98 protein-coding genes, 1 tRNA gene and 1 other RNA gene (1 of these 100 running past the window's edge) are annotated in these 115,343 nt (G+C 43.3%); 32 read left to right on the top strand and 68 right to left on the bottom strand.

All coding sequences use genetic code 11. The features are described 5' to 3' along the window. The 8 genes from flgG to SHAL_RS07335 all read right to left on the bottom strand — a co-directional run. A protein-coding gene (gene flgG / locus SHAL_RS07370; RefSeq protein ID WP_012276538.1) for a flagellar basal-body rod protein FlgG crosses the window boundary here: on the bottom strand, positions 1-529 show its 5' portion. It extends 260 nt beyond the left edge of the window; the window shows 529 of its 789 coding nt (coding positions 1-529); its start codon is at positions 527-529; its stop codon lies beyond the left edge, outside the window. A gap of 10 nt (positions 530-539) precedes the next feature. Then, positions 540-1,283, bottom strand: coding sequence for a flagellar basal-body rod protein FlgF (gene flgF, locus SHAL_RS07365; RefSeq protein WP_012276537.1), 744 nt, complete (start codon positions 1,281-1,283; stop codon positions 540-542). A 456-nt stretch (positions 1,284-1,739) separates the two neighbouring features. Next, positions 1,740-3,101 carry a flagellar hook protein FlgE gene (gene flgE, locus SHAL_RS07360; protein WP_012276536.1) on the bottom strand — a complete coding sequence of 454 codons (1,362 nt, stop codon included), beginning with the start codon at positions 3,099-3,101 and terminating at the stop codon, positions 1,740-1,742. Between the two features lie 88 nt (positions 3,102-3,189). Beyond that, positions 3,190-3,993: a flagellar hook assembly protein FlgD gene (flgD, locus tag SHAL_RS07355; protein ID WP_012276535.1), complete on the bottom strand. Its 804-nt coding sequence runs from the start codon at positions 3,991-3,993 to the stop codon at positions 3,190-3,192. A gap of 25 nt (positions 3,994-4,018) precedes the next feature. Beyond that, entirely contained in the window at positions 4,019-4,435 is a 417-nt protein-coding gene (flgC, locus tag SHAL_RS07350) for a flagellar basal body rod protein FlgC (protein ID WP_012276534.1), read from the bottom strand. Positions 4,436-4,437: 2 nt separating this feature from the next. After that, entirely contained in the window at positions 4,438-4,836 is a 399-nt protein-coding gene (gene flgB / locus SHAL_RS07345; protein WP_012276533.1) for a flagellar basal body rod protein FlgB, read from the bottom strand. A gap of 175 nt (positions 4,837-5,011) precedes the next feature. Further along, complete coding sequence (locus SHAL_RS07340) at positions 5,012-5,845, bottom strand: CheR family methyltransferase (protein ID WP_012276532.1); 834 nt, start codon at positions 5,843-5,845, stop codon at positions 5,012-5,014. A 140-nt stretch (positions 5,846-5,985) separates the two neighbouring features. Further along, positions 5,986-6,906 carry a chemotaxis protein CheV gene (locus tag SHAL_RS07335; protein ID WP_012276531.1) on the bottom strand — a complete coding sequence of 307 codons (921 nt, stop codon included), beginning with the start codon at positions 6,904-6,906 and terminating at the stop codon, positions 5,986-5,988. A 286-nt stretch (positions 6,907-7,192) separates the two neighbouring features. On the opposite strand from SHAL_RS07335, the gene flgA reads away from it, so the two are divergent. The 3 genes from flgA (at position 7,193) to SHAL_RS07320 (ending at position 8,863) form a co-directional block, all read left to right on the top strand. Then, positions 7,193-7,900, top strand: coding sequence for a flagellar basal body P-ring formation chaperone FlgA (gene flgA / locus SHAL_RS07330; RefSeq protein WP_190273639.1), 708 nt, complete (start codon positions 7,193-7,195; stop codon positions 7,898-7,900). Positions 7,901-8,047: 147 nt separating this feature from the next. Continuing rightward, positions 8,048-8,362: a flagellar biosynthesis anti-sigma factor FlgM gene (flgM, locus tag SHAL_RS07325; RefSeq protein WP_012276529.1), complete on the top strand. Its 315-nt coding sequence runs from the start codon at positions 8,048-8,050 to the stop codon at positions 8,360-8,362. A gap of 75 nt (positions 8,363-8,437) precedes the next feature. After that, on the top strand, positions 8,438-8,863 hold the full coding sequence (locus tag SHAL_RS07320) for a flagella synthesis protein FlgN (protein WP_012276528.1): 426 nt from the start codon (positions 8,438-8,440) through the stop codon (positions 8,861-8,863). A 694-nt stretch (positions 8,864-9,557) separates the two neighbouring features. On the opposite strand, the gene SHAL_RS07315 is transcribed toward SHAL_RS07320, so the two are convergent. From SHAL_RS07315 to SHAL_RS23040, 3 genes are read right to left on the bottom strand one after another with little or no spacing between them, the layout of a single operon-like run. Next, on the bottom strand, positions 9,558-10,004 hold the full coding sequence (locus SHAL_RS07315) for an LPP20 family lipoprotein (protein ID WP_012276527.1): 447 nt from the start codon (positions 10,002-10,004) through the stop codon (positions 9,558-9,560). Beyond that, positions 10,005-10,634, bottom strand: coding sequence for a FlgO family outer membrane protein (locus SHAL_RS07310; RefSeq protein ID WP_012276526.1), 630 nt, complete (start codon positions 10,632-10,634; stop codon positions 10,005-10,007). It lies immediately after the preceding gene. A gap of 28 nt (positions 10,635-10,662) precedes the next feature. Next, on the bottom strand, positions 10,663-10,857 hold the full coding sequence (locus SHAL_RS23040) for a hypothetical protein (protein WP_150102072.1): 195 nt from the start codon (positions 10,855-10,857) through the stop codon (positions 10,663-10,665). Positions 10,858-11,090: 233 nt separating this feature from the next. On the opposite strand from SHAL_RS23040, the gene SHAL_RS07305 reads away from it, so the two are divergent. From SHAL_RS07305 to SHAL_RS22365, 3 genes are all read left to right on the top strand, one after another. Further along, on the top strand, positions 11,091-12,260 hold the full coding sequence (locus SHAL_RS07305) for a flagellar assembly protein FlgT (RefSeq protein WP_012276525.1): 1,170 nt from the start codon (positions 11,091-11,093) through the stop codon (positions 12,258-12,260). 263 nt (positions 12,261-12,523) lie between these two features. Continuing rightward, a tRNA-Arg gene (locus SHAL_RS07300) sits at positions 12,524-12,599 on the top strand. A 367-nt stretch (positions 12,600-12,966) separates the two neighbouring features. Continuing rightward, on the top strand, positions 12,967-14,088 hold the full coding sequence (locus SHAL_RS22365; protein ID WP_012276524.1) for a hypothetical protein: 1,122 nt from the start codon (positions 12,967-12,969) through the stop codon (positions 14,086-14,088). 309 nt (positions 14,089-14,397) lie between these two features. Here SHAL_RS22365 and SHAL_RS07290 read toward each other — a convergent pair whose 3' ends face one another. The 10 genes from SHAL_RS07290 to hydA form a co-directional block, all read right to left on the bottom strand. Continuing rightward, on the bottom strand, positions 14,398-16,911 hold the full coding sequence (locus tag SHAL_RS07290; RefSeq protein WP_012276523.1) for a DEAD/DEAH box helicase: 2,514 nt from the start codon (positions 16,909-16,911) through the stop codon (positions 14,398-14,400). Beyond that, a complete protein-coding gene (locus tag SHAL_RS07285) occupies positions 16,898-18,364 on the bottom strand; it encodes a hypothetical protein (RefSeq protein WP_012276522.1) in 1,467 nt (488 codons plus the stop codon). The genes SHAL_RS07290 and SHAL_RS07285 overlap by 14 nt, the downstream gene beginning before the upstream one ends. After that, entirely contained in the window at positions 18,357-19,352 is a 996-nt protein-coding gene (locus SHAL_RS07280; protein ID WP_012276521.1) for a ComEC/Rec2 family competence protein, read from the bottom strand. The genes SHAL_RS07285 and SHAL_RS07280 overlap by 8 nt, the downstream gene beginning before the upstream one ends. Positions 19,353-20,369: 1,017 nt before the next feature. Further along, positions 20,370-21,659, bottom strand: a complete 1,290-nt coding sequence (gene hydF / locus SHAL_RS07275) for a [FeFe] hydrogenase H-cluster maturation GTPase HydF (RefSeq protein ID WP_223296253.1) — start codon at positions 21,657-21,659, stop codon at positions 20,370-20,372. Further along, entirely contained in the window at positions 21,613-22,635 is a 1,023-nt protein-coding gene (gene hydE / locus SHAL_RS07270) for a [FeFe] hydrogenase H-cluster radical SAM maturase HydE (RefSeq protein ID WP_012276519.1), read from the bottom strand. Before hydE ends, hydF begins: the two co-directional genes overlap by 47 nt. Positions 22,636-22,646: 11 nt before the next feature. Then, positions 22,647-23,261: a hypothetical protein gene (locus tag SHAL_RS07265; protein ID WP_012276518.1), complete on the bottom strand. Its 615-nt coding sequence runs from the start codon at positions 23,259-23,261 to the stop codon at positions 22,647-22,649. Between the two features lie 39 nt (positions 23,262-23,300). Next, on the bottom strand, positions 23,301-24,743 hold the full coding sequence (hydG, locus tag SHAL_RS07260; protein WP_012276517.1) for a [FeFe] hydrogenase H-cluster radical SAM maturase HydG: 1,443 nt from the start codon (positions 24,741-24,743) through the stop codon (positions 23,301-23,303). A 91-nt stretch (positions 24,744-24,834) separates the two neighbouring features. Then, a complete protein-coding gene (locus SHAL_RS07255) occupies positions 24,835-25,515 on the bottom strand; it encodes a cytochrome b/b6 domain-containing protein (RefSeq protein ID WP_012276516.1) in 681 nt (226 codons plus the stop codon). A 13-nt stretch (positions 25,516-25,528) separates the two neighbouring features. Further along, the gene (gene hydB, locus SHAL_RS07250) at positions 25,529-25,849 is read right to left on the bottom strand and encodes an iron hydrogenase small subunit HydB (protein ID WP_012276515.1); all 321 of its coding nucleotides are present in this window, start codon (positions 25,847-25,849) and stop codon (positions 25,529-25,531) included. A 14-nt stretch (positions 25,850-25,863) separates the two neighbouring features. Continuing rightward, positions 25,864-27,096 (bottom strand): iron hydrogenase large subunit HydA, encoded by a 1,233-nt coding sequence (hydA, locus tag SHAL_RS07245; protein WP_012276514.1) that lies wholly within the window; start codon positions 27,094-27,096, stop codon positions 25,864-25,866. Between the two features lie 882 nt (positions 27,097-27,978). Here hydA and SHAL_RS22360 point away from each other — a divergent pair. Both SHAL_RS22360 and SHAL_RS07235 read left to right on the top strand, forming a co-directional pair. Then, on the top strand, positions 27,979-28,812 hold the full coding sequence (locus SHAL_RS22360) for a helix-turn-helix domain-containing protein (RefSeq protein WP_012276513.1): 834 nt from the start codon (positions 27,979-27,981) through the stop codon (positions 28,810-28,812). Between the two features lie 91 nt (positions 28,813-28,903). Further along, positions 28,904-30,250, top strand: coding sequence for an alkyl/aryl-sulfatase (locus SHAL_RS07235; RefSeq protein ID WP_049763870.1), 1,347 nt, complete (start codon positions 28,904-28,906; stop codon positions 30,248-30,250). Between the two features lie 96 nt (positions 30,251-30,346). Here SHAL_RS07235 and SHAL_RS07230 read toward each other — a convergent pair whose 3' ends face one another. Next, entirely contained in the window at positions 30,347-31,612 is a 1,266-nt protein-coding gene (locus SHAL_RS07230; protein ID WP_012276511.1) for a dicarboxylate/amino acid:cation symporter, read from the bottom strand. Positions 31,613-31,990: 378 nt separating this feature from the next. Next, on the bottom strand, positions 31,991-32,743 hold the full coding sequence (locus tag SHAL_RS07225; protein ID WP_012276510.1) for a class I SAM-dependent DNA methyltransferase: 753 nt from the start codon (positions 32,741-32,743) through the stop codon (positions 31,991-31,993). 549 nt (positions 32,744-33,292) lie between these two features. On the opposite strand from SHAL_RS07225, the gene SHAL_RS07220 reads away from it, so the two are divergent. Then, entirely contained in the window at positions 33,293-34,153 is an 861-nt protein-coding gene (locus SHAL_RS07220; RefSeq protein WP_012276509.1) for an N-acetylneuraminate synthase family protein, read from the top strand. Between the two features lie 106 nt (positions 34,154-34,259). Here the strand turns inward: SHAL_RS07220 and SHAL_RS07215 are convergent, their stop codons facing one another. The 6 genes from SHAL_RS07215 to SHAL_RS07190 form a co-directional block, all read right to left on the bottom strand. Continuing rightward, positions 34,260-35,492 (bottom strand): ATP-grasp domain-containing protein, encoded by a 1,233-nt coding sequence (locus SHAL_RS07215; RefSeq protein ID WP_012276508.1) that lies wholly within the window; start codon positions 35,490-35,492, stop codon positions 34,260-34,262. 3 nt (positions 35,493-35,495) lie between these two features. Next, positions 35,496-36,248, bottom strand: a complete 753-nt coding sequence (locus tag SHAL_RS07210; RefSeq protein ID WP_012276507.1) for an SDR family NAD(P)-dependent oxidoreductase — start codon at positions 36,246-36,248, stop codon at positions 35,496-35,498. Next, entirely contained in the window at positions 36,248-38,026 is a 1,779-nt protein-coding gene (locus tag SHAL_RS07205) for a 1-deoxy-D-xylulose-5-phosphate synthase (RefSeq protein WP_012276506.1), read from the bottom strand. The genes SHAL_RS07210 and SHAL_RS07205 overlap by 1 nt, the downstream gene beginning before the upstream one ends. Positions 38,027-38,028: 2 nt before the next feature. After that, complete coding sequence (locus tag SHAL_RS07200) at positions 38,029-39,240, bottom strand: methyltransferase domain-containing protein (RefSeq protein WP_012276505.1); 1,212 nt, start codon at positions 39,238-39,240, stop codon at positions 38,029-38,031. 31 nt (positions 39,241-39,271) lie between these two features. After that, the gene (locus SHAL_RS07195) at positions 39,272-40,195 is read right to left on the bottom strand and encodes a class I SAM-dependent methyltransferase (RefSeq protein ID WP_012276504.1); all 924 of its coding nucleotides are present in this window, start codon (positions 40,193-40,195) and stop codon (positions 39,272-39,274) included. A 117-nt stretch (positions 40,196-40,312) separates the two neighbouring features. Further along, positions 40,313-41,293 carry a PseG/SpsG family protein gene (locus tag SHAL_RS07190; RefSeq protein WP_012276503.1) on the bottom strand — a complete coding sequence of 327 codons (981 nt, stop codon included), beginning with the start codon at positions 41,291-41,293 and terminating at the stop codon, positions 40,313-40,315. 353 nt (positions 41,294-41,646) lie between these two features. On the opposite strand from SHAL_RS07190, the gene SHAL_RS07185 reads away from it, so the two are divergent. Both SHAL_RS07185 and SHAL_RS07180 read left to right on the top strand, forming a co-directional pair. Then, positions 41,647-43,596 carry a polysaccharide deacetylase family protein gene (locus SHAL_RS07185; protein WP_012276502.1) on the top strand — a complete coding sequence of 650 codons (1,950 nt, stop codon included), beginning with the start codon at positions 41,647-41,649 and terminating at the stop codon, positions 43,594-43,596. 3 nt (positions 43,597-43,599) lie between these two features. Further along, on the top strand, positions 43,600-44,808 hold the full coding sequence (locus SHAL_RS07180; RefSeq protein WP_012276501.1) for a cytidylyltransferase domain-containing protein: 1,209 nt from the start codon (positions 43,600-43,602) through the stop codon (positions 44,806-44,808). A 42-nt stretch (positions 44,809-44,850) separates the two neighbouring features. Here SHAL_RS07180 and pseC read toward each other — a convergent pair whose 3' ends face one another. Continuing rightward, complete coding sequence (gene pseC / locus SHAL_RS07175) at positions 44,851-45,999, bottom strand: UDP-4-amino-4,6-dideoxy-N-acetyl-beta-L-altrosamine transaminase (RefSeq protein ID WP_012276500.1); 1,149 nt, start codon at positions 45,997-45,999, stop codon at positions 44,851-44,853. Next, positions 45,996-46,997, bottom strand: a complete 1,002-nt coding sequence (gene pseB / locus SHAL_RS07170) for a UDP-N-acetylglucosamine 4,6-dehydratase (inverting) (RefSeq protein WP_012276499.1) — start codon at positions 46,995-46,997, stop codon at positions 45,996-45,998. Before pseB ends, pseC begins: the two co-directional genes overlap by 4 nt. A gap of 328 nt (positions 46,998-47,325) precedes the next feature. On the opposite strand from pseB, the gene SHAL_RS07165 reads away from it, so the two are divergent. The 3 genes from SHAL_RS07165 to SHAL_RS07155 all read left to right on the top strand — a co-directional run bounded on the left by SHAL_RS07165 (position 47,326) and on the right by SHAL_RS07155 (position 50,952). Next, positions 47,326-49,755: a motility associated factor glycosyltransferase family protein gene (locus SHAL_RS07165; RefSeq protein WP_012276498.1), complete on the top strand. Its 2,430-nt coding sequence runs from the start codon at positions 47,326-47,328 to the stop codon at positions 49,753-49,755. A gap of 110 nt (positions 49,756-49,865) precedes the next feature. Beyond that, the gene (locus tag SHAL_RS07160; protein WP_012276497.1) at positions 49,866-50,345 is read left to right on the top strand and encodes a DUF2947 domain-containing protein; all 480 of its coding nucleotides are present in this window, start codon (positions 49,866-49,868) and stop codon (positions 50,343-50,345) included. Positions 50,346-50,376: 31 nt separating this feature from the next. Next, positions 50,377-50,952 (top strand): chalcone isomerase family protein, encoded by a 576-nt coding sequence (locus tag SHAL_RS07155; RefSeq protein ID WP_012276496.1) that lies wholly within the window; start codon positions 50,377-50,379, stop codon positions 50,950-50,952. A 68-nt stretch (positions 50,953-51,020) separates the two neighbouring features. On the opposite strand, the gene SHAL_RS07150 is transcribed toward SHAL_RS07155, so the two are convergent. Then, positions 51,021-51,635, bottom strand: a complete 615-nt coding sequence (locus SHAL_RS07150) for a TetR/AcrR family transcriptional regulator (protein WP_012276495.1) — start codon at positions 51,633-51,635, stop codon at positions 51,021-51,023. A 194-nt stretch (positions 51,636-51,829) separates the two neighbouring features. Between SHAL_RS07150 and SHAL_RS07145 the strand changes: the two genes are divergently transcribed. Then, positions 51,830-52,942, top strand: a complete 1,113-nt coding sequence (locus SHAL_RS07145) for an efflux RND transporter periplasmic adaptor subunit (protein WP_012276494.1) — start codon at positions 51,830-51,832, stop codon at positions 52,940-52,942. Positions 52,943-52,947: 5 nt separating this feature from the next. Then, complete coding sequence (locus SHAL_RS07140; RefSeq protein ID WP_012276493.1) at positions 52,948-56,040, top strand: efflux RND transporter permease subunit; 3,093 nt, start codon at positions 52,948-52,950, stop codon at positions 56,038-56,040. Here SHAL_RS07140 and SHAL_RS07135 read toward each other — a convergent pair. Continuing rightward, positions 55,988-56,242 carry an HP1242/YdcH family protein gene (locus SHAL_RS07135; protein WP_041415896.1) on the bottom strand — a complete coding sequence of 85 codons (255 nt, stop codon included), beginning with the start codon at positions 56,240-56,242 and terminating at the stop codon, positions 55,988-55,990. The two genes, SHAL_RS07140 and SHAL_RS07135, sit on opposite strands and share 53 nt — an antisense overlap. A 279-nt stretch (positions 56,243-56,521) precedes the next feature. On the opposite strand from SHAL_RS07135, the gene SHAL_RS07130 reads away from it, so the two are divergent. Beyond that, positions 56,522-58,525 carry a methyl-accepting chemotaxis protein gene (locus SHAL_RS07130; protein ID WP_012276492.1) on the top strand — a complete coding sequence of 668 codons (2,004 nt, stop codon included), beginning with the start codon at positions 56,522-56,524 and terminating at the stop codon, positions 58,523-58,525. A gap of 224 nt (positions 58,526-58,749) precedes the next feature. Then, positions 58,750-59,322 (top strand): hypothetical protein, encoded by a 573-nt coding sequence (locus SHAL_RS07125; RefSeq protein WP_012276491.1) that lies wholly within the window; start codon positions 58,750-58,752, stop codon positions 59,320-59,322. Positions 59,323-59,824: 502 nt separating this feature from the next. Here the strand turns inward: SHAL_RS07125 and cydX are convergent. The 4 genes from cydX to purL form a co-directional block, all read right to left on the bottom strand. After that, on the bottom strand, positions 59,825-59,941 hold the full coding sequence (gene cydX, locus SHAL_RS22560; protein WP_012276490.1) for a cytochrome bd-I oxidase subunit CydX: 117 nt from the start codon (positions 59,939-59,941) through the stop codon (positions 59,825-59,827). A gap of 15 nt (positions 59,942-59,956) precedes the next feature. Further along, positions 59,957-61,096, bottom strand: a complete 1,140-nt coding sequence (cydB, locus tag SHAL_RS07115; protein WP_012276489.1) for a cytochrome d ubiquinol oxidase subunit II — start codon at positions 61,094-61,096, stop codon at positions 59,957-59,959. A gap of 15 nt (positions 61,097-61,111) precedes the next feature. After that, positions 61,112-62,668, bottom strand: a complete 1,557-nt coding sequence (locus SHAL_RS07110; protein WP_012276488.1) for a cytochrome ubiquinol oxidase subunit I — start codon at positions 62,666-62,668, stop codon at positions 61,112-61,114. A gap of 1,206 nt (positions 62,669-63,874) precedes the next feature. Further along, positions 63,875-67,756 (bottom strand): phosphoribosylformylglycinamidine synthase, encoded by a 3,882-nt coding sequence (gene purL, locus SHAL_RS07105; protein ID WP_012276487.1) that lies wholly within the window; start codon positions 67,754-67,756, stop codon positions 63,875-63,877. Between the two features lie 304 nt (positions 67,757-68,060). On the opposite strand from purL, the gene mltF reads away from it, so the two are divergent. Together mltF and SHAL_RS23225 are read left to right on the top strand one after the other, a co-directional pair. Then, positions 68,061-69,488, top strand: a complete 1,428-nt coding sequence (gene mltF, locus SHAL_RS07100) for a membrane-bound lytic murein transglycosylase MltF (RefSeq protein WP_012276486.1) — start codon at positions 68,061-68,063, stop codon at positions 69,486-69,488. Between the two features lie 195 nt (positions 69,489-69,683). Then, entirely contained in the window at positions 69,684-69,821 is a 138-nt protein-coding gene (locus SHAL_RS23225) for a hypothetical protein (RefSeq protein ID WP_190273627.1), read from the top strand. Here SHAL_RS23225 and tadA read toward each other — a convergent pair. After that, positions 69,811-70,332: a tRNA adenosine(34) deaminase TadA gene (gene tadA, locus SHAL_RS07095; protein WP_083758310.1), complete on the bottom strand. Its 522-nt coding sequence runs from the start codon at positions 70,330-70,332 to the stop codon at positions 69,811-69,813. The two genes, SHAL_RS23225 and tadA, sit on opposite strands and share 11 nt — an antisense overlap. Before the next feature lie 207 nt (positions 70,333-70,539). On the opposite strand from tadA, the gene SHAL_RS23035 reads away from it, so the two are divergent. Next, positions 70,540-70,734, top strand: coding sequence for a hypothetical protein (locus SHAL_RS23035; RefSeq protein WP_150102071.1), 195 nt, complete (start codon positions 70,540-70,542; stop codon positions 70,732-70,734). Positions 70,735-70,870: 136 nt separating this feature from the next. On the opposite strand, the gene guaA is transcribed toward SHAL_RS23035, so the two are convergent. Both guaA and guaB read right to left on the bottom strand, forming a co-directional pair. Then, positions 70,871-72,448: a glutamine-hydrolyzing GMP synthase gene (guaA, locus tag SHAL_RS07085; protein WP_012276484.1), complete on the bottom strand. Its 1,578-nt coding sequence runs from the start codon at positions 72,446-72,448 to the stop codon at positions 70,871-70,873. A 124-nt stretch (positions 72,449-72,572) separates the two neighbouring features. Then, positions 72,573-74,045, bottom strand: a complete 1,473-nt coding sequence (gene guaB / locus SHAL_RS07080; protein WP_012276483.1) for an IMP dehydrogenase — start codon at positions 74,043-74,045, stop codon at positions 72,573-72,575. Between the two features lie 119 nt (positions 74,046-74,164). On the opposite strand from guaB, the gene xseA reads away from it, so the two are divergent. Next, on the top strand, positions 74,165-75,502 hold the full coding sequence (xseA, locus tag SHAL_RS07075) for an exodeoxyribonuclease VII large subunit (protein ID WP_012276482.1): 1,338 nt from the start codon (positions 74,165-74,167) through the stop codon (positions 75,500-75,502). Positions 75,503-76,037: 535 nt separating this feature from the next. After that, the gene (locus SHAL_RS07070; RefSeq protein WP_190273626.1) at positions 76,038-77,627 is read left to right on the top strand and encodes a methyl-accepting chemotaxis protein; all 1,590 of its coding nucleotides are present in this window, start codon (positions 76,038-76,040) and stop codon (positions 77,625-77,627) included. A 350-nt stretch (positions 77,628-77,977) separates the two neighbouring features. Here the strand turns inward: SHAL_RS07070 and SHAL_RS07065 are convergent, their stop codons facing one another. The 10 genes from SHAL_RS07065 to rlmN form a co-directional block, all read right to left on the bottom strand. Further along, positions 77,978-79,426, bottom strand: a complete 1,449-nt coding sequence (locus SHAL_RS07065) for a nucleobase:cation symporter-2 family protein (RefSeq protein WP_012276480.1) — start codon at positions 79,424-79,426, stop codon at positions 77,978-77,980. Positions 79,427-80,108: 682 nt separating this feature from the next. Continuing rightward, complete coding sequence (locus SHAL_RS07060; protein ID WP_012276479.1) at positions 80,109-80,690, bottom strand: DUF4136 domain-containing protein; 582 nt, start codon at positions 80,688-80,690, stop codon at positions 80,109-80,111. A gap of 502 nt (positions 80,691-81,192) precedes the next feature. Further along, complete coding sequence (der, locus tag SHAL_RS07055; protein ID WP_012276478.1) at positions 81,193-82,665, bottom strand: ribosome biogenesis GTPase Der; 1,473 nt, start codon at positions 82,663-82,665, stop codon at positions 81,193-81,195. Between the two features lie 85 nt (positions 82,666-82,750). Further along, positions 82,751-83,938 carry an outer membrane protein assembly factor BamB gene (bamB, locus tag SHAL_RS07050; protein WP_012276477.1) on the bottom strand — a complete coding sequence of 396 codons (1,188 nt, stop codon included), beginning with the start codon at positions 83,936-83,938 and terminating at the stop codon, positions 82,751-82,753. Positions 83,939-83,949: 11 nt separating this feature from the next. Continuing rightward, positions 83,950-84,570, bottom strand: a complete 621-nt coding sequence (locus tag SHAL_RS07045) for a YfgM family protein (protein WP_012276476.1) — start codon at positions 84,568-84,570, stop codon at positions 83,950-83,952. 14 nt (positions 84,571-84,584) lie between these two features. After that, positions 84,585-85,859 carry a histidine--tRNA ligase gene (hisS, locus tag SHAL_RS07040; protein ID WP_012276475.1) on the bottom strand — a complete coding sequence of 425 codons (1,275 nt, stop codon included), beginning with the start codon at positions 85,857-85,859 and terminating at the stop codon, positions 84,585-84,587. Positions 85,860-85,996: 137 nt separating this feature from the next. Then, entirely contained in the window at positions 85,997-87,112 is a 1,116-nt protein-coding gene (gene ispG / locus SHAL_RS07035) for a flavodoxin-dependent (E)-4-hydroxy-3-methylbut-2-enyl-diphosphate synthase (protein WP_012276474.1), read from the bottom strand. Between the two features lie 22 nt (positions 87,113-87,134). Beyond that, positions 87,135-88,118 carry a RodZ domain-containing protein gene (locus SHAL_RS07030; protein WP_012276473.1) on the bottom strand — a complete coding sequence of 328 codons (984 nt, stop codon included), beginning with the start codon at positions 88,116-88,118 and terminating at the stop codon, positions 87,135-87,137. Further along, positions 88,118-88,906: a type IV pilus biogenesis/stability protein PilW gene (pilW, locus tag SHAL_RS07025; protein ID WP_041415894.1), complete on the bottom strand. Its 789-nt coding sequence runs from the start codon at positions 88,904-88,906 to the stop codon at positions 88,118-88,120. The genes SHAL_RS07030 and pilW overlap by 1 nt, the downstream gene beginning before the upstream one ends. Positions 88,907-88,938: 32 nt before the next feature. Beyond that, positions 88,939-90,060 (bottom strand): dual-specificity RNA methyltransferase RlmN, encoded by a 1,122-nt coding sequence (rlmN, locus tag SHAL_RS07020; RefSeq protein ID WP_012276471.1) that lies wholly within the window; start codon positions 90,058-90,060, stop codon positions 88,939-88,941. Positions 90,061-90,219: 159 nt separating this feature from the next. Between rlmN and SHAL_RS07015 the strand changes: the two genes are divergently transcribed. Further along, positions 90,220-91,290 carry a CNNM domain-containing protein gene (locus tag SHAL_RS07015; protein WP_012276470.1) on the top strand — a complete coding sequence of 357 codons (1,071 nt, stop codon included), beginning with the start codon at positions 90,220-90,222 and terminating at the stop codon, positions 91,288-91,290. A gap of 210 nt (positions 91,291-91,500) precedes the next feature. After that, entirely contained in the window at positions 91,501-93,267 is a 1,767-nt protein-coding gene (locus tag SHAL_RS07010) for a bifunctional metallophosphatase/5'-nucleotidase (protein ID WP_012276469.1), read from the top strand. Positions 93,268-93,369: 102 nt separating this feature from the next. Here the strand turns inward: SHAL_RS07010 and SHAL_RS07005 are convergent, their stop codons facing one another. From SHAL_RS07005 to SHAL_RS06990, 4 genes are all read right to left on the bottom strand, one after another. Beyond that, the gene (locus SHAL_RS07005; RefSeq protein ID WP_012276468.1) at positions 93,370-93,909 is read right to left on the bottom strand and encodes a GNAT family N-acetyltransferase; all 540 of its coding nucleotides are present in this window, start codon (positions 93,907-93,909) and stop codon (positions 93,370-93,372) included. A 91-nt stretch (positions 93,910-94,000) separates the two neighbouring features. Then, a complete protein-coding gene (locus SHAL_RS07000; protein ID WP_012276467.1) occupies positions 94,001-94,510 on the bottom strand; it encodes a GNAT family N-acetyltransferase in 510 nt (169 codons plus the stop codon). 167 nt (positions 94,511-94,677) lie between these two features. Continuing rightward, on the bottom strand, positions 94,678-94,980 hold the full coding sequence (locus tag SHAL_RS06995) for a hypothetical protein (protein ID WP_012276466.1): 303 nt from the start codon (positions 94,978-94,980) through the stop codon (positions 94,678-94,680). Positions 94,981-95,158: 178 nt separating this feature from the next. Next, positions 95,159-95,392, bottom strand: a complete 234-nt coding sequence (locus SHAL_RS06990; protein WP_012276465.1) for a DUF3820 family protein — start codon at positions 95,390-95,392, stop codon at positions 95,159-95,161. Positions 95,393-95,999: 607 nt separating this feature from the next. Here SHAL_RS06990 and SHAL_RS06985 point away from each other — a divergent pair. The 4 genes from SHAL_RS06985 to SHAL_RS06970 all read left to right on the top strand — a co-directional run bounded on the left by SHAL_RS06985 (position 96,000) and on the right by SHAL_RS06970 (position 98,789). Then, positions 96,000-96,743 (top strand): AAA family ATPase, encoded by a 744-nt coding sequence (locus SHAL_RS06985; RefSeq protein ID WP_012276464.1) that lies wholly within the window; start codon positions 96,000-96,002, stop codon positions 96,741-96,743. Beyond that, a complete protein-coding gene (locus SHAL_RS06980; RefSeq protein WP_012276463.1) occupies positions 96,703-97,149 on the top strand; it encodes a hypothetical protein in 447 nt (148 codons plus the stop codon). The genes SHAL_RS06985 and SHAL_RS06980 overlap by 41 nt, the downstream gene beginning before the upstream one ends. 264 nt (positions 97,150-97,413) lie before the next feature. After that, positions 97,414-98,238, top strand: coding sequence for a M90 family metallopeptidase (locus SHAL_RS06975; RefSeq protein WP_012276462.1), 825 nt, complete (start codon positions 97,414-97,416; stop codon positions 98,236-98,238). A gap of 59 nt (positions 98,239-98,297) precedes the next feature. Then, positions 98,298-98,789, top strand: a complete 492-nt coding sequence (locus SHAL_RS06970) for a nuclear transport factor 2 family protein (RefSeq protein WP_012276461.1) — start codon at positions 98,298-98,300, stop codon at positions 98,787-98,789. Between the two features lie 174 nt (positions 98,790-98,963). On the opposite strand, the gene SHAL_RS06965 is transcribed toward SHAL_RS06970, so the two are convergent. From SHAL_RS06965 to SHAL_RS06940, 5 genes are all read right to left on the bottom strand, one after another. Then, positions 98,964-100,442, bottom strand: a complete 1,479-nt coding sequence (locus SHAL_RS06965; protein WP_012276460.1) for an HDOD domain-containing protein — start codon at positions 100,440-100,442, stop codon at positions 98,964-98,966. Positions 100,443-100,820: 378 nt separating this feature from the next. Continuing rightward, positions 100,821-102,458 (bottom strand): malate synthase A, encoded by a 1,638-nt coding sequence (aceB, locus tag SHAL_RS06960; RefSeq protein ID WP_012276459.1) that lies wholly within the window; start codon positions 102,456-102,458, stop codon positions 100,821-100,823. Between the two features lie 844 nt (positions 102,459-103,302). Continuing rightward, on the bottom strand, positions 103,303-104,886 hold the full coding sequence (locus SHAL_RS06950) for a tetratricopeptide repeat-containing diguanylate cyclase (protein WP_223296252.1): 1,584 nt from the start codon (positions 104,884-104,886) through the stop codon (positions 103,303-103,305). 208 nt (positions 104,887-105,094) lie between these two features. Next, entirely contained in the window at positions 105,095-105,307 is a 213-nt protein-coding gene (locus SHAL_RS06945; RefSeq protein WP_012276457.1) for a hypothetical protein, read from the bottom strand. Between the two features lie 77 nt (positions 105,308-105,384). After that, on the bottom strand, positions 105,385-106,191 hold the full coding sequence (locus SHAL_RS06940) for an SAM-dependent methyltransferase (protein WP_012276456.1): 807 nt from the start codon (positions 106,189-106,191) through the stop codon (positions 105,385-105,387). Positions 106,192-106,696: 505 nt separating this feature from the next. Here SHAL_RS06940 and SHAL_RS06935 point away from each other — a divergent pair. Next, a complete protein-coding gene (locus tag SHAL_RS06935; protein ID WP_012276455.1) occupies positions 106,697-107,191 on the top strand; it encodes an outer membrane protein assembly factor BamE in 495 nt (164 codons plus the stop codon). A 98-nt stretch (positions 107,192-107,289) separates the two neighbouring features. On the opposite strand, the gene SHAL_RS06930 is transcribed toward SHAL_RS06935, so the two are convergent. Beyond that, on the bottom strand, positions 107,290-107,622 hold the full coding sequence (locus tag SHAL_RS06930; RefSeq protein ID WP_012276454.1) for an RnfH family protein: 333 nt from the start codon (positions 107,620-107,622) through the stop codon (positions 107,290-107,292). Beyond that, the gene (locus tag SHAL_RS06925; protein WP_012276453.1) at positions 107,619-108,050 is read right to left on the bottom strand and encodes an SRPBCC family protein; all 432 of its coding nucleotides are present in this window, start codon (positions 108,048-108,050) and stop codon (positions 107,619-107,621) included. Before SHAL_RS06925 ends, SHAL_RS06930 begins: the two co-directional genes overlap by 4 nt. A 192-nt stretch (positions 108,051-108,242) precedes the next feature. On the opposite strand from SHAL_RS06925, the gene smpB reads away from it, so the two are divergent. Both smpB and ssrA read left to right on the top strand, forming a co-directional pair. Continuing rightward, entirely contained in the window at positions 108,243-108,737 is a 495-nt protein-coding gene (gene smpB, locus SHAL_RS06920) for an SsrA-binding protein SmpB (RefSeq protein ID WP_012154535.1), read from the top strand. A 110-nt stretch (positions 108,738-108,847) separates the two neighbouring features. Next, positions 108,848-109,202: a transfer-messenger RNA gene (ssrA, locus tag SHAL_RS22555) on the top strand. 724 nt (positions 109,203-109,926) lie between these two features. Here ssrA and SHAL_RS06910 read toward each other — a convergent pair. From SHAL_RS06910 to SHAL_RS23415, 7 genes are all read right to left on the bottom strand, one after another. Next, positions 109,927-110,292, bottom strand: coding sequence for a hypothetical protein (locus SHAL_RS06910; protein WP_012276452.1), 366 nt, complete (start codon positions 110,290-110,292; stop codon positions 109,927-109,929). Positions 110,293-110,439: 147 nt separating this feature from the next. Further along, positions 110,440-110,637, bottom strand: coding sequence for a hypothetical protein (locus SHAL_RS06905; protein ID WP_012276451.1), 198 nt, complete (start codon positions 110,635-110,637; stop codon positions 110,440-110,442). Between the two features lie 23 nt (positions 110,638-110,660). Then, entirely contained in the window at positions 110,661-111,335 is a 675-nt protein-coding gene (locus SHAL_RS06900) for a hypothetical protein (protein ID WP_012276450.1), read from the bottom strand. A gap of 12 nt (positions 111,336-111,347) precedes the next feature. After that, the gene (locus SHAL_RS06895) at positions 111,348-112,037 is read right to left on the bottom strand and encodes a hypothetical protein (protein WP_012276449.1); all 690 of its coding nucleotides are present in this window, start codon (positions 112,035-112,037) and stop codon (positions 111,348-111,350) included. Next, entirely contained in the window at positions 112,037-112,534 is a 498-nt protein-coding gene (locus SHAL_RS06890) for a baseplate complex protein (protein WP_012276448.1), read from the bottom strand. Before SHAL_RS06890 ends, SHAL_RS06895 begins: the two co-directional genes overlap by 1 nt. A gap of 12 nt (positions 112,535-112,546) precedes the next feature. Then, positions 112,547-114,793, bottom strand: a complete 2,247-nt coding sequence (locus tag SHAL_RS22550; RefSeq protein WP_223296251.1) for a hypothetical protein — start codon at positions 114,791-114,793, stop codon at positions 112,547-112,549. Beyond that, complete coding sequence (locus SHAL_RS23415; protein ID WP_223296250.1) at positions 114,732-115,340, bottom strand: phage tail-collar fiber domain-containing protein; 609 nt, start codon at positions 115,338-115,340, stop codon at positions 114,732-114,734. Before SHAL_RS23415 ends, SHAL_RS22550 begins: the two co-directional genes overlap by 62 nt. Between the last annotated feature and the right edge of the window lie 3 nt (positions 115,341-115,343).

Below are 115,343 nucleotides of genomic sequence, written 5' to 3'. Positions count from 1 at the left end.
CAATGGCCAATTGACCCACCACTTGGTTTTCAGCATTTCCTGGCGTCTTAACAGACACTTCACCTTCGGCCGAGACGGTAATACTCGTAGCCCCTTCTGGAATGGTGATAGCAGGCTGAATCACATAACCCGAGCCCGGCGTTACGATCTGCCCTGTTTCATCTAAACTAAACTGGCCATTACGGGTATAAGCGGCGGTACCATCTGGCAATTGCACTTCAAAAAAACCTGGGCCTTCAACCATCAAATCGAGTGAGTTGTCAGTGGTTAACATGTTGCCCTGAGTAAACATCTCTTGAGTTGCGACCACTTTGGTACCCGCACCAATACTCAAACCGTTCGGTAATTTAGTGTTCGATGCACTGATCCCCCCAGCTTGACTGACGTTTTGGTACAGCAAGTCTTCAAATACTGCACGGCTCTTTTTAAAGCCGACGGTACTGGCGTTAGCCACGTTGTTAGAAATAACTGAAATATCGGTTTGCTGAGCGTCTAAACCAGTCTTACTTATCCATAAAGCGGGATGCATAGTGTCTCTCCTAGCTTATGCGCATTAAGGAAGAGGACGCGCGATCGTTCTCTTCTGCTGTTTTCATCATTTTCACTTGCATCTCAAACTGACGCTGTAGGTCAATCATAGATACCATCTCATGGACTGCATTGACGTTACTGCCTTCGACAGCGCCACTAAGCAGACCTACGCTTGGGTCAGACGGTGCATTTTCACCCGACATTAAGCGAAACAAGCCATCTTCCCCACGCATTAAATTTTGGTTACCCGGGTTAACGAGTTTAATACGACCGACTTCCTCAATCACCTCAGCTGTCGCCCCCGATGGACGGACAGAAACGATACCGTCTTGAGAGATCTCGACCTTTTCAATCGGCAGCGGTAATACAATAGGGCCATTGTCGCCCATCACTGGCGTACCTCTATCATTACGCAGCACACCTGAGTTATCGAAACGTAAACTGCCTGAGCGGGTATAGGCTTCGCCGCCATTTTCGGCTTGCACCGCAATCCAACCATCACCTTTAACGGCAATGTCTAAATCACGACCAGTAGTTTTGATTGGACCGCTGGAAAAATTAGCTGACGGGGTTTCAGTCATCGAGAACACACGCGTAGGCAGACCTTCGCCAAAAGCTTGCATTGAGCGAGCTTGAGCAAGAGAGGATTTAAAGCCATCGGTATTCGCGTTGGCCAAATTGTTGGCACTAACCGCCAACGAATTCATATTCTGTTTTGCGCCGCTCATCGCGACATAGAGCAATTTGTCCACGTAACACTCCGTCAAACTTCCGTCTAACGAAATAGATAGCAAACATCGTGCCAAAGATGGGGATAAAGAAGGTCCTAGGTTCTAGGTTAAAGCTGAGACGGACAAACAAAGACGGGAATGCAAAGACGGAACGCTTCGCTTACGGAAAAGCCATAAAAGATTAAAACGACGGCATAAATGCCGACCTACATTGAAAGAAGGTCCTAGGTGCTAGGAAAAGCAGGTTCTAGGAAAGCATAAGACCAGAGCAACGGCATAAATCAAACCTATGCATTTATCTTTGCTTTTTATAGGTCCTAGCTGCCCAAGGGACGCCCTAGATTCTTCATATCTTGTACCGTTAGCGCAGCGTTCTGTGAGTGAGCCCGCGAACGTTCCGTCTTCCATAAGCGAAGCGTTCGTCTCAGCCTTTGACTCTATAGAAGGACGGAGTCCGCCCTTCTTAGCTTTTAAAGATTAACGAATTTGCAATATCGTCTGTTGTAAGGTGTTGTTAACTTCAAGCGTTCTAGAGTTGGCTTGGAAGTTACGCTGAGCCGAGATTAAATCGACTAGCTCGGTGGTTAAATCTACGTTGGACTGCTCCAGTGCCGATGAACGGATACTACCGAAAGTACCGCTGTTTGCCTCACCGGCAAGTGCAGGACCCGAGTCTAAGCTCGCCTTCCAAGAGGTGTTACCCGCCTGTGATAACCCCTGCTCGTTAGCAAAACTAACCAAGGCGACGCGTGCTAGTGGCACGGTAGAGCCGTTACTGTAACTGGCATTAATTAGACCATCTGCACCCACTTCAACATTGGTTAAACGCCCAACCGTTGTACCGTCCTGGGTTAACTCTGTCACTTCAAATGGTGATGCATATTGAGTCGGGTTATTAAAGTCCAGCGTTAAGGTCTGGGTACCATCGGCGCCAGGGCCTAATACGTTAGCGCCGCCAACACCTAAGGCTTCGGTCTTAATAACCGCAGGGTTACTGCCAGTGTAAGCACCTGTATCATTGAAAGAGACTGCCGCGCCCTTCCAGCCAGCCGCGTTTTCAGCATTGGCCTTGCCATCTACTGTACCGTCACCATCGGTATCGACATTATACTCACCAGCTGCGGGGTCTAAATCGACAGGCTTACCGTCTACCGCGTAAAATGCAACCCAGTTGCTCTCACCGGTATGCGCAGCATTAGGTGGGCGTACGAAGTATGAAGTTAGAATATGTGGCTCACCGAGTGAATCATAGATGGTCACCGAGGTTGAGTTGTTAAACGTATCTGGGTCATCGGGATCGAAAGCAGCTGGATCGAGTGTGGACTCCCCCGCATTAAGATTCATCTGAATACCGACACTATCGGTCTTAACTGGGCTACCCGCCGTATCAGGAATTTGTACCGGCTTAGTGGTCGTTAAACTCACCGATGTCGAATTACCGTCTTTATCGACAGGGAACGTCTGTAAGAAGTTGCCAGCTGAATCAACGATATAGTTATTTGAGTCGAACTTAAATGCACCTGCTCGTGTGTATGAATGATCTTGAGAACCCACTTCAGATGAGGTCACAAAGAAGCCACCACCGTTAATCGCCATATCGAGTGAATTGTTGGTGAAAGCCATACTGCCCTGATGGAACTGCTGAGCAACCTGACTCGTCGCGACGCCACCACCGACAGTGGTTTTGCTGTTTGCAAAAATAGAGCTAGCGTACACGTCGGCAAACTCTGCGCGAGACTCTTTAAAGCCTGTGGTGTTTACGTTTGCAATGTTGTTTGCCGTTGTATTTAGATCTTTTTGGGCTGACGATATACCGCTCAATGCAATGTTAAATGACATGATTCACCTCAATCCTTGTTTAATTCGATTTCGAGACGTTTGATCTTTATATTAAGTACAAACATCTCGCAAAATGAGTTTCTAGCTATTAGGCTTCAGATACAGCTAACACATCACTGATCTTAATTCCGCCAACACCCCGTAAGTTTAAAATAGCCCCAGTCGCTGCGGTTCCAAGTGAAACACTGGTCACGTGAGCATAAGTTGATACGGGTAGCTCTTCGCTTGTGCCGTCAACTTTACCGCTGGCTTTGAAGGTATAATTCCCCTCTGCTACGGGCTCGCCGTTCTTGTCTAAACCATCCCAGCTCACATCTATGTTGCCACCGGCACTGCCATCGACACTATAAGTTGTCACTAACTGACCGGTTTCATCTTCGATGCGGACAGTGATAGATTCGACAGGCTCAGGCGTGCTGATAATGCCTTTCATGCTGGGATCTTCAGCAGAGATATGCGCAGTATCTGACGGGATCAACACCTTTTGGCCAACAAGCCCCGATGCTTGGAGGGCTTGGCTTGAACTGGTTAACGCATTTAGATTGCCAATTTCTTCGTTGAGTTTACTGATCCCATCTACGGTTGAGAAAGACGCCATCTGCTGGATCATTTGATCATTATCTACAGGCTTAAATGGGTCTTGCATAGACAGCTGTTGACTCAATAACGAGAAGAAATCCTCCTGACTTAACTCCTGACTATTAGGTTCAGGAATGGAGCTTTCTTGAGGCAAACGTAGTCCATCAAGAAACGGGTTTCCCGTTGATGTCTGCTCAGTGTTCGTAGTCGAACTCTGAGTCGCTGCCTGCGCAGTTTGCGGCGAAATGGCATTAGCCTGTTGCGGCTGGCCAGGAGCCGGCTGCGTTGCGGTGAGCGGATTAATAAGGCTCAAAATTTACCTCCAGCTTTCACTGAGTTTATTTGCCTATTCTAAGTGTCTGCTGAAGCATGGATTTAGCCGCTTCAGTGACTTGTACGTTCATTTGATAAGAGCGAGAAGCTGAAATCATATTGGCCATCTCCTCCATCACATTGACATTCGGCTTATAAATAAAACCGTCTGTGTCCGCCATTGGGTGGTCTGGCGAGAATTCTTTATTTAGTGGCAAGTCGCTTTCAACAATCCCTTTTACGGCCACTGATGCTGATGCACTTTGATGTTGCTGCGCCTTACTCATCTCAGCTTCAAAAATAGGATGACGTGCGCGGTAAGTCTCGCCGACACTGCTCGAAACAGAATCCGCGTTAGCAATATTACTTGCCGTGGTATTAAGTCTGACCGACTGGGCCGACATGCCCGAACCTGCAACATTAAAAATATTAAATAAGCTCATGATTAACTGCCTCTAAGTGCTTTTTTCATACCGGCGAACTTACTGTCTAGAAAGCCCAGTGACATCTGATATTCGAGTGCATTTTGCATAAATGCCGATTGCTCTTGTTGAATATCAACCGTGTTACCATCTCCGGTATCAGGTTGATTGGGCACTCGGTAGCCCACATGTTGCTGAGTTAATGCCGCCATATCGAAGTGTTTAGTGTCACTTTTAGTCATAGCTAAGCCCGATTGCTGAGATTGCGCCGCCCCCATCGCTTTTGAGAAATCGACATCGCGGGCTTTATAGTTTGGCGTGTCGGCATTAGCAATATTTGAAGACAGGACTTCTGCACGCTGGGAACGAACGCCCAAAGTGTACTGGTGAACCCCTAATGCTTTGTCAAAACTAATCGCCATAAAATTGCCTCCTCAGCTCGATAGCTAAAACAAAGCAATAGTTGTGCCAAATCAGTGTCGTTTTATGAAGATTAGTGGGGAGGCGTATTTAAGATAGATTCATGGATAGAATATTAGATTTAAAAAACGCGTCATAACGACGCGTTTTCAGAGGAGCACTCAAGTGAACAAAGCGTTAGCCTCGCTTTTGATAATAGATCCCCGGATTGCAGCGCACCATATCAAATTCGTCAGACAGACCCGCAATAGACTCCGATGCGCCTAAAAACAAAATGCCGTTAGGATTTAACGCGGCAGCAAATTGCCGTAGGATTTTCCGCTTTGCCTCAGGTGAAAAATAGATCAACACATTACGGCAAAAAATAATATCGAACTTGCCTAATAAGGTATAACTTTCAAGCAAGTTATGCGCTCGAAAGTTGACTAATCGCTTAACATTGTCTTTAACGACCATGTTGCCCGAGGGTAAAACATCAAAAAACTGACGTTTGCGTTCATCGGACAAGCCTCGACCTAATGCAAGATTATCATATTCAGCACCTTTACAACGCTCAAGCATAGATGGCGATAAATCGGTTGCCAAGATCGCTGCACTCGCGGGAAGACTACCAGGCTTACGCTGCTGATGCTCTAGAATCGTCATGGCTAAAGAATAGGGCTCTTGCCCTGAGGAACAGGCAGCAGACCATATCTTAACTGGACGGCCTAAACGACTAAATGTGGGTAAAATGGCGTTCGATAACAACTCGAAAGGATAACGATCGCGAAACCATAGTGTTTCGTTTGTGGTCATAGCATCGATAACCTCAGTGCGCAGTTGACGCTCTGTCGGTTTCATCGAATGTTTAACCACATCTGATAAGGACGGCAAGTTGTACTTGCCCATTAGAGGCGCTAACCGGCTACGCACCAAATACTGCTTATTTTCTCCCAACACAATACCACTGTGTTGTTCTAAGAATAATCTAAATTGATTGTACTCATTCTCAGCAAGAGATCTATTTGCCACTCTAATATCCTAATTTAATAAAACAAACCACATTAGCCAAAAAGACATTGACCACAGGCAAAAACGAACGCAGCGTTATACCTTAGCATCAACACAAACACAAGCAAGGGATCGTTTCCCTCGATGCTAAATAATGACGACTAAAGACTTAAATGCTTGTTTACCGCTGCAGCTAACTCATCTGGATTAAATTTAGCAATAAAATCGTTAGCCCCTACTTTTTGCACCATAGCCTGATTAAATACACCACTTAACGAAGTATGCAATACCACTTTGATATTTTTCAGCTTAGGATCATCACGAATTTCTGCCGTTAATGTATAGCCATCCATTTCTGGCATCTCGATATCAGAAATGATCAACGGGATCTCAGTTGAAACATCTTCAAGCTCAGCAGACATGGCTCTAAGTTTTTCTAGCGCCTCTTTACCATCTTTGGCGGTATCGATCTGCAGATCGAGTGAGGTGAGCGCCCTAATAATCTGCTTACGTGCGACCGAAGAGTCATCAATCACCATGATGTGGTAATGCTGATCTCTGTCAATCGTTAAGGCATCATCTAACTCTTTACTGATATTGGTATTAACGGGTGAGATTTCATCAAGAATTTTTTCAACATCTAAGATCTCTACTAACTCATTTTCGATCTCAGTTACCGCAGTTAAGTAAGAGAATTTACCCGCCCCTTTTGGAGGTGGCATAATCGCTTCCCAATTCATATTAATAATTCGCTCAACAGAACTGACTAAGAAGCCCTGAACGCTGCGGTTATACTCAGAGATAATAATGAAGCTATTTTCAACACTCTCGATTGGACGCCCACCCGTTGCAGCGCTCAAGTCTATCACCGAAATAGTCATACCACGCACATGGGCAACACCACGTACCTTAGAGTTTAACTTAGGTAGATTCGTTAACGGTGGACACTGCAGCACCTCTTTAACTTTAAAAACATTAATACCGAATCGTTGACGTCCATTTAGCTTAAATAACAATAATTCTAGGCGGTTTTGTCCAACCAACTGAGTCCGTTTATTTACTGATTCGAGAATATTCGACATACATTTTTTGCCTTGTACCTACCTGGGTAGGCGATATCTATTTCAATTTAATTAATGTGTGTAAATCAGTGATGCAAATACTCGTTATAATCTGGCCACATCCGCATTATTTCACACAACCAACACTTTTAGGCACATTACTTGCTTATTTGAAGCTATCCAAGCGAGCATGGCTTTTTTCAGTCAAACTAATGACGCCAACTAATCCAAAAGGATAAAGATGACTGCAGTTCAGCACATAACACAATATAGTCGCATTTTAGCGAATCAAGCCACTGCATTCATTATGAAAATCTATTTTGGCTCATTTTTATTAATACTTTTGCTACCAACTTTAGCATACGCCACTACAGCTGCCAGTATTCCTTCTGTATCGACCATCTCTCGATTAGCTATAGCGGCAGTTGAAGAAAAAATTGAGGCCCCTGCAAAAGCAAGGATTAATATCACACCCCAGAGTCTAGATACCCGTGTCAACCTGCCCAATTGTTACTTACCCATAACCGCTGAGATTGCCAGTGACCGCGCGATCCGCCGAAACAATACCGTAAAAATCAGTTGTAATAGTCCTGACTTAAGTTATCCATGGCAGATGTTTGTATCCGTAAGAGTCGATATTCTGTACCCCGTTGTGGTCGCAAAATCGACCATGGGCCCAGGTGACCTTCTCTCTAGAGGTGATATTGAACTCGAATACATTGAACAAACCACATTACGGGGGCATCAATTTGAAGAGATCTCTGAAGTGGTGGGAGCGCGGCTAAAGCGACGCGTCGCACCTGGGCAACCGATTTTTGCCAACCAACTCTGTATTGTTTGTAAAGGTGATAGCGTGTCGATATATGCTCGTTCTGAAAACTTTGAAATTAAAACCGTTGGTGAAGCACTGCATGATGCTAATGTTGGCGATAAAGTTCGCATAAAGAACAGCCACTCGCATAAAAACCTCGATGCACGCGTCACTGGCGTTGGCCAAGTCGAAGTAAGAATGTAAGAATGTAAGAATGTAAGAATGTAAGAATGTAAGAATGTAAGAATGTAAGAATGTAAGAATGTAAAAATATAAAAAATCCTAAAGTAGCGAGTGATACTGCCGATAGTATGGGTAAGAAACTCTCTTTATTAACTGTTGGATCTCAAAATGGCTATTGATATTAAACAAATAAACCCTCATACCAATACACGTATCGGTACGGGTTCTAATGCAAAAAATGCAGCGGTTCAAACACCCGCAACTCCTGCGCCAACGATTCAGAAAAGTGATTCTGTTTCGATTACCGCACAGGCTCAACAGATTCAAAACGTACAAACTAAGATGGCCGACATGCCTGAAATAGACCAAAAGAAAGTCGACGAAATTAAAGCAGCAATTGCTGAAGGGCGTTATAAAATCGATCCTGAGAAGCTTGCCACTAACATCGCAAACTTTGAAAATGAGCTTAAAGACTTAAGTTAAGCTGTATCTACTCGCTATAAGCCATAACGGGTCAAAAGCTGCGAACTCAATAGAGCGAAAATTAACAAGGCCATTATGACAAATTTATCTCAACTCCTTAGCTCACAACACCAAGTGTTGACTGAGCTAAATTCGGTTATTAGCCAGGAAAAACAAGCCTTGCATGCACAGCAAGCCGATGTTTTGTTGTCGTTAGCCAGCACTAAGGCAAACCTATTGGCAAGCCTGAAGCAAAATGATGAGATAATTGCGCAGCAGCCCGATCTTGCCTTGTTAAATACAGACCCAGAGTTGTCTCAGCAAGTGAGTCACGCAAAGGCATTATTGGCCGAGTGCCAACAGCGAAATGCAGAAAATGAATCGTTAATTGAATTGAGTTTAGCCAGCTTAAATCGATTTTCACAAGCGTTACAGGTCAGCCGTAACGCGTCTAGCCTGACTTATGATGGTAAAGGCAAAACCTCCAGTATTTCAACGCTTGGAAATAATTTAAAAGCGTAAAAGAAGGCCCTAGGTTCTAGGTTCTAGGTTCTAGGTTCTAGGTTAAAGCCAAGACGAACGGCCTGCGGCCTTACGACACGTGACTTCGCCACTACGGAACGCTTCGCTTACGGAAAAGAAAGTCTCAAAAACAACGGCATAAATGCCATCCTAGAAGGATTGCGCCCTAGGTTCTTCTTCGCTTTCTCGGCTTTCCCTGCTTCTAACCCGTCTCAGCTTGTCCGGCCCTTAATTGTCTCAGCTCTTCCAGCCTTTAACCGTCAGCGCAGCGCTCGTTGAGTGTGTCTGCGAGCGTTCCGTCTTCCGTGAGCAAAGCGTTCGTCTCAGCTTGTGCTTTTTCTGGCACCTCGAAGCGAAGTACCCTAGATTCTTGTTAGCTTGTACCGTCAGCCCAGCGCTCGTTGAGTGAGTCTGCGAGCGCTCCGTCTTCCGTGAGCGAAGCGTTCGTCTCAGCTTCTGCTTTTCCTAGAACCTAGAAGGACGAAGTCCGTCCTAGAATCTAAAAGTAAGCCTGCGAACGTCCTAGTAACTTCTTAGCTTTAACCGTCAGCGAAGCGCTCTGTGAGTGAGCCTGCGAGCGTTCCGTCTTCCGTAAGCGAAGCGTCCGTCTCAGCCTTTGCTTGTGCTTTTCCTAGGATCTCGAAGCGAAGCGTCCTCGAAGTAAGCCTGCGAACGTCCTAGAACCTTCTTAACCTTAAAAATACGTAATCTCTTTGACTCGCTGTGAGCGGTGTTGTTGCTGATACAGCGCCCACACTTGCTCAAAATCCAGCTCGAGTTCTGTCACATAGTGCTCACCCGCAGGGTAACTCTTTAACACTTTAGCCCCGCGGATCACTCCTGATACCGATGCTTGAATTTCATCGCCCGATAACATCCACTCCCTGACCTGGCTGCTAGCACTCAACTGCTGACCATAAACTTGCTCGGCAAGCTCTCGATAAGCCGCTATTTTCGAGGCCTGCATAGCCATCAAAACCCGCTGAGAATGTTCGGCTGCAGGCTGAGTGTCCAGCGGTGCATAACCGATAGCGGTCAATTTAGGAAAAGATGTTGGCGCCTCAGTTTCATACTGCACATACCTGTCTTGCACGGAGCAAGCACAAAGGCTTAACGCTGCAAATAAAATAATGGCTTTCATCTATTTATCCCCCACGATTGTTACTGAGCGCTGTCCGCCTTGGGCGTTCCGGTACAGTAGCCCATGCTCTGAGACGACCTTTTCTGACAGCCCAATGTAATTAGGCATGGCACTGGCATTAACAAAACTTTGCGCCGCAGAAACCACTCGATTATTGGTAACATTAACGATGCGGCTGTTTAACGCCACACCTTGAGTCGATAAACTCATGGTAGAAACCACCACATGCTCAACAGCTAGATCAGCGGCTAGCTGCTGCCAATCACGAGTCAAAATAAACTCTCCAGTAGGCGTGACCTTAAGCGCGTCACTGACGTTGATATCGATTAGATTAAATTGATGATCATGTAGCGCCGCTATCAAGCCTTGTTGATATTGCAGGCCAAGAGCATTAGTCGATGTCATATCTGATAACAACACAGGCGTAGAAACCAGCAACGGCTGATCTGGGCGCAAACTGTCGTTCTGTCGTACTAACTCGTTTACCATCTGTTGTGACAAATGATTTATCGCAGCAGTATGCGGCAAACCATTGCCGTTAGTCATCTGCTGATCTGTATGACTATCCCCTTCCGTGCTTGCACAACCGAGGGTGAATAATAAAGATAGAAAAATGATTGGCTTGTACATTGTTTGATTTCCTATCAGGCGTTAATCACTACTGTGAGTTACAGCAATGATCCTGTACCTTATTGGTACAAATTAATGCTATTTCATTCTTATCGGCAATGCCGTCGATAACTTTATCGCTTTTCGACTCGCAATTCGCCGAGATATCCCAAGGCTGCAGCTTGTTATAGATGGGCCTAACTCCAAGGAAGTGTACATAATCTCCCCCACCGCGCTGTATCAAGCTGTATTTCCTCAAAGGAGAGTATCTAAGCTCTTTATACAGGCACGGTAATTGCTTAATAGAAAGCTAGAGATGTCAGTGCGTCAGTTATCCGACGTAAAAGCTATTCAAAGTACTTTGCAAAACGATGCAAAATGCCTATACAAAAATCAATGCAAAAACGATGCAAAAAGCCTTTTAAAAATACTATGTAAAAAATATGTCATCAATTTCTCGACTACTGGAAAGGTAAGATGAAACCAGCGCAATATTCAATAACCGCACTCGTATGCCTAATGTCATCAATATTGGCATTGCCTGTACAAGCCAAGTGGATCACCGCAAGTGGCCAAGCAATGATTACCGATAACAATGTCACCCAAGCCAGAGAAGATGCCATACATCAAGCCGTTAGCTATGCAACATTGCAATCTGGCGCACGCTTTAGTAGCCAGCAAACCGTCAGTAATGGCCAGCTTATCAATGACTCTTTCATGTTAGAGCACCAAGCACAGAGCCAGAATATTGAGCTTATCAGCGAACGTATTGAGAATAATGAGATCACCGTTAATGTTCGCATCGACATTGTTGAACCACTCGATGACACTTGCCAGGGAAACCCGCTTAAAGCAGCAATTTTAATCCCTCAGGCATTAATCAAAGACAGAACCCAGCTTAGGGTCGGCAATATCGGACTATTCGAGCAGAACCTTTCAGAACGGTTAGCGCTCATGTTAGAGCAGCACGCTAGTAATAGCTTTCCACAGACTCATGCCAATGAGCGTTTAGACATAGATCAATCCTTAGTGGATATTCGCGGCTATCGCTTACCCAGCTGGCTAAGCGAGATCACCGACAGTCAATATATTCTACTGCCAGAGATCATCGACATATCCACTGAAGATTTCACCAGTACTTTAGGGTTATGGGACAATGATCCGATGCGTAACTTTCAAATTCGCGTATCGCTATTTCACGGCATTAGCGGCGAAAAAATCTGGAGCCAGCAGTACAGCCAAGCCGCCGAGTGGGAGTTTTTGCGCCAGCAAACCGTCAACTCAAATAGCGAGAACTTTTGGGGATCTGAATACGGTCAGGCAATTGACCAAGTGTTGGCCGAAGTGAGTCGAGATATCGACAGCAGCCTAAATTGCCGGCCACTACTCGGTCAGGTGGTCTCTAGACAAACCGATAGGATTATCCTCAATCTCGGTAGACGCCACGGCATTCGAGTCGGCGACAAATTACAGCTGGTATTACAACAAAATATGCCCGATAGACTCGATAATATGCGCGCGGTTGCAGGCAAAAGCAAAGCGACTATCACCATAGACCAAGTGACCGAGGAGAGTGCGACTGCTGTACTCGATGGTATGGCAGCATCACTGAATATCCAAATCAACGACTTAGCCATAAAGCTATAAGTTGGGCTTGCTTGCCTCTATAACGAACAGCAATCTCAAACTGAAGGCTAAAATTGAAGGCTTATAGTTGCGGGCTATAGTTGCGGGCTATAGTTGAGAGTTATAGTTGCGAGCTAAAAAAAGAGCTAAAAGTGCAGGTTAATCGAAATTAATGGGATTAGCCTGCAAAACACCCACCAACAGAACATTTATTAAGCAACTAAATTTAAAGACTTTTCATCTCCCCTTTTCATCTAGAGTAAAACCAGTATAATCACTAGCGTCTCCCTATAGCTCAACAGGATAGAGCAGTCGCCTCCTAAGCGATCGATCGGGGTTCGAGTCCCTGTGGGGAGACCATATACACTCCTTTGTATATGCAATTCAATAAGCTATAGTTCTAATACATTCCTGTGCCGCCTCAGTGCGATTACAGAAACATCCTTTTTAGCTTTTACTAATGCCTTCTGTTTGCACCTTCTGTCAGCATTAGCCGAATATTGCTCGTTTTAGTCCATTATCCTCCGCCATAGACTTTCCACGCCATTTCTAATAGTTTCTCTATATGAGATAACAAGGAGGTCATATCACATGAGCAGTCAAAAATCGGTCAACACTTCGTACGTCAATTCATTGATGAAAATCAAAACTAGCAAACACTTAAAACTGATATAACAAAGCATAGAGCCCATATTAAAGCCTCTTAAAATGCTGGTGAAATTGACCTATGAATGAAAAATACATCACCCAAGCCAAACTGCTGTTTCCAGCTTCGCTGTATCCACTGCACAGCACTTTTGTCGACTTGCTGCTGCAGTGGATCACCAAACAAGACATAGATGTGTCAGCGATTGATATAGAAATCTTGTCTTTAGCTATTGGCGCTGATGCACATGAACTCTATAAAGTTATTGATGCTAAGGAAAATACGCTCGATAAACTCAAGAGTATTATTTTTGATGGACTCCAATTTAAAATTTCAGCCAAAAAAAGGCTCAATCAAACAGGGCTAGAGTTAGCAGCAAGCTCCAATAAACCCGTGGTTGAATTAGTATTCTCACAGTACCAAGCCAAACTTGATGCTATCGAAGCCCTCAAGCAACAAGCTTATATTGAGCAGCAAGCAGAATTACAACGAGAGATCCAAGCTAAAAATCAGGCATTACAGGAGCAGCTTAAAGCCCAAAGGCTGGCGTATGAGTCATGCCATGTAAATTATGAAGATTTCGAAATCCAAGGGATCAAGAAAAACTCACGAGTAGATAAATTGCTTTCTCAATTGCGTAAAAAACCAATCAGCGCAGACGAATTAAAATGGCTCGATGACGTCGGTTTCGCCAATGAGATGATTCAGAGAAAATACCATATCCAATTAGCCCACCAACATTACCAAAACTGGAAGCAAAAACACTTACCGTGGGAACTGGTTAATGCCAGTGCGGCTTATAGGAAAGCTGAGGAGGTCAGAAAAATCAAAAAAGCACTCGATGCCCTCTACCCGTTAAAATTTGCTAACAATGATACAAAGCTTAAGTCTGCATTGCTAACAACCTACGGCGGTGTTTGTCGAGATTTACAAAGTTTTGAACGAGGAATAGATCTTGGCCATGAAGCGCATAAGGTCACCCCATTGAATTTCAGACCATGTACCCTACTCGGCGCTATTTACTTATCAACCGGTGAGTTCACTCTCGGTCATGATTGGTATGACAAAGCAAAAGAACGAGGCTTTAGTCAGGCAGCTTACGAAAACGATATCAAATCCGTTTATTTCAGAGCAAGCAAAGCGATTAAAGGTAGGCTCAAACAGAACCTTATCGCTACAGGGCATAAGTATAAGTGGCTTTAATTACTACCGTCACACGGTAAGACGATAGTGTAGGCATTGCCGAAACTCATCCAACGATAAAGACAAGTAACCAGCCTGAAAAAACATGGAAGACCGAGCGAGACAGCGACTGTAATATGAAGCGAGCAAGTGCATGCATAGAGTTAAAAAGCGCATATAAAGAACGACACAGCTTAAAGGGCTTGTCTGCTTAGGCATAGAAATCATCACTCGCGTACATGAATGGTCTATCTCATTAGCAAAAAGCCAAAAGCCGTTAACTTGGAGTTCTGTCAATAACTGTACTAGAAATTATATAAAGTTGAATCTCTATACAATCCACATGACCTCTTTCGCGACAACGCTATTAGCTCCAGCCATAGTAAGCAACATTTGCTTATTTAACTGAGAAATCTGACCATTTTCATCATATCGAACACATTTTGAATATTGTTTTTCAATCTCAAGAGCCGCTGCTCTGGAAAATCCATAATCTTGAAGTGCGATAGTTTTAACGTCCATTGTCCCATACTCTAAAAAAGGCGATAAGTTGATTCCAGATTCATGTTCACCATATACCCCTAATAACACCTGAAAATAATGAGCACAATACATTTCAAGTTTAAAAGTAACTTCATTTTCAATTGTGGATATAACCTCCATTATTTTAAAGTTAACATGTTCTTTATTACACGGTTCAAATGTAACGTATTGATAACTAGCATCCTTGACAGATTTTGAATATTTTATTGAATCACTGATTATTTTCCTCAAAGAATCACCGTACAACCAAGAGTATGTTACATTTATTAGCTGAGATAAAGATGCTTTAGTTTTTCTTATTCCGTAGACCTCATCCAAAACATTGATAAAATCTTTCACTGAGTCTCTGGATAAAGATTTCAACTTATACCCTTTATCTTTAGCATAAACCCAAGCCTTGTAATGTTGCTCAGTACTAATTCGATGATTAGAAGAGTATGCCAAATGATTAATATCTCGAATTCCGTGTCGACAGATATACTGCCACCCCTCTTCAATTACGTTATCTCTAAACTTTTCAGGAATACTTAAAAGAACACTAGACATTGCCCCATGCCTCTTAAAACCCATAACATCAGCAAGAACTATTGATGTGACATCTTTTATAACTGCGTGCGGGTCCAATGTTTTATCATTAAGAATATTGCGAATCTTTCGATGTTTAGAAAATGTCTCATCCAATGGATTATTTATACTTACCTCTCTATCATTACTAACCAGCTCCCCCATAATTTCCCAGTCATTTCGATTGCCAAGACAGATAATATTTCCATTCAGTTCATTTTTGTAACGTCCTGCTCTCCCTGCCAAGTTCCAAAAACTAAGCTTTGATTCAACTGACAAAGTACTTTTTTTGTTTTTCATAGGGAAAATAAAAATATTTTCCGTTGGCAAATTAACACCTTCAAGAAGTGTTGAAGTACAGAATATGTATTTCAATCTTTTATTGGAATACAATTCCTCTACTCTTTTTCTTATAAAGTTAGGTAGCGTTCCATGATGATACGCTATTCCATGCCTCATTAATTCAGACAAGTTATAATCATCATGAATCAACCCCTTAACAATATCTGCTTCAATAGAAAGTTCTTTATCTACATCCCACAACAGCCCTTCTCTTTTTACAAAGTTCAAAAACTCCGAGGCTTTAAGAATGGCATCTGTTTTGCTGGATGAAAAAATCAAATTAGATTTAGATCTATTTCCAAGATAAGAAATAAGACTGTAACTACTTGTAATATTTTCTACTACTTTTAGTTTATCAAAAACCTTACTCCTAGGGTTATAAGAGGATACTATATTTTCTTGTAAGTCATAAACATAAAGACTCTGTGTAACAGGACTTTCCTTGACAGTAATGAATTTATTGTCACTGTCAATATTGAATGTTTTAAGGAATATTTCAGGGTTATGAATTACAGGGCTAGAGAAGTACAACTTCAAATTTGAAAACTTATCTATAGAACGACGTATTACTTTATATAAAGTAATACTCCTAGGGTTGAATTCAGACAATTTATGAGCTTCATCTACAATTAAAACATCTATATTTACTGAGTTAAAATCATCATCAAACAAGAAACTATTCAATCTTTCTTGAGTAAATATTAGAATATTCTTAACCCCTTTTTTTACGGATGAAACTGACTTTGCAACATTAACATCCATAACACCCTCAATAGAAAGCATCTTCCTCAAGTCATTGTGGTACTCTTCCAGAAGAGCTTTAGTAGGAAGGATAAAAACAATTATATTGTTATTATTCAGCATTTTAATAGCTGAATGTTTTAACAAAAAAGATTTACCAAGAGATGTAGGTCCTGAAAAACTGAAAACATTATTTTTACTCATTCCTCCATGAATTTTATACTGGGAGTCAGTAAAAATATCTTGACCTGCATTGATACTTTGAACCAATCTTTTTAGATTTCGTTCGTATTCTAATGAATCTGGTAAACTAAGTTCTTCTTTAACGAAAGACTCTTCAGCTCCAAACAATCCAAACTTAGAAAATATTGATTTTAGATGGACTTGGTAACCTTCATCATTGAAATAAAGTTTGTACAGTAAGGTTATAATTTGTAGAGCCAGAGTTCTATGTGATTCGACTGTGGAGTTAGAAAGAAAATCACTATACTTAAGAAGTTTCTTATATTCAGATATAAGAATATTATTAGTATCATTAACAGAAAAAAAATTTAGAGTTACAAGATTAAAAAGTTTATCAAAAACATTTTCAAACTCAACGCTACTTATGATTTTGTTACACAAATAAATTATTGCATCATCAGATTTTTGCAACTTCCGCCTCCAATAAATTTGCAATTTCTTGTCTGGAATTAACTGGTAAAACAAACAAATATAGATTAACACCATACTTAGTTCTATTTATTAAGTCCTCTTTTAACTCTTTAATTATCTCAATTATTTTTTCTGTAACTAAATCCCTTGAAGAAGTTAAAGATTGATCTAACTCGGTTAATGGGAATGTACAAAGTATTGCTATGGACTTTACTTTACAAGTATCTTCTGAAAATATCATTTCAAAAAACAATTCATAATCTTTATTAGAAGACAACCTTATTAATGAATTACTTTCCAATAAACTATATGAAAAGTCATTTATAGACCCAAACATATTTTCCACAGCGTATAAAATATTACTCTTAAGATCACCACTTCCATGAAAGTCAGAGTATATATACTCTGCAGTACCAGCATTTGCTCTTAAATGTAAATTATAATATCTATCACAATCAATGGTAGAAGAGAAAACATGTGGAGCAGATAAATATGACTCCATTATTCTGCTAGTCAATAATTTTTTTGCAGGTTCGTATTCTCTTTTTTGAAGTAGGACATTTACAGCTGAAATAGCCCTTTTAGCTTCATTAGTAGAGTTAGTTCCTAAGACTTCAACAAAACTTTCAGATAACTCTTCAACTATTGATTTGAAATTAAAAAATGGATACCCCAAATCTTTTGGAATTAAAGCTTCAACATTACAGCTATCACTTAACTTTTCAACATGTATGCTGTTGAATAATTTTTTTATATCACTAAAGCTATTAGGTGATAACTGACATTTTGATTTAACTGAAAATACTTCACATTTAAAATGAGAGTTTACATCATCCAAAAAATTGCCAGCTAAAAGTTCACAACCAACATCATTATTTTCTTCGTTATCAGTAACTACAGCATAAACTTCAATTATTGACTTGCCTTCGCCTCTAAAAATTACCGAACCTGAAAGACCATAAAAACTTTCACTTTTCTCAACTAATTCTGTAACTGCATTTGATGTAATGTTGAAATGTGCATATAGGTCATACTCTACGGGCTGCCCAACTAAAATTCGACCAGCTCGAGTTGAATCTTTTTTAAATCCATAAAATGAATATTCAACATCTTGCTCTATATTTCGTATATCTAATTCTACTTGAGAAATTTCAAACACTGACACTACAGCAATATCTTGATTTTTTGATATAAACAAGTCGTTAGGTGTTAATACTCTATCATCTTGCTTCAATTCTAAACCAGCTAAATCCTGCTCCTTAATACACGTTCTACATTCATTTAAATTTGATTCAGTAAAACTTTCACAATCATCCGTGTATTGACAAATTGAATGTTTCGAGGTCAATACGAAAGATTGAGAGTTACAGCAAGCCTTAAAAAACAAACCACTTCCAAACATATCGCCATCAGGATCATGTTTAATGACTTTAACAGCATTAACTTTAGACATAAACAATCCTATTCACACCTTCAGATGGAAAAGTAAAAGTAGCCTCATCAGTGATCTCAGATAACATCATTCTCAGTTTATCTGAATCGGTACTAAAATGAATTACTGGTGACTTTTTGATTCCTATTAATCGTGCCATCATCAAGGAGTCGGGGTGTGCATGTCGACTGGACTTATCAGCACAAATAATAAACTCCTTACTGATAACCGTCTTAAGTAGTTCATTGCTAGTATTTTTACGACTTCCATGGTGTGATATTTTTACGACATCAAATAAACATTCATCAGGTTCACGTGTTGAAAAGTACTCCTCAATATCCTTTGAGTGAGAATCTCCTAGGAATAACCCTTTGAAACCATCCCCTTCAATAATTACAGCCAAACTGGAACGATTAGTAGGTGACATGTCACTTTCAAATCTATAAGTATTAAAAGTTTTTAAATATTCCATTATCGATAACTCATTTTTTTCTTTCCCTGAAATTTTATGTCTACTTAACTTAGCTTCTTCTTTTTCTTTCCACTTCCCTAAATCTAACAGTGCGTTGTAATTAGGAGAAATAATTCTAACGGTTAGTTCACCAACAGTTATATTTGAATCCACTTTTGGATCATAATGTTTTGAAATAAGCTCAATATCTGTGGTTTTTACAAAACCACTTAATTCTTTATCTTGCCTATATGAAATTTTAGTTGTTTTTTTTCCGAGAATTTTATTTAAACTAACAACACTATTGAATAATATTTTTTTAACAATTATCGTATTCTCAGATATTAGTGTTTTAAACCCACCTATATGATCATCATCATTATGAGTAACTATGGCTAAATCGACGGTTTTGTCTGGAAGTAATTTCCCTAATGTACCTTTTACTTGTCGTCGTATCTTTAATTCTTTAGGCCCAGAATCAATCAGAATTCTAACACCATTAGAAACAACCAAAATACAATCACCATGAGCGGCATCAACACAGTACACTTCCACCATAATAAGAACCGAGATAAGTCTAAAACGATAATAATTTATCTCTTTATATCATAAACTTATAGCTATGTAATCTAAAAGAACCAGTCAATAACTTATAGTTTTAGTTTACAGCTAACTTAAATATTTATGAAATTTGGGGTTACTCGCAACAATATCAAACAGATCTCTTCTTTCCTCCTCTGAGAGCTGTTGCATCTCTATTCTTTACACTAACATTCATTAAATATCAGTAGCTTATCCACTTTCGACTCCATCACATTCAAGCCCATTAGTTCTGCCGTAGTAATCCCAAGCTCTGCCCAACTCCCTTTGTACAAGAAGGTTCAACATCTAAGTGAGCATAGATACTGGCGATGATACAGGCTATTGCTGACTCTTATTTAGACCTAGGCTCAGCCCTACTCCACTACCCGAGATGGCTTTGCCCATATGTTACAAAACAGACTCCCTAGGAGGGAGCTTTCCTATCCTGTTTTAGTAAAAATGTCCCTATAGGCCTTTCTTAAAGCATGGGCTAAATCACTGACCGTCATGGATTGGCGGAAATGCCTATAAATGTAGGGAACATTTGAGGCACTGATTTAGAAGCTTACACAGCACTTCAAGCAAAGCTTAACTTTAGCACTGAATCTAATGTGGATATGTTTAAATGAGCTTATAAGCCGTGTATCGCAGGGATGCGATAAGCGAGCCTCCATGGAAGGAACCCTCGGCGTGCTAATAAGCCATTAAACATAGCCTAATCCATAACTTTCATTCGTTTAATTTCAGGCAAAGCCTAATTGATGGTAACCACCTACAGAAGTAGGTAGTTACCATCACGATATACAAAGCTGCCGCCGCGCATGACGATCCAACTGGCAATGGTTCGCCATAAATCATGGATTGTGACGTTTTGCTGCTTACTCTCTAGTGTGAGCCTATCTGGAATTAGTCTGTGTTTGTTGGATCTGTTCACATCCATGTGAAAGTAAATGACTGTGTTGACTGTGACTTCTATTCGATGCCGTTGTTGATTTATTTGGCTTCACTTATTAACGGTTGAATGATCCGTGGTAACACTCCCTGAAGTTTTGAAATTGCGACGCCATAGTTGGTGATTGGCACGTTTCTACGTTCGCATTCACGGATCCGTCTTAGCATTTCGGTACGATTGAACATGCATGCACCACAATGAACCACTAGCGCATACTCTTCTAGGTTGTCAGGGAAATCATGACCACTTATCACGTCAAAAGTAATGTTTTTCCCGCTATAGCTACGGATCCAATTTGGCAACTTTACTCGACCAATATCATCATCTTGGGCATGATGACTACATGCTTCACAGATTAAAATCTTACAACCATCTTGCAACTTATCTAAGCTATTGGCACCGGCAACCATTGGTGGTAACTCGCCTTTAAAACGCGCAAATAAAGTTGAAAATGTGGTTAATGGAATAGTGGCTGGCACGATACTATCGACCTGTTTGATCACTTGAGCATCGGAGATCACCAGTGCTGGCGGGGAACTAAATTGAGTTAGAACCTGTGCAAGCTGAGATTCTTTAACTACGGTCGCAATGCAATTATTATCTAATGCCTCTCTCAGTACTTGAACCTGAGGCAGGATTAGTCGCCCTTTCGGAGCCGCTGTATCAATGGGGACTACACATAAGATATGTGCACCTTCATTGTAGAGATCGCCTGCAAGAGGAGGCTGCTCTTTAAGATTTGCTGGTACGAGCTCGGAAATTAGTCTTTTAACTTCTTTATCTCCCAGCCCTTTCGCTGCAGATACCGCAATAAAAGGCAGCTTTCTTTGTCGACAAAAGCCGATATCTTCAGCCGTTGGCATGCAAATATCCACTTTGTTAAATACGATTAAGAATGGGAGTTTTAATGCTGTCATTTCTTCAATCAGCGCAAACTCATGCTCGGTTAGGCCCTGATCATCAGCAACTAATAGCGCCATATCGGCGCGGTAAAGTACATGTCGCGTTGCTTTTACTCTTTGCTCACCAAGTGCTCCATTATCATCAATACCTGCAGTATCGAAAAAAGTGACCGGCCCTAACGGTAATAGCTCGTATGGCTTAGCGACTGCGTCGGTGGTTGTGCCTTTTATATCAGAAACAATGGCAACGTGTTGGCCTACTATCATATTCAGTAATGATGATTTACCAGCGTTGCGCCTCCCTAATATTGCAATTTGATAGCGCATCCCTCTGGGGGCTATTTGACCTTGGCTGGTTTCGGGGTTAACACCTTGACACATATTAATACCTTCTTGAGTCACCACGGCTACCGTTAGGTTGTAAGCCATGGTGTTGTATTTGTTGAAATATGGCCGCTACTCTTTGCTGAATATCACTGGTAGCGCTATTTTTACCTGGATAAATGTTATAACTGGCATAGACTTGTGAGGGCGTAAATGAGGGCATAACAACGTTACAGCCACGCATAAGTCCAAGTTCTCGCGCACCTAGTTCAATGACTTCCAATGAACTCGTTGCCGGGATGTTTGCACCTGGATTCATTAGCCGCAAGATCGCACTAACCCGATGGCTTTTGAGTACCTCGCCATTTGGACTTTGTGCAAAAGGGGTTTGAGCGTGTGCGACAAATGGGCCGCATGCCAACATATCGAGCTCCAAGCCAGAAAGCCTCAATATATCTGTGGCAAGAATTTTATCGGTCATTCCTGGTAAGTCTGTTATGACTCCCGAGCCAGTTTGATAACCGAGAGATTGAATGTAAGATAAGCGTGCTAATCGCTCGTCAAAGTTGGCATTAGGCCTACATTGATTAAATAGTTGCTCGTTAAAGGTTTCCATTTTTAGCAAATAACGATCTGCCCCCGCCTCGCGCCAAAGTTTAAGCTCTTGGTGCTTACGGTCACCTAGCGATAATGTAATTGCTAAATTGTGGCGTTCTTTGATGGTGCGAATAAGTTCCGCGATTGTCTCTGCGCGATATTGCCAATCATCACCTGATTGCAGAACAACTGTTCCTATGCCAAATTGCGCAATGTCATCGACAGCATCGAGGATTTCATCGACGCTTAATCGATAACGTTCAACTTGGCGGTTACTACTGCGCAGCCCGCAATAATGGCAGTTATGACGACAATGATTGGAGAACTCGACTATACCGCGGATAAAAACCTGATTATCAAATACCTGTTGGGTAACCGCTTGAGCGTTAGCAAACAACCATTCATCTTGGTTGCCATTGAGTAATTCAATGATCTGTTGTTCACAAAAATGCATAGGGGACTGTGATTTGCTAGCAGGCATCATTAATGTCTTCTTTAATATTTGGACGTTGAGGGAGTAGTAGCTGAGCTAAATTGGGCAGCTTGGCGGCATTCATCCACATAACGACTTATTACCTGTTGCCAGTCACCAGAGACTTCTGCAGGTAATCCTTGTTGATACCAAGATTGCAGCTCTCCAGGTTGCAGCCCCATTAATGAGCACTCAATCTGTAACCAAAGCCCTTGCGCTGAAACTAAACGACTATGGGCATACTGGCCGACAAATAGACAGTCACCAATGAGCATAATGGGCTGTAGAGGCAGCGCCTGAGTGAGCACTTGATTGACTTGTTTTGGGAAGTCAAAGCTAAGGGCTTCACTCCAACGCTTAGATTCGGCGAACATGAGGATCACTTCATCTTTTGTCATATTAGGGCGTAAAATTGCTACAAATTCATCGCGCCAATACAGATCGGGTTGTAACTCGATAATATCGAGTCGATGTAAACTACCATCAAGCAATTTTCTGCGAATAAGATTGCCCACTTCAGAGTGGGCAAAATTAGTATAAATCGCAGCATGTAGAACCATCGATGTCGCGCTTTCCATTGCTGTTAATAATGATTTCTTATCAAGACCAGCTGATGGACGTATGGCATTAATGCACATCGGGTACCTTATCTATAGTGAAATAATTTTGATGCCAGATTAAAGGTAGATATCTCGTTCGCCAGCTTCGGTTTTCGCCAAACAGGTACGTACGTTACGTTCTCTAGCTGGACTCATCGCTGCGAGTTCTCGTTCAATCAGAGCGGTACCTGCTGCACGGGTTTTGGGCCCTGCGTAATCATTTAAATACTCTTTAAAGGTGATTAATGCGTTAGGTTGGCAGAACTTCCCGATAAATTGTTGTTTCGCTAAGCCTATAAAGTGATCGCCAGTACGGCCCTTACGGTAGCAGCCCGTACAGAATGATGGGATGGCATTCGACTCTGTCACTAACTCATAAATAATGTCATCCATCGCACGATGATCTCCAAGACTAAATTGCTCAGCATCATGTTGATCTTGCTCGCTGTCTTGATAACCACCTGGAGATGTGCGGCTGCCTGCACTGATCTGCGATACACCGAGTTCTAATAACTCTTTACGTAAGCCAGCGCTTTCACGGGTACTCATAATTAGCCCTGTGTAAGGGACTGCTAGGCGAGTAATGGCCACGATGCGTTTAAAGCAGGCGTCGTCCACTTCATAGGGAGGCTTTTCACTTAGCGCGGAGCCATGTGCAGGTTCAATTCGTGGGAACGAAATCGTATGTGGTCCAATTCCGCAAACGGTTTCTAGCTGCGCCACATGAGTCAACATGGCTAATAACTCAAATCGGTGGTCATATAACCCAAATAGGGCGCCGATCCCAACATCATCAATACCGGCTTCCATTGCTCGGTGCATCGCATATAAACGGTATAGATAGTCTTTTTTCTTACCTTTTAAATGCACACTTTCATAGGTGGGTTGGTGATATGTTTCCTGAAAACACTGGTAAGTTCCTATCGCCGCGGTTTTAAGCACTTTGAAATCAGCGGTGCTCATCGGCGCACAGTTCACGTTAATGCGGCGGATCTCTCCCCCTTTGCCATCTTTAACGCTATACATGGTTTGAATGCTATCAACAATGGCATTGACATTGTTACGTGGGTGTTCGCCATATACGGCTAAAATCCGTTTGTGTCCCATCCCTTCTAAAATGGTCACTTCTTTTCTAATTTCTTCTTGATTTAACGTCTTGCGCTTAAGTGCATGGTTATCTGCATTAAAGCCACAATAGCTGCAGCTATTGGCACAATGATTGGATACATATAGTGGAGCAAACAGAACGATGCGGTTACCGTAAATGGTATTTTTTACCTCTCGAGCGACGGCAAACAATTCCTCATCTAATTGTTCATGCTGGTTTTGTAATAACAAAGCTGTCTCTTCAATGCTCAGGCCTTGGCATTGACGAGCTTTAGCTAGAACCTGACGCACTTGCTCTGCAGAGGGACTCGCGGCGTTATTTATCGCAGCCCAAATAGCTTGTTCATCAATAAAACTCTTATTAGCATCGTAGTGAGAAATGGAGATTGAATGCGGGTGTTCATTTGTAGTCATAACCGGTAAAACTCTATTTGTATAGCAATCAAAAGCAGCAGCTACCTAAAGGTAACTACTGCTTTGTCGTTAGAAGGTGGGGAAGATCAACTTATTTGTTGCGCTGTTGATTCGCGGTAACGGGAACGATTTCCTGTTCAACCCACAATGGTGTGTATTCTGCAGCATCGTGATAAGGCACGTTACCGTGAACCATCATCGCCTTGAAATCATCAAATCGATAGACAGCCAAGAATAAGTGTACTGGTAAGAATGCCGTTAGAATAAGACCTGCAACTAAATGGATTTGTCCTAATAGCCATACTAGATCACGCGGAGCCACATGTGGCACCAACCATAAGACTAAACCTGATAGTATTAACAGGGTGCCGCCGATTAACACACAGGCGCCAAATAACTTCTGACCTGAATTGTATTTGTTCATTGGTGGTACAGGAACTTTCTTACCCAACAAAAACTTCTGTGGGTAGCCACCTAATACCATAAACCATTTCACATCGCGTTCTGACAAGCTAAATACTCGAGCGATAAATAACACCACTCGATCGAAAGCTATCACAGTAAATGCGAGTGCATCTAGACTCAATACAACACCAGCAATAATGTGGATGTCATAGGTTAATTGCATACCTTCTTGCGATAGTGGCTTGAAAAACAATAGTAATCCAGTAGCTGCTAACGGTAAAAAGCTCAGTAATAAAATATAATGAAACACTCTTACATTAAGAGGGTGTTTCTGAATAGGTCTCATGTCATGCGAGTTATGATGCATTATCTCATCTCCATTAAGAGTTCAGCTTGGTACGGTCAACAAAGTGAGTGTGCAGCAGGTCGTGGGACATATGTCCTAGTGGCTGACCGCCAAACTCTTTGTAGTACTTTTCAACCGCTGGGTTAGCATGACTCACACGTAACTTAGCAATCGCATCATCTTTATATAAACCTGCACTACGTGCTTTTATATAGTCATTTCGCTTGGCCACTTTGCTTGCAAACCAGCCTACTGGAATCGCCATTACTGCGATAAAAGCCGCACCGATGGCCATAAATTTGCGACGGGATATAAAAAAACTATCTTCAGCAAACACATGCTTTTTGTTGTTCATGGTGTTGCTCCTTATTAGATATTACCAATCCAAGATGAACCATTGCCGTCAATAGGCTGGCCACCGCCGTTTACGCAACCACCAGCGCAATTCATCACTTCAATGAAGTGATAAGGAGAAATGCCAGCCATTATGTCTCGTAAAATCGGCTCTACGTTATTCCCCATATCATGCACAACCGCCACGTTAACAGTGACATCTTGCGATAAACTTTGGTCAAATAACGTCACAGATGCAGCTTTTACACCCGCTAAACCACGTACAGGTTCGAACTCAAGTTTGGCCATTTCATCGCCAGTCAAAACCTTGTGTGCTGTACGCAGCGCAGCCTCCATTACACCGCCTGTCGCACCAAAAATGGTACCTGCGCCAGTATATTCAGAGAATAAGCTATCGCCTTCGTATTCAGGTGTTTTTGCTAGGTCGATCTCTAGTAACTTTAACAGCTGCGCCATTTCACGAGTGGTCAGTACAGCATCAACATCTCGATACTCTGCTACATTGGCACCCTGCTCTTGATTATATTTCCAAGCTGAATTGAACTCTGGACGAGACGCTTCTACTTTTTTAGAGGTACAAGGCATAACTGCAACAGTGAAAATGTTTTCTGGTTGCATGGCATAAACTTTTGCACCATAAGTTTTGGCTACTGTTCCAGCCATCTGCTGTGGAGACTTGGCTGTTGATAAGTTTGGTAGCAAACTTGGGTAGTTGGTTTCTAGGTAGCGAACCCAACCTGGACAACAAGAAGTAAATTGAGGTAATGCACCGGCATCAGCTTCCCCTTTCACGTTGGCGTGCAAGCGGTGTATGAACTCACTTCCCTCTTCCATAATGGTTAGGTCAGCGGCAAAGTTACAATCGAAAATCTTGAAACCTGCTTTATTCATAGCGCCGTACAGCTTACCAGTCACTAATTCACCAGTGCCTAAGCCAAACTCTTCACCGATGGCAACACGTACAGCAGGGGCAATAATGCCCACGACTTTAACGTCTTTATCCGCCAGTTTTGCAATTACAGTTTCTAGTGCAGAGTGGGTCTCGATAATTGCTCCAAAAGGACAATTGATGAGACATTGGCCACAACTCAAGCACTTCTCTTTATTAATCGAGTGTACAGCCCCTGATGCGCCTTCGATGGCATTGGTAGGGCAAAATTTCTGACAAGCATCGCAACCTTTACATTTGGATGCCTGTATCTCAATCAGCCCCTGGATCTCTCCGGGTTGATAGGTGGTGACAGTCATAGATTTACGCGTTCCTTATTATGAGCCATTAGTTACTAGTTAGTTTAAACCTTAGTTCTAATAGGCTTTATTTTTAGTTAGTAATAAAAAGTCGGCAGAATATAAAGTAAATATCAGACTTAAAATGTCTCACTGATCAAATTATTAGGATTTTATTATTTAAACAATCAAGCTTAATGTGACCCACCGAGCTAATTAATTGATGTAATTTATATTTCAGCGTAATACTTATTTGCTAAACTGTTGTAATTACGTTTTATTTGTTACAAATTTAAAAAACAACATCCACCACCAACACCTTGATTACAATAAGGTTTACTTACGCAAACAGTTCGATTCAGCACGTGATATGTTAATTATTTCTTGGCCAAGAGTATTTAAAATAATAAATATTTTATTGGTCACTCCGAAATCCGCAAGGCGAAGATTAATAAGCTGCATTAATAAGGCGTGAAATAACCGCCCCATTAACAAGGAGTAAATTAATAAGCTGCATTAATAAAGCGTGAATTAACAAATCCATTAGTAAGGAGTAAATCAATAAGCCGCATTAATAATGCATTAATTAACAAACCCATTAATAAGGAGTAAGTTAATAAGCGTCGACTTAACAAAGGAGGTGAGACGTGAGTTTATGAGGCGCATGTTAATAAGGTGTCGGTTATTAGATTGTGGTTATGTAACGCATACCAACTAAGGCATTAATTAATAATCGACACCTTAATTAGTTGTGAATGAACAGTTCACTTATAATAAATAAATGATAAATAAAATGCGATATCACCGTTACTTTTATCACTAATATATTAATAATAAACACCTTTATGAATATAATCATCATACTGATGAAGCTGAAATAGTAAAACTTTCAATAAACATATAATGAATATACCTAATGTAATGTATCGGGAACGCCATGAAAAAATGGAACTGTTCTCTCTAGAGAGTTTCACTCAAAGAAGCAAACTTTATTCGCCAGCACCTTCAGATTTACATCGTGTAGACTTTCACTGTTTACTTCGGCACAAGAGTCACGGAAGCCATTGTATTGACTTTAAAAACTATGAATATAAACCTGGCGACATGGTGTATATCGCTCCCGGACAAGTGCATGCCTACGACTTCAATAACACTCCTTGTGGAGAAGTGATTATTTTCACTAAGGCGTACTATCAAGAAATAAAATCTTACTTGCCTGATGATCCGCTACAACTCTGTAAGCAAGCGCCCGTTTGGCAGCCAGATCAGGCTCTCTCAGAAATTATTGACCGCACACTTGAGCTTATTGACCTGCAGCAGCACTCTGCTTTGCCTAGTATCAGCAACAAACTCTTATTCACTAATCTTCTGGTAAATATCAGTCAAACACAGAAAAAATTCATTACAGAACCACAGCAAAAATTTAAATATCAAGAGCTTATCACTTTAGTTTACAATAATATGAATACAACAAGGCATGCTAAAGATTATGCTAAATTAATGGCTATGAGTTATAGCAAACTCAATAATATTTGCTTAAAAGCCAGTGGTAATACATTAAAGCGATCCATTGATAATCAAATAATACTGGAAGCTAAGCGAATTTTAGTCACTGAAAGCTTGAATATCAATCAGTTATCTGAACATCTTGGCTTTGATGAAACGACTAATTTTGTCAAATTTTTTAATCGTCACACCGGCATCTCTCCTAAACAATTTCGTCAGCACCGATTGTAACATTTACCATTTTCGGCCCAAGTTTAACCTGCTAGGTTTCATTTAATGTCATTACTATATCAATATATTAACTAAGTAAATGGCCCCCTTAATGAATCTCAGACTGTGTAATTTATCCATCATTGTTTCTCTATTCTGTGCCCCGTTATCAGCTTCAACCCTTGTAGAACCAGAACTGGCAACATCGATGCTGCAAAATCATGAGAAGCATTTTGAAAAGCGGATTGTAAAAGTCGCGCCAAATGTTTACACAGCTGTTGGTTATCACGGCGCAACGACCTCCATGATTGTTGGCGATGACGGCGTCATTATTATTGATACGTTAATGGGGCCGACAAGCGCCAGCAACGCACTAAATGATTTTAGGAAATACTCAAATAAACCTGTTAAGGCAATTATTTACACTCATAGCCACGGGGACCATACTGGTGGTGCTGCATCTTTTGCTGAAGGGAATAAAATAGAAGTAATAGGCCATAGCAACATGGGCCACCATCATGGTACTGATAAATCACTTGATACCGTGATGCGTTTAAGAGACATTCGCCAATTTGGCAGACTATTACCACAAGAAGAGCAGAGTAACCGAGGTGTGGCAGCGGCTGTAACTATCGACCATGACCGAGGAAAAGGGTTTATCGCTCCAACATTTACCATCAGCAAACCACATAAAGTCACTATTTCCGGTGTTGATATTGAAATTTACCCCGCCGCAGGAGAAACCAATGATGCGATGTTCGTCTGGCTTCCACAGCAAGAGGTGCTCTTTAGTGGTGACAATTTTTATCAGGCATTTCCCAATCTTTACGCTATTCGAGGCACACCCTATCGCGATGTAAGAACCTGGGCTAACTCTGTCGCTCAAATGGCTGAATTTGAACCAAGCGTACTTGTTGGCGGACATACCACTCCCATTATCGGACAAGACAGTGCGACAACAGCATTACAAGATTACAGTGAAGCAATTCAGTCGGTATTTGAGCAGACAACAGCTGGAATGAATAAAGGATGGGATCCTATCACGGTCGCTCAGAGTATCGAGCTCCCTAAGCATTTACAAAACAAACCTTACCTTACTGAGTTTTATGGCACACGAGCCCATGCTTCAAGAGCCATCTATGCTGGCATGCTAGGTTGGTTTGACGGTAATCCAACCAACCTAAACCCGTTATCACATAAACAAAGTGCAGAAAATATTGCTAAGCTCGCTGGCGGAAGCGCTGAATTATTTAAGCAGTTTAATGATGCAATGAAAACTGAAAACTACCAATGGGCTTTAGTATTAGCAGACCATCTCAGCTATCTTGATAATATTGATCAACAAGCAGTTAAAAAGTCCAAAATTGCAGCTCTTAGAGCAATGGCAGCAAGAGAATATAACGCGCCTAACCGAAATTACTATTTCACCTATGCCAACGAATTAGAACAAGGCAAGTAACCAGCTGGTCACCTAAGCAGCCCTTTTGTGGTTCAACCTCAAGATGGCTAAATTAACGTCTTAGATGACCTTAATACTTTGAACATGGCTTTGGTATTAGTTATTACCTTCGCTTCGTTGCCACTTATCAATGACTAGGGCCGCGATGATATCGCCTTCAACATTCACAGCAGTGCGGAAGGTATCTAACGGCTTTTCAATGATCAGCAAGATTGCGATCGCTTCTAAGGGGATCCCTGCTGCAAGCAACACCAACTGCATGCCCGACATTGACCCCGATGGCATTCCAGGGGCACCAATAGAAGACACCATCGCCATGATAAAGATCATCACTATGCCTGATGTTGTCAGATCGACGCCAAATAGCTGCGCGAGAAAAACCGCGGCGACACCTTCAAATAGCGCAGTACCGTCCATATTCATCACTGACCCTAACGGTAACACCATACTGCTAGTGGTGGGTGATACGCCAAGCTCCTGGGCACTTCGCATCGACAAAGGCAGGGTTGCAGCACTCGATGAGGTCGCAAAGGCCATCGCTAAAGGGGCGCTAATACCTTTAAACAGCGTGGATATTTTGATCCCAGTCAGCAGCTTTGCCAAGCTAGGTAACACCACCAGCCCGTGGAACATGGTTAGTGCAAAAACCAAAAGTGCAAACAGCGCTAATTGACTAAATAGAGCCGTACTTCCTTTAAGGGAAAACTCCAGAACGATAGCGAAGATGGCCAGTGGAGACAGGCGAATAATACCGCCCACCATGGTGTTAATGCCTTTGTTAAGGCCTGATATCACCTCGAATAGCGGATGCTTTTCCGGTAATGCTGTTAATAGTGATATCCCAAACATGAAAGAGAACACCACCACTGCAAGCAGATTGCCACTAGCAATGGCCGCAACAGGGTTAACTAAGGCCATATTCAGCAGCTTAGTCGCAATCGCCCCGCCGCTCGCTGCCTGCTCACCAATTAACGTAGCCCCCTCAGCTAAAGGCACAGCCTGGGTCAGCGGTTGCCAAGCTGGCAGCAGTAAGGATGCCCCTAAGCCAAGACTTACCGCAATCATGGTGGTAAAGGTGTAAAACGCTAACGTACGCCCGCCTAAGGTTTTAAGCTTAGCTATCGCGCCTATGTTGCTGATCCCTTCGATTAACGACAGCATCACCATGATACCGACGACCATCTTCAGTAAACCGATATAGACCGTTTTACCCAACATTAAAAATTGATACCAAGCTTGCCGTTCAACTTCGGCTATCACGCTAGGGTGAGCAAGAGAGGTTAGCGAGGTTGCGAATAGCCAGGCAGCGCCTGCAGCCAAAACCAACTGCAGTGGCAGAGAGCCGCGAACTTTATTCCACATGGGGTATTCCAAATTAACTTAATTGATTTCGAGCTAGGAGCTAATGCTCTATAGCAAAGAGTTAGTATTTAACAACTGACGAATAGGTAGTCAATCGCGGTTCAAGCTATTGCGTGCCTAATAAGTGGGTCAGGGGGGCAGGATTATAGGGAACGTGGGGAAAATGATAATTGGCTATATCAGTAAATCACTATTACCAGTTGGTAATAATCTGCTTTTTGAGCGATTGGATTTACGGTGTAAGACTCTTCATCAGCCTTATAAGGTAAGTAGCATCAAGCAAAAGTGAGTCAAAGAGTACTGCTGCCCAGTATCATTCGATATTCAACTTAACGTTTCAGCCGAATGATACTGTACTCATCTTCAACTTTGCTTGTACTAGATTTTCACACAGGCAAATATGGCGTTACCAGAGACGCCATCCCAAGGCATAAGCCTGTCATAGTCATGCTCAAACATATGCACCTCAAAGTAAGGTTGCAGTAACTGTTTAAGCTCAGCAAAACCAACAGCCACCATAGGGTGCTCATCTTGCCATGACTGAGTGACCTCACCTGTAGTTTTTTGAATGCTAAGTTTTAATGCCTGTCTTTCACCCATTCCAGAGTAGTGCCAACCCGAGCTAAACACAAACTGACTGTCTTCATGGCTTGCGCTATGACTAACCACCGAGCTGTTATCAATCCTGCTCTTTTTAACCGCGTTAAAGCAAAACATACCACCCGCCGATAACGCTGTATGCGCGCTCGCAATGCACTCTTTAAGCTTTTCGATACCATCACTGTAGTGGATTGAGTAGAGAAAACAGGTGATCAAGTCTAATGGTTCATCGACCGTGAAGTTAGCCATGTCATGACAGACAAACTCTGCGTCGGGGCAGCGTAACTTAGCGATATCCAGCATCGGCTGGTTAATGTCTAGGCCGCTACTTTGATAGCCATTTTCAATAAAATATTGAACATGCGGGCCAGTGCCACACGCCAAATCTAGGTGGCGTGTGCCTCTATTACCGAATAACTGATGCAGACGGCGAATGCAGTCGCTCTGTGCTTGATAGTTTATATCGGCACACATTAAGTCATAATAACCAGATAGGTCAGTATAAAGAGCGTTGGTTTGCGTTGTGAGCAAGGGGGTTTACCGTGAATTTTTAGGGTGGCGCATACTATACTAATTGCCCGCATTTGCGAAGCAGATAAATTAGCCTTTATGAACATAGGGAGCAATACAAGAGGTTAGACATTGCAACCCTATGGTCATGGGAGAAAAACCGCAATTGATAGTGGTTGCCAACAATGGCTCACAATACAAACTGCACTTTGCATATATATTTTACGATATGACGAAGCGAAACAATTAAATAAGCATGACTTAACCTAATTAACACTCGGCATAAGCCCCACTCCTTGCTTAGTGAATCGTTGAGTTTTATGAGCTCACACAGAGCCCAGTTTATCTTATCTATATTGGCTCACCTTAATTTTGCCAAAACCCCTAAAATAACCTGACAAATGGTCGATAGATAAAATGGTGAATGCACTTACTGATGGGATAGATTCTCACCAGTCAATTCTCTAGAGTGTGGTATCCTCTTCCAGATATCACTATAAAATCAACATGCTTGTTTAGCTGAAACTTACAGCACTTATTTCATCCTCGGAAAATAGGAAAATTGAATACATGAGTCATCCCCTATTTATTGCAGAAGTCTCTAGCAACCACCATAAGAGCTTAGATCGCTGTATCGAGTTTATTGAAACCTCCGCAGCGATTGGCTGCGATGCGGTTAAATTTCAACTTTTTAAAATTGATGAGTTGTTTTCGCCTGAGATCCTTGAAAAAAGCGAGATGCACCGAGACCGAAAAGAGTGGGAACTCCCGGTCGAGTTTATTCCAGCACTACGGGAAGCCTGTGAGCACTTTAACATTCAGTTTTCCTGCACCCCTTTCTATCTAAAGGCCGTAAAAGAGCTAGAACCTTACGTGCACTTTTTCAAAATAGCCTCATACGAACTACTGTGGACAGATTTATTAATTGAGTGCGCTAAGACCAAATTGCCCGTTGTCATCTCTAGCGGCATGGCAACCATTGAAGAGATAGATGGCGCAATTGCCACCTTAAAGGAACATGGGGCTGAAGATATCACTCTACTCCACTGTGTTTCAGCTTACCCAACTCCTGAAGAACAGTGCAACTTAGCCGTATTACAAAGCTTTAGAGAGCGATATGGCGTCAAAGTTGGTTGGTCTGATCATACGGTATCGCCTGCGGTGCTCAATCGCGCGATTCATCGCTGGCAGGCCGATACCATTGAGTTTCACCTTGACCTCGATGAGCAAGGCGCAGAATACGCTGCTGGACACTGCTGGTTACCGCAACAGATTGCCCCCGTTATTCGAGGTGCAAAACTGATCGAAGAGATCGATGGTAGCTCTATCAAACAGTTTGTACCCTGTGAATCTTCAGATAGAGAGTGGCGCGCCGATCCAGATGATGGATTAAGACCTTTTAAACGGATCCGTGACAGTTTTCAGGGATAAAGCTTTTAGAATTAAAATTTTCAGGGCTAACCGCTTATAGCGAAACGGATCTCGACTCTAATAAAAAGCCCTTTTAAGTACGCTTAAAAGGGCTTTTTATTAATTGCTATACGGTAGTAACCTTCAAGGTGTCATACACCCATTTAATTCTCTGCTCCAGTTGCTGTCGATCATCGGCGGTGACGATAAAGACTCCGAATCGACTGGCGTGACTGGTGGTTTCAGGCACGACATCACCCACTTGATACCAGATCTCAAGCTTCTTAACAAAGTCTTCAGCTTGAATAGCTTCAATTCCCGAGATAGACGTGACTTTTCCAGGCTTGGGAAAGAAGTAACGATTCGCTACCGCTTGGTCGATAACTGGAGTTAGCTTCTCTAACTCTGGTGGCTCGCCCAAGGCTATTTTCAGCGCCGCTTCGACGTAATTAATCCCTAAACCTAAAGGAACCAGGCTTTCAGAAAAATCACCACCGCTTAGACGGGTTGCAACCTCAATAATTTTCGGGCCAACATCGGTATAAACGATATCCCCTTTAATCACGCCATCTGTCAGGCCAAGAGCCAAAGCCGCTTGCTCAATCAAAGCTTCAACCTTAGCTCTTTTTTCACCTTGAATTAAACTTGGCTGCCACCCCCCATTCTCAATAATATTAGGTGCAAAGCGAGTTAACATTTCGTAATTACGATCGACATAACCAGGTGTATAAGCTTGCCCACGATACATGATGGTTTCGGTACTGATCTGAGGCCCTGCAAGGTACTCCTCCACCATAACGTCACCAGCAAAAGACTCACTCTTCGCCTTGTGATAAAGCGCTGACAAATCCGAGTCCTGTGTCAGTAAAAACACACCTCTGGCACCTGAACGATCGAGTGGCTTGATGATTAACGGTAGCCCTCTTTTAGCTGCTATATCCGCTAAATGCTCGGTATTTTCTAATAAGCAAAACCAAGGAATTGCAACACCATGGCGCTCAAAACATTGCTTCATCTTAAGCTTATTGGTGGTAATCATTGCCGCTTCGATTGGAATATGTGGCACCCGAATATATTCAGCCAACTGAGCGACATATTGTGATATATCGCTGCCCATAACGCACACTGCATCAATTTTTCGCTGCTGCTCTTGGTAGTCATCGACAAAAGCTTTTAAGGCTTCTAAGTCCATGGTACTGACAACAGCATAATCATCGGCAATCGCAAAGCCTGGAGATGCAGGGTTCGCATCGACAACGACCGTGTGTAAGCCCATATTATTTGCTGTTTTGATCAAAAATAGCTGATCACGACTACCACCAAGTAGCAATACTGTTTTATGACATTTGGCTAGCGACATCCATTAAGCTCCTAAAATGGCGCCGCCACTCACAGCGAGTACCTGAGCCGTCATATACTGCTGCTCATCAGAGGCCAGCATCACACAAGCACTGGTGATGTCTTCCATACGAGCCGCCTTCTTTAGCAATGTCATATCGATCACTTTTCGCCCAGCAGGACTATCTATCTCATCGGCAGTTTGATCTGTACGAACAATCCCGGGCGCAACGGCATTAACAAGAATATTGTGCTCCGCACCGTAGCGGGCAATCACCTTAGTTAAGCTATTGAGTCCTGCTTTAGATACCGCATAGTGAACCGTTTTAGGACCATGGTATTGTCCGGCTACGGATGAGATATTGATAATGCGGCCGCCTTGCTGCGCTTGCATGTAAGGGAACACTTCTTGGCAACAGATAAATGGCCCTTTAAGGTTCACTCCCATTATCTCGTCCCAAGCTTCATCGGTCACCTCATCGAACCAACCACGCTTATTGATCCCCGCATTGTTGACCAAGATATCGATCTTTCCAAAAGCGGCTACGGCCTGTTCGAATAGCTGCTTTATCTCGGCTCGCTCGGTAACATCAGCCTTAATAGCAATGGCATTGTGTCCATCCTGATTAAGCTTATCGGCTAACGCCTGAGCTTGCGCTTCGCTATGAACATAATTGATCACCACCTTGGCTCCTTGAGCGCAATACTCCTGTGCGATCGCGGCGCCAATGCCTCTTGAAGATCCAGTAATAACTGCGACTTTACCGGCTAAACGCATCACTTGTTCACTCCTAAATAGTTTGGCCATTGCTGTGCAATTTGCTCAATGATCTGCCCTGGCATCATGCCGCACTCGGCGCTGCACTCATCTTTACTGCCTGGATAAACAAACTTGTCATCAACGCCGCTTCTTAGTACCTGCATAGATAAGTTTGCATCAGCAAGGGTTTCTAGCACTAGAGAGCCAAAACCGCCATTAAGCACGCTTTCTTCAAGTGTTATCAGGTGCTTTGTTGGTGCAACTAACTCAACGAAACGCTCAGCAGGGAAAGGTTTAATCGATTGCACACAGATGATGCCGTAGTCTTTGCCTTGCGCTTCCAATAGTGCTTTAAGCTCATATGCCGCAACTAAACGGTTACCCAAACAGACTAAATAGCCATCACGGCCCTGCACTGGGACAGATAAGCCACAAGGCTCAATCAAACCAGTATCGGGCTCTGGAGTTGGAATTGGCTCATAGGGATAGAGGATCACCATAGGTCCCTGAGGATTGTCGAGTCGCTTCTCAATCAGTTCTGTTAATGCTGCAGAGCTTGCTGGGTACACCAACTGCATATTTGGGAATGAGCGCAGATAGGGAATATCATAAATTCCGTGGTGGGTCGCGCCATCATATCCAGCAAAGCCAGCACGAACGCCAAATACCGTCACAGGTAAATCCATATAACAAGCATCATGAATAAGCTGATCGTAGGCACGCTGCATGAAGGTCGTTTGCATACAGACGACAGGCTTCTTACCACCCAGTGCTAGACCACAAGCCATACCTACCGCTTGTTGCTCAGCCATTCCCACATCCAGTGCACGCTCAGGAAACAGTGCTAAGCACTCATCCAATGATGATGCATAAGGGGTAGCTGGGGTCATGGCAAATACATCGTCATCCGTTGTCATCTTTTGCTTCAGTGCTTCAGCCGCAACAACCGCGTAGGTGCGCCCCACAACCGTTGCAGCTGCACCTTTACCAGTAGCAGCATCGAATGGCATGGAGAAGTGCATTTTATAGGGATGATCTTTCGCACAGGCTAAGCCTTTACCTTTCTCGGTTTTAACATGAACAATCACTGGCCGCGCTAACTGCTTCGCTGCAGCTAATTGCTCAAGCAGAGCCGGCATATCATGGCCATCTTCGACCAGCAGATAGGCAAAGCCCATCCCTTCGAAGAAGGCTCGGCTATTGCTCTGCCAGTTTTCCCCTGCTGTAAGATTGCGCATTCCTCCAACAGACTTCGCAATCGCCATTTCATTATCGTTAAGCACAATCACAAGCTTACTGTCTTTATCTTCAGCACAGTAATTAAGCCCTTCGAAGGCCATGCCCTCAACCATCGAGCCGTCACCGATCAAAGAAACAACATAGTTAGCCGGCGAAGTCAGCTTAAGGGCTTTGGCATAGCCTGACGCAATAGAGAGTGAAGTACCTGCATGTGACGCATCGATTGCGTCATGCTCACTTTCATCTCTGGCAACGAATCGGTTCATGCCGCGATATTGGTTTAATGTGGCAAAATTTTCCACGCGACCCGTTAAAATCTTATGGGTATAACCTTGATGACCCGTATCAAAAATCACTTTATCAGCTGGAGAGTCAAAGAGTGCATGAATGGCAACCGTGAGTTCTACCACTGATAAGTTAGCGCCGATGTGTCCACCAGTCGCAGAAATATTGCTAATAAGAAACTGCCTAATATCTTCGGCTAATTGGGTTAATTGCGCCGCCGACTGCTGTTTCAGTTCATTGAGAGTCGGCACAATTAATTGATGGGTTTTCATTATCAATCCTTACTATTAGGCTTTACGCAGATAAGCACAGTATTGGTGCCATAAGGGTCTGTTTCGTCATAAATAATGCCCGCTTTGATACCGATCACTTTGACGACAATAAAATACTGGTTAACGAGTGCCAGCAGCTCATCGAGAGAATATTCAATAAGGTGACAAGAGTTAACAGGGATATGGCCTATGCTATTTTGAGGGGTACTTAACACTAAGACACCGCCAGGTTTCAGCACGCGTTTGATTTCACTTAAGCACTCATGCTCTGGTACATGCTCAAGGGTTTCAAAGCTGGTTACAGCGTCGTAGGACTCATCGGCAAAAGACAACTTTGTGATGTCTTCGACAAAGTAATCGGTATTGGCAGCGCTGTTATTTTTCTTCGCAAATTCCACACTCAGCTCATCTAAATCGGCTCCATGAACCTCTTTTAAATGACTCGCCATAATGTTGACACCGTAACCATCGGCACAGGCGATGTCGATAATCTTCATATCAGACTTAAGATGCTGTAAGGCGAGCTCGTAATGAAAGCCTAATCTGTCACCAGAGACAATACGGTGCTCATTCACCTCTTGACGCGGGATCGCATAAATTTGTGTAGCTAAGTGGCGACACTCAGTCAAGTATTCATCAGCATAGCTTGGTAACTCTGTTAAGAACTTAACTCTATATCGCTGAGCATTCATCGAAAAGTAGCACTTAGGGTGCACGAGAAACTTGGCATCCTCAGGCTGAGTGAGTTCATTATTAATAGCTTTTAGTGCGCCGATACGAAAGATTTCTGAGGTAAAATGCACAGGAAAATCATCGGGTAACTTAATACAATCCAATTGCTCACTGATGGCGATATCTAGCATAGCTAAACTTGCCTGAGGGTCGAAGCAAAAATGAATGCCATCGACTCTGATCACATAATCGCTATCGGCTAAATCTGAACAAGCATCTATCATTCGATTAAGCGGGCTCGCATCGTGGCCGTAATACAGAGAGAGACGTTCATCATCGATAAGCTTAACGATCTCATCGAGCTCTCCACCACGATCAAACTCCGGAGCAACCAAGACAACATCTAAATCGGTAAAGTGGCTCAAGACACGGCGAATGGTTCGAACAACGGCAATCTCGCCCTCTACCATCCCCATGCAGATATCGACGCCACCAGCCCATGAGCGTGAACTGGCTTGCACTAATACTCTTGTTTTTATCATGTTAATTCCTATTAAGCGGCTTCATTTTGCATTAACTACTGCGCTTACGGGCGTAGATGCAGATCTCTCTGCCGACACCGATTTCAGCCATGGATTGATACCAAGCCCTTTTCAGATCATTCTGACCAGACTCGATAAGGCTCATTTCAAATTTCATTCGTTTCTTGTGACAAGCCCTGCCTAACTCATCGTTACCGACATAGTTATCCCCCATCAACAAGAACATATCTATCGGGAAACTAGACTCTTTCAAGAAGACATCAAACCCTGAGTTATTCAACAATTGAGTCAGTGAGTTGACATCAAAATAATTCAGATGATGAGGCGGCGCTAACCACCAGGGTTCGAGTCCATCGACCTCCCTGATGGTCTTTTGGAATGGGTTGTAATCATTGGGAACGGAGATACATAACAAGCCGCCATCTTTAACGAGTGAGTTAATACACTCGAGTAACTCGATAGGATTAGGAATATGCTCTAGAACGTTACAAGCATGAACCACATCGAAAGGCTCAAAATTGCTTACGCTATCAGGACTTAAAAAATCGCTAATCACATCCACCCCGAGTTCTTTAGCATGTGCACTTGCTTGCTTTGAGGGCTCAATGCCTTGAGTTATCCAGCCACGTTGCTGCCCATGGTGCAGGAAGAACCCCGGACCTGCGCCAACATCAAAAACTCTTCTATTTCCCGCGGGCAAATGCGCCTCAAAAGTATCAAATCGGTCCGCAAACACGCGTTCCCACCAGATGGCATCTTCTCTGCTTTGACTTAAAAACAAAGGTTTATCTTTGGTGTAATACTCTTCACGATAAACCTGCTCCAACTCCTGTGCCGTAGGCATAGGCGAGACATGCTTAAAACCACATACTTCACAATCTATGACATCGAAGCCATGACGAGTGTCAATGACGTTACCAGTGTGCTGTTGAGCATCGCGGTTTGAGCCTGCCATGTTTACTTCTCCTTTACGCATTATTAGCTGTGACAAGCAAAATGCATACCGATAAAATTTTGACGATAAAAAAATACTAAAAGTAGTGCGAGAGGCATATTGACTAAACCATTAGCATTAAGAAGGATAATCATTTACTTGCACAAATCGAGCCGCGAGTATTTTACTCATAATATTATCGATACCACTCGAAATTGAGCAACCTTTAGAATCGAATAAACAAATTTTGTCCAATTCAGTGACACCAATCGACTTGGCAATCTGTTTGTCAACAAAGCTTTGGCTAGCAATGTGATGATCAGGCTGGGTACAAATATGAAATGCTGGTACTTTTAGCACAGCAAGTTCGTATGCGCTCATACCAAAAGTAATAACGGCAAAATCCATCTGCCGCATTAGCTTTGCTATATTTGCGGGGTTGGAATGCAGGGTTAAATTTACAGACTGCCCTTGTTGTCTACTCAATTGAGCAAAATCGGGATGTCTCTCTTTAATAACGACATGTAGGGCTAACTGGCTATCTAATCGACGAAAATGCTCAATAACGGTTAAAGTTAAACGCTGGGGATCTGTCCCTCCCATCATAACCAGCACCTTCTGTGGCTGATTACAAGACTTCACAAATGGTGTATAAAACTCCTCCCTTACGAGCAAGTATTCCCAACCAGCATACCTTTTGCCATTAAAGCCCTGCCAATTTAACGCCTCAACCAACGGGCTCGGTGGATAAAACAGTAAATCACAAGCTAAACGGTAATCACTAGGCTCGTCGATTGCGACGGTCAAGATATTAGCCTGTTTCATCATCTCAACCGCCTGTATTGGTAGACCATCTCGGATATCACCGATAAATATATCGGGGCGCTGTTGTTCGATGACCTGCTGACACCATTCTAAATAGTCAGCCTGCTTAAACAGCTGCATATCAAGGTTAAGTCCTGCCAGAGCCTGTATAGCAATGACGTCATTATTAATGACAAAAGTAACCCGGTGACCGGCTTCGATAAAGGCATTGGCTAAACAGATACAGCGTACGATATGACCCATTCCGACTTGGATTGATGCATCACAGCGAAACATCACATGTTGAACAGTCATATTGTTTTAGTACTCATATTCGTACCCATAGGTTAAATGCCGCCCGTCAGGTTAAAACAAAGCACTCGAAAATAAAGGAGTCATCTGCTTACGACTGAATGAACTGCATTTTTAACACTTTTGTAGCTTAAACGGTAGCTTATAGCCATTAATTTGCTAACACGATAAAATAGATGCAGCTAAAAGCAACGATTCAACTTAGTTCACGACTTTCTTTTGTTATCATAGCCAAGGTAATTCCAGTGACTAGTGATTGAGAATCCTCTCATTTATGCTTAAACTAAAATTCTTCGACAGCTATAAAGCTGTTTATCAATACATATAATAAAAGTTTTATTGCGCTAAGAGTCCCTATGGCCAACACCCTGATCCCAAATGTCTACGCAATTTTTCATTTAAACTTAGCGTTTTCTTCTATCGACAATAGCGAACACCAGCGAGTAGTCGATCTGTGTTATTGGCCCTTGCTACACTTAATAGAAGGTAACAGTATCCCTTTAGGGATTGAACTCACGGCCTACACTTTAGAATGCATTCAAGCGGTTGACCCGAGCTGGATAGCAAAATTTAAATCTCTCCTCAAAGATAATCACTGTGAGCTTATCGCCAGCGGAGATAGCCAGATCATAGGTCCACTTATTCCTTCTAAAGTGAATATGCAAAACCTGTTACTTGGCCAGAAAAGCTATCAAGCTCTACTAGGCTATCTACCTAAGATTGCTTATATCAATGAGCAAGCTGTATCAGCAGGCTTATTAGATTGCTACATCGACTGTGGCTTTGATGCCGTTGTTGTTGAGTGGGATAACCCCTTTTCTCACAATGCTGATTGGGCTAAGTCGTCTCGCTATCAACCACAGCAACTTATTGCCGCCTCAGGACGCACTATCAAGGTCATCTGGAACCATGCAGTCGCTTTTCAGAAATTTCAGCGCTATGCCCATGATGAAATGACCTCGATTGAATATTTCGAATTCCTAGCTAGAGCCACAAACGACGCAAGTGCATTCTCGCTATATGGCAGTGACGCCGAAGTATTTAATTATCGACCCGGGCGTTTTAGCACCGAAACTAAACTCGATATTGATGAGTGGCAACGTATTGAACTGTTATTTACTGCAATTAAAGAACAAGAACATTACCGCTGGGTTTCACCTAGTGAGTTATTATCGCCTTCAGCACAGTACACTCGGCTTAAAGTTCAAACTCCCGCTCATCCAATATCGGTAAAAAAGCAGGCCAAATACAACGTGACTCGCTGGGCACTTAGTGGTCGAAATGACCTCAGCCTTAATAGCCTATGCTACCGAAAGTATTTAGCGTTAAAAGACACCCCCCTAGTCAGTGAACAACAATGGCGAGAGCTGTGCCGACTTTGGGCTAGTGATTTACGCACACACCTAACTTCTATACGTTACCAAGAATTACTAAACTACTACCCCGTTGTTTCGAATCCGACTGTCATCGCCGGTCCAAAAGCGAACTTAGACTCGGCCAACACAGCCAAAAGTGATTATCAGGTTCATCACTGCAGCGAACGTAACACTCTCACCGTTGAGCATCCTCAGCTTAAGCTGGTACTAAGTGGCAAGCGCGGTATGGCGATAAAGTCACTGGCTTTTGCACGTCACAATTTTGAGCCAATTATAGGAACACTCCCCCACGGTTTTTTTGATCATATCAGTTATGCTGCTGATTTTTATTCAAACCATTTAGTCATGGAGCGATATAGTGAGAGGGACAGAGTCACCGATTTAAGTCAGTGTCATTTTAATATTAATCATTCCGATACAAACCTATTGATAAGCACCGAGATCATGACACCACAGGGTAAGCTGACTAAATGGTACCGGCTCGAAGGCGAACAGATTGAGTGTGGTTTTGATTTTGAAAACCAACACAGACCCGAAGCTACTATCAGACTAGGCTACCTTACACTGCTTAATAGCAAACAGCGTAATTGGTTTGCCTGTCATAATGGCGGCAACTTATTAGAGATTTATCACGCAGAACAAGATTTCAATCATGGTAGCCCTGTTTCATCGATTGTTTCCGCCAACAGTGCCTTAGGGGCAACAGAAGGGGTTTTCTACACAGGGGTCGACAATCTAGGTCTTAAAATCAGCTGGTCCCCCGAGTTCTGTGCGGCTCTGCCCATGCTATCGAGTCAGGCAATTGACGACAGTTATTTAAACCGAGCCTGGCTTTCGCTCTCCGAGGCTGACGAAACACTCAAAGCAGATGGCCAGCTTTTGAATTTCAGCTATCAGATCACCCCATGCTTTAAAACGGATATCAGTTAAGTCATGAACGTCATTGCAATTATTGGTGCTCGACTAAACTCGAGTCGCCTCCCAGGAAAACATCTACTTCCGCTTGCTGGGAAGCCTATCATTCAGCATATCCAGAATCGTCTCGAACGCTGTAAGACACTAACAGATATCGTACTGGCAACCACCTTGGATGATTTCAATCGACCACTCATAGAGTGGGCTAACAATAATAGCCAATGTGTCGCCTATTCCGGTGACGTTAACAACTTGATGGGAAGGATAAATGAGGTCGTTGAGCAATATAAAGCTGATCTTGTAGTGTATATTTGTGGAGATTGCCCGCTTATTGATCCCGAGTTTATCGATCACGCCGTTAGCCAATTATGTCAAAACCCGGACGCAAACAGTATCGCACTGGCGCAAAATGTACGCTCTATACACGAAGGAATGGCTTTTTATACGCGCCAAGGTTGGGATAGCTTATTTGTTAATAGCATTAGCGAGATGGAAAAAGAACATGTCGGATATGCCAATCAAAGGCGCCATTGTCTTACCGCCCTCTCCATCCAAGATAGCGATGACTTTTCAGGCGTTGAACATAGGATATCTGTTGATACCGATGCCGATTATCGCTTTATGCAGCAGATATATCAGCGCTGGGGTCAGAAGCATGGCTCCGACTCTATAGTGTCACTTAAATGGGTAGTGCAAACACTCAAAAAAGAAGCTTCACTTAGGCAGATAAATGCCCATGTTAAGCAGAAAAAAGCAGATCAAAAATATCAATCAGTCTCACTTTATTGTGTTTATCAAGCGCCTGATGACGCCTTATATCAGCTCAGTGTAAAACTTGGCTCTGCACTGCAAGAGCACTACGGCTTAGGTACTCAGCTTCATGTGCTATCCAAAGAGTCACTTCAGGCCACATTGTCACAAAACATCCAAACCTATTGTGATGAACAGTTATTTATCCAAGCATTGAAACATGACAATAAGCGCTTATCTCTTTGCCTCATTCCTTCTCAATTACAACATAAACTCGAGCAATTTAAGCATGAGTTTTCTGGTAGTAACGGTCTTGTTATTGAGTTTTATAGTTCAGAAGAGCATAGTGGACAGTCGCAAGCATTAGCATTCATTAGGAAAAATAACCAACAAAATCAGACCAATAGTAAAGATAGTTTAATTAATGAGTTGACACTAAATGCACTCAGACAACTCATAACGAGTTTAATAAGATAGCGGCTATCAGTGATCGCCGCTATTAACGCCTCTGAGCCTAGTTTATCGAGGTATAAAAGACTTAAGCTGCTCACAAATATAATCGAGTTGAGCGAACTCTAGTTGTGGGTGTAATGGCAAAGTAATAATGCGTTGATAGAATGCCTCAGATGCAGGGAAGTCGCCCACTTTAAAGCCCAATTGGCCATAATAAGGCTGAGTATGCACAGGTATGTAATGTACATTAACGCCAATACCCGCCTCTCGTAACTGATCGAAAATAGCTTTTCTATCAATGTCCTTTGGTAATAAGATTATCATCAAATGCCAAGCGCTATAACTGTCTTCACAGGGTGCTACAAAATCAATATTTAGCGTTTTTAATCGCTCAGAGTAATAGTCTGCAAGGATATTTCTACGGCTGACTAACTGTGTCAATTGTTTAAACTGACTGACTCCTAACGCAGCCTGAAGCTCCGTCATTCGGTAATTAAAGCCTAATACTTGTTGCTCGTAGTACCAAGGCTCATCACTATGCTCTGTATGTAATTCGTCACGAGTCACGCCGTGACTACGCAGTAACTGCATAGACTTAGCTAAAACAGCATCATTGGTTGTAGCCGCTCCGCCTTCCGCTGTGGTGATTATTTTTACCGGATGAAAACTAAATACTGTAATGTCACTGTATTGACAGCTACCAACGGGACTGTCGTCATAGCTAGCACCGATACAGTGAGACGCATCTTCAATCACTTTAAAACCATACTCTTCCGCCAACTGCGCCAAAGACTTCATATCACAGCAGTGCCCAGCTAAATGAACTGGGATCACCACCTTGGGTAACAAACCTTTCCTCTTAGCATCGACTAGCTTGAGACGCAACTTAGCCATATCCATGTTACCCGTTGCCAACTCAACATCGACAAAGTCTACAACTGCGCCACAGTACAGCGCACTGTTAGATGAGGCTACAAATGTAATAGGGCTAGTCCAAACAATATCCCCTTTATCAACACCAAGGGCTAAGCTGGCAATATGGAGCGCTGAGGTCGCGCTATTAACCGCTACCGCATGTTGGGCTTGAGTAAACTGACATAACCGCGACTCAAATAATGGAACTTGCGGTCCTTGGGTCAAAAAGTCAGACTGCAACACATTCACGACAGCATCGATATCATCTTGGCAAATATGTTGTTTCCCGTATTGGATCATAAACCTAGGCTCTCATCCAAAGCGAGAATTTCATCCGGACTAAGGAAATGGGGATTATTACCAGAGTGATATTCGTAACCTAACTCAACAAGTTGACCTTGCTCGCCTAACATGTTGACCGAATATTCATTGCTTCTGCCAAAAAATGAGATGCTTGGTGTAATCACAAAATGATCTTCAAACTCTATGGTGTGATGCGAATCATCGGCAGGACACATGATTTCATGCATTTTTTCTCCAGGGCGAATACCAATAATTTTATGCTCTAAATTGGGAGCATAAGCTTTCGCTAGATCGGTAATGCATACTGAAGGGATCTTAGGGACAAAAATTTCGCCTCCCTGCATCCGAGAAAAATTCTTTAACACAAAATCGACGCCATCTTGCAAAGAGATCCAAAAGCGCGTCATCTCTTCATGGGTTATGGGCAAACATGTTTCGCCTCTTGCTACAATTGCTTTAAATAGCGGTACCACAGAGCCTCTAGAGCCTACAACATTACCATATCGTACAGCGGAGAAACGGGTTCGGCCCTCGCCAACAATGTTATTAGCTGCAACAAAAAGCTTGTCAGAAGCAAGTTTAGTTGCACCATATAAATTAATCGGATTAGCGGCCTTATCCGTTGATAGTGCAATGACTTTCTCTACCCCATTTTCTATAGCAGCCTTAATCACATTTTCAGCACCATGGATGTTAGTCTTAATGCACTCCATAGGATTATATTCTGCTGCCGGAACTTGCTTAAGTGCTGCAGCGTGGATAACAAAATCTACATCACGAAACGCTTGCTTTAGTCTATCGCCATCACGGACATCACCAATAAAGTATCTCATGCAAGGCTCGTTAAACTCCTGCTGCATCTCGTACTGTTTTAACTCATCACGTGAGAATATAATAAGACGCTTAGGTTTATAACGTTCAAGGATGGTTCTAGTGTACATTCTTCCAAATGAACCTGTACCACCCGTTATCAATATTGATTTATTATTAAACATTATTTGTCACCATCGCCCTTCAAATATAAGCTGTCAAAAAAATATCACTGGCGTATCTTTAGTTCTGCATGCGGCAAAATACATGCCACAAAATGCAGCCCTAATCGATAGAATCAGCTGTAAACTATAGAAAAACATACTAGCTACAGCATCGAATGACCAGAAAAGTTCTTTATACCACTAAATAAGCAATGTAATAGGAGCTAGCTCCTATTTATTTAAAAAGATGGTATTAAAATTGCTTTCTTAAAGCATACCGATTTTCTAGCTGTAATGCTCGTGCAATCATAGCTTCCAAAGCACCCGCGCTCAAAACACTGAGGACAAAATGCAAAACACTAATCTAAATACCTTTAATACTTTTGCGATAAGTCAGTTCAACGAATACTACTTACCCAGTGTAAACCGCCAAGCCTTTGAAACTATTGATTCAAAAACACACTTTAACAAATTATTTAAATCACTCTTTACCCAAGAAAATCAGTTACACATTATTATTGGTATCGATTCAGGATTACTTGCTAACTATGTTCTTGAGTTGGCTCTGCCTGCAGATAGCCAATTTATATTTGTTGAGTTAGATAATATATTGGAGCTTCTCAATGTAGATATACCCGATGCTTTAAAACAACAGGTCACTATCTGCCCAATTGATGAGCTTGCCGATCTACTCAACAGTCATAGCAACCCTATTTACATTATTAAAGATAAGCTTCAGGTTCATCGTTCTCTAGCAGTAAGGGCTCAGCATTTACTGGAATATACCCAACTGAATAACGATGTGATGGCACTGGTTAACCAAGCCACATGTGAACATAAATCCTCTTTTAATCAAGAGGTCTTCGTCGAACAGCAACTGATCAATTTAACCGAAAACCACATTCCAGCATCCATCCTAAGAGGTCATTATCAGGGGAAAACCTGTATCGTCACCGCTGGAGGTCCCTCTTTAGATGACCATATGTCGTGGATTAAGGCTAATAAAGACAAGTTATTTGTTATCGCGGTTTCCCGAGTCGCTGCAAAATTAACCAAAGAAGGCGTACCACCACAGATTATTGTCTCAATCGACCCTCAAGAACTAAGCTTAGAAGTTAATAGCGAAATGATGGCGCTACATAGCAGCAGTCTGCTCATTCATTCCTATCATATCTGTTCACGAATTCTATCTCAGTGGTGTGGCCGCCATCTATATGTAGGTAATCGCTTACTTTGGGATGAGGCTGATGACAAGAACAATATTGAATCTGTAGGCCCTACAGTCACCAATGCCGCGATAGCAATTGCAGCTGACATAGGCTTCACACAAGCACTACTAACAGGTGCAGACTTTTGCTACTCTAAAACAGGTCACACTCATACAACTGGCACACTGGAAGCCAACCTCGGTCCAAATATGGGGCATATTGGTGAATGGGTTGATACATATTCAGGAGATAAAGCTGAGACGATTTTCCAGCTGACTGAAGCTAAGAAAGCCTTAGCTCATCAGGTCATTAATTTGCCACAATGTAAAATCATTAATCTATCGGCTAATGCTGCAATAATACCCAATATTGATCATCTTGCTCTGGATGAAATTACCATTGAACCAGCTAATTGCAACCACGATGAGCTTTTTGCATTAGTAGATAGCCAAACAATGGACCTTAAAAAGCACTACCTATATTGTCTAAAACAGATGAACGATGCGCAATCATCAGTGCAATCGGTATTAAAGCTCGCGACCTCTGCATTAAAAATCAACCGAGAGCAAAACCAAGCTGCCCTGCTGGACAAAATTGAATATAAGATCAACAAACACCACGGTAAGCTCGCAAAAGTTATTAAATTTTACGGCTACCTTGAATTTAGTCGATTTTTATCCACAACTGACAGCGATAAGTGGTCACAATCACACGTTGAACAGATGACTGAAAATTACTACGAAGCATTTATCTGTGTATCTAAGAAGTTACTAATCATTTTTAAACAAACAGAAAAGCGCTGTTATTCACGCCTTAACGAATTGAGTCAACAAACTGATATAAATGCATTGGTCCAACAATGGCAGCAAGACAACCAACCAGGACGCTCACTTGTATGGGCACATCATTTAAATCGCGATTTATCCACTTTCGAGCGAGCGGCTATTGCTCCTTTAGTTAAAGAGTTTCAACTGCAACTGACCGATCATAATCGTTATAAGTCAAAGCTTGCTGCTGGCTACTCCCTAGAGGAGGCGTTTAATAAAATAATGAACTTGGTTATCAAAAAAAACCTGCAAGGTCTTGCATTGATGGTCAACACATTAAAACCTCGATCCTTAGAAAGTGATTTGGCCAAGCGCTTGTATCACCTAGCCAACTCATATTGCTTAGAGTTACAAGACGAACCACAACAAGCACTAACGACATTATTAGAATTAGGCTCTGAATTATTTACCGAAATTGAGTTCAAGCAAATTAGTGTACTATCACTCAAACTAGGGCAGTTAGATCTGGCAGCACTTGCATTGCAGCAACTTGTCAGCTTAAGTGACGAGTACCTACCACAATATGCCTACTTACTTAAACTTCAACAACAAGTCCAACCCGCATTGAACACCTATATGGATTACTTAAATAAATACCCTGATGACATCTTAGTATGGCTAAAGTTAGGTGCTTTTCTGAATGAAATAGAACAAACACAAACAGCTAAAGATGTTTTTAAGCAAGTACTTCATCTGGACCCAACAAATCAGATAGCAATCAATCAGCTAGCCAAGATTGCTTAACTCCTCATGCCGCTGCGAATATTGTATTCTGCAGCGGTATCTAAATCCCATACAAAGTCTTATAATTGCCATCATAAATTTTTCTATGATTTGGCTTCGGAGAGCATCGCTTGGCACATACCTATATTCCATTTGAACAATACAAACGTAAATGGATCTTTAATCATAAAGACCTTCCTGTTGCTGATGAAGACAAAGCGCTAGTCTTGCCGCTTGATCAAAAGTCATCAATGGAAGTTTGGAATAAGTGGATTAGCAACAAAAGTAGCCGCACTGAACAGTTTACTAAAGGTGACTGGGCAGCCAAAGACAGTGCTTGGGTGTTAACCGAAGACTGGCAAAATGCATGGGATAGCGAAGATCCTGCATTGCCTGAAGGTTTTTACGAGCATTTTGGCTGGGAAGATGACGCAACCGTCTATTTCTGCTACGAAAAGTATCAAGTCATTGAAACTCGCTGGGATGTATTTGTACGTAACTGGAAGTGCTTCCTGTTCTTCGATGATGGCCCGCTATTGATCTCACCAAAACAAAAACAAGCGGCATTGTTCCACCAAAATGGTCAATTCCAGTTAGGTTCTCGTGGATAATGGCCCTGTTCTCTATCATTTTGAGGTTATTATGAAGTCCCTCTCTACCCTACTATTAGCAACTAGTGTGCTAGCATCAAGCGTACTACTTTCATCGTCATTACAGGCCAAAGAAGTCTCTGGCGTACAGTTAGATGAATCCATCGATATCGATAGTCAAACATTGGTGTTAAATGGTGCTGGTGTGCGCAGCAAGTTCTTTATCGACTTGTATGTTGGCAGTCTCTATGTGCCTAAGATCCTAGATTCAACTCAAGCTGTACTCGATGCACCAACTGTTGCAGTTCGTCTTAATATCACTTCTGGCATGATCACCGCAGAGAAGATGAAAGATGCCATCACCGAAGGTTTCGATGATGCAACCGATGGCAATACCACGCCAATTGAAGCCCAAATTGAGCAATTTATGGGGCTATTTAGTGCTGAAATTGTTGAGGGCGACCAGTTTACCTTTTTAGCCGATAAGGCTAACGGTGTAACCGCTTACAAGAATGGTGAGGCTCAGGCGACAATTGCCGGTGAAACGTTCCGTCAAGCACTGCTAAAAATTTGGTTGGGTAAAGAACCTGCCCAAGACAGCTTAAAAGAAGCGATGTTGGGCGAGTAGTCTTAGCCAAAAAGATAATCAATAAAAATAAAAGGAGCTATTCGCTCCTTTTTTTATGATTCTAATCACTAACGGACTCTATACGCTCTTAAAAACATCTCTACGGTCTCGTTAATATATTGCTCTCGGGTATCGAGAAGATCGCTCACATCTAAGCCTAAATCCAGTCGCATACGCATCTCACCAAAAATCATCAAACAAAGACGCACGGCGCAGTGATGTGGGTTAGCAAAGTGATACACACCAAGCTCAGACACGCGGGTTAAATAATCTCTTAATAATCCTAAAATATGCTGAGGTCCAGCGCTATAAAACAGCTCTGAGAGCTCTGGATGCGAGTCTGCTTGGGCAACACAGGCCTTAAACACAGTTACCGCTTCAGGGCTGGTTATCACCTCACCAAAATGTTTGGCAAATAACAATAAACTATCTTCTGGCATAGTGGGATCGGAGAATACCTCTTGATTAACCCCATGAACTAGACACTTGGATTCAATTGATGCGACGAAGAGATCGTCTTTACAACCAAAATGAGAGTACACCGTTTGTTTTGACACACCCGCTAACTTAGCCACTTCATCCATGCTGGTATTGGGAAAACCCTGCTCGCAAAAGAGATCTTTTGCAGCCTGTAAGATCTGCTCACGCTTTTGCTCACTTCGACTCAATACTGGTGAATTCATAAAGGGCTTCACTCCGGCGCTTGGCCTTGTTGCTAAATCAATAGTGCTATTTAAGCACAATATGGACTACTCAGTCCATTTAGCTGAAAAATGGACTGGACAGTCTAGTTTTGAATCACTAGACTAGGCAGTCTAGTTTAACCATTCATTAACCTAACGCTCGAGACTGCGTTACTAAATACAGGCTGAAAGTAATGAATATCAAAAGAGTCATCACTCGTCGTAAGCTGCTTGCTAGCTTAGTTACAGTCAGTCTATTGCCAGCATGCCAAGACTCGTCGATCGAACAGGCTTCGACGCCGAGTTATCAGTCTGTTAATGCACAGTCGTTAAATCTCAGTGAGGGATATCAATTTGTTCAAGAGTTTTCAGGCACCATTCGCGCTGGCAATACCACCGGAATAGGCTTTGAACTGGCCGGGAAAATCAAAACCTTAGCGGTTGATAGTGGTGATAGAGTCAAGCAAGGTCAACTACTAGCAAAACTCGATACTCGCCTGTTAATGGCTGAAAAAAATGAATTAGATGCAAGTCTCGCACAAAACAAAGCCGACCTAGATTTAGCCAAGGCCACATTAGGTAGAAGCCTTGAGCTACAGCAACAAGGCTATGTATCTGAGCAGCAACTTGACGAGCTCAAAGGGCAACTCAGCAGCTTACTGGCAGCCAAAAACCGCTTAAGTGCATCATTACTTGCTAACCAATTAAAAATCGAAAAGTCGGATTTACTCGCACCATTTGATGGTGTCATAAGCAAGCGTAGCCATAACTTAGGTGAAGTCATCGGTGTGGGCAGCCCTGTTTACACCATCATCGAGCAAAATAATATACAGGCGTATGTGGGCGTTCCGGTGCAAATAGCCAATAACTTAACCACAGGTCAAAGCGTCGACTTAAGAGTCAGGCAGCAAGATTACCATGCAAGCATTGCAGGTATTGGCGCCGAGCTAAATCCGGTTACTCGCACGGTAGAATTAAGACTAACACTGCCGGATGACGCTAATGTTATTAACGGTGAGCTCAGTTACCTAAATTACAATAAAACCATTGCCAATCAAGGTTACTGGGTACCGATTAGCGCATTGACCGATGGGGTGCGCGGACTATGGAATATTTATGTCTTGAAGCCGTCTGATAATCAGCGGTTTAGTATTGAACGCCGAGACGTCGAGATCATCTATACCGCTAAAGATAAAGCCTTTATCAATGGCGCGATTAGTCCGAAGGAGCAATATGTCTCGCAAGGATTACATAAACTGGTCGCAGGCCAAATAGTCACCCAGCAAACTCAGCTAGCGACGAGGTAAAGCAGATGGTCAAGTCATTAGTTGAAAATGGTCGGCTGATAAGTTTGATCATCGCCCTGCTGATTGTTGCAGGCTTTGGCGCAATATCTAGCCTTCCGCGTATGGAAGATCCTGAAATCACCAATCGCTTTGCCTCGGTGATCACTCATTATCCGGGCGCTTCTGCCGAGCGGGTCGAAGCATTAGTGACCGAGGTGCTTGAAAGTGAACTTAGGCGCCTAGAAGAATTAAAGCTGGTGCAGTCGACATCGAGACCTGGGATCTCAGTCATCCAACTTGAATTAAAAGACAGTGTGGTTGAAACTGCGCCCGTATGGTCTAGAGCACGTGATCTCATCGCCGATGCAAAAGCCTTGCTACCAGTGTCAGCACAAACCCCCACCCTAGACGATCAGCTCGGTTACGCCAATACCGCCATACTCGGTATTGTCTGGCGCGGTGGTGGGGAAGTACGAACCGACATGCTCAACCGCTATGCTAAAGAGTTGCAAAGCCAGTTACGGCTGCTTAGCGGCACCGATTTCGTTAATCTCTATGGCCAACCAACCGAAGAGATCTTGGTCCAACTCGACGGCCATAAAGTTAACCAGTTAGCGCTATCAGCGCAGTCTATCGCACAGATTTTACAAAATGCCGATGCCAAGGTGTCCGCAGGTGAGATCAATAACGACAACTTTCGCGCTCTCATCGAAGTCTCTGGTGAACTCGATTCGATTTCGCGCATTGCTCAAGTGCCACTAAAAGTCACCGAAGATGGACAGATTATCCGTTTAGCCGACATTGCCCACATTAGTCGTCAACCCAAGGAGCCAGCCAACAGTATTGCGCTAATCGATCAACAGCAAGGCGTGATGGTGGCAGCAAGAATGCTCAGCAACACCCGTGTCGACCTGTGGCTTGAGCAGGTTAAGCACTCTGTCGATCAACTGCAAACCAGTATTCCGGCAAACATAGAGATTGAGTGGCTATTCGACCAAGAGGGCTACACCACTGAGCGCCTAAGTGATTTAGTCGGCAGTTTACTGCTGGGTTTTTTAATTATTTTAGCCGTACTCATGCTGACCCTTGGCTTAAGGAATGCGGTAATTGTCGCGCTATCTTTGCCGCTTACAGCACTATTTACCTTAGCCTGTATGAAATATATTGGCCTGCCAATCCACCAAATGTCGGTCACAGGTCTTGTGGTCGCCCTAGGTATTATGGTCGATAACGCCATCGTGATTGTTGACGCCATCTCTCAGCGCCGCCAAAAAGGCATGGATAGGCTCGATGCAGTGAAGCAGACGTTAGAGCATCTCTGGCTACCGCTAGCTGGCTCAACCATTACCACGATGCTGGCCTTTGCGCCGATTGTATTGATGCCAGGCGCTGCCGGTGAGTTTGTCGGTGGCATTGCTATCTCGGTGATGTTTGCCCTACTCGGCTCGTTCATCATCTCGCACACCATTATTGCAGGTCTCGCTGGTCGCTTTGGCGTTGATGGTAAAGGCACTCACTGGTATCACCGCGGTATTAACTTGCCCTTTATGAGTCACGCCTTTAGGCAAACATTGTCGCTTGCGTTATCACGCCCTCTGCTAGCTGCGGTGATCATCGGCGTATTACCCGTTATGGGCTTTATTGCAGCGGGTAAAATGACCGAGCAATTTTTCCCGCCATCAGACAGAGATATGTTCCAAATTGAAGTCTATCTCGCCCCTCAAGCCAGTATTAGCAATACACGGGCACAGGTCGAAAAAATTGATGCTAAATTACGCCAAACCGATGGGGTAACTCGAATTGATTGGGTCGTCGGCGGTAATGCCCCCTCTTTCTATTACAACCTATTGCAGCGCCAGCAAGGGGCGAGTCATTATGCCCAAGCTATGGTTAAAGCCCGAGATTTCGCTAGCGCAAATCAGCTTATTCCTCAGCTGCAAATGACATTAGATAAACAGTTTCCCGGTGCACAAATTATTGTGCGTAAACTGGAACAAGGCCCGCCATTTAATGCGCCTGTAGAGGTGCGTATTTTTGGCCCTAACCTTGATCAGCTCAAGCTACTTGGTGAGCAAGTTCGTAAAGCGTTATCGGACACTCAAAATGTTATCCATACTCGCGCCACATTGAGTGCTGGATCGCCTAAAGTCTGGTTACAGATAAATGAAGACGCCAGCTTAATCAGCGGATTGTCATTAACCGACATCGCCAAGCAGATAGAGATGGCCACCACAGGTATTAATGGTGGCAGTATTTTAGAGCAAACTGAATCCCTGCCGGTTCGCGTTAGATTAAGTGACAGTATTCGTGAGCAGCAAACCAAACTGTCGGCGATTACGCTAGTATCGGGGCAAGGCACAGGTATACCATTATCGGCTATTTCGAGCAGTCAAATTGAGGTGAGTCGCGGCGCTATCCCAAGACGTGATGGCCAGCGAGTCAACGTCATTGAAGCCTATATTACCTCAGGTGTACTGCCGCAAACCGTGGTTGATAATGTCAGCGATAAGCTATCTGCTATTGAGCTGCCAAGTGGTTACCGTGTAGAGCTAGGTGGTGAAAGTGCTAAGCGTAACGAGGCGATTGGCAACTTAATGTCTAACCTAGTGCTTGTGATCACCCTGCTGCTGGCCACAGTAGTGCTATCGTTTAATTCATTTAGGCTCACTGGGATCATTTTATTTAGCGCCATACAGAGTGCAGGATTAGGCCTACTCGCGGTATACACATTTGGCTATCCGTTTGGCTTTACCGTGATTATCGGCTTGCTAGGGTTAATGGGACTTGCGATTAATGCCGCGATCGTCATTTTAGCCGAGCTTGAGGAGATACCAGCAACGCGAAATGGTGATACTCAGTTGATTGTCGAACTCGTCACCCGTTGTGGCCGCCATATCGGTTCAACGACCATTACAACCATTGGTGGATTCCTGCCATTAATTATTGCAGGAGGCGGATTTTGGCCACCCTTTGCCATTGCGATTGCAGGCGGAACCCTACTGACAACCTTGCTTTCCTTAGTGTGGGTGCCAACCATGTATCATTTGATCATGCGGCCGAAGAAAGTTAATCAGCTAACTTCGAATGCGCCACGAGTAACTGGTAAAGTTGGTCCTTAAGCAATACCCGCTCGGCTTTTAATTCGATGAAGTGCACATCACTGGTGGGCACTTCATTTTCTTCCAGCCCTCGAATTTGATGATCAAGTTGGTGGTATCGTTTAGCTAACTTACAAAAAGCGTTATCGCGACTTTTAAGCTCGATAATGGCTGACAAGTATTCTGGAAACTCGTGAGTCAGCAGATGATTCTCGCCCAACATAATTCTTCTCCTTGGTATTTAACGCCTGTCGATTGGAACGGAGCTTTACTCAAAGCCTCCGATACACTCAATCTATGACATTTGATATTAGGTACCACTAGCCTATTATCGCTATTAAGCTCAAGCTTAGCTACAAGTATTGACTATTTTTCACCCACGCCAACTCAGCAATAACTCATTTTTATTCAACGAATTAAAAGGATAACTTTTAGACCTCCATCAACTCTTTTTTCGTAAAAATCAATTACATTGACGCACCACAAGCAAACTTGAATTGATATGAATTATAAAAATTGGCCTATAGCCAAACAAATAGGCTTGCTCGCTTTAGTCCTCACCGTGCTCGTTTTTGGTGTTCTTGGTTGCGTATCCTATTTAACCGCCTCCGATGTACTAAGAAATAAAGGGATCAGCGCGATGCAAGCGCAAACCGAAGGCACAGCAGATTTAATTGAGCTGCAATATGAAAGTCTGCAGTCACTTGCAGAACGCAATGCCGACGTGTTTCGCGCCATGTACCCAGGTAACTTCTATAAACCGGATAAAACGGTCAGAGTAATGGGGACAGAGACCCCAGCCTTGAGGCATGAAAAAGAGCAGATCAACGCCTCAAAGAGCAAGGTTGATCGCTACTCTAATCTGACCGGTGGCAATGCAACCGTGTTTGTCCGAGACGGTGATAACTTTATCCGTATCTCCACCTCGCTAAAAAAAGCCGATGGCAAACGTGCTCTGGGCACCAACTTAGATAAAGATCACCCAGCTTACCGCGCACTTATCAAAGGTAATAGCTACGAAGGCTATGCCCAGCTGTTTGGTAAAGACTACATGACTATCTACCGCCCCATTAAAAATAGTGGCGGCGAAACTATCGGGATCATGTATATCGGTTTCGATATTAGCGGCTCTTTGGCTCAATTACGCGAATCGATTAATAAGCTGCAACTTGAGGAGTCTGGCAGCTACCTATTGGTGCGTAAATCAGATTTGACGATTATTGCTCATCCACGGCACCAAGCTGGCGGTAAAGTCTCAACCGAGATACTTGGTGGGATAAGCATAGAGCAGGCCCTTACTCATCGTGGCTCTTGGGAGTACACCAACAATTTAGGCGCTAAGGCTTACGCTTATAGCATCAATATTCCTGGTTGGGATTGGGTCATCATTGGCCAAGTTGATGCTGCAGAGCTTAACGAAGAAAGCGTTACCCTATTAAACATCAATATGGCCGTGTCTTTAATTGGCATGATAGTGATTACCCTACTGTTATCTCTGGTCTTGTTTAGAACGCTTAAACCGCTAGGCTGCTTGCAAAATCAATTAGAGAAATTGGGCTCAGGCGATCTTTCACAAAAATTTGCTTCAATAGATGCAAGCAGTAAAAATGAAGTGGATCTCATCACCAATAGCACCTCTAAGATGGCGACTAACTTAAGAGAGCTTATCTTGGCTCTACAACAATCAGTTAGCGCATTGCAGGCTCACTCTAGCCACACTCAAGAGACTGCCCGTCTAAACGGTGAAGAGGCGCAATCTTTGATGGCACAAACGGATCAGATAGCAACGGCCATCGAGGAGATGTCAGCCTCAGTGCGCGATGTTGCTAACCATGCTAGCGAAGGCGCGACAATGAGCCAGCGTGTGGATGATGCTGCAAAAGGTGGACAGGCTAACTTAAACGATCTGGTCAACGGCTTACAAAGTCTCAGCAGCCAGCTTTCCGATAGTCATAATAGTGTCGAGATCGTCAATAAAGAGAGCCAAGCGATTAGCAAAGTCACCGAGGTCATCAACGCCATTGCCGAGCAGACCAACCTCCTCGCCCTTAACGCAGCGATTGAAGCGGCAAGAGCTGGCGAGCAAGGTCGAGGCTTTGCTGTGGTTGCCGACGAAGTACGCACGCTAGCACAGCGTACTCAAACATCGATTGCAGAGATCTCGCAAACCATTACTCAGCTGCAGTCTCAAGTAAAGCAGACCGCCGTGCAGATGGATCAAAGTAATGCTTTAGGGGATGCGTCTGCAGCCCAAGGTAATGAAGCGATTGCACAGTTAATTGAGATTAACACTAGCATTGCAGAACTCGCTACAACATCAACAAGCATCGCTAGCGCTACTGAGCAGCAAAGTGCAGTTGCAGAAGAGATCACCCGCAACCTACACCAAATCACCGAGCTTGCCAGAGATGGTGAGCAACGCGCGGGCGAGAGCGTCGACTCGGCGGAAAGCTTAGCCGCAATCGCCAATGAGATTAACACTAAGATCAGCGTGTTTAAGGCGTAATGTCTCAGCTTAAATCGCCCTATTTTATTGATTAAGTCATAAAGGCAACAGCTATCACACTGTTGCCTTTTTTATTCAAGCAACCGTCAGCAACTTCCAACTACACCCATGATTTTAAATGCATTTATCAAATTTACAGCTAGATTTACCAACTCGCGAGGATTTATAATCGCGCCAATTTCGTGTTTAAAAAATACCGACCTTTCATCATTACGAGTACAAATATGTTACGCAAGTTATTATTAGTCACTTTCATCGCTATTCTGGCGGGCTGTGCTAGCCCGCAGACCAATACGGTTGAAGGAAAAAAATTGTTGATTATCGCCGGTAACGGGCTCAACACCACCTATGAAGATAGCCCCGCTGCAAATGGTTTTCTTTTTGAAGTAGGTGAAACCTTTGCTACTGACCTTGGCAATAAACTGGAAGAGTTTGGCTTTGAATCTTACCTGTTTGTCAGTAAAGATTCGGCGACCTATAAACAAGAGTATCAACGCGCAGTAAACCGCTTAATGACTGACGCTACCATTGATGGTGTCGCCGAAATTAAAGTGCTGCATACTAAAGATGGAAAGGTCAATGAAATCGCAGTTTACGCAACTTACTTTACCACCGACCCTTTGATAAAAGGCTGCGACCTACGCACCTCTAAAAACTGTTATAGCGTCAAAGAACTAGACAAAATCGGTGATCGAAAATACTTAATAGTGGACCAAGCAACGGCAAGCTTTAATGACACTCCGGTATCTGAAATGGTAACCGACACCGCACTGTTCATCTATCGCGCCGAGCTGTAAATCTATTTATCTCGCTACAAGTTTTCTTGCTGCACTAGGCTTCTAAAGAGGCCTAGTCACAAGTTCTTTAACTAGCTACAGCTCTCCCTAGCCCTGCTCCTAGGTCGGTATTTATGCCGACAATTACTGTATATCTATTAAGATTGATGGGCTAAAGCCCAACCTACAACAAGCAGAAACGGCGCTTTTATCTTCGCCTTTCCATCTTAGCTTTCTCTTTTTTACCTGCTTTTCCTTCAGTTACCGTCTTAGTTCTTCCTAGAACCTAGAAGTGAGCCTGCGAACATCCTAGAACCTCGAACCTTCTTAGTTTTCCGTAAGGCCGCAGGCCGTTCCACTTTTCCATCTTTGCTTTCCCTGCTTATACCGTCTCAGCTCTTATCTGCTCTAACCGTCTTTGCTTTTTCTAGTTCCTAGAACCTGCTTTTACCTAGGACCTTATTTTAAAACAAAAAGCCCCGCGATTGCGGGGCCTTTACTTAAGTTTCTAACCGATTAGAGACTAATCTTCTGTCTCAGCATCACGGTCCATATTCTCAGTTGTCTCAAGCCATAGGGCGTTGATGATACCGAAAGAACAGGCCAACAACACGCCTAAAATCCACGAGAAATACCACATAATCTAGGCTCCTTATTAGTAGAGTGAGGTCTTATTCTTTTCGATGAAATCGCGCGATAAGCGACCGAACATCTTCAAGTAAGTCCAAACAGTGTAGCTAAGAACAATCGGTACAAAGATGATTGCAGCCCATGTCATAACGGTCAGTGACATCTCACTCGCTGTTGAATCCCACATCGTCAAACTGACGTTTGGCTCCAGTGAAGATGGCATAACGAATGGGAACATTGCAGCGCCACACGTTAGAATAACTGCCGCAATACCTACTGAACTAAAGAAGAACGCAAAACCTGAACGGTTCATACGGCTACATAGCAACACTAAGATTGGCATTAGTAAACCAAGCACAGGGAACAACATAGTGACTGGGTACTTATCGTAGTTAACTAACCAAGCGCCCGCTTCAACAGCAACAGTTTTAAGAGTTGGGTCTGAAACACCATAAGTGTCGATAGCAGAGGTAATCACGTATCCGTCAATACCATTAACTAACCATACACCAGCAGCGCCAAAGAATACGAATAATGCCACTGATAGCAACTGCGACATCTTAGCTGCACGAACGCGTAGCTCGCCTTCAGTCTTCATCTGTAACCAAGTTGAGCCCTGTAGCATAAACATGCTCACGCTCACTAGGCCAGCTAGAATACCAAAACCATTCAATAGACCAAAGAAACCACCGTGGTAAGTTGCACGCAGGTACTCGTCAAAGTTAAACGGCACACCTTGAAGCAAGTTACCGAACGCCACACCGATAATTAGCGGCGGAACGAAGCCACCGACAAACAGTGCCCAGTCCCAAGACTTACGCCATCTTGGATCTTCAATCTTTGAACGGTAGTCAAACCCAACAGGACGTAGGAACAATGCAAACAGAGTTAGCATCATCGCGACGTAGAAACCTGAGAAAGACACACCGTAGACCATAGGCCAAGCTGCAAACAATGCACCACCGGCGGTGATCAACCAAACTTGGTTGCCATCCCAGTGCGGCGCAATTGAGTTAATCATGATACGGCGATCGGTGTCATCTTTACCGATAATCGGTAATAAGGCACCTACACCCATATCGAAGCCGTCGGTAACAGCGAATCCGATGAAAAGCACGCCAATCAGTGCCCACCAGATGAATCTTAACATTTCATAATCAAACATAATCAGATCTCCAGTTTAGGCATCGAGTTTTTCAAAGTGATAGCGACCCGTCTTTAGACAGCTTGGGCCAATACGGGCGAACTTAATCATTAGATAAAGCTCAATCACTAGCAAGATGGTATAGAACAGCGTAATAGAAACAATACTGAACATTAGGTCGCCAACTGATAGGCTAGAGGCTGACATAAATGTCGGTAACACTTCAGAAATCGTCCAAGGCTGACGCCCGTACTCTGCCACAAACCAGCCACACTCAATTGCAATCCACGGTAGTGGTAAGCTATAAAGTGCCGCTTTAAGAACCCATGGTTTCTCTTCAATTTTATGACGCGTGCTCTGCCAGAATGCTGCAGCAAATACGAATAACATCACCATACCCGCACCCACCATCACACGGAAGGTCCAGAACATAGGTGCTACGTTTGGAATAGAATCATTTGCAGCCGCTTTGATCTGTTCATCTGTCGCATCAACTACGTTATCGGTATAACGCTTCAGTAGTAGGCCGTAACCTAGGTCAACCTTAGCTTCTTCAAATGCTGCGCGAATTTCAGGTGTTTCTTCACCGTTACGCAGCTTTTCAAGTAAACCGTAAGCCACCATACCGTTACGAATACGCACTTCATGCTCAACAATCAGATCTGTGATACCGGTAACTTGTTCATCTAGTGAACGAGTCGCAATAATACCCATCGCATAAGGGATTTTTATCGCAAAATCAGTTTCCTGAGTTTCTTGATTAGGGAACCCCACTGCTGTGAATGCTGCTGGAGCAGGTTCAGTGTGCCACTCGGCTTCAATTGCAGCGAGCTTAACACGCTGTACTTCACCCACCTTGTAGCCTGATTCGTCACCAAGAACGATTACAGACAAGATTGATGCCATACCGAAACTTGCAGCAATCGCAAATGAGCGACGTGCAAACGGTAGGTCACGTTTCTTCAGAATGTAATAAGCACTAATAGCTAGAACGAACATCGCACCCGCTACGTAGCCTGACGCCACAGTATGAACAAACTTCACCTGTGCTACTGGATTAAATAACACTTCACCCCAGCTGGTCATTTCCATACGCATGGTTTCGTAGTTGAATGTGCTACCTACTGGGTTTTGCATCCAGCCGTTAGCCACTAAGATCCACAATGCAGACAGGTTAGAACCTAGCGCAACTAACCAAGTTACCGCTAAATGCTGACGCTTGCTGAAACGATCCCAACCAAAGAAGAACATACCCACTAGAGTAGATTCTAGGAAGAATGCCATCAGGCCTTCAATAGCAAGTGGTGCACCAAAAATGTCACCGACGTAATGCGAATAGTAAGACCAGTTAGTTCCGAACTGGAACTCCATAGCCAAACCAGTTGCAACGCCAAGTGCAAAGTTGATACCGAATAATTTACCCCAGAACTTGGTCATATCTTTATAGATCTGCTTATTGGTCATCACATAGAGTGATTCCATAATGGCTAGCAAGAATGCTAACCCCAAGGTCAAGGGAACAAATAGGAAGTGATACATGGCTGTCATCGCAAACTGAAAACGCGACAGCTCAACAACCTCTTCTAAAATCATTTGTGACTCCTTAGGTGGTGCGTCAAATCACAATCGTTAGATCCCCATCAACGAAAGTGACTGCCTATATAGGAATAGTAATGCAGTAAATATAGTCTAACTTTGTTAACAAAAAGTCGACTTAACCGCGATTCATTGTTTAATTCATAAATTTTGTAATTTTAAGCCTAAAACCCCAGCAAATAACCACTTGCCATCACGTTTCAATAGGCTTCCGTGATACTCATCCCAAATATGCAGATAAAAAACAAACAAATTAGTTAATATCAGTCACTTGCAATAAGAAATAGAGCTGTCCACCGGGATTTTATAACATTCAAAATTGATTCAAATCAATCAATGCATTCGGTTTCAATGGGTTTTGAGGTGAAGACCACAGTTCTACACACCTGCAGATTGACGACGCAAAGAAAACATGCTAGGAGCGGTTAAAAAGTAAACAAAAGTACTTTTTTAAGCTGTTAAATAAAATATTCGACACAAAACCCATAAAAACGCAATTGTTAACAACTTTAGCAACAGTATTCATATTGAAAATCAATTCACAAGAAAACACACAAAAACATAAATTCGATAAATTACAATCGCTTACCAAAAGCGATTGGATGGGCGCGAATTAAACAAACAAATTTCGGATTAGGTTAAGTAATGGTTGAATGCAATTTTTCTCGCTTGATGAAAAACTAACACTCGCCTAAAATGTGCACCAAGTTAAGGAGACAGTCTTCTAAATCCGGTGACGTAGCCCGGCAGAGACTAACTCCGCTTAAATCATCAATCTATGTGGAGATACCATTATGACAAAATTATTCGAGCGTCTAGTTGTTAGCTATCAGCGTGTTTTTGTTGAACTTTATACTTCTAGAGAGCTGTAAACAGCAGTTTGTAATGCAAGATTTATCTTGAAGTTTTGTTAGCGCAAAGCGGCCCTTCTTGGAAACAAGGAGGGCTTTTTTTATATCTGCGACTCTGTAAGTCAATATTCGACACACCCGCATTAAAATTAGTAATAACTCTATGTTCTCAATAAACTATTAACAACAGAGTCAAAATGCCTTTATTAAGTATTACATGGAGCACTAAATAAAGATTAATCTATTGTTTAGTAATCGTTTTATCGACGGTAAACCTAAAGCAAAAAAAAGCCCCTACAAATTAGGGGCTTTTTTTAGCAAACGAATTGTTCGTAATTAAGTTTTTAGTTAATTAACCGACTGACTTTCTCACGTTTCGGAACATTCTCATCCAAGGGCTATCTTCACCCCAAGACTCAGGATGCCATGAGTTAGCAACGGTTCTAAATACACGCTCAGGGTGCGGCATCATAATCGTGACTCGACCGTCGGTTGAGCTCAATGCAGTAATTGCATTAGGCGAACCATTCGGGTTTTGAGGGTATTGAGTCGCAATCTGACCATTACCATCGACGTAACGCAGCGCAATCGTGCCTGAGGCTTCTGCTGCGGCTAATGCTTCAGCTGATGCAAACTCAGCGCGGCCTTCACCGTGTGATACGGCAATAGGCATACGTGAGCCTTCCATGCCTTGGAAGAACAATGACGGACTCTTCTGCACTTCAACTAAACTAAAACGCGCCTCGAAACGCTCTGAGCGGTTACGAACGAAGTGTGGCCACAACTCGGTACCAGGAATGATCTCTTTAAGGTTAGACAGCATCTGACAACCGTTACATACACCTAGCGAGAAGCTATTATTACGCTCAAAGAACTGACTAAACTGCTCACGAGCACGCTGGTTAAACAAAATTGACTTAGCCCAGCCTTCACCCGCGCCTAGTACGTCACCGTAAGAGAAGCCACCACAAGCCACTAGGCCTTGGAATTCTTCTAGGCTAATACGGCCGCTTAAGATGTCACTCATGTGAACGTCTGTAGATTCGAAACCGGCACGGTCAAATGCCGCCGCCATTTCGATATGCGAGTTAACGCCCTGCTCACGTAGGATAGCCATCTTAGGTGCAGCGCCTTTAAGGATAAATGGCGCGGCAACATCTTCACTTGGGTCGAAACTCAAGTCAACCGTCAGACCTAAATCCTTAGTGTCTTGCTTAAGCTCAAACTCTTCTTTCGCACACTCAGGGTTGTCACGTAGCGCCTGCATGCGGTAGGTAGTTTCAGCCCAAATGGTACGTAGCGAGGTACGCGTCTCGGTTAACACTTCACGCATCCCATCGAAGATAGCAATGGTATCTGCGTCAGTCAGTTCAGCTACCTTGTGACAAGGCACACCAGCGGCGGCAAACTTAGCTGTGATCGCTGCAGCATCTTCACGGCGAACCTGAATAACCGCGCCAAGCTCTTCGTTAAATAGACGTTCAACGTCTGTGCCACTTAATGCGCTCAAGTCGATATTCAAGCCTGTATGACCGGCAAATGCCATCTCAACTAGCGTGGTGTAAAGGCCGCCATCACTTCTATCGTGATAAGCAATCACAGACTTATCGGCCACTAGAGGCTGAATAACCTCGAAGAAGCCTTTTAGGGTCGCTGAGTTATCAAGATCTGGCGCGATATCACCAAGCTCACTGTAAACCTGGGCTAAACAAGAGCCACCTAAACGATTTTGACCTAAACCCAGATCGAGCAGTAACAGGTCTGTGTCGCCTTTATCGCTGCGAAGCTCAGGTGTTACGGTGTTACGCACATCTTGCACCACACCAAATGCAGTAATGACAAGCGACATCGGTGAAGTCACGGTTTTCTGTACGCCGTTCTCTTCCCACGCTGTTTTCATCGACATTGAGTCTTTACCCACTGGAATGGTTAAAGACAAATCAGGGCACAACTCTTCACCAATCGCTTTTACTGCTTCATACAGACCGGCATCTTCACCAGGGTGACCTGCTGGAGACATCCAGTTTGCAGATAACTTGATACGCTTGAATGAACCGATATCGGTACCGGCGATATTCAAGATTGACTCGGCAACCGCCATACGTGCAGAGGCGCCAAAGTCCAGTAGTGCAAGCGGCGTGCGCTCGCCGATTGACATGGCTTCACCCGTGTATGAGTCATAGCTCGATGCGGTAACCGCACAATCGGCTACGGGTACCTGCCAAGGACCCACCATCTGATCGCGGTTAACTAGGCCGGTAACCGTTCTATCACCAATGGTGATCAGGAAAGTCTTCTCAGCAATGGTAGGCAAACGCAGTAAACGGTACGCCGCTTGTTGAACGTCAATACCTGACTGGTCAAGGGCAGCAGAGTTAGCTTTAGCACTCACTACATCGCGGCTCATCTTAGGCGCTTTGCCTAATAACACCTCTAGTGGCAGATCGATTGGGTGATTTTCAAAGTGCTCATCACTTAAAACCAACTCTTTCTCTTCGGTTGCGACACCGACGACGGCAAATGGAGCGCGCTCACGCTGACAAATCTGGGTAAATAGCTCAATGTTTTCAGGCGCAATTGACATCACATAACGCTCTTGTGACTCATTACACCAGATCTCGAGCGGACTCATTCCTGGCTCATCTGACGGTACTTTACGTAGCTCGAACTTGCCGCCACGCTCACCATCATTAACCAGTTCAGGGAAGGCATTGGATAATCCACCCGCCCCCACGTCGTGGATAAACTGGATTGGGTTGTCTTCACCCATCTGCCAACAGCGATCGATCACTTCCTGACAACGACGCTCCATCTCTGGGTTTTCACGCTGTACAGAAGCGAAATCTAAATCTTCACTCGACTGACCCGAAGTCATCGATGATGCCGCGCCGCCGCCCAAACCGATGTTCATCGCAGGACCGCCAAGCACGACTAGCTTAGCGCCAACGGTGATCTCACCTTTTTGCACATGCTCTTCGCGAATATTGCCTAAGCCACCAGCAAGCATAATAGGCTTGTGATAACCGCGTACTTCAACACCATTATGGCTGTTCACTTCCTGCTCGTAGGTACGGAAGTAACCCACAAGTGCCGGACGACCAAATTCGTTATTAAATGCCGCGCCGCCTAATGGCCCTTCGGTCATAATATCAAGCGCCGTTACGATACGATCTGGCTTGCCGTAATCGGCTTCCCATGGCTGAACAAAACCAGGGATCTTAAGGTTTGACACGCTAAAGCCCGTTAAACCCGCCTTTGGCTTAGAGCCGCGGCCCGTTGCCCCTTCATCGCGAATTTCGCCGCCGCTGCCTGTCGCAGCGCCGGGATAAGGGCTAATGGCTGTTGGGTGGTTATGGGTTTCAACTTTCATCAAGATATGCATTGGCTCAGTGTGGTAGCCATAAACACCATCTTGTTTCGGGAAGAAGCGACCAGCAGTTGAGCCCGTCATTACCGCGGCGTTATCTTTATAAGCTGATAACACGTTGTCAGGCGTCTTCTCGAAGGTATTCTTAATCATCTTGAACAATGACTTTGGCTGAACTTCGCCATCGATTGTCCAATCAGCGTTAAAGATCTTATGACGACAATGCTCTGAGTTTGCCTGAGCAAACATCATCAGCTCGATGTCGTTCGGGTTGCGACCTAGACGGTTGAAGTTCTCAACGAGATAGTCAATTTCATCATCGGCGAGTGCCAAGCCTAACTGAGTGTTAGCCTTCTCAAGCGCGACTCGACCTTCACCTAATACATCAACGCTATTAAATTTTGCCGGCTGTGTACGTGCAAACAATACACTTGCTGCATCAAAGCTTGGCAAGAGCACTTCGACCATGCGGTCATGTAGCAATGCAGTTAATGTTTTAGTTTGTTCACTAGTTAATTCGTCAGTCACCACATAATAGGCAATGCCACGCTCTAGGCGCTTAACCTTATTCAGACCACAATTGTGGGCGATATCAGTTGCTTTTGATGACCAAGGAGAGATGGTACCGGGACGGGGTGTTACGAAGTGGAGATTGCCTTCTGGCGTGTGCGCTTCAATAGCGGGGCCGTAGGTGAGGATTTTTTCAAGCTGTTGACTTTCTTTTTCATTTAGCGACTCATTCAAATCGGCTAAATGGATAAACTCGGCATAGATTTGGCGCACTGGCAGTGCTGCCGATTCACAAGCTTGCATCAGCTTCTGTACTCTAAACGCCGAAAGTGCAGGGGCTCCGCGGATGATCTCCATCACGTCTTTTCACCTTATTAATTATAATTGCAGGGTCAGATCTGGCGCTATTATAGGGAAATGTTTGTCACAAATCACCAGCCGTCGCTATAGAAAACAGTGTTTCCTGTACAGGAAAAAGACCGGCTATTTTATTAGTTCGTTGATGAGCGAATTTCATGCAAAAAAGCGATTTAGAGTCATACTGGATCTAACAGCAACAGTAAACACGCCATTTTTTTACGGCAACCAAGAATGTGTTATAATCGACGGCTATTTCTTTATTTTCTTAATAATTTAAGTTAAGCGCTGACAAAAATAATCGATGAAAAAACTGTTACTTATTCTATGCTGTATCACCTTACTGGCTGCCTGCCAGAAGGTTGTCGTGGAACAAGAAGAGCCAGTCTTTATCCCTGAGCCAACCGAGTTAGTTGTTGGTACGCTATATGGCCCACAGATTTATTTCACCTCAGGTCAGGGCGACTCAGGTTACGACTATGAAATGGCAGAGCGGTTCGCTAAATACCTCAATCTTAAATTAAAAATGAGAGCCTTTGCCAATATTAGTGAACTGTATGCAGCAATGCGAAGTGGCGAAATTGATATCATTGCCGCAGGCCTTGGTGATACACCGGCCAGACGAGAACAGTTTAGGGTTGGCCCACCACTTTATCGCGTTGATCAAGTCTTGGTTTACCGTCAGGGTACCCCTGTACCTAAGAACATTAATTCGCTCAACGGTGAAATCACCGTCATTACCGACTCCTCCTTTGTAGATACCTTAACTGATCTACAAAAGTCCAATCCAGACTTGGTGTGGAACCAAGAAAAAGATAAAGATGCGGAAGAATTACTCACCATGATCGCCGCTGGAGACATCCCTTATACCATTGCAGATTCAACCAGTTTAGACATCAACAGACGTTTTATGCCTGAACTGCGTGAAGGGTTAGTGCTGAAAAAGAAACAACCTGTGGTATGGCTGCTCCCTGCGAATAATAGCGACAAGTTAATGAGCCAATTATTGGCATTTTGGCATATAGAAAAACGTAGCGGCACCTTAGCGCATCTCAATGAGAAATACTTTGCCCATGTAAAACGCTTTGATTATGTCGATACCCGCGCTTTTATTCGTGCTATCGACAATAAACTACCAAAGTACCAAAGTACCTTCGAGAAGTACGCCGGAGATATTGATTGGCGCAAGCTCGCGGCGACGGCTTATCAAGAGTCTCATTGGAATCCGAATGCACGTTCACCCACTGGCGTGCGTGGCCTGATGATGCTCACCTTGCCCACCGCTAAACAAGTCGGCATTAAAAACCGTCTCGATCCATACCAGAGTATTCAAGGTGGCGCCAAATACCTTAATAGCATGCTTGAGCGACTCCCAGAGTCTATTCCAGATAGCCAGCGCATGTGGTTTGCCCTCGCATCCTACAATATTGGACTTGGTCATGTTGAAGATGCGCGCAAACTGGCACAGACTCAAGGATTAAATCCGAGTGCATGGCGCGATGTGAAATCAGTCTTACCACTGCTGCAAAAGCGTAAATACTACAAAAAAACCCGTTACGGTTATGCTCGTGGCAATGAAGCGGTACATTATGTCGATAGCATTCGTCGCTACTACGACACCCTAGTGTGGATAGATAACCAGAATATGTTATTAGAATTAAAGAAAGAAAACATTCAAATGGCAGAAAACCTTGAGCAAAAGACTGAAGCTGCACAACCGCAACAACCTTGAGCTAGACAGCCTTGAGTCAAACACCCCCGCTCAAAACTCATGCGATAACAAAACCGCAGAATTGAGCGTTTTTCAGGCAAACAGCACACTACTTAGCTAGTTTTGAACGAATTCATCAAAGATTAGCCACACTCAGATAGACTTTTATAGAGTAAATTGCTAAAGCTCTTAAGTGTCAACATAAGTGAGGTCGATATGAGAAAAAAAACAATTAATAATGTCGCGGCGCGCCGTCGTTGCCAGTTAAAAACGCGCCACCTAAAAGTCCTTAATAGACAGAAACAGTTCTTCGCATTTATTAAGCCATCAGAAGACGGTTTCTTTAATCTTTAACGTCAGCGTTTAGGGCCTGCTGCTTAGCCAAGACTTTCGCAGCTTTGATCTCTTTTCTTCGGCGCTTGAAAAAAGCGCTGAGTTGCTCGCTACACTCAGATTCAAGCACGCCAGAGCTAACTTCAACCTGATGGTTAAAAGCACTGTGGCGCACGATATCGATAACGGTACCCGCGGCGCCCGTTTTTTCGTCTTTAGCGCCGAATACTAAACGGCCGATCCGAGAGTGCACTATGGCACCAGCGCACATGGCACAGGGCTCAAGCGTCACGTACAGGGTTGTGTCGAGTAAACGGTAGTTTTGCATTATCTGTCCAGCTTGGCGCAAACACTGCATTTCTGCATGAGCACTAGGGTCATGTAAACCAATGCTGAAGTTAAATCCAGCGCTGAGTACTTCTCCATCTTTAACTAAAACCGCACCAACAGGCACTTCGCCCTTCTCTTCCGCCTTTATCGCCATATCCATCGCCATTTTCATGAAATGAATATCCTGTTGCTCTTGTGACAATCTACGCCCCTAGTCTTTATCTAAAACCCAATAATACTGCTAACAACACTATTTAAAAGCATAGCTAATTTGCATGACGCAGGAGTATATCAAGCTTTATACCAATTGCATTAAGTATCTGTTCATTCAGTGGGAATTCAAAGCGCTGAAGGAAAGCTGGGAACTTGAAGCTAATAGTTATTCTATATCAATAGTTTACGGCGCAGCATGCAGTGCTTTGAAACCCACCCTGTGGGAAGCGCTCAAGCATTCCACTTCTGCTTTGCATCGACTCACAAGGGAATAACCATTCTGTCGTCCATGCGCCTTGAATTGAAAAGCTTGAGCGCTTCTGAATTGATTAAATATTTAATGCAATTGGTATTAATCCCGAGTGAGTCATCTATCGGTGATTTTCATTAACCCCAATTACAGCTTCTTTAGTTCAACACAGGCTTGTTTGGCCAAATCGCTGGTATAAAAAAGCGCGCACATATTGCTATGTGCGCGCTTTTCTCATCGGTATGAGTCTGAACGTTTGGGGGTTAGGCCTGAGCCATTATTCCCATTCAATCGTTGCTGGTGGCTTACCTGAAATATCGTAAACTACACGAGAAATACCGTTTACTTCATTAATGATACGGTTAGATACACGACCTAGGAAATCATAAGGTAGGTGTGCCCAATGCGCTGTCATAAAGTCGATAGTTTCAACTGCACGTAGTGATACAACCCAGTCGTACTTACGACCATCGCCCATTACGCCAACAGAGCGTACTGGTAGGAACACGGTAAATGCTTGGCTAACCTTGTTATAAAGGTCGGCTTTATGTAGCTCTTCGATAAAAATCGCATCGGCTAAACGTAGCAAGTCACAGTACTCTTTCTTTACTTCGCCAAGTACACGTACACCAAGACCTGGTCCTGGGAACGGATGACGATAAAGCATATTGTATGGAAGGCCTAACTCTAGACCTATCTTACGTACTTCATCTTTAAATAGTTCACGTAATGGCTCAACCAGACCCATTTCCATATCATCAGGCAAACCGCCAACGTTATGGTGAGACTTAATGCAATGTGCCTTGCCGGTTGCGCTACCTGCAGACTCAATCACATCTGGATAGATAGTGCCTTGAGCTAGCCATTTAGCGTTAACGCATTTCTTTGACTCTTCATCGAAGATTTCAACAAATACGCGGCCGATGATCTTACGCTTTGCTTCAGGCTCAGCTTCGCCAGCCATTGCATCTAAGAAACGGTTTTCAGCATCAACATGAACGATGTTTAGACCAAAATGATCACCAAACATCTCCATGACTTGCTCAGCTTCGTTAAGACGCAGTAGTCCGTTATCAACGAACACACAAGTTAGCTTATCGCCAATCGCGCGGTGTAGTAGCATAGCAACAACGGATGAATCCACACCACCAGATAGACCTAAGATAACTTCATCATCACCGATCTGAGCTTTTAAGCGCTCAATCGCATCTTCGATGATTGAAGCAGGTTTCCAGTTTGCAGCACAAGCACAAATTTCTAGAGCAAAATGCTCAAGCATGCGCTTACCTTGACGAGTGTGAGTCACTTCAGGGTGGAACTGAACGCCGTAGAACTGCTTATCTTCATTGGCCATAGCGGCAAACGGACAAGTTTCAGTTTTAGCAACGGCAACAAAACCTTCAGGAATTGCAGACACCTTGTCACCGTGGCTCATCCATACATCAAGTAGTGGCTTGCCCGTTTCGCTAACCGCATCTTCGATAGCTTTAAATAGTGCAGATTCAGTTTGTACTTCTACTTGAGCGTAACCAAACTCACCTTCACCCACACCTTGGATCACTTTACCGCCAAGCTGCTCAGACATGGTTTGCATGCCGTAACAAATACCGAGTACTGGTACGCCAGCGTTAAACACATATTCTGGAGCGCGTGGTGAGTTCTCAGCGGTAACACTTTCAGGGCCACCGGCTAAGATAATGCCGTTTGGAGCAAATTCACGAATTTGCTCTTCAGAAACATCCCAAGCCCAAAGTTCACAATACACACCGATTTCACGAATACGACGGGCGATCAGTTGAGTGTATTGCGATCCAAAATCTAAAATGAGGATCTTATGCTCATGAATGTTGCTCATGGGGTACCTTATGTCTATTTTTCTTCATTGTTAACTAACCAAGCAGTGAGTACTCTGCGAACCTTCTACTTGGCTTAATTTAAAGGCGACTTTATCTGTCGCCTTTAATATCTAAAAACTCTAATTAAGAACGAGGGCTATAGTTAGGCGCTTCTTTGCTGATAGTCACGTCGTGAACATGAGACTCGCCCATACCCGCTGCAGTGATTTTAACAAATTCCGCTTTCTCGTTTAGCTCTTTAATGGTTGCACAACCCGTTAGGCCCATGCATGAACGTAAACCGCCCATGTGCTGGTGAATGATCTCTTTTAGCTTACCTTTGTAAGCAACACGACCTTCAATACCTTCAGGTACTAGCTTGTCTGCAGCGTTATCACTTTGGAAATAACGGTCAGACGAACCTTGAGTCTGTGTCATTGCACCTAGTGAACCCATACCACGGTATGACTTATAAGCGCGGCCGTTATATAGCTCAGTTTCACCCGGAGCTTCTTCAGTACCAGCAAACATAGAACCCGCCATGATGCATGATGCACCCGCTGCTAATGCTTTAGCTAGGTCACCAGAGAAACGAATACCGCCATCGGCAATCACTGGGATATCAAGGTGTTTAACCGCAGCAGCAGCATCAGATACTGCTGTAATTTGTGGTACACCCACACCTGTTACGATACGAGTCGTACAGATAGAGCCAGGACCAATACCCACTTTAACTGCGTTTACGCCCGCTTCAACCAGTGCGATTGCACCTTCAGCCGTCGCGACGTTACCGCCCACAATCTGTAAGTCAGGATATTTAGCACGCGTATCACGAATACGTTGTAAAACGCCTTCTGAATGTCCGTGTGATGAGTCAATAAGCAAGATATCAACACCAGCGAGTACCAGTGCGTCAACACGCGCTTCGTTACCCGGGCCCGCACCAACAGCAGCGCCAACACGTAAACGACCTAACTCGTCTTTACATGCGTTTGGCTTACGCTCAGCTTTTTGGAAATCTTTTACTGTGATAAGGCCTTTAAGCTTGAAGTTATCATCAACAACCAAAACTTTCTCAACACGGTGAGAATGCATCAGCTTTTGAACTTCATCCAGTTTAGTCCCTTCTAGAACTGTCACTAGGCGCTCTTTAGGTGTCATCACTTGGTCAACCGTACGAGACCAGTCAGTGATAAAGCGTACGTCACGACCAGTAATGATACCCACTAATTCGTTAGCTTCGTTTACTACAGGGTAACCTGCGAAACCATTTTTCTCAGTCAATAACTTAAGATCGGCTAGTGTAGTAGTAGGAGTCACGGTCACTGGCTGCTGAACGATGCCCGCTTCGTAAATTTTTACTTTGCGAACTTCTTCAGCTTGTTGCTCAATCGTCATGTTTTTATGGATAAAACCTAAGCCACCTTCTTGCGCAATAGCAATTGCCAAGCGAGCTTCAGTAACAGTATCCATAGCAGCAGAAACGATCGGAGTATTCAACTCAATCTTATTCGTCAGGCGTGTTTTTAAAACAGCTGTATTTGGGAGGACGGTAGAGTGTGCCGGAACCAGCAACACATCATCAAAAGTTAACGCTTCTTTTTTCAATCTTAACATGCAACATCTCCCCAAGAGATTAGGAATTAGAGGTGAAATATTGCGGCGAGATTATACCTTGCATATATGGGTTGGTAAATGGAAAATAGACATTAATTCGCATTTGTGTGTAAAAAATTATGAAAACCCCAAAAAACGATGTTTATACCGTCTCTCGCCTCAATGGTGAAGTTAGACAACTTTTAGAGGGTCAGCTTGGCCGTATATGGCTAAATGCTGAAATTTCAAACTTTGCCGCACCGGGATCTGGCCATTGGTATTTAACGCTCAAGGACAATTTCTCCCAAATTCGTTGTGCCATGTTTAAGGGCCGTAACCAAGCCGTCACCTTTCGTCCTGCCAACGGCCAGCAAGTATTAGTTAAGGGCAATATCAGCGTTTACGAGCCCCGTGGTGACTACCAGCTGCTTATTGAGTCGATGCTGCCAGCAGGAGACGGTCTGCTAGCTCAGCAGTATGAAGCATTAAAGATGAAACTTGCCGCAGAAGGATTGTTTGCCAGCGACACTAAGCGGTCCCTGCCCGCAAATATCCAAAGAATTGGTGTGGTCACCTCACCCACTGGCGCGGCCATTCGCGACATCTTGCATGTACTGGCGCGCCGTGACGCCTCCATTGAAGTCATCATCTACCCGACTCCTGTGCAAGGCACAGACGCCGCAAAAAGTATTTGTGATGCCATCAACCTGGCTAACTCTCGTCGCGAGGTGGATGTATTACTGGTCACCCGTGGCGGCGGCTCATTAGAGGACTTATGGAGTTTTAACGACGAAGGCTTAGCGCATACCCTCTATAACAGCGGTATTCCTGTAGTATCGGCCGTCGGCCACGAAGTGGACATGACCATTAGTGATTATGTTGCCGACCTTCGCGCCCCGACCCCCTCTGCTGGCGCAGAGCTATTATCGAAAGATGCCGACAACAAGGCACAAAAGCTGTTATCGCAGTTATCGCGCCTAAAACAGAGCTGGCAGCATTATCAGTTAAAGAAGCAAAATCAACTGCAAGCTTGTGAACATCGCCTGCAAAAACAAGATCCGCAGCGCCGTCTGCAGATGTACGAGCAAAGCTTTGATGAGATGCAGCTGCGCCTACAACAAGCAATGCAAACCAAGTTACATGCTTATACCTTAAAGCAACAGAACCTAAGTAGCCGACTAGCCAGTCAGTCGCCGCAGCATAGGCTCGACCTTGAAGCCCAGCGTTTGAGTTATCTCAGTGCCAAGCTCAATGGTGCCATGATTGATAAGTTAAAGATGAGTGAGCAGCGCCTCGCCCACCGTGCGCAGCAGTTAGATACTGTGAGTCCGTTAGCCACACTCAGTCGCGGCTACAGCATCACCTTAACGGGTGAGGGAAAAGTGGTGCAATCACCGAGTGATACGTGTGTGGGGGATACGCTTACCACACGGTTACGTGATGGGAGTGTGACTTCCACTGTGGTTGAAGTGGGTTAACTTTACTTTGAAGTTAGATTCAAACTTCATTCGAAAATTTTTGTTCAAACGAAATTTTTGTTCAAACTTCGTTTGATAAAAGTTTGATAAAAAGTCGTGGCGCTTCGCCCCTTTATTTTGTTAAGAGTTAAGCTAAGGGGAAAGCGCTTGTTCCCCGCTCATTATTTGATAAGAATAAATCCTCAGCGCACTAGACGACTTATTTCCCTCGGCTATTTTAAAAATCGCTAACGCTTCATATTCGAGAGTTAACATTGCGGATAAGAACTCCCCCTCCTAACTAACCCTCCTCTATGGGCTCTCTCCTCACAACCTATCACTCAAATCACTCTAGTGGTGATTGATCTGCATCAATTAAATCACTCGACTCACTTGAGTTATCACCAATGTGTACGACTCTTAATATGGCTCCTGTGTAAAACAGGTATTTACAGATAATTTAAACATTTACATTTCACCGCCTCTTAGTCTCCCCCAAGAGATATACAAAAGGACTTGTATGAAAACTCAGCTCACAATTAGAAAAAAGATAATCATGATGGTTGCGCTCATCTTGACGCTTATTACAGTTTGCGGCAGCTACACCTTTTACTCCATATATCCCCTTTCCAAAAGCTGGAGCAGTTATCAAGAGCAAGTCTCCATGCGCCAACAGCTATTGATGAGTATTAAGGCAAACTTTGGCTATGGCGGAATGATCCACAATTTCAAGAACTATGTTTTGCGAGGACAAGATAAGTACCTACCAAAAATAGAAAATGACTTCAAAAACCTACTCGATGATATTGCAAAGTACCAGCTACTTGAAGGCGTAAGCCCACAAGAAAGCAAGGCTCTAGATTCAATCACTGAAGTTGCTAGTAACTATTATTCAAACAGCAAACGTATTAGTCATTTTTTTGCTGACGGGGAGTCACCACAATATGTCGATTCAGTAGCGAAGATAAGCGACAAGGCTGCATTAGAAGGCTTTGAAGTGCTCGATAAACATTATCAAGCACTCACACAGGAATACAGTTCGCGGATCAATGGAGCGATTAGCTCGGCGACAATGGCTACCGTTACCGGGCTCTTGCTGGTTGCATTGGTTATTACGTTTGTGCTGTTATGGCTTTATCGCTCACTTATTCCTCCACTACTGACACTCAATCAAACGATGACAGAGATAGCTGAAGGTGAAGGCGATCTTAGCGTAAGAATAGAGGTGGAAAAAGATGACGAATTAGGTGGCGTTGCCAAAGCATTTAACCTGTTCGTATCTAAGCTCGAAGTGATTATCGCCGAAGAAAAGAAGATTATCGCTCAGATAAACTCCAGCGCCGAAGACTTACAAGAAGTCACGCAAAGCAGTAACAGTGCCATTGAATCTCAACTCAGTAATACCGAGATGCTTGCCACCGCGATTAATGAGATGACAGCGACGGTTCAAGACGTTGCAGAAAATGCCGTGATGGCGTCAGACGCCGCAGTAAAGGTTAATACCAGCGCCCATGAGGGGCATAGGGCTGTCAACAATACGGTAGAACAGATCCTTAATGTACACCAGCATATCGACCAAGCATCAAACGTGATCCACGAAGTGAACAAGGCATCAGAAAATATCGATCAGGTACTAAACGTCATATCGGGTATTGCCCAACAAACCAATCTTTTAGCATTGAATGCTGCCATCGAAGCAGCTAGAGCCGGTGAATCAGGACGCGGTTTCGCCGTGGTTGCCGATGAAGTTAGGGGATTAGCACAGAGAACCTCAACCTCGCTTGAGGATATCAAGCAGATAATTGAGCAGTTGCAAACCGGTGCCAATAGCGCTGTCGCGTCAATAGAGCTTGGTGTAAATGAAGCATCTAACGCCTCTGAAATCGCTAGAGTTGCAGGCACAAGCATCGATGGCATCGTTGAATCAATTCAATCGGTTGAGAGTATGAACTTGCAAATAGCGACGGCAACAGAGGAACAAAATACCGTTGCCGAAGAGATGAACAAAAGTGTACACGATATCTCGACCATGACGTCATCAATTTATGATGGTTCGCAGCAGATCTCAAAGCAGAGCCATAATTTAGCGCAGACGACCAAGAGGTTAAAACAGCTAGTTGGCAGCTTTAAGACTCAAGTTAGTTAATGACGTTAGGTTCAAACTTCATTTGAAGAGTTTTGCCCCAAAGCAGCTTAACCTTTGAGTGAAGCTTGGTTACATTCATTCTTGGGGTGGTGCTACATACTAGTGTGTTTGAACTAGTAACTTCATGGTTACTAATCGCCTGCCGCGTGCTTATGTGCAGATACTGCAGCTTCATGCTTATCAATCGGCGGGGGCGGAACTGGATGTCCGAATGTCGTGATCACGTGGTTATTAATGCTCCATACATGGATAACCATGAAGGCCACCCATAATTATTTCATTTACTAGAATTAAAAATCCAGCCAACGATTATGGGTGTCACAGTTAATCGGCGCTACACAAGAACTTAACTACTCTGTAGCTGATTTTTTTTTATCTTGGGATGAAGCATCAAATTTTGCTTTCACCTTACGCACAGATTCGGCTTTACGTATTGTCTCAGGAACTGGACGCGGCAGAAGTAGGTTAACCATTAGCGCAGTCAAACCTCCAGCAATCGCTGGTGTTCCAAGCATTTTTTGCAGCATAGGCGGAAGCAGAGAAATTGCATCAGGTACAAACGCTGCGCCTAATGCGACCCCAATAGAGACCGAAATAATCATACTTTCACGGCGATCAAGTTTAACTTGGGTGATAATTCCTATTCCTGCAGCGGCCACTGTACCAAATAGGATTAATGTCGCCCCGCCTAAAATAGGCTTAGGCAATGAGGTAAAAATGATAGAAATCACCGGAAATAGGCCGAAGATAATCAGCAGCGTTGCAACAAATAGTCCAACCTTACGACTGGCCACGCCAGTCATCTGAATCACGCCATTGTTCTGGCTAAATGCAGTCAGAGGAAATGCGTTAAAAACCGATGCGATAGCGGAGACCACGCCATCTGCAAGTACCCCTCCGGAGATCCTTTGATTGTATTCTTTGCCCATTAGGGGTCTGTTACAAAGCATACAAGTCGCAGTTAACGCACCAACGGCTTCAATAATCACGACTAGATAGACAAAACCAATAAGAAAGAAAGCTTGCCAATCTATTTGAAACAGACCGAACTTGAAGGGGGCTGGTATGTTATACAGAGGTACATTGGAAAAAGCGCTAAAATCGGTTTTTCCCATATAGAGCGCGACTAAATAGCCAAGGGCCATACCCAAGATGATGGCGCTCATCCTGACATACTGACTGCGGCTACGGAAGAAAAGTAAAATACTGACAAGTACTATAAAGCCTAGCATCAGATTTTCTATAGAGCCGAATGAGCCGTCAAGTTTACTGGCATAGCCGCCAGCAAAGTCTGTCATCCCGACTTCAACTAAAGATATGCCTATCAACATCACTGTGATGCCAGAGACTGTCGGCGATATGACTTTACGTAGCATTGGCAATAAGCGGCTGGCAAATATAGTGACAAATGAGCCTGCAAATAGCACCCCAAAGATGGTGCTCAACATCTGATCTTGGCTCATACCCGCAGCCAAAAATGAGGTGCCGATTGAGATAATTGTTGCAGGATAGGCAAAGCTTGTGGCCTGAACTGTCAGTAGACCTGAGCCAATAAACCCACCAAGACGCTTTACCTGCACAAAGGTACCAATGCCTGACATAAATAGTGACATACTCACTAAGTAGGTGACATTCTCAGGACTTAGATTGAGTGCACTACCAATTAGAATTGGCGGTGTCGCCACACCAACAATCATGGCGAGCAAATGCTGCATAGCGGCAAATAGTGATGATAAGAAGGGCGGTTTGCTATCAAGGCCGTAGGCTAACTCGATACTGGTAGATTGGGTATTGTCCATAATTGACCTTAAATATCTGGCTGACTCTAGGCAGAGTCACATATAAAAATTAAGGTAGGAAAAACAAGTAATGTGATGCTGATTTAGTATTAGCACTAAATAAACAGGGCTTTCCTCCTCTATGTGACAGTTGCGATAGTGGCCCAATCAATTCATCCACCCGCCGGAAACTGGTTGGTTTCCCTTTAGAAACCATTAATATTTGATTACATTGTGTGCAGCAATTAAGTCAATTGCATTGATAAAGATCAAGAACTTGGTTGCTTATAATTCAGTTTGATCACATTTTTAATGTGTTTATTGTATTTTAATTTTCAACTGTGTGCCTAACTCTGAGTTTGAGTTTGTAACTAGTTCCAATGATAGTAGAAGGCAATCATATTAGATATGTGGTCATTCAGAGGGAGGTCAAAGCCCTTTAGGTAAGGCGGATACATTCATTGCCACTCATGATAAAAATAACATACTCACCAAAACTTAACCCTATAGAGTAATTATGGAGTTGGTTACGACAATACCATCTGTTCAATCGTAATTTTCAAGTTGAAATAAACTAAAATGAAGAAGCCCATAATTTAGGGCTTCTTATTATTCATCCTAATAGTTGCAGCAAAGGTTTTACAACCCCTTATATACAAAAAGTTAAGCTACATACTCAGCCAGCTCATAATGCCTGTTACCGCTACTTAGGAGGGAAGCTCTTCAACATGGCTGCAACGGCTTGATTAACAGCCTCAACACGTTCATCTGGCGTATTTTCATTTTGAATAGTATCAGCGACGGTACCACGCCAAATTAATTTACCCGATGCTCTATCGACCATATCTAAGATTAATGTGCCCACATTATATTCGCGAACAATCGTTTGCGTATTCATTGCAGGACTCATACCCCAATTATAACCATAGCCATATGGGTTGTAACCATACCCATATGGGTTGTAACCATAATTAGTATTAAAGGTATCTACATCAATTTGCTTATCAACCTTGGTTAAATAATTGACTAATACATCAGCAGTCGCAGCATTAGTAAGCTTAATGCCTTTTAGTGAAAGTTGATTATCTACCGCTGTACGCACACGTTGGTCCATCAACCCATCTAACTGATAGCTGTTGTCATCGGTTTTTCTCTCAACCCAAGCAAAGGTTTTAATATCGCTGAAATTAAAACTTGGATCATAATCCGAATCCGCTCTCATAGAACTGCACGCGCTAAGCGAACCAAGGGACAATACTATTAACAATAATTGGACGACTTTCATACTCACTCCGTAAAATTGATAGAACACCCACACTTTAGTTAATGCCACCAACATCCGCAACACTACAAGTCAATATATCTCTGTTAATACGCGATTTTCTTATCGCCTGTAAATACATTTAACCAAGTGTTTTGATTACGTTAATTTAACGTCAAGTTATTTAACCAAGCCTCTGACCGTTTAAATAATACTCTAAGATAAAAAAGACTGTCCGTAACTGAATTGCGAGCAAGCCAATAATACTAATTGCATTAAATATTTAATCAATTCAGAAGCACTCAAGCTTTTCAATTCAAGGCGCATGGACGACAGAATGGTTATTCCCTTGTGAGTCGATGCAAAGCAGAAGTGGAATACTTGAGCGCTTCCCACAGAATGAACAGATACTTAATGCAATTGGTATAAAAATAACAAATTAAAATCAACTCAATATATAAACAAAAAAGGAACCCTGAGGTTCCTTTTGTAAATTACTTTAACTATTTGCTAATCAGCAAAAGAGTTAATCCTTATTCTTATCGCGAATATGGCCAACCATACGCTTACGACGTCGCTCTTGGCTCACAGTAAGCTTCTTGGTGTTCAAGCCCTCAAACGGGTTGCCACCTTCTTGGAAGCGTAACTGGATTGGCGTACCAATCACCTTCAATGAACGACGGAAGTAGTTCATCATATAACGCTTGTAAGAGTCTGGAAGCTTCTTAACCTGGTTACCGTGTACAACCACGATTGGAGGGTTGTAACCACCAGCGTGAGCGTATTTAAGCTTAACACGGCGACCGTTAACCAACGGTGGCTGGTGATCGTCTTGAGACATCTGCATGATACGAGTCAGCATTGATGTACTTACACGGCGCGTCGCACTGTCATACGCTTCTTCGATTGACTCAAACAAGTGACCCACACCAGTACCGTGCAGTGCAGAGATAAAGTGAATACGGGCGAAATCGATAAAGCCTAAACGGCGATCAAGTTCAGTCTTCACTCTGTCTTTAACATTCTGATCAATACCGTCCCACTTGTTAACGGCAATAACCAATGCGCGGCCCGCGTTTAGCACGAAACCTAATAGACCTAAGTCTTGCTCAGCAATACCTTCACGGGCATCGATAACCAGCAATACCACGTTACTGTCTTCAACCGCTTTAAGGGTCTTAATCACCGAGAATTTCTCAACGGTTTCATGCACCTTGCTACGACGACGAACACCTGCGGTGTCAATCAATACGTACTCACGGCCTTGACGTTCCATAGGAATGTAAATACTGTCGCGAGTCGTGCCAGGCTCGTCATAAACTACAACGCGCTCTTCACCTAAGATACGGTTAGTTAACGTTGACTTACCTACGTTTGGCTTACCAATGATAGCAAGCTTAATTGGCAAGTCTTGCAGACGTTTCTGCTCAGCTTCCGCTTCTTCTTCGGTGAACTCACGCTCTTCTTCGTCATCATCACCGTCTTCTTGCTTAACGATACCCATCGCTTCTGCGTATGGCGCTAAAGAATACTCGATCATGTTGGTCACGCCGCGGCCCTGAGCCGCAGCCATTTGGTAAACTTCACCTAGACCTAATGACCAAAATTCGGCACAAGCTGAATCCGCATCGATACCATCAACCTTGTTAGCAACAACAAAGGTGGTTTTTTCACGGCTACGTAAATGTTGAGCAATCGCAAGATCGGCAGCAGTTAGACCAGCACGGGCATCGGTAAGAAACAGCACAACATCCGCTTCTTCAATTGCCGCTAGAGATTGCTCGGCCATGCGAGTTTCAATCCCTTCTTCGGTGCCGTCGATACCGCCAGTATCAACTACGATAAACTCATAACCTGCAAGATGTGCTCGGCCGTATTTACGATCCCGAGTTAGCCCAGGAAAGTCAGCGACAAGCGCATCTCTAGTACGGGTAAGTCGGTTAAAAAGGGTCGACTTACCAACGTTTGGTCGCCCTACAAGGGCCACAACAGGAATCATTTAATTGCCTCTATTACTCTATTTCTAATAACTAAAAAGCCCCCAGATACACATCCAGGGGCCTTATCATCTCTAACGACTTGGCTTACGGAAGTGTTACTCGAACCACTTGTCCACCACGAGTCTGCACATATAGGTTGTCATTAACGACCAATGGCTGACTGTATAAACCAGAGCTATCGACTTCTACACGTCCAACAATTTGACCGTCAGACTTATTTAAGAAGTGAAGATACCCCTCAAAATCACCCACTACCACGTAATCTTTAAACACGACTGGCGCGGTTAAATTACGGTTAGCAAGTTCTGCATTATTCCATAACTCTAGACCATTTCGTCTATCAACAGAATAAATGCGGCTGTGATCGTCGACCACAAATAGGCTTGCGCCCGAATAAGCCAGTTCATGGAAGCTTGAATAACTACGTGACCAAACGATACGGCCTGTACGCATTTCCATTGAAACTAGATTACCATTATAACTAACAGCGTATAGATTTTCGCCTACTAACAACGGCTTCATATCAACATCGGCCATACGCGAGAACTCATTGCCTCCCGATGGCGTGTAGATAGCTTGCTCCCAAGCAGCTTGACCATTGTTTTTAATCACTACGGCAATTTTACCATCAGCAGTGCCAACAAAGAATCCACCGGCTTCATATGAAGCTGAACCTGTACCACGTAGGGTCAGGGTGGGGAGTTGATTCTCATAAACCCACTGCAGAGTACCATCTTCCACGTCAAACGCTTCTAAGGTACCCGCACCAGTGTTGACCACAACGACGTCTTCACCAACCGTAGGTGCCGATAACAGCTCACCACCGGCAATAACATGCCAAACGGCTTCACCTGTCGCTTCATCAAATGCTGCTAACAGGCCGCTTTCTCCACCCACAAATACCTTGTTACGTGCAGCGGTAACACCGCCTGCCAAACGTGCGCCTTTGTTTTTGGCTAGAGCATTATCTCTAAATGCAGAGCTAAAGTCATTTTGCCAAACACGTTCACCCGTTACTTCATCGAATGCTTCGACCTTACCGTAACGGTCCGCAACGAACAGTTTGTCATAACGAGCTTCTGGACGCAGACGAGAATAATAATCGCCTACCCCATCACCCACATTCGCACTCCAGCTAACTTCAGGGAACACGCTAGCTTCAATCTCGCTAAGTGGTGTGATCGGCTCTTCTTCCACATCACTAGATGAACAGGCCGATAACATGCCTATGCTCATGCCACATGCGAGCAGTGTTTTGCACCAAGACTTCATGGGCAGATTCCTTATGCCTTGTTCAGATTATCAAGCTTCATTTGTAATGCTGGACTCGTCATAGTGCCACCATTGTCTACCGCAGTTTGATAGGCAACCTTTGCCTTTTCTGTTTCACCTTGGCGTACTAAGAAATCACCTTTTAGCTCATCTCTTTGAGCTACTGATGCTGGATCGGTAATTTGATCAAGCGTGGTAATTGCTGTCGCGTATTGACCTTTCTCAGCTTGCACACGTGCTAAACGCATCGTTGCAATAAGCACAATGCTGTTATCAACATTGGTTGCAATCACGGTCTTTAGCGTAGTCTCTGCTTTATCTAAATCGCCGGCTTCCACTGCTGATTTTGCTACTAATAGCTCAAGTAGTGACTGATAACCTTTTTGACCGTGCTCTTTAGCGAAGTTTTCTGCAGCGCCTAACATAGCTGCATCTGAGCTATTTTGGTTGCTCAACGCTTGGAATGACTCAGAAGCGGCTTCAGCTTGAGCCACTTGATAGTCAGAATAATAGTTCCAACCGAATAATCCACCTAAACCGACAACGGCGCCAACAACAACTGATGTGCCGTAATCTTTCCAGAACTGTTTGATAGCATCTACTTGTTGCTCTTCTGTGCTATAGATTTCCACTTAGTCTTCCCCTTTTAAATCAGTTCTGCAATATAAGTCGCCAACGCATCACGGGCAACTAATTCTTGTGCTTTATCTTCGCGAAGATGCTTCACTGCGACTTGGTTATTGGCAAGTTCATCTTCGCCAATCACTAGCGCAACAGTGGCACCACTCTTATCGGCACGCTTCATCTGCTTCTTAAAGTTACCGCCACCACAATGGCTCATCACTTTAGCAGTTGGCAAGCTTGCTCTTAGCTCTTGAGCGATCTTAATCGCTTCAACGCGGCAATTGTCACCCATTGCTGTCACGTAGACGTCGACGCTTGGACCAATGTCCTTGTCTAGTTCAAGTGTTTCTAGCAGTAATACGATGCGCTCAAGGCCCATTGCAAAACCTACAGCTGGAGTTGGCTTACCGCCAAGCTGACCCACAAGCCCGTCGTAACGTCCACCGGCTAAAACTGTGCCTTGTGAACCTAAGCTTGATGTGACCCACTCAAAAACCGTGCGATTATAATAATCTAAACCGCGCACTAGGCGAGGATTGATTGTGTATTGGATACCGACAGCCTCTAAGAGTTCACATAAATGTGAGAAATGTGAGCGCGTGTCTTCACCAAAGTAGTCCATTAACACTGGGGCATCGGCCAAAAGCGCCTGTACATCGGCATTTTTAGAATCGAGTACACGTAATGGGTTGCTGTACATACGACGCTGACTATCTTCGTCTAACACCTCTTTGTGTTGCTCTAAGAAAGCAATTAAGGCATCACGGTAAGCGGCGCGTTCTTCAACATCACCTAAGGTATTTAGCTCTAAGGTCACATGCTCGGTAATACCGAGTTTTTCCCATAGCTTGGCAGATAGCATTAAGACTTCTGCATCGATATCAGCCGTTGGGATGCCATAGACTTCAACACCAAACTGGTGGAATTGACGGTAACGACCTTTTTGAGGGCGTTCGTGGCGGAACATTGGGCCCATATACCAAAGACGCTGCTCTTGGTTGTATAATAAACCGTGCTCATTACCCGCGCGAACAGTTGAGGCAGTGCCTTCTGGACGCAGCGTTAAGCTGTCACCGTTTCTATCTTCAAAGGTATACATCTCTTTTTCAACGATATCAGTCACTTCACCGATAGAGCGCTTAAAGAGATCTGTACTTTCAACGATAGGAGTACGAATTTCGCTGTAACCGTATGAACCCACAGTCTCACGTAATACGGTTTCAAGTTTTTGCCATAAAGGACTTTGAGTAGGCAGAATGTCATTCATTCCGCGAATCGCTTGGATCTGTTTTGCCACTATTCGACTCGTCAAATTTGCTATATAAAATTAAAAAACGCCTCACATTATAGGCGTTTCGAGACTAAACGTACAACAGGTGCATTCACCCATAAAAAATCACAAGCACGCAGAGGCGGCTTGTGATGATATTGTACTTACTTATTTAAATCTTGCGCCGGAATACGACTTGCAACTATCGCCGCTTTCGCGCGAATTTTCGCTTCTAACGAATCAACAATATTATTGTTGTCAAAACGCTCTTTTTGGCGCACGCCATCGTCGTAATAACCACTCATGCGGTTACCACCGGTCAAACCGATATCTGACACCAGTGCTTCACCAGGGCCATTCACCACGCAACCTATAATCGATACGTCCATTGGCGTCACGATATCTTCAAGACGTTGCTCAAGCTCATTCACTGTTGAAATCACATCAAATTCTTGGCGCGAGCACGATGGACAAGCAATAAAATTAATACCGCGCGAGCGAATACGTAAAGATTTCAAAATATCGAAGCCAACTTTGATCTCTTCTACCGGATCGGCAGCAAGAGAGATCCGCAAAGTGTCACCGATACCATCAGCCAGTAACATACCTAGACCCACAGCTGATTTAACCGAACCTGCACGAGCACCGCCCGCTTCGGTAATACCAAGATGCAGTGGTTGTATAATTTGTTTAGCCAATAAACGATATGACTCAACGGCCAAGAATACATCTGATGCTTTAACACTGACCTTGAACTGGTCGAAGTTTAGACGGTCTAGAATATCCACATGGCGCATTGCCGATTCAAGCAAAGCTTCTGGCGTTGGCTCTTTATATTTGTCCATCAGATCTTTCTCTAATGAACCGCCATTAACACCGATACGAATGGGAATATTTTTATCACGCGCGCATTCAACTACGCTGCGTATACGCTCTTCGTTACCAATGTTACCTGGGTTAATACGCAAGCAATCCACACCGTACTCAGCCACTTTAAGTGCGATACGGTAATCAAAATGGATATCGGCGATCAACGGGATATTGGTTTGCTGCTTGATAAACTTAAAAGCTTCTGCTGCATCCATTGTTGGAACTGAAACGCGAACAATGTCAGCACCGACTTTCTCTAACGCCTTAATTTGCGCAACCGTTGCTTCAACATCTGTAGTGCGAGTATTGGTCATCGACTGCACCGCAATTGGCGCACCATCACCAATAGGTACATTACCGACATAAATTCGGCTTGATTTGCGTCTGATAATTGGAGATTCGTTATACATCGTCTTTGTGCTCTGTGATCTGTTATTGTCCAGCGTGTGGCAATGTCATTTTTGCCACCTTACCGCTAGGATACTGATCCAAACTAATGGATTTACCGTTTAGTTGGATGTTAACAACTTGAGGGGCTCCTAAGGTCACCGAAAACGGCTCAGCCCCTTTGAGATTAATTTCGCTGCCCGATTTTTTAAGGTCACTGACCAATACGTTACCATTGCCATCGGTCACTTTTATCCAGCAGTCACCTGTTAAGGATAGCGTAAGGGTCGAACCCAAGACCTTATCTTCACTCTCAGCAGACGCTTGAGCGTTAGGTTCTATCTGGGCTGGCTCAGTCGCCTGCGTTGCTGCTGGTGACTGAGTTGTTTGTGACTGTTCATTAGAGGCCGCAGTTGGCGCATCTTGAGCAGTGCTAACTGCACTTTCAGCTGGCTCTTCACTCGAGGATGCCATTTGCTCGACACCAGAATCGCTGTTATCGACTAATAATGCATCTATAGGGTTGGCAAGACCGACTTCTGCAGAAGCGGCAACCTCTTCTGCGGTTGGCTGTGAATAATCTACAGCGGAATCCATAGAGGACTTTTGAAACCACCAAAGTACCATCAGGCCAAGTAACACAAATACGATAATATAAGTGAGAGCCATTAAGCGGCCATCACGAGCCTGATGTGTGGTCTTACGCGAAAAACTCTGCATTGACGGTTTTTCTTCACTCTCAAGCTGCTTATCTAAGCATTCTTGTACCGTGAACGGGTCTGCTTGGACTGCACGAGCATAGTTTTTCACATAGCCTCGCACATAAGTCGCAGCACCCACTGCTTGTAAATTATCAGCCTCAATCTCTTGAATGATAGTAGGGCGCAAATGCAATTGTGATGCTATAGCCTCTATCGACAAGCCCTTACTTTCTCGGGCTGTTTTTAGCAAAACGCCCAGTGTGAGCGTCGGCTCATCCACTAGGCTTTCGTTGTCTACATTGGGCTCTTGATTCTGTTCATTTTTCATTAATGCATACTAGCCCGATATTGTTTGGCCTGAATCGACTGCGGAAACTTTGCCAGTAATAAGATACCAAATCGTCTTACCGCATCTGCGTCATTCAAACCTTGTTCAATTTTAATCCCGAGCGACAGACTGGTTGCAGACTCTGCCGCTACCCTATGGTAACGAGATAACTGTTCTCTAGCATCAACATACTCACCCTCTTCTAAATCGATCTCAGTGAGTTCAATAAGAGAGGTACGTCGTCTAGAGTCGTACTGCAGCGCCATTGCAAAATATTTTTTCGCTTGGCTAATTTTACCCGCTTTACGGCTACAAATACCTAAATTTTCATAGGTGGACGCCGAGCGAGTATACAGAGGTTGATCAACCGCTTTGAGAAACATCTTTTCTGATTCAGCATATTTACCCTGCTGACACAAAAATGCACCGAAGTTATTGTACGAGTCACCCGTGGCGTCACTCGCATTTATCGCTTTTCTGTATGCTTGTTCTGTTTTCTCTAGTTCACCTACGGATTGATAGTAATAAGCAAAGGCAATATGAACTTCTTCCAAATTTGGAGCAAAAGCCAACGCTCGATCGAGGTTCGCTTTGGCTTGTTCACTATTACCTTTTTGTAGATAGGTTAAACCGAGCTGTATCCGCTGACGTGCAGCAGAAACCTTATCGACTTTTCGTTCAGAGACAGGGATATCGGTCCCTGCATAGGTATCTTGGGTCACGCACCCCGTTGTCACCATAGATGACAATATTAATACCAGTGGCAACACCACCTTACTCTGATTCATTGTTGCGCCCATCTACCTGTAGATACAAAGAGTTAGTTCATTGTGACTGAAATTTGGCTCTCTTGCATTTGTTTTTTCGCTAAACGCTTGGTTCTATCGCGAATATCACCGGCTAGCTGGCCACATGCTGCATCGATATCATCGCCGCGGGTCTTACGCACGATAACCGTAAGACCATATTCCATCAATACTTTCGAGAATCTATCGATACGAGAATTAGATGAACGCCCGTATGGAGAACCAGGATAAGGATTAAATGGGATCAAGTTTACCTTACAAGGGGTATCTTTCATCAACTTGGCCAGCTCATGCGCTTGGTCGGTGCTGTCATTAATGTGATCGAGCATGACATATTCAACCGTCACTCTACCACGGTTAGCATTCGACTTAGCAATATAGCGGCGAATCCCCCCAAGGAACTCTTCTAAAGGATACTTTTTGTTAACTGGCACTAATACATCACGCAGCTCATCATTAGGCGCGTGGATACTCACGGCTAATGCGACATCAAGTGCATCACCGAGTTTATCTAATGCAGGAACAACGCCTGATGTTGATAGCGTTACGCGGCGCTTAGATAGACTAAAACCAAAGTCATCAAGCATGATATCCATCGCAGGGATAACGTTCTTTAGGTTAAGCAGTGGCTCGCCCATGCCCATCATAACGACGTTAGTAATCGGACGCTCGCCAGTATCTTTAACGAAACCGATAAAGTCGGCAACACGCCAAATCTGGCCAACGATTTCAGCAACAGTCAGGTTACGGTTAAAGCCTTGCTGCGCTGTAGAGCAGAAAGTACATTCAAGCGCACAACCGACTTGTGACGATACGCACAAGGTTGCACGGTCATCTTCTGGGATGTAAACCGTTTCAACTTCTTGGCCATCACCTACATTGATGGCGAACTTAATCGTGCCATCAACTGACTTTTGGTAGCTTGATATTTCAGGTGCGACAATTTCACATTTAGCGGCAAGCTTTGCTCGCAACACTTTGTTAATATTGGTCATCTCTTCGAAGTCACTAACGCCAAAATGATAAATCCATTTCATCAATTGATCAGCACGAAACGGTTTTTCACCCATTTCGGTAAATAGCACTCTTAATGCTTTACGATCAAGATCCAATAAATTGATCTTCTTTTCACTCATTTTGTCTAACCTCAAAAAACCTAAAACCTGCTTGCGGGCGGCGAATTATACAGATCTTAACAAATATTAGCCAGCAGGCTATCACCAAAGTTAAAAACCTGTGCTAGAATCCGCCCAGATTAATTTTGGTCTGCCATTTGGAGGTGTAATTTCACCTTTATGATAACTCTTATCATTATAATATTTGTCGCGATTACTGTCTCTTTTCTTTGTAGTGTATTTGAAGCTGTATTGCTTTCTGTTACACCAAGCTATATTGCCTCGTTAACAAAAACCAACCCAGCTGCTGCTAACAGGTTACGTAAGCAAAAAGAGAACGTTGAATCTCCTCTCGTTTCAATCCTTACGCTAAACACTATCGCACACACCGTTGGTGCTGCTGTTGCTGGTGCGCAAGCTGCTAAGGTATTTGGCGATGAGATGCTAGGCGTATTTTCTGGTGTTCTTACCTTCTTAATTCTCTTCTTCTCAGAGATCATTCCTAAAACTTTAGGTGCAAACTATTGGCGCTCACTGGCTCCAACCGTATCTATCGCATTGGTTTGGATGGAACGTAGTACTTTACCTCTCATTTGGATGTCTAATCAGGTTACTAAGCTGATGGGCAAAGGGGATGAAGGTCAGTATATTCGTCAAGAGATGAGTGCAATGGCTGAGATCGGCCGCGCATCTGGAGAGCTTGATGAGCAAGAGTCGAAGATTTTAACTCAAATGCTGTCAGTTAAAGAGATGCCTGTAACCGCCATCATGACTCCAAGAACAGTCATGTTTAGATTACCTACTGACTTGACTCAAGATGAGTTTGCCCAGCGATTCATGGCCAAGCCATTTACCCGAATTCCTGTCTATGATGAAGATCCAGATAATATTATTGGTTACGTCAATAGAAACGATATTTTGCTTGCTGAACGCTCGACGCCAAAAGAATCAATTGCAGTACTAAAGAGAAGTTTATTGGTTATCCCTGAGACAGCCAAAATCCTACCTCTTTTTGAGCTAATGATTAAGCGAAATACCAAGATTGCGATGGTAGTTGATGAATATGGTTCTAACGAAGGTATTGTTACCTTAGAAGATATCGTTGAGTCTCTATTAGGCCTTGAAATTGTCGATTCGAATGACCCTGTGGCAGACATGCAGCAATTTGCTCGTAAGCTATGGAGTCGCCGAATGAAAGATAAAGGCATCGTGTTATCTGATGATGGCGATTTCGAAAAAGAAAAAAGCTAAATTTAGCTAACTGAATTGAAAAAAGGGAGCTTAGCTCCCTTTTTTAATCTCTTGCGTTAACGGATGCGTCTATCCGGCATTCAGCCAGCCCCCAACTCAACGCCAAAAGAGTTAGATTAAAACTCGTTAACCCTGCCCGACTATACAAAGTTGACGTATTAATAGTCGTATCGCTCATGCTATACTCCTCGTTTGGTCCAGAGGAATAAGATGACAACAGCACAGTCCACTATCGCGCAATACAAGCTAAAGCTTGCTCATATCAACGATACCCACTCTCACTTCGATGCAAACCGTATTCAATTTACGATTTATGAGCAACAAAAAGAGCTGACTCTTTATAGCCATACTGGTGGTTACGCCCGTATCGCCTATCAGCTTAAACAAGCAAAATTAGCCGCCAAAGACAATCAACAGAGTTTTCTATTTCTGCACGGTGGCGACAGCTTTCAGGGCACCCTTTACTTCAATGAGTTTAAGGGCAAAGCTAACTCTGACCTGTTGAATATGCTTCAACCAGACGCAATGGTGCTCGGCAATCATGAAATTGATGCGGGTAATGAACCAGTACTCGACTTTCTCAATGATATTCACTTTCCACTGTTAGCTGGCAATATGGATCTTAGCCAAGAATGCCAGCAAAAGTGCGCGCGTCTCGCAAATCACCCTAAGCTGCTCGACTTAGAACCACTGACCCAAACGGCAAAAGTGTTGCTAAAGCCACTACAAGATAAGCAAGTGGCTATTATTGGTATCACCTTAGATCAGATGACTGAAATTGCTCAGCCAGATGATGATACCCACTTTGTCAGTGCTATCGAAACCGCTCGTCGCAGTGTAGCCAAGCTAAAAGCCGATGGCATAGACCATATTGTCGTGTTGAGCCATTTAGGACTCGATCAAGATAGAGTGCTAGCCAAAGAGGTCGATGGCATTAGCGTTATCGTTGGTGGTCACTCACATACACTGCAAGGTGACTTTCGCGCCCTTGGCTTATCTAATATGCCCTACGGTGAACGCATCAATAACACCGCGATATTGCATGCAGGTAAGTATGCCGAAACCTTGGGCATAGCCGATATTACCTTCGATGCCAATGGCAACGTGACCAGCCTATCAGGTGGCAATTACTTCATGTTAGATGAGCAATTTATTTTGCAAGCATCTGACGATGTGAGTCCGCAAGATTACCTCAACGTGAGACAAACATTGAAGTCTCACCCTCTTATATTATGGGATGATGAAGATAGCCAAGTACAAGCTCGGATCTTGCAAAAGTATCGCCCTAGCCTAGATGCATTAAATAATAAAATCTTGGGTTTTGTTCCCAGAAACTTAGTCCATACTCGCCTACCGAGCAAAGCCTTACCTCACGGCAGTGAAATTGCGCCTTGGGTGAGTCGTAGCATGTATCAAGAAACCCGTGAACTGGGTATTCAAGTTGATTTCGCGCTTCATAATGCTGGCGGAGTACGTCAATCGCTTGATAAAGGTGAGCTGAGTTTAGCCGAAGTATTGGGCCGCATTCTACCTTTTGACATCCCGCTGGTGACGTATGAGATCCAGGGGCAATATCTATTTCAGATACTTGAGTCAGCGATTAATGGCGCAACCAATAATAGTGTGATCGGCACTGGCGCCGGCAGTTTCCCCTACACTTATGGCTTGAAATACTTTTACGATGGCCGGCTAGCATTGGGTCAACGCATTATTAAGCTTGAAGTATTGCATATAGAAGACGGAAAACAGTTATGGTTACCTCTTGATGCCGACGCCTATTACACCGGAGTGTCATCGTCTTACACAGCGTCAGGCAAAGAGGGCTATTTTCCTATCTTGCAAGCGAATTGGCAGCGTGATGTTGAGGGCTTAAGTCTTCCCGGAGCCTTTACCCGTTTTATCAGCAAGGCGCAGACCTTAGATGAAGTGCTAGAGCCTCAGGTTCATTACACTAGCCATAATCACTTGCAGATATAACACAAGCAAAAAAACTGACGTTACGAGCAAGGGCAGAACCTTTTTGCCCTGCCCTTAAGCTGTACTTAAATGAGTGCATAGAAATAGAAGTTAAAAATATGCTTAAACCAGTGCTTTACTCATGCTGAAGTTCACTAACACTTGTTCACCCCGTTGATGGCTATTTTGACGTGTAGCGTGAAATCCAAATCGCTCAAAAAATGGCTTAGCTAAATAAGAAGCCTCTACCGTTAATTGCACCAAGCCTATCGATAATGCTTTGGCTTCAAGTACCTGATATAAATTACTCGCAGCTCCCACCCCGGTATAGTCTGGATGAACAAATAGGCAATCTATTTCCGCGCTGAGAACAATTCCTCCATTGCTCTTTGCTGATTCGACACTCTTAGCAAAATCAAATCCGCTAACACGTTTTAAATTTATAAAACCTATAACCTTTTGCTCAATTTCTGCGACCCAAGTATAAGTCCCCGCTAAACGCTCAAGCCAAATTTGCTCACTGCGTATTTTGGGCGACCAGGCTGCACGTTGCTGCTCATTATAGTGGGAACTTGAACCTTGATTGACACTTAAATGAAACACTTGGGCTAGCTGTGAGGCATCTTTATCGGAAAACGGACGTATAATACTCACTGTTGTCATCTTTTAAGTCCTTCTATGTTTCTATGCTGCTATGCTGGCTTACCTAACTCAATTTGGTTGCGAGCTTTAGTGGCTTACTTTAGAGGATTTGTTATATGGCAGATTTTAACACCTTGCTCATGTAATACCCCATGATCACAACGCCGCGCTTCTCTTGATAACTGCGATGACGAAGCTTAAACCCCATAGACGCAAATAACGACTTAGACAGTTTTGATGCATCGACAAATAATTCATCATACTCATGCTCAATTGCCCATAAGGCTAATGCGCTATAGAGTCGCTTTGCTACACCTCGTCCTTGATAATCTGGATGTACATAAAGGCTATCGATATAGCCACGGCTGTTAAAGTCAGTTTCTAGGTTGATAAAGCCACAGCAAAAAGCACGACCCGACGCTAACCGTTGTTCGTCAATCATTAACCATGTTTGAGACCGCGACAGACGCTTATGCCAGTGATAACTCGAACGTGGCGCAAACGACCAAGCCGTTCTTTCCTCGGCACTATAAACATCATCACTTATCTGGTTGATAGCGATGTGCGCGACCACAGACACCTCGGCAGCATATTCTTTTCGATAAGGGATGAGTTTCAGCATTAATCATGTTCACTTACTTTAGGCGATAGAGGGTTGCAGGTGATATGGCATTACAGCCCATATTGTGCGGCAGTTTGACACAAAATAAAATGGCGTAGACTCAAAGTCTACGCCATTTCGATTCATTCTTTAAACCAAGCCCTGTGGCTTATGGTATCAAAGCGAGATTACTTCTTATCGATTCGACCAACAAACAGTAGCTCATCGAAGGTACGGTTTAGAGTTTTGCTGGTGAAGTCGTTCATCCACATCTGCTCTTGAACAACGACAGTATCGCCTTTTTTCACTTCAATTTGTGGACCCGCTGCCCAAAAAGTTTTGTCAGCGTCTTTAATCTGTACGTAGGTATAACCGCCGCCATTCATGGTTTCCATGACAGTACCTTCATGCATAACACCTTGTGCCCATGCGCTTGAGATACCGAGTGCTAGAGTTGCTGCCGCAGCCAATTTCACTAATTTAGCTATCATCGGAAGTTTCCTTTAAAAGTAAGTTATTAATTCATAAGTATTAAAGCATGCGATAGATTATAAATCTCTAATTAGTCACAACTATAGTGAGTCAATACTCCACTATTAGATCCAACTCTCATTACAAAGTAATTTAATCTCTATCACGGAACTTTCTTAATTACAGTAGATTTATTGTTCAATTAGAGCCTGTACGCTTAGCTTCATCTAAAATGGGTTGCAACATACCTTCAAGCCCATTTAGTTTCACTTCATACATTAGCGCTAGTTGCTGACCCAACTTCCCCTCAGGAAAGCCTTTTGAGTGGAACCAAACTAAGTAAGGCTCAGGCAGTTCCAGTAAGCGCCTGCCAGCATATTTGCCAAAAGGCATCTTTTGAGTAATGGCTTCAAGCAGAAGTTTTTCATCCATCACCGACTCACCCCACTAAGATATTTAACCAATCAAAACTTGTCGCAGTGGTGCATTCTATCAAAGTTTCAGGGAAATACAGATCTAATACCAATCACATTATATATGTGATTGGTACAATACACGGACTAGCAGTAACAATGCCTAAATTATCAACAAATAGAGCTACACTCGCATATACTATTTAGTAATAGCAAAGAGTTTTTTATAGCGAGTGGGAATAACCAAGGCGGTTATAGAGCCGCTTAACGTAAAAATCAGCCCTGCATTTTTGTATCTAAAAAGGGTATTTATCTCCCCTGAAAAGCTAAGCAGCTAATTAACTTAACAAATAACCATTAACCGCAACACATCTTAATCTGGCGCCAAAAAAACAACGAAAGCAGCCAAAACGTCAAAAAAACATCGAGGGTCAATCCCAATAAAAACGTCAAAAATCATGCTGTTGACGAATTTAATAGATCAACCTAGATTTAACTTACAGTGACAGAACGATGAGATGGATGCCGTTATTAACAATAATCGTATCATCAGTACGCAAATGGTTACTAACCTTCACTGTTCTAATTGAGAAAAATAAATTCACCGCGTACAAGAGGAAAACAATATGATCATACTCGTCGGTGGCGAAAAAGGTGGTAGTGGTAAAAGTTGCCTAGCCCAAAATGTCGCTGTATTTCTAACAGCAGAATGCCAAGCCTCAGTCATTATGGTTGATTGCGATCCTCAGCGTACGACGTCAGATTGGATCCATGCTCGCAATAATAACGCCGATTTGCCAAGCATTAATTGTGTACAACTTTACGGTAAAATCCGTAATGATCTTCTCAGCTTAGAGCAGCATTATGACTACGTCATAGTCGATTGTGGCGGCCAAGATAACTTAGCACTACGTGCAACTATGTCTGTCGCTTCGCACGTACTGATGCCACTACGCCCTAAACGCCGAGATCTGAAAACCGTTAGCCACATGGATGATATCGTTGCTACTTGTATGATGATAAACCCTAAAATGCGCGCCACATTTGTTATTACCCAATGCCCTAGTTTGCCTAACCAAGCCAACCGTATCTTGGAAGCAAAAGAAGTTTGTAAGACATACGACATCAATGTGTTAGACGCGATTACCTACAGCAGAAACATCTATGATGACAGCGAAGAATCTGGTCTATCGGTACTCGAAATTGAACCTAAGGGCAAAGCCGCAAGCGAAATTAGAGGCATTGCCTGTGAAATGCTACAAGTCAATAATGCAACTGAAATTCGCAATCACCTTGCTGAAAAACACATGAACAAGATGAGAGGTAATTATGGGTCTGGCAGATCTCAAGAAAAACTCTACGCCGTCTAGTTCAACTCATAGGCAGATCCAAACGAGCCAACTGGCACTCGATGATCTGATTGATGACTTTATTAACGATGCGAGTCGTTACGCTTCAGGCCAAGAAGTACTCGCCACAAATCAAAGTAAAGTCATTGATTTAGAGCGACAGAAGGCGCGGTTTCAGCCTGAGTTTAGAAGTAACTTACTCAGTAATCAGCAAGCGGAAGAAACAGTTTTAACCGTGAAAAAGGGAAATGGCCCGGTGAGAAAGGCGACCTTCACCTTAACTGAGTCTGCCATCGCTCACTTAGCGACGCTTGCCAATGACTGTGATGTTGCAAAGTCGAAGTTAATTCGCTTCTTAATTGAACATCACTTTAATTTAAGCCCTGAACAGAGAAGAGCAAAAGAGAAAAGCATTATCGTTGAATGATAGTCGTTGAATAATGGTCTTTGAAAAACATGGATATAAAATAACTCTCCCTTCCCTTAGCTGGCAGTAAACCGACAGTTTTGAAGTATTACGCTGCCAGCATTTTTTCTCTCTACTCCTCAATCTTAATTGCCCTAGCGACTAAACCTAAATTAATACAAACTAATTTAATACATACTAATCCAACAAGCCCGTGGTTGAATCTTGTCCACCGTGTCCATATATCATGATTAACGCAAATAAATCTTAATAGAAAGGAAAGCTATGTTAGCTATTTTTCTTATCCTGCTTATCAGCGGTAGTGTGATTGCATGGATTGCAAGTGCGTCATGGCGCGCTCGTCGTCGACGAAAACATATTAGCCAACAGCCTTTTCCCCATGAATGGCGTAATATTTTAAAACGGCGTATTCCGTTCTTTAGAGTATTACCTGCGGATCTGCAGCTACAGCTGAAAAAACACATTCAAATCTTTATCGCAGAAAAGCATTTTGTCGGATGCGATGGCCTGCAAATCGATGATGATATTCGCGTCACTGTAGCCGCACAAGCCTGCTTATTATTACTCAATAGGCAAACCGACTTTTATCCAAGATTAAAAGAGATCCTGATTTATCCGTCCGCATTTATTGTCGAAAACCAGCAGCAACATGGTGCAGGAGTCGTGTCTGATCAACGAAGAGTGTTATCGGGTGAGTCATGGCAACATGGTCGAGTGATATTGTCTTGGCAAACAACCCAGCACGATGCCGCAGTACCAGATGATGGCAGTAATGTGGTGATCCATGAGTTTGCCCATCAATTAGATCAAGAAGATGGTAGTGCGAACGGTGCCCCAATTCTAAAAAATATCTCAGATTACGCATCTTGGTCTGAAGTACTAATGCAAGAGTATCAAAGCCTAGTCAATGCCACTCAATACGGTGAGTACTCACTATTTAGCTACTATGGCGCCACGAACCCTGCGGAGTTTTTTGCCGTAATAAGTGAAGTATTTTTTGAGAAACCTCATGAGTTTATCAATCAACATCCGGCGCTTTATCAAGAGTTGAGATCCTTCTACCAACTCGATCCAGTGAATTGGCAGTAACTCATAAACCTCTATAGAGTTAGTGTCAGTAAAACGGCTAGATGATTACAAGGATAGATATGTTCAAACTAAGTGCCTCGAAAGCAATATGTATTTTATTGTTACTCTCAAGCTCCATTTCAATCAATGCACTCGCAAATGCCAGCTCAGAAAGTGATAAACAGCAAGCTGCTGCGGTTTTAGATGCCTTAAACCAATACTCCTCCAATGCCGACTGGGATAGTTACTTTGCACTTTACGATGATAAAGGCATTTTTATCGGTACAGATGTAAATGAGCACTGGGGTAAAGCGGAGTTTGAACAATATGTCAGGCCAACAAAAGGCTGGCGTTACGATTTAACCAGTAGAAAGATGACGCAGCACGGTGATGTTATCTGGTTTGACGAAATATTATCTAGCCCCTCCTACGGCGTGAGTCGTGGCACCGGAACCTTAATCAAGACAACCAAAGGCTGGAAAATAGCCCAGTATCACTTAAGTTTTCCTATCCCTAATGCCATAGCAAAATCGATTACCCAACAGATAAAGACCGCAGAAAATAGCGACTGATAACAAGACAAACACGTGCTAAAACATAAATAACGCTGCAAGGCAGCGTTTTTGTTAACTTGAAATCTTAAGCCACAACTTAGTTTACGGTTCTTTCATATCAATTGCTTAAAATCAGCTATTCAATATGAGTGATTTAATATCTGTTACTCAATGCCTGTTATTTAATGCCTGTTATTTAATTGAGGCGGAAAAACAGACGTTTGCCATATCTACCAGATGGCTAAAGCTAGTAAAGTCATCGACCGATAAACGCCTTCCCGAGCTATCTCTGTCCGCATATACCACACCTATCGCAGTATGATCCATAATGAGCGGTGCCAACATAAACCCCGCTGCAGCCGTTAAAGATTTAGCTTCATCATCCATAAATAAACGCCACTTAGGCGAACGAGGATTATCAATGAACAGGGACTTCTTTAATGAAATACAGTCCTGAAATACGCTTTTAGCGCTGTTGTTCAATGAGATATTAAACGAGGCTTTCATTTGCTCAGCTCCCTCCCCATAAACAATCCTAGGGAGTAATGACTGTCGGTTCGGAGTCATCAACAACACACCGCACCGATCCACACCTACACCTGTTAAAACCCCTTTTAATGCGATGGTGAGTACCTGATTAAAATCTTGTTTATTTAACGCACACTGTGTGAGTTCTCGCAAACATTGCAACTGACGATTAGCATCTGCAACATAGATAACAAAAGCGGGTACGCTCTCCTCTAATTCACCGGAGAGGTATTTAGGCTCCGGTAAATGCTCCACTAATATCCGCGCGCCATAGGCGTCAGCCATGGTTTTAGTCGCTTTATGACAGCGGATCATCCGCCCCTTGAGTTCATCAACCTCTAAACCTAACATATCAGCAGTTTGTTTTAGTCGTTTCGACAACTCTGGCATGGATGGCTGGCTCTGACATAATATTTCACTGAGCTTATTCGCCAAAAAGATACTGCGGATCTCAGGTGTACGCTCATCGGGTTGGCTCAATGATTTTATCAGTAAACTGCCTAAGCCCCAGCTTCTAGCTAACCCTAAAGATAACTGCTCAAATGTGGCACCAAGTACCTCTCGAGTGGCCTTATTCGTCTCTTGAGAGGAGCTGCAATGCTTTAGTTTATGATCAAGCACTAAAGTTTCAGCACAGCCCGTACTCCAAAAAGCACTTTCACCTAAGTGATAAAGCAAAGAGGCAATAAATACCTCTTCTTGAAGTTCTTCATCGTAATCCTTGAGTAACATCTTTGTCAGCATTGCAGCCTGAAATGCCTGCGCCATCAGCTTCAGCATTCTGTTGTAAACACCTTCAGAGAGCCCTTCAGCTTCTAACAAACTGCTGAGCAATTTAGCCGTAATACAGATATTCTTAATCGTATCAAATCCCAACACGACAGCTGCACGACTAACAGTGGTAACCTGACTAACTCCCTTACTGTAAGTCACGCTATTTGCTACTCGCAAAATTCTGGAGGTCAATGCATTATCATGCATGACACTCTTACCCAGAATCGATAAGGAAGAGACATCGTCTTTTGCCAGCTTTTCGAGAGTTTTCACCGTTGAGCAAAGTGCAGGCATCTCTTGGTCACTAATACGATTAGTCCAATACTCTACGCCTTTATATCGACTGTTTTCTATATTACTTGCTTTCACGTTACTCTCATCTTATGACGGCTAGCCATCAAACTATGCAAGTGATGCCATGCTATGATTTCGTCCTGAAAATACACATTATTCGCTACAGCTATGCTCACAACCCTAATGCTCGCAACACCCACTTTAAAACCTATAATTACATTCTATACGTTAATAGCTAACAATAAAGCCTTTACAGTTTATTAACTTACATATCGTCAGTAAACTAGACCGATTTCAAAGCAAAAAAAACGGCTCCGAGGAGCCGATAATCACAAGCAAAACACACACAGCGAAGAGTGTAGTGTTAATAATTTAAAAACCCGCACAGCACGTAGGAATACTGTGCGGGGGACACAAGCTACAAAATGCAGCCAAACTTTTGCAAGGCAGGTTTTACTCCACCAGTATTTGATATCCCGGCTCCGTTAAGAAGTCGACCAGCTCGTCTGAAGTGGTGATCTGCTCTAACAGAACCGCAGCCTGAGTAAAACTGCCATGGGTAAAACGGTCTGCACCGACCTCGTCTTTAACGTGGGCGAGCTCCTCTACCAACATCTCTTGAAACAAGCCTTTAGTCACAATTGCGCCAGAGCTAAGCGGCTGCAGGTGCTTTATCCACTGCCAAATAGATGTACGAGATATCTCTGCAGTGGCGGCATCTTCCATCAAGCCGTAAATAGGCACACAGCCGTTGCCATTAATCCAAGACTCGATATATTGCAGTGCAATTCGAATGTTGAGGCGCATGCCCGCTTCTGTGCACTCCCCCTTTGCGGGCTTGAGTAGTTCTCTGGCGTGAATAGGAGCATCAACGTCACGAGTGATGTGTAGTTGATTAATATGATCTTCACCTATGTATTCGTTAAAAATGGCCATCGCAGTATCGGCAAGTCCCGGGTGAGCAACCCAAGTACCATCATGACCATTACGCGCTTCTAACTGCTTATCTTGCTTAACCTTATCTAGCACTTGCTGGTTAATCTCGGCATCCTTTGATGGAATAAAGGCCGCCATCCCCCCCATGGCTAAGGCGCCACGCTTATGACAGGTTTTAATCAACAAACGAGAATAAGCACTCAAGAATGGCTTATCCATGGTGACCGACTGTCTATCGGGCAACACCCTGTCGCTATGGTTATTTAGAGTTTTAATATAGCTAAAAATATAATCCCAACGACCGCAGTTCAGTGCAACAATGTTAGAGCGCAGTTCATATAAGATCTCATCCATCTCAAACACAGCCGGAAGAGTTTCAATTAAACAGGTACACTTTATCGTACCGGGCTGCAGGCAAAACCGCTCCTCAACAAATGCAAATACCTTAGCCCACCATCTAGCCTCAAGATGACTTTCAAGTTTAGGGATATAAAAGTAAGGCCCGCTGCCTTTACTCAATAACTTGCGGTAGTTATTGTAGAAATAGACGCAAAAATCAAACAAGCTCGCTGGAATTGCGACCCCACCAAACTGCACATGCTGCTCCAACATATGTAAACCACGCACTCGGCAGATGAGCACTGCGGGATTATCATTTAGCGAGTAATGCTTGCCAGTTTCCGTTGCGATATAGCTAATGTCGCCGTTAACTGCATCACGCAGGTTTATTTGTCCTTGCACGATTTTTTGCCAGCTTGGAGCAAGTGAATCTTCAAAGTCAGCCATAAATACTTTGGCATTTGCATTAAGCGCATTAATGACCATTTTTCTTTCAACAGGGCCAGTGATCTCGACGCGTCTATCTTGTAAGTCTTGGGGAATGCCGCGGATCAGCCAATCTCGCTGACGCAGCGCTTGAGTCTCTTCTAGAAAATCAGGCAACTCGCCTGAATCGATACGCTTTTGCTTAGCCTGTCTATTGGCAAGCAAATTGGGCACCTCTGCGGCAAACTGCTTGCATAAGGCCTTAAGCAAACACAATGTGCCCTCTGTCAGCACCTGCTCTTGGCCTGCCACTGCAGACCCATTAATCTGTAACTCTTGACTCGACACCAATGTATCTGAGCTCTCTAGTGCAGTTAATTGCTCCGTCATCTTTTATATCTCCTAAAACTTTTCCATATCCTTGATGACACCTAGCATTGGCAGCATTAGGTCGTCAGCGTTCAAGCTTTGAAGACTCAAAATATTCACATTGGTAAATAATGCTTGCTCCGAGTCTTCAAACTTATGACTTAGCCCATATGACTTAACTGGTGCTAAGGCCCCTAAGTCAGCATATGTTGATTTACAACAAAACCTACTGATTAAATGCTTCGGTTGCAAGCTAGCAGCAAACCATCCGCTCCCATTTCAGAACCGTTAAAACTGCGTAAACCCACAAATCAAAAAAACAACAAAAACCATGCAACCAACTGATTAACAATTAAAAAAGAAGAAAATAAATATAAAATACATTTTAAATATAGGACTTGTAAGACAAATTGACCATAGAGAGGTGGTTAAAATTAAATCCGTTATTAAATTTCAAAGCGTCAATATACTTTTACATCAAAAAGGATAAGCTAGCATCATAGCTATTCAGCACTGCGTTTATGTCTCACCTAATGGTTAACCTAATAACCACCTTTAAAACAAACACTTAAAACATACGTACATCGGCGCAAATTCAAACAACCGTTTAAACCTAACGTTTACGTTAACGAGATGTAGGCAGTATCAAGTATTTGTAATCCCCTGCGCGATAAATACTGACCAACATTAGGAAAAACATTGGTTCAAGTCTAAAAAAGTTTAAATTTTCCGAAAAAAGGCGTTACAGCAGAAGGGATTTGAAAAGAAGAGGCTACAGGCTCGAAGTATTGCCACATTATCTGTTGAGCTTCAATTAAGCCTGTCGAGATAACTAGCAAGTTTTTAAGCTGATATAACAGGCAGCCTAGTTAAATACGAGTGAGCGCTGGGTCTCGCTGCTGCACTGTAGCTCAAGCTCAGGGGTGTACAGCGTCACTCTATTGCGGCCTAAGTGCTTGGACGTATAAAGCGCGATATCGGCACGTTTTAGTAAAGGGTCTAGACTGAGATCCTCAAGTTTGTTACTCGACACGCCAAAACTAGCAGTGACTTTAAACGAATGCCCTGAGTACTTACTATCGATAGCAGCAATAGCCTCTTTACAACGCTGCGCGATGCCTAATGCGACCTCTTCACTTGAATAGGGTAAAAAGAGCGCAAACTCTTCTCCGCCCATTCGAGTAAAAATATCACTGTCACGAATAAGCGGTTTAACAGCAGATACCACATGCTTTAACGTCCAGTCACCCGTTGCGTGACCGTAACCGTCGTTAATGTTTTTAAATAGATCTAAATCAAATACCACTACGGAGAATTCAGCTTGGCGCATGCTGACCTGCACAAACTCATTTTCAGCAAAATCTTGTCCTGCACCACGATTGTAAGCGCCTGTCAGCCTATCGGTTAATGCAAGTTTACGATAACGTATTTTTTGGCGGTGACTATTAATAAGAAAAAACGACAAGAAAATCACGCTGCCAACCAACATACTCATGATCATGACATCGTTAGTGCGGTCAGATTGGTCTAACTCTTTCTGAGTTTCCACCAATTGCCGTTCCTGATTGAGTAAGGCAATCTCGCGCGCCTGCTCTTGGTGTTTAAACTTGGCCATCTGGTAGGCGTTAGCCTTGGCTTTAGTGTCATCGATAATCAGGTTAGTATAATATTGATGAGAGTCTAGATAGTCATAGGCAAGCTTATACTGCTTTGACTCTAAATAGAGCTGGGATAGTACTTTGGCGGCAATGGCTTTATACTCGATGTGACTTGGGTCATCACTTAACCCCATCACCTTATTCGCAAACTCTTCCGCTTGGGGGTAATCTTCTAACGCAAGGTAAGTTTGACTCAATAGTGCATTAACATGATTGATTTCAGTTTGAAAATTAAATTCTTGATAGGCTTTTAACACTAGCTCTAACAGGCTTTTAGCCCTCTTATAATCCTCACCTTGGATAGCGATTTCGGCTAATCCTTTTTGAGACATCAAGCCAATCAGCGGGAATTGATTGGCCTCACAAAAAATCTTACTACGTTGAAAACGGCTCTCAGAACTTTTATATTGTTGTTGCTTTAAATCGGCAACCGCAACAAACAATAATGCGAAACAATGCACTCTAGCTTCACCATCTTGACTAAGCGCCAAGGCTTTTAAGGCATACTCGCGCATATCGTCATAAGCATCCAGTGCCAGCGCCAGATTTGCCAAGCGTACGTATGATCCCATCTTAATATCAATATCGGTTATTTCATCTATGCGCTCTAAGTTTGCGGTCATTAGTGCTAGAGCAGCGGGATAATCTTTTAAAGCAATATAATTTGTGGATAAGTATTGATAAATTTTGTTAAGTGTTGCAGTGCTTGGGGTAAGTTGCTCGGCTTCTCTTAAAAGTTGTATAGAGGGATGATAATCCCCAGCATAGGTTTTCCCTATAGCTATATACATTTTTAATCTAGCCTTTTGTTCATTTGAAAGCTCTGTCCAAGAAGTTAACAAGGATTCAATAATAGCTTCTGCCTCTACTTGGGAAGAGCTACTTGCTTTATCAAGCTTATTTAAAGTTTCATCATAAGATTCATCGTTAGCATTTCCCGCTAGAGGAAATGCTAAACAAAAAAAGAGCCCCACGATGGAAACCCAGTTCATTATCGTGTTACTTCTTATTGGCATGAACGACCAAATACCCTTTAGTTCCCTTATCACCCGACAATGACTTAAGCTTGCTATCATCACCTGACATCACCGCTTGGATCTCAGCATCACTTAGACCATTGGCCTGCATCACACCTTGAGGATCTTGCTTATACTCCTCTAGCAGCTTGGCATCTGAACCTAGCTTCTCGAAAAACTCATTAAACTTTGACATTTTTATTCCCTTAAATTAAATGAAACTTACTTTTTGTTGATGGTTTTATCTCTGTTCTTATTACTCTCTTTACTACGTTAGCCTAACTCTTCGGCGGTGATCCCAAGCTTGGCCAACACTTCATGGTTAAACTCAAGCTCCCGCGAAGGCGGAATGAGCAAGGTGGTGATAGCTGAAAGTTGCGAAAATGGCAGGTCCTTCAACGCTACCTTTTCAATTCTTGGAGTTTGAGTCGGTAAATTAGGTGCCTCGTAGAGCACAATTTCATGCTCTAGCGGATACCACTCATTAAGCTGCTCTACTAAAACCTGTAACCTGTCTGATGAAGTATGAAATTCAGTTAAGGTATGCTCGCCGGCAATGCCAATTTGCCATAGCAAAAGGTGCGTTGTTGGATCCGGCGTGTGTTTATAGAACATAAATTGGCTGGCTTCGAAGCTTTGATGGCCTGATGCGCCGGGATCGATACCGACATCGGCCCATAAGCAGGCCTCGGCAGAAATACCCGGCTCCATTTGCGCTTGATAACCTTCTTCTCTAGCTTGAGTAATCGCAAAATGTGATACACAAGCAAACACGCCTGGGTGACCATATAGCGCACAGACGACCTTCTTACCTAGGCGCACCTGTTCCAGAATAGCGGCGACCATCTGCTGATAAGTATCGCGGCGGTTTTTAACCTCGCCCTCTTGGGCGTAATAGGGCTGAAGGCTGCGCACATCTTGGTTAAGTGATTCAAGCCAATGTTGTGCAAATCCGTCGGGCACCAGAGAAAACACCACATCGGCATGCTCTATGTAGCTTTTGCTCAATACGCTAATCTGTCCGGCCAAATTAAGCCCTGTGCCGACACAAACTAAAGTCCCTTTTTCTTTTGCTGTCATTTACTCTCTGCCTACTCAATGCAAATTATGTTTGTTATTGTTTTATTGTTGTTTCGCAGTTGATTAATTTTTAACTGAAATCCCGATACAAAACAATGTTAAATTAGGTAAGCCAAGTTAACACAACATTTATGTAACTTAAACTAAAAGTAGACTGATACATCTTCTTGCTCTCGGTCGCTTATTGCTTGTCAGTTAAAAGATTTACCTTGGCAAAATAACTTAAATGATTTGATAGCAAACACGCATTTTTCTCTCGATGGCAAAGCTACAAAGCAAAGCTTAAAAGCTAATCTTAAAAGCTAGGTTTAATTTCGACTGACTGATATAAAATGAACTTGTTCGCTATTATTGACTCAATATACTCACACCGCTGAGATGAATATTGAGTCCAGCATATAAGTAAAGAATTACGCCCTAAGCACGCCTTGACGCAATAGCTCTTGTCATGAGGGGGACTGCTTGGGTATTATGACCGACAGATTTTGATGAAGTAGCGCATTCAATGACAATTAAAAAGAAAAGTCTTACCCTTTTGGGCGCTACTGCGCTCTCGTTATCACTTAGTGCTTGTAGTGTATTTGACTGGTTGATCTATAAACCTGATATCCCTCAGGGTAACTATATGGAAAAGCAGCAAGTCGAAAAGTTGCGGATCGATATGACTAAAGAGCAGGTAGAATACGTGCTTGGACGTCCGGTTCTACGCGACAGCTTCTCTGACGATACTTGGTATTATGTCTACCACTATAAGAGTGGCCGTGACGCCAGCATTATTCATAAAGAACTTATTCTTAACTTTAATGGCGATATGCTAGCTGAAGCGAAAGGTGATTATGAGCTTAGCCCTGACTTTGGGATCCCGCTTGAAGAAAGCAAGTTACCAGAGGTCAACACCCCTGATGGTGATCCTTTGATCCCAGAGCAACGCCCTCAAGCTAAGCCTTTGATTGAAGAGAAACAAACTCAACCAGAGACCCTCTCTGAAAAGTTTGAATAACTGACTTTAAACAGATTAACTCAAATAAAATGGCGAGTTCCTATTGGAGACTCGCCATTTTTTATACATCTTATTTGCTAAATCTTACTGTCGATTTATTAAAGCTTGCTACCGGTCTTTTTATTGACTCGGCCTTCATCTTTCGCTTTTTCGACACGCTTACGGCGCACATCTTTAGGATCTGCGATTAATGGCCGGTAAATCTCAACTCGCTGACCAGGCAGCAACACTTCATCATGCTTTACTAAGCGACTAAAAATACCTAGTTTTACTGTTTCTAGATCTATTTCAGGAAAGTAATTCTGCATATCACTCAATTTGACAGCATCGATGCACGTCGTCCCCGGTGGGATCTGAAGCTTAATCAGCTTTTGCTGCTTTGGTAGCGCGTAAATCACTTCGACTAAAAATGGTGTTTGTTCACTGCTCATTTGTATATCACCTTTGCGCGACTGGTAAATGCCGTCACCATGGATCCCATCAGTTCTTTAAAGACTTTACCGAAAGCTATGTCGGCAATCGAGCTTGAGAACTCAAACTTCAACTCAAATTCCACCTTGCAGGCATCCTCGGTCAGCTCAGTAAACTTCCAATGACCTACAAGCTCTTTAAATGGACCATTTTCCAGCTGTAATTGGATACTTTTGCCAGAGACGACTTGATTGCGAGTGGTAAAGGTTTTACTGATCCCCGCTTTTGCTACATCAACCGACGCCAGCATGGTTTTGCCATCAAACTCGATCACCTTGCCACCGACGCAGCCCGGCAAGAACTCTTTATAAGACTCAACATCATTGACTAAGTCATACATCTGCATCGCGCTGAAGCGAACTAGTACACTGCGTGAAATTTGCGGCATTGACGATTGCTACTCAGTAATTTAAAACCAAAGGTCGATTTTAACATGAACACAAAAAAACGCATCTTTGATACCACTCAGCGCAATTAAGCGGCTAAAAAGCAAACAAACTCACCTATCACGGTAACAAAACATCGAATAAATCGATATCGCCAATTCCATATTTGTTTAGCGCGAGTATAATAGCTGCCTATGGCTAAGAAAAACGCAAAAAATTCAAAGAACAGTTCAGCTTCAATCGCCCGCAACAAGCGCGCGACCTTTGACTATAAGTTTGAAGAGAAGCTAGAAGCAGGCCTATCCCTCATGGGATGGGAAGTTAAGTCTATCCGCATGGGCAAGGTTAACTTGTCTGAGAGCTATGTGTTCCTAAGAGAAGGCGAAGCTTACCTTTTTGGTTGCACTATCGCGCCACTTAATACTGCATCCTCCCATGTCGTATGTGATCCGCTCCGCTCGCGCAAGCTACTGCTTAAACGTAAAGAGTTGGATAAACTTCAAGGTTTAGTTGACCGTAAAGGTTACTCTATTGTCCCAATCTCTATGTATTGGCAAAAAGGTGCATGGGTAAAGATTGAAATTGGCTTGGGTAAAGGTAAGAAAGAACACGATAAGCGTGACGATACTAAAGATCGTGAATGGCAGATAGAAAAGGCTCGTACCATAAAGAAGGCGGTACAGCAGTAATTTCAATAACGTACGTGGTCAATAACGTACGTATAACGAACAATCGATTGCTAATGCGATTTTTATGCTTGGTAAAACAAGGTAGGTCGCGTTACAATCACATTGTACTTGGGGGCGATTCTGGATTCGACAAGATTCTCGAAACCCTGGGAGCATGCCGAGGGGCGGTTGGCCTCGTAAAAAGCCGCACCGTTATAGTTGCAAACGACTCTAACTACTCTCTAGCAGCTTAGGCTAGCTAGCCATCTGTCCAAAACTTCTCAAATGGGTTTGGTTTATAGATGGTCATCTTACATTTGATAGCGAGGGAACCACGTTCAGGGGTGAACCGCGAAACAGTACTGAACTCGCCAATTGCAATCCTGTCTTTCGGAGTGTACTTGGTTAACCAAAAGAGAGACTAAGCATGTAGCGCCTTGGATGTAGGCTTTTTGGACGCGGGTTCGAGCCCCGCCGCCTCCACCAAATACTAGAAAGGCCAACCTTAACCGGTTGGCCTTTTTTTCTGCCTGTTTTCAGCCACTTACAGTCGACTTACTTGATAATTGGTGGCGTGTTTTGCTTAATCAGCGGTTAATCATCAATGGCGGCAAGTAGCTCAATGGCGGCAAAGTGGCGACAGCCGAATTAAAGTGGCGACATGGGCGGCACTGAATTACCCTCTTTCTTCATTTCAGTTTTATTATTATTTAACTTAATGTTTTTATTGTGTTTGATCGTTCCCTCGTTTTTTAAGCTTTGTTGCTAAAACCCCACGAAATCCAGCGAAAACCCAGCATTCATGCGGCTTTCACGATTGCTTGCGCTCTCACAGCTCCTGTATGGAACTGTAAAACAGTGAAATAAACCGCGATCATTTCAGATCTTCGATCCTTTAAAAGCCCTAGGAATGGCGCTGTCTGCGCCTATGAACTGCAATAATCTAAAACTGAAATTAAAAAATTATATAAAGCCCGCAGGAGGGGAGGAAGAGTGCGGATTTCGTGGCGCGGATTCTCTGTGGGGCTGGTTTCCGTGGGTAAACTCGGTGTTTACATCTGGGCGCGGGTTCGAGCCCCACGACAGGAACCTAACCGGCGTCGATGGTTTTGCTTTGATTAATTCATATCGAGCATAGGTAGGATTTGCTTTACTGCAGGTATCAAAAAGCCTCACTTAAAATGAGGCTGATGTGTGGTGAAGTCTAGACTTAGCCTGGTATATTAAGGTTTCTAAGTATTTCAACCAAGTTTTCACTGAACGTAGCAAGTTCAGATAGGCCCGAGAACATCTTTTGAATACAACGCTCTGCAGAGCTTATGCCCTCAACACCTTCAATCCAACTTTCCAAACCTTCTTTGACAATATCCATATTGTCTTCAATAAAATCTCTTATCTGTTTTTTTTCCATTTCATTTAATTTTTGCGATGCCTTTACTGCATCAGTAAAGTCTTTAAGAATAGTAACTTCTAGATTTTCTACTCTACCTTTAGTGAAGACTTCAGCCAACTCTGCCTTCCCGTTCGTTACAAACTCCAGCGGCGATATTTCCTTTTTAACGTAATGTTCTTCCATGCAACCTACTATTCATATAAATGTTCGGAATAAGCAGACTACATTATCACTTTGTTTCTGGCTACTTAGTGATTGGTCGAGTTTGCCATTTTGTTTGCTGGCCTGTGATGCTTCATTGATAACGGATTGCTCTGATAATAACGGCTATCAGCTGACTTTGTATGTGCCTGATGAACTGCCGCCTGTGACTTGCACTTGGGCGTTGCTGGTGATCTCGGCTACGACTGCGGCGGCTATGGCTTCGGCCATCTTGGCAGCAAAGGCGTGTTCGCCATTAGTGGTAAAGCCTCTGGCCTCTAGTTCGCTGACTATCTTGCCCTTTAGTGATGATTGACTTAATGCCATGTGACTTCCTTATGTTTGCCTTGCTACTTACCTGCAGTGACGGTTGATGAACCATCGCCATGTGGTGCGCCTGTAAAATGGCAGATGTGGGCACAAGTGACCACGGCCTTACCGCCATTCATTGTGATACGTTCGGCGGTGGTGGCTTTAGTGCCGCCAATAGTTTGGGTTAGATCACCTGCTATTTCTTCAATCTTGTTTTCTAGTATCTTGATGCGTTGGTTTAAGCATTCAAGCTTATCGTCTTTATCTGTTTTGTTGTCGAAGTTGCCCTTGTCATCAATATGCCGATACACCCCATCACGCACTTGATTGCGGGTTTCACCTGCTTTGATGGCTGGCAAGTCCCAGCCAAATGGTAATACGGTTCTGATGAATGGTTTGTCAGGTCTGCCGTAAGCAAAGCCTATTTCGACTATTGAGCCAATCGCAGGCGGTTCTAGTCTGCCTGCTTTATTGCCTGCACCAGGTAGTGGTAATGGCACGGCTTGCAATGGTTTTGATTTGGTTTCGGTACCGTTTTCATCAAGCAGCTGCACGTCAACGGCATAGCGTGGATAAAATGCATCACTGCCACGTTCGCCCTCTTCTGTTGGCAATTCTGGCAGTGCAACTACTTTGCCCCAGCGCGGTAAGTGTAGGCCTGATGTCAGCTCAGGAAACAGGCGGCGCACTATACGTTTGATTACGGTATCCACTGAGATTACTCCTTACCAGCTTATTATCATTTGGGTTTGTCTGAACTCAACCGATTTAATGCGCTCATTATTAGCGGTCACATGTGGCCGCACCATTGGCGTGGCTGGCATGGTGGCCGTTCTGCCTACTTGGTGGTTGGTCATCATGCTTGTTGGGATCACTACTGGCTTGTCGTGCCAAAATGAATCTTGATAGCTGCCGATATAGATTTTGCCATTGCCCTGCTGGTGCCAGATAAAATCTGGTATTTGATAGGCGCGGCCAATGTTATCTAAGATTTCATAGCCTGAACCATCACAGTAAAAACAGGGTATGGCGGTTTCGCTGTAGGCTTTATCGGGTACCACAAAATCTAGGCCTGTTTGCTTGGTTACTTCATCGAGTACTTGGCGCATGGTTGGGTGGCGCAGCATTACGCTTAAGTTAAAGGCGAGTGATGCGGCAAGCTCTCGACAAAACAGGGTATACCATCCATTAACTGCGGGCATTACTCGCTCGACGTAACCAATAAATACTCTATCAACCATGTCGCCCCAGCCTAAATCAAGCGCCACTTTATCCAAGCGATTCACTTTGGTATTGACGGTTATTTGGCAAGTACCTGGCGAGTCACTTTTTAACACTAACCAATGGTTTTTTAATTCCACAGGCTTAGCGTTAACCGTGGCACGGGCAATAAAGCGAGCGTTCGGCTTATTCATTAAGTTCTCAACTCACCAAAGTTTTCAGTTAGTAGCTTATCCAGTGAAGCATATTGCACACCGGACTGTTCAACTTCACCGCCTTGTTGGTTGGCGGTTGCCTGTGGCAAGCGTTGTTCCTTTTTCTCTGGCACTGAACGATATTCACTTAAGGTAAAGCTAACGCGCCATTGTCTTGTGGTTTGCTGCTCAACTGCATCAATCTTACTGGCAAAACGCACTTGCTTAACACCAAGCGCACTCGCTGTGTGATTGCTGATGCGGTAGATCATTCTTGCACCCGCCTCAGTCGCCTCGGCCATATTGAACAAGTCTGATAATTGCGCGACTTCAGTAAAAGGAATAAAGCCAGCCACACTTAGCATTTTGGCCTTAGCGCCTGTTTCGGCGCTATCGGTGCTCGAGCTCTGGCCGCTGGCGTCTTCACTGGCGAGTTCTTGACTCGCCGTGATCTGCAGAGCTTTGAGCTTAAGTGCAGCGCCATTTATTAATAACATAAATAGCCCTCATTACTCTGTCGCCACATATAATGTACTCCAGTCATCACCACGCCCATCATGCTTGAATTTTGACCACCCAAATAGCATTCGCCCATTTTCAGGCGTATTACTTGTGTTCTTGGTGAACATGCCGATAGGACAAGCATTGTTATATTCATAGTTCAGATATGGAGCAACATTAGAATACTCATCAAGCTTTCCCCACCAATCGTTACCAGAAAGCGTTCCGATTTTACCTGATGCATCCGCAACCTTTCCGGCAACACCTTTAAATTTATTATTTCGAACTATGCTTTTATTTTCTCCACGAAATTGGCATATAACCATTTCTTTTAATGTTTTCACTTCATTGTTTTCAATTGTAAAGCATGGGGTATTTCCATCACTATTTGATGATGCAAACGCGTAACCGTCACCAGTTAACAGTAAATCATTTCCTATTACTTTTGTTTCTATACTTGAACCGAAAATCTGCCCCCCTTTTGCTGCTACTCCTTTGTTTCCACTAAATAATTTAACATTGTAAATTAGCTGGCCGATAGAATATGAATTATAAACCACATTATCTGAAACTTTCTCGCAATTCCTAAACACTGTTTTAGCATAAACATTAAACATATTTGACTCAACATTACTCCAACCTCCTAAAACAATACAATTAATTGGTTTGGTATCAACTTGTTCAACTCGGTTTTTATTAAAAAATAATGCATCACCCTTATTTTTTATAAACCTAACAATATTGGCAATGTCTGTCCCATGCTTATTGTCAAACAATATATAATTACCTGACACGTCAATATTATTACATTTATTATTCACATCCCCATCATCACCAACTCTAAATATTGAGTCTGTAAATCCAGAATCTATAATTGTATTATTTGTAAACTTAACATTATTGACTCTACCATCTTTCGTCCCGTTAAATGAAAGTGGAAAAATACTTATAAATGTTCCATGAACATGCTTTTTAGCACTCCCTTTAAAGACATTGTTATTTATAGTTACATCATTTACTGCGCCGTTAACTCCAAATATTGCAAGAACTTCATCGCCTGAATCTTTATCAAACACTGAGTTCATTATATTAATATTTTTTGTTACCCCACCTACATTTATATTACGAACCCAACATCCCCCCGCATAATCACCTGTCTCATTCCTGAAGTATGACTTGTCTATATTTATATCTGTATTATCCGTTTCTATGTCAAAAGGATTAAATACTTGAGTTCGTATATTTGAGTGTGTTGATTTAAATCTATTTAAGCTTACATTTTTTGAATACCTCAACATTATCCCTGACGATGCTTGATCTTTACTTTGTTCATTATGTGCATCACATCGAATTTCCAAACCATTAATATCTAAATCAGTCACCCCCTGAATCAACCCTACTGCTCTTCTAGTAATTGGGTTGTTATTCGTGCTATCTGTCCAGTTATCATGAGCCCATAACGTAGCGTTATACCCATCTATTCGCATTCCACCTTTAAACCTAACTTGAGATGTAACCGCATAACCTTTTGGCGGCATAAATACATTGTATCCGCATGCAAAACAAGCATTCACATTGATTGTATTATCAGTTGCATTAACATTAAATATATCTTCTAAACCTGAATTTATTGTCTTTGCTACTTTTGAAGGAGAAGAAACAATCGCATCTCCTTTCCCGCCATATCGATACAAATGACCAGCCGGATATTTATTATTTTCAAGCAGTATTCTCTTTCCGCTAGTGCAATATAGAATCTGGGTCTCTCTGTCAAACCTCAGAACGGTTTCCTCTGAAGCAACCGTTATAAAACTTCCATTTTGTGCAATTTCAATATAGTTATCAGGATTAAAGTACAAATCTCCGTTAAATATAAAATTATTATTTTTAACTTTTGCGCCAACTATCAAGTTAATAATATTACTCTTCCCTGTTGCAGCCTGAAGAACATTAGTCTGCATTTCTGAGCTTGTATACCTTAAATCATCAACATCATTAGCCGCATTAACCACAGCAAGCTTAAACACGTAATGCTGTACACCTTGCACATCAATGTAATCATCCATTTCGCCATCGGTGACGGTAAACGCAACTTGTGGTGTCCAAACGCTGTTAGCTGTACCGCTAAACCACGCATCTACATACACAAACTGTGGGTATGACTGCAGGGTTAAAATATGTTCTTGCTTAAGTTCAATGCGTAGGCCAGACACATAACCCACACGGCAACACGCTAAAGCTGTTAGCTGTTGCACGTGGTACCACTTTAAAGCCGTCTTCAATAAACCAATCTTTGCCGTTCATGTCTGCGGCAAGCTGTTGCGTTAATTTATCCATGCCACCTAGGCGTGCAGTAAAATCTAGCTGCCACGTTTCAGGCGCTACGTTAATACCAGTGAGATCGGCAATACCTGAGTACTCAATACCAAAATTACGGTTTAGGGTATTACCAGCCACACCCGGCTCGGTGATGGTTTTTACCGTGGTTGGGATATGGTTAATTGCAACTAACGTTTGGTTAACTGACGAGTACAAGCCTACCCAGTTAAATTCAAACGGACCCGTTAAACTATCAAGTACGGCTGAGTAAACCACTACATTGTCGTTAATGCGGCCAACTTGCTGCACAATTTGCTCGTGCACCTTATGTTCGGTTGGTATTCCCTCTTCGCGGTTAATTGGCGCAGTAGGGTCTTGGTCTGGTACGTTAGCAAAAATAAAGGTGTCAATGTCTAGCTGCTCATTAGCTTGTGCTTTAGCTGCAAAGAGTTTTTCACCTGCGATTGTAATAACTGAAGCCATGTT

Origin of the sequence: Shewanella halifaxensis HAW-EB4 (assembly GCF_000019185.1) — a bacterium.
GTDB lineage: Bacteria > Pseudomonadota > Gammaproteobacteria > Enterobacterales > Shewanellaceae > Shewanella > Shewanella halifaxensis.
This window is presented reverse-complemented; position numbering and strand designations above follow the sequence as displayed.

Coding starts and splice junctions, on each gene's coding strand:
- flgE (WP_012276536.1), bottom strand. CDS start 3,101: ATGTCATTTAACATTGCATTGAGCGGTATATCGTCAGCCCAAAAAGAT.
- flgC (WP_012276534.1), bottom strand. CDS start 4,435: ATGAGCTTATTTAATATTTTTAATGTTGCAGGTTCGGGCATGTCGGCC.
- flgB (WP_012276533.1), bottom strand. CDS start 4,836: ATGGCGATTAGTTTTGACAAAGCATTAGGGGTTCACCAGTACACTTTG.
- SHAL_RS07335 (WP_012276531.1), bottom strand. CDS start 6,906: ATGTCGAATATTCTCGAATCAGTAAATAAACGGACTCAGTTGGTTGGA.
- flgA (WP_190273639.1), top strand. CDS start 7,193: ATGAAAATCTATTTTGGCTCATTTTTATTAATACTTTTGCTACCAACT.
- flgM (WP_012276529.1), top strand. CDS start 8,048: ATGGCTATTGATATTAAACAAATAAACCCTCATACCAATACACGTATC.
- SHAL_RS07320 (WP_012276528.1), top strand. CDS start 8,438: ATGACAAATTTATCTCAACTCCTTAGCTCACAACACCAAGTGTTGACT.
- SHAL_RS07315 (WP_012276527.1), bottom strand. CDS start 10,004: ATGAAAGCCATTATTTTATTTGCAGCGTTAAGCCTTTGTGCTTGCTCC.
- SHAL_RS07310 (WP_012276526.1), bottom strand. CDS start 10,634: ATGTACAAGCCAATCATTTTTCTATCTTTATTATTCACCCTCGGTTGT.
- SHAL_RS07305 (WP_012276525.1), top strand. CDS start 11,091: ATGAAACCAGCGCAATATTCAATAACCGCACTCGTATGCCTAATGTCA.
- SHAL_RS22365 (WP_012276524.1), top strand. CDS start 12,967: ATGAATGAAAAATACATCACCCAAGCCAAACTGCTGTTTCCAGCTTCG.
- SHAL_RS07285 (WP_012276522.1), bottom strand. CDS start 18,364: ATGTCTAAAGTTAATGCTGTTAAAGTCATTAAACATGATCCTGATGGC.
- SHAL_RS07280 (WP_012276521.1), bottom strand. CDS start 19,352: ATGGTGGAAGTGTACTGTGTTGATGCCGCTCATGGTGATTGTATTTTG.
- hydF (WP_223296253.1), bottom strand. CDS start 21,659: ATGGCTTACAACCTAACGGTAGCCGTGGTGACTCAAGAAGGTATTAAT.
- hydE (WP_012276519.1), bottom strand. CDS start 22,635: ATGATGCCTGCTAGCAAATCACAGTCCCCTATGCATTTTTGTGAACAA.
- SHAL_RS07265 (WP_012276518.1), bottom strand. CDS start 23,261: ATGTGCATTAATGCCATACGTCCATCAGCTGGTCTTGATAAGAAATCA.
- hydG (WP_012276517.1), bottom strand. CDS start 24,743: ATGACTACAAATGAACACCCGCATTCAATCTCCATTTCTCACTACGAT.
- SHAL_RS07255 (WP_012276516.1), bottom strand. CDS start 25,515: ATGCATCATAACTCGCATGACATGAGACCTATTCAGAAACACCCTCTT.
- hydB (WP_012276515.1), bottom strand. CDS start 25,849: ATGAACAACAAAAAGCATGTGTTTGCTGAAGATAGTTTTTTTATATCC.
- hydA (WP_012276514.1), bottom strand. CDS start 27,096: ATGACTGTCACCACCTATCAACCCGGAGAGATCCAGGGGCTGATTGAG.
- SHAL_RS22360 (WP_012276513.1), top strand. CDS start 27,979: ATGAATATACCTAATGTAATGTATCGGGAACGCCATGAAAAAATGGAA.
- SHAL_RS07235 (WP_049763870.1), top strand. CDS start 28,904: ATGAATCTCAGACTGTGTAATTTATCCATCATTGTTTCTCTATTCTGT.
- SHAL_RS07230 (WP_012276511.1), bottom strand. CDS start 31,612: ATGTGGAATAAAGTTCGCGGCTCTCTGCCACTGCAGTTGGTTTTGGCT.
- SHAL_RS07220 (WP_012276509.1), top strand. CDS start 33,293: ATGAGTCATCCCCTATTTATTGCAGAAGTCTCTAGCAACCACCATAAG.
- SHAL_RS07215 (WP_012276508.1), bottom strand. CDS start 35,492: ATGTCGCTAGCCAAATGTCATAAAACAGTATTGCTACTTGGTGGTAGT.
- SHAL_RS07210 (WP_012276507.1), bottom strand. CDS start 36,248: ATGCGTTTAGCCGGTAAAGTCGCAGTTATTACTGGATCTTCAAGAGGC.
- SHAL_RS07205 (WP_012276506.1), bottom strand. CDS start 38,026: ATGAAAACCCATCAATTAATTGTGCCGACTCTCAATGAACTGAAACAG.
- SHAL_RS07200 (WP_012276505.1), bottom strand. CDS start 39,240: ATGATAAAAACAAGAGTATTAGTGCAAGCCAGTTCACGCTCATGGGCT.
- SHAL_RS07195 (WP_012276504.1), bottom strand. CDS start 40,195: ATGGCAGGCTCAAACCGCGATGCTCAACAGCACACTGGTAACGTCATT.
- SHAL_RS07190 (WP_012276503.1), bottom strand. CDS start 41,293: ATGACTGTTCAACATGTGATGTTTCGCTGTGATGCATCAATCCAAGTC.
- SHAL_RS07185 (WP_012276502.1), top strand. CDS start 41,647: ATGGCCAACACCCTGATCCCAAATGTCTACGCAATTTTTCATTTAAAC.
- SHAL_RS07180 (WP_012276501.1), top strand. CDS start 43,600: ATGAACGTCATTGCAATTATTGGTGCTCGACTAAACTCGAGTCGCCTC.
- pseC (WP_012276500.1), bottom strand. CDS start 45,999: ATGATCCAATACGGGAAACAACATATTTGCCAAGATGATATCGATGCT.
- pseB (WP_012276499.1), bottom strand. CDS start 46,997: ATGTTTAATAATAAATCAATATTGATAACGGGTGGTACAGGTTCATTT.
- SHAL_RS07165 (WP_012276498.1), top strand. CDS start 47,326: ATGCAAAACACTAATCTAAATACCTTTAATACTTTTGCGATAAGTCAG.
- SHAL_RS07155 (WP_012276496.1), top strand. CDS start 50,377: ATGAAGTCCCTCTCTACCCTACTATTAGCAACTAGTGTGCTAGCATCA.
- SHAL_RS07150 (WP_012276495.1), bottom strand. CDS start 51,635: ATGAATTCACCAGTATTGAGTCGAAGTGAGCAAAAGCGTGAGCAGATC.
- SHAL_RS07145 (WP_012276494.1), top strand. CDS start 51,830: ATGAATATCAAAAGAGTCATCACTCGTCGTAAGCTGCTTGCTAGCTTA.
- SHAL_RS07140 (WP_012276493.1), top strand. CDS start 52,948: ATGGTCAAGTCATTAGTTGAAAATGGTCGGCTGATAAGTTTGATCATC.
- SHAL_RS07135 (WP_041415896.1), bottom strand. CDS start 56,242: ATGTTGGGCGAGAATCATCTGCTGACTCACGAGTTTCCAGAATACTTG.
- SHAL_RS07130 (WP_012276492.1), top strand. CDS start 56,522: ATGAATTATAAAAATTGGCCTATAGCCAAACAAATAGGCTTGCTCGCT.
- SHAL_RS07125 (WP_012276491.1), top strand. CDS start 58,750: ATGTTACGCAAGTTATTATTAGTCACTTTCATCGCTATTCTGGCGGGC.
- cydX (WP_012276490.1), bottom strand. CDS start 59,941: ATGTGGTATTTCTCGTGGATTTTAGGCGTGTTGTTGGCCTGTTCTTTC.
- cydB (WP_012276489.1), bottom strand. CDS start 61,096: ATGTTTGATTATGAAATGTTAAGATTCATCTGGTGGGCACTGATTGGC.
- SHAL_RS07110 (WP_012276488.1), bottom strand. CDS start 62,668: ATGATTTTAGAAGAGGTTGTTGAGCTGTCGCGTTTTCAGTTTGCGATG.
- purL (WP_012276487.1), bottom strand. CDS start 67,756: ATGGAGATCATCCGCGGAGCCCCTGCACTTTCGGCGTTTAGAGTACAG.
- mltF (WP_012276486.1), top strand. CDS start 68,061: ATGAAAAAACTGTTACTTATTCTATGCTGTATCACCTTACTGGCTGCC.
- SHAL_RS23225 (WP_190273627.1), top strand. CDS start 69,684: ATGAGAAAAAAAACAATTAATAATGTCGCGGCGCGCCGTCGTTGCCAG.
- SHAL_RS23035 (WP_150102071.1), top strand. CDS start 70,540: ATGCAGTGCTTTGAAACCCACCCTGTGGGAAGCGCTCAAGCATTCCAC.
- guaA (WP_012276484.1), bottom strand. CDS start 72,448: ATGAGCAACATTCATGAGCATAAGATCCTCATTTTAGATTTTGGATCG.
- guaB (WP_012276483.1), bottom strand. CDS start 74,045: ATGTTAAGATTGAAAAAAGAAGCGTTAACTTTTGATGATGTGTTGCTG.
- xseA (WP_012276482.1), top strand. CDS start 74,165: ATGAAAACCCCAAAAAACGATGTTTATACCGTCTCTCGCCTCAATGGT.
- SHAL_RS07070 (WP_190273626.1), top strand. CDS start 76,038: ATGATGGTTGCGCTCATCTTGACGCTTATTACAGTTTGCGGCAGCTAC.
- SHAL_RS07065 (WP_012276480.1), bottom strand. CDS start 79,426: ATGGACAATACCCAATCTACCAGTATCGAGTTAGCCTACGGCCTTGAT.
- SHAL_RS07060 (WP_012276479.1), bottom strand. CDS start 80,690: ATGAAAGTCGTCCAATTATTGTTAATAGTATTGTCCCTTGGTTCGCTT.
- der (WP_012276478.1), bottom strand. CDS start 82,665: ATGATTCCTGTTGTGGCCCTTGTAGGGCGACCAAACGTTGGTAAGTCG.
- bamB (WP_012276477.1), bottom strand. CDS start 83,938: ATGAAGTCTTGGTGCAAAACACTGCTCGCATGTGGCATGAGCATAGGC.
- ispG (WP_012276474.1), bottom strand. CDS start 87,112: ATGTATAACGAATCTCCAATTATCAGACGCAAATCAAGCCGAATTTAT.
- SHAL_RS07030 (WP_012276473.1), bottom strand. CDS start 88,118: ATGAAAAATGAACAGAATCAAGAGCCCAATGTAGACAACGAAAGCCTA.
- pilW (WP_041415894.1), bottom strand. CDS start 88,906: ATGAATCAGAGTAAGGTGGTGTTGCCACTGGTATTAATATTGTCATCT.
- rlmN (WP_012276471.1), bottom strand. CDS start 90,060: ATGAGTGAAAAGAAGATCAATTTATTGGATCTTGATCGTAAAGCATTA.
- SHAL_RS07015 (WP_012276470.1), top strand. CDS start 90,220: ATGATAACTCTTATCATTATAATATTTGTCGCGATTACTGTCTCTTTT.
- SHAL_RS07010 (WP_012276469.1), top strand. CDS start 91,501: ATGACAACAGCACAGTCCACTATCGCGCAATACAAGCTAAAGCTTGCT.
- SHAL_RS07005 (WP_012276468.1), bottom strand. CDS start 93,909: ATGACAACAGTGAGTATTATACGTCCGTTTTCCGATAAAGATGCCTCA.
- SHAL_RS07000 (WP_012276467.1), bottom strand. CDS start 94,510: ATGCTGAAACTCATCCCTTATCGAAAAGAATATGCTGCCGAGGTGTCT.
- SHAL_RS06995 (WP_012276466.1), bottom strand. CDS start 94,980: ATGATAGCTAAATTAGTGAAATTGGCTGCGGCAGCAACTCTAGCACTC.
- SHAL_RS06990 (WP_012276465.1), bottom strand. CDS start 95,392: ATGGATGAAAAACTTCTGCTTGAAGCCATTACTCAAAAGATGCCTTTT.
- SHAL_RS06985 (WP_012276464.1), top strand. CDS start 96,000: ATGATCATACTCGTCGGTGGCGAAAAAGGTGGTAGTGGTAAAAGTTGC.
- SHAL_RS06980 (WP_012276463.1), top strand. CDS start 96,703: ATGGGTCTGGCAGATCTCAAGAAAAACTCTACGCCGTCTAGTTCAACT.
- SHAL_RS06975 (WP_012276462.1), top strand. CDS start 97,414: ATGTTAGCTATTTTTCTTATCCTGCTTATCAGCGGTAGTGTGATTGCA.
- SHAL_RS06970 (WP_012276461.1), top strand. CDS start 98,298: ATGTTCAAACTAAGTGCCTCGAAAGCAATATGTATTTTATTGTTACTC.
- aceB (WP_012276459.1), bottom strand. CDS start 102,458: ATGACGGAGCAATTAACTGCACTAGAGAGCTCAGATACATTGGTGTCG.
- SHAL_RS06950 (WP_223296252.1), bottom strand. CDS start 104,886: ATGTATATAGCTATAGGGAAAACCTATGCTGGGGATTATCATCCCTCT.
- SHAL_RS06945 (WP_012276457.1), bottom strand. CDS start 105,307: ATGTCAAAGTTTAATGAGTTTTTCGAGAAGCTAGGTTCAGATGCCAAG.
- SHAL_RS06940 (WP_012276456.1), bottom strand. CDS start 106,191: ATGACAGCAAAAGAAAAAGGGACTTTAGTTTGTGTCGGCACAGGGCTT.
- SHAL_RS06935 (WP_012276455.1), top strand. CDS start 106,697: ATGACAATTAAAAAGAAAAGTCTTACCCTTTTGGGCGCTACTGCGCTC.
- SHAL_RS06930 (WP_012276454.1), bottom strand. CDS start 107,622: ATGAGCAGTGAACAAACACCATTTTTAGTCGAAGTGATTTACGCGCTA.
- SHAL_RS06925 (WP_012276453.1), bottom strand. CDS start 108,050: ATGCCGCAAATTTCACGCAGTGTACTAGTTCGCTTCAGCGCGATGCAG.
- smpB (WP_012154535.1), top strand. CDS start 108,243: ATGGCTAAGAAAAACGCAAAAAATTCAAAGAACAGTTCAGCTTCAATC.
- SHAL_RS06910 (WP_012276452.1), bottom strand. CDS start 110,292: ATGGAAGAACATTACGTTAAAAAGGAAATATCGCCGCTGGAGTTTGTA.
- SHAL_RS06905 (WP_012276451.1), bottom strand. CDS start 110,637: ATGGCATTAAGTCAATCATCACTAAAGGGCAAGATAGTCAGCGAACTA.
- SHAL_RS06895 (WP_012276449.1), bottom strand. CDS start 112,037: ATGAATAAGCCGAACGCTCGCTTTATTGCCCGTGCCACGGTTAACGCT.
- SHAL_RS06890 (WP_012276448.1), bottom strand. CDS start 112,534: ATGTTATTAATAAATGGCGCTGCACTTAAGCTCAAAGCTCTGCAGATC.
- SHAL_RS23415 (WP_223296250.1), bottom strand. CDS start 115,340: ATGGCTTCAGTTATTACAATCGCAGGTGAAAAACTCTTTGCAGCTAAA.